Here is a 109739-nt window from a genome sequence, read left to right as displayed (position 1 = left end):
GTGCCATGGCGCGCGCGGTCCGAAGTCGCGCAAAATCTGCCCTGCACCCCGGGTGCTCGCCATGATTTCCGACAACAAAAACGATCGGAGCAGCGAGCGGCCGGATGCGATCCGCGGCCCGACGTGACGGCCGCGGGTGCGTTCGAGTGGTCGACAGGGAGCTGTATGAACAAGAAGAACTCGTCCGGGTCTGCGGATGGGGCGGGAAAGCCGCCTCTCGCATTCTTTGAATTTTCCGCGGCGGTGGCGCGGCTGTCGCGCCGCTTCAGGGTGGACGTGAGCACCATCGTGAGCGCCGTGGCGCTGACGCAGTCGCTGCTGCTGGCCACGCTCGGCTACTGGGGCTCGCAGCGGCTGGTGGCGAGGATCGGCGCCTCCGCGCACGCGGCCAACCACCACCGCACCGAGGAGAACATGCGCGCCGTGCTCGCCAAGACCGAGTCGGCGGTCGGCGCGCTGGCCGCTGCGCCCAGCCTCGGTGCCGCGGGCGAACATGCGCAGCGCACGGCCGAGCTTCTCTGGACCCTGCTGCAGCAGGCGCCCGAACTCGACAGCCTCTACGTGGCCGACGACACCGGCCAGATGCTGATGGCACAGCGCCACCCGGTGCCGGCTATCCGGCGCATCGCGCGCAGCGCGGGCGCCGGCGAACTCGCCATCGAGACCTGGCAGTACAAGCTGCCGCCCGCGCCCGAGATCGACGCGCAGCAGCGCTTCGCCACGCAGCGCATCGAGTCCTTCCGCAGCAGCTACGACCCGCGGCTGCAGCGCTGGTACCAGCAGGCCCGCCAGATGCAAAGGCCCCTGTGGACGGCACCCTATGCCTTCGCCGCGACGCAGGAGCTGGGCGTGACCTACACCCTGACCAGCAAGCGCCGCCATGCCGAAGGCGGCTCGAAGATGCTGGTGGTGGGCGGCGACGTCTCGCTGGGCCGGCTCTCGCAGTTCGTGCGGCTGTTCGCGAGCGACGGCCGTGGCGACAGCGCCGTGCTGGGCGCCGACTTTCAGGTGCTGGCGCGCAGCGACCAGCCCGGCGTGCTGCGCCAGCCGGAGCCGCCCACCGGCGTGCTGGGCGCGCTGCACGAGCAGATGCTGGGCGACGGCACGGCCGGCAGCGCAAGCGGCGCGGCCTTTTCGTTCGACCACGACGGGCGGCCCTACCTCGCGCAGGCCTCGCCGATTCCCTCCACCGGCTGGCAGCTGGTGAGCTGGGTGGCCGAGGACTTCGTGCTCGGCGAGCTGCGGCGCGCCGTGCTGTGGTGGCTGCTGCTGGGCCTGGCACTGCTCGCGGCGGCGCTGTTCGTGTCGCTGCAGCTGTCCAGGCTGGTCACCTCGCCGGTCGAGAAGCTCGCACAGACCGCGCGCCGCATCGGCCTGCTGGAGCTCGACAACCTGCCGCGCGAGCCGAGCCGCGTGCTGGAGATCCAGAACCTGGACCAGGCGCTGGACGAGTCGGCGCGCAGCCTCAGGGCGTTCAGCAAGTTCGTGCCGGTGGACGTGATCAGCCAGCTCGTGGCCGAAGGCCAGGCGCTGGCGCCCAGCGGCTCGCCGCGGCGCATGACCGTGATGTTCACCGACATCGAGGGCTTCACGCGGATCTCCGAGTCGATGGAAGCCAATGTGCTCGTGCGCATGCTGACCGAATACTTCAACCTGGCGACGGGCGTGCTGGCGCGCTACGGCGGCGTGGTCGACAAGTTCATGGGCGACGGCATCATGGTGCTGTGGGGCGCGCCCGCGGACCTGAAGGATGCGGAATACCGCGCCTGCCTGGCCGCGCTGCAGCTGCACATCGAGATGGGCGCGCTCAACCGCAAGTGGCGCGCCGACGGACTGCCCGAGTTCCGCACGCGCGTGGGCATCCACACCGGCGTGGCGATCGCGGGGGTGCTGGGCTCGAACGACCGGCTGTCGTACACGGCCCTGGGCGACGTGGTCAACGTGGCGAGCCGCATCGAAGGCATCAACAAGCAGCTGGGCACGCACACGCTGATCTCGGAGGTCACCTTCGCGGGCCTCAAGGGCCGGCTGCAGACGCGCCGCATCGACGAGCGGGTGGCGCTGCGCGGCCGCCAGACGCGCATGGTGCTCTACGAACTGCTGATGCCCTGAGGGGCTCCGGCACGCCGCGCGGCAAACTCCACGTACCAGCCGAGCGAGCCGGGGTTGGCCATGGCCTCGGGGTTGACCACCTTCTCGAGCGGCTGGCCCAGCAGCAGCTTCTTGATCGGCAGCTCCTGCTTCTTGCCCGAGAGCGTGCGCGGGATCTCGGCCACCTGGAAGATGTCGTTGGGCAGGAAGCGCGGTGAGAGCGAGGTCTTGATCGCGCTGTTGATCCTGCTGCGCATCGCGTCGTCGAGCGCCACGCCGGGGCGCAGCACCACGAACAGCGGCATGTAGCTTTCGCGGCCCAGGTATTCGAGGTCGACCACCATCGAGTCGAGCACTTCGGGCAGCGCCTCCACGGCGCTGTAGATCTCGCTGGTGCCCATGCGCAGGCCCTGGCGGTTGATGGTGGCGTCGCTGCGGCCGTAGATGATGCAGCCGCCGTCCTCGCCGATCCTGATCCAGTCGCCGTGGCGCCAGACACCTGGGTAGGTGTCGAAGTAGCTCGACAGGTAGCGCGCGTTGCCTTCGTCGCCCCAGAAGTACAGCGGCATCGATGGAATGGGCCGCGTGCAGACCAGCTCGCCCACTTCGCCGATGACGGGCTTGCCGTCTTCGTTCCAGGCCTCCACCGCATGGCCGATCTGGCGGCACTGCATCTGGCCGGGCACTTCGGGCAGCTCGCGGTTGCCGCCGACGAAGGCGCCGCAGAAGTCGGTGCCGCCCGAGATGTTGCACCACCACACGCTGCTCGCGCCCGCGGCCAGCAGCTGCGCCGTGCCCCAGCGCTGCACCTCTTCCGACAGCGGCGAGCCGGTGCTGCCGAGCGCGCGCACGCGCGACAGGTCGCCGCACCCGGCCGCGACCACGCCGGCCTTCATGCAGTTGGTGAAGTAGGCCGCACCGGCGCCGAAGAAGCTGATGCGGTGCTTCGCGACGAAGCGCCACAGCACGGCCCAGTCGGGCTTCTCCTTGCTGCCGGCCGGATGGCCGTCGTAGATGACGATGGTCGCGCCGAAGGCCAGGCCCGCGAGCTGGCAGTTCCACATGACCCAGCCGGTCGAGCTGTACCAATGGAAGCGCTCATCGAAGTTGTTGGCGCCGTAGCTCGCGCCGATGTCGTTGTGCAGCCCGCAGGCGTACATCGTCATGATGATGCCGCCCTGCCCGTGCACGATGGGCTTGGGCAGGCCGGTGGTGCCGCTCGAATAGACGATCCAGATCGGATGGTCGAAGGGCAGCCACTCGGGCTCGAAGGCCGCCACCTCGGCGTCGCGGCGCGCGCTGGCGCCCTGCCAGTCGGCATCGGCAGCGAGTTGCTGCGCGGCATGCGGCGTGCGCAGCAACAGCAGCTTCTGCACGCTGGGCAGCGCATCGCGCAGTTCCTGCACCACCGCGCTGCGGTCGATGGGCTTGGCACCGTAGTGCACGCCGTCGGCGGCGATCAGCAGCGTGGGCTCGATCTGGCGGAAGCGGTCGACCACGGCGGCCGTACCCATGTCGGGCGCACACACGCTCCACACCGCGCCGATGCTCGAACATGCGAGAAAGGCCACCATGGTCTCGGGCACGTTGGGCAGGTAGGCGGCCACGCGGTCGCCGCGCTGGATGCCCAACGACTTGAGCGTGAGCGCCACCGAAGCCACCTGCCGGCGCAGCTCGGGCCAGGACATCTCGCGCACTTCGCCCAGTTCGTTGTCGCTCACGATGGCGGGCATGCCGGCCGCATGCGCCGCGTCGGCATGGCGCAGCACCTCGCGCGCGTAGTTGACCTGCGCGCCCGGAAACCACGTCGCGCCGGGCATGCGGTCGTCAGCCAGCACCGCCGTGTGCGGCGTGGGCGACACGATGCCCATGTAGTCCCAGATGCTCTGCCAGAAGGCGTCGAGATCGGTCACGGACCAGCGCCACAGCGCGTCGTAGGTGTCGAAGGACAGGCCGCGCTGCTCGCGCAGCCAGTTCTGGTAGAGGCGGATCTGGGGAATGTTGGGAGCGGGCATGCACCGAGCCTAATGCTGCATTCCGCGCCGTTCAACCGGGTTTGACCTCAGGGTTTGTACGTGTGTTCAATAGTTTTGTACAGACGTTCAATACGCCCGATGAGCACCCGCACCCCGCCCGCCAGGCGAAGCGCCCACCGCGCCGTGGCCATCACCGCCGAGGCCGCCCGGCCCGATCGGCGCCACGCCATCCTGCTGGCAGCGGAAAAGCTTTTTGCGCAGCACGGCTACCACGCGGTGACCATCCGCCAGATCGCCGAGGAGGCAGGCGTGCCGCTGGCGCTGGTGGGCTATTACTTCGGCCCGAAGCACGAGCTCTTCCATGCGATCTTCGAGCACTGGAGCCACAGCATCGAGGAACGGCTCGCGGGCCTCAAGGCCGTGAACAACGACCCCGACGACGCGCGCACGCTGCCGCGCATCATCGAGGCCTTCACCGGGCCGGTGCTGGCGCTGCGCGCGAGCGCCGAGGGCGAGTACTACGCGCTCCTGGTGGCACGCGAGCTCTACCACGCCACCGAGGAAGCCGACCGCGTGCTGCGCGGCTACTTCGATCCGCTGGCCGAGGCCTACATCGATGCGCTGCATGTCGCGCTGCCGCATGCCACGCGCGGACAGGCTGCCTGGGGCTACCAGTTCTCGCTCGGGGCGCTGCTGCACCACCTGAACGACAGCCGCATCGAGCGGCTCTCGCGCGGCGAGAACCGGCGCAGCGATCCGGCCGTGGCGCCGATGCTCGTGAACTTCATCGTCGGCGGGCTGCGCGCCGCGCTGCCGCGACCCAAGGCCCCGCAGAAGAAAACCACCCCCAGGAGACAGAAGACATGATGAAACGACGCACCCTGCTCTCGGCGCTGGCCGCCGCCTCGGCCGCCGCGGCGCTGCCCTCGCGCGCGCAATCGAACCCGAAGATCGTGTTCGGCTACACGGCCGTGTCCGACTTCGCCTCGGTCTTCGTGGCCGCGGAAGAGGGCTACTTCAAGAAGCGCAACCTCGACGTCGAGCTCAAGTTCATTCCGCTCAACTCCACCATTCCCGCCGCGCTGCAGTCCGACTCGCTGCAGATCGGCGGACCCACGCCCTCGGTGTTCCTGCAGGCGGTGGACGGCGGGCTCGACCTGGTGCTGGTGGCCGGCGGCGGGCTCACCTCGAAGACCATCACGGGCTTCGGCCTGGTGGCGCGCGCCGGCTCGGGCATCAAGGGGCCGCAGGACTGCGTGGGCAAGAAGATCGGCGTGCCGGGGCTCGGCGCGTTCCTGCACGTGACCTTCCGTGCCTGGCTCAAGGAGAGCGGCGTGGACTACCGCAAGGTCAACTTCGTCGAGGCCTCGTTCCCGCAGCATGCCGACCTGCTGCGCGGCGGCTCGGTCGATGCGGTGGTGTCGGCCGACCCGTTCATGAGCCGCATCACCGAGAGCGGCGCGGGCTACGTGGCCTCGTACTACTCCACCTTCCTGCCCGAGAACAACCAGACCATCGTGCATGCGGCCAAGCGCGAATGGGTGGCCAAGAACCCGGCCGCCGCGCGCGCGTTCCGCGAGTCGCTGGTCGAGGCCGCTTCTTTCATGCAGCAGCCGAAGAACGACGCCAAGGTGCGCGCGGCCATCGGCAAGTACATCAAGCTGCCGCCCGAGGTGCTCGCGAAGATCCAGATCTCGCCGCCCGGCGCCACGGTGAACGAGAAGCAGCTGGGCTACTGGGTCGGCCTGATGAAGGACCAGGACATGCTCAAGACCTCCATCGACGTTGCGAAGCTGATCGCCAAGTGAGCACGGCCGCCGACTTCCTTCGCTTCGACGGCGTCGCGATCCGGCTCGGCGGGCGCGAGATCCTGTCGCCCACCTCGTTCGATGTGGCGCGCGGCGAGTTCGTCTGCATCGTGGGCCCGAGCGGCTGCGGCAAGACCACGCTGCTGCGCGCGGCCAGCGGCCTGGTGGCCGCGAGCGCCGGCGAGGTGCGGCGCAAGGGCGTGAAGATGAGCGAGCCGTCGCGCGAAGTGGCCTTCGTGTTCCAGGACTACGGCCGCGCGCTGCTGCCCTGGCGCACGGTGGAAGGCAACGTGAGCCTCGCACTGGAAGCGGCTGGCGTGCCCGCGGCCGAGCGCGCGCCGCGCATTGCCGAGGTGCTCGGCAAAGTGGGCCTCGCGAAGCATGCGCAGAAGTTTCCGGTGCAGCTTTCGGGCGGCATGCAGCAGCGCGCGCAAATTGCCCGCTGCCTGGCGCAGAAGCCCGAACTCATGATGATGGACGAGCCCTTCGGCGCGCTCGATGCGCTCACGCGCCAGAGCCTGCAGGACGAGCTCGCGCGGCTGGTGCGCGACGACGGGCTCACGGTGCTGTTCGTCACGCACGATCTCGAAGAGGCCATCTACCTCGGCGACCGCGTGATCGCGCTGCAGGCCAACCCCGGGCCGGGGCGGCCCAGCCTGGCGCGGATGATCGATGTGAAGATTCCGCGGCCGCGCGACCAGCTCACGACGAAGGAGCATCCGGAATATCTGCAGCTGCGACGCGAGTTGTTCGCCTTCATCGAGCAAAGCCATGACTGAACGCCGCCTCCTGCGCTGGCTGCGGCCCTGGGTCTTTCCGGCCCTGCTGGTCGGCGCCTTCGAGTGGTACGCGCGGCGCGCGGCCGCCTTGGGCAGCGCCGCGCTCGCCCCGCCGAGCGCGGCGGTCAGGGCCTTCATGGGCGCGGCGCTCGACGGCTCGCTGTGGCAGGCGACGGGTTTCACGCTGGGCACGGCGGCGCTCGGCCTGCTGCTGGGCGCGGTGCTCGGCATTGCGCTGGGCCTCGTGCTCGGGCTCTCGCGCCGCGCTGCGCAGCTCGGCTCGCTGTCGATCGAGGTGCTGCGGCCCGTGCCCTCGGTGGCGCTGATTCCGCTCGCGATGCTGACCTTCGGTTTCGGCGTGCGCATGGAGCTGGCCATCGTCGCCTTTGCCACCTTCTGGCCGCTGCTGGTGCTGGTGCAGTCGGCGGTGCAGCAGATCGAACCGCGGCTGCTCGAGGTGAGCCGCGTGCTGGGCCTCTCGGCGCGCGAGCGTGCCTTCAAGATCGTGCTGCCGGCCATCGTGCCGCGCCTGTTCGTGGCGCTGCGCCTCGGCGTGGCGGTGGCGCTGGTGGTGGCCGTCACGGTGGAGATTGCGGCCAATCCCAATGGCATGGGCTACGCGATGATGATCGCGCAGCAGAGCTTCGACCCCGCGCTGATGCTTGCGTGGCTGGGCTGGATCGGCGTGGTGGGCTTTGCGGTCAATGCGGGCATGGTGCTGCTGCAGCGCGTGGTGGCGCGGCGCATGGGGGTGCTGCCATGAACGGCAACAGCCGCGTTGGCATCTTGGTGAATCGGCTCGGCTCGCTCGCCGTGCTCTCGGCATTGATTGCGCTGTGGTGGATCGCGAGCAACGCGGGCTGGGTGAGCCGCGTGTTCCTGCCGACACCGCAGGCCACCTTCGCCAGCCTGCTCGAAGGTCTCAACCTCCCGGGCCCGAACGGAAACGGGGGTCACGGCGAGCTGCTCGCCTTCACGCAGGCCACGGTCGGCCGCATGGTGCAGGGCTGGCTGCTGGCGTCGCTGTTCGGTGTGCTGCTGGGCGCGGCCATTGGCGTGTCGCCCGCGGTGCGCGCGTGGGTGCAGCCGACGCTCGAGTTCATTCGCCCGCTGCCCGCCTCGGCGCTGCTGCCGCTCGCGATCTCGATCTTCGGGCTGAACCCCGGCATGGTGCTGTTCGTGGTGGCCTTCGGCGCGATGTGGCCGGTGCTGCTGGCCACGGTGCACGGCTTCGCGGCCGTTGAGCCCAGGTTGTCGGAAGTGGCGCGCTGCCTGCAGATGTCGCGCGCGGCTTTCGTCTGGAAGATGGGCCTGCCCAACGCCATGCCCGACATCCTGGCCGGCATGCGGCTTGCGCTGACCATTGCGCTGATCGTCGCAGTGGTGGGCGAGATGATCGCCTCGCAAAGCGGCCTGGGCCAGGCCATTCTGCTGGCCGCGCGCGCATTCCGCGCGAGCGACCTGTTCGCCGGCATCGCGCTGCTCGGGCTGATCGGCTTCGCGAGCAACGCGCTGCTGGCCTTTGCCGAGAAGCGGCTGCTGCGCTGGCAGCAGCCCTGACGCTGTCCCTCACATCCCCATTCCACAAGGAGCCCCGCCATGCCACGCAAGTTCGTCGACCTCTCGATCTTTCTCGAAAACGATGTGCTGTCCGATCCGCCGGCCTTCGCGCCGAAGATCCAGTACTTCACGCACGAGCAGACCTACGAGCAGATCGAGCCCTTCTTTCCGGGCCTCAAGAAGGAAGACCTGCCCGACGGCGAAGGCTGGGCCGTGGAGCTGGTGCAGCTGTCGACGCACAACGGCACGCACCTCGACGCGCCCTACCACTTCCACTCCACCATGGACAAGGCGCTGGGCGAGAAGAAGCCCGCCATCGCGATCCACGAGGTGCCGCTCGAATGGTGCTTCCAGCCCGGCGTGAAGCTGGACTTCCGCCACTTTGCCGATGGCTACGTGGTCACGGCCAATGATGTCGAGGCCGAGCTCAAACGCATCGGCCACACGCTGAGCCCGCTGGAGATCGTGGTGGTGAACACGCGCGCGGGCTCACGCTACGGCCACAACGACTATGTTTCCGCCGGCGCCGGCATGGGCTACGAGGCCACCATGTATTTGCTGGAGCGCGGCGTGCGCCTCACAGGCACCGATGCCTGGAGCTGGGATGCGCCCTTCGTGCACACCGCCAAAAAGTACGGCGAGACGCACGACGCCTCGCTGATCTGGGAAGGCCACAAGGCCGGCCGCGACATCGGCTACTGCCACATCGAGAAGCTGCACAACCTCGAGGCGCTGCCGCCCACGGGCTTTTTCATCAGCTGCTTTCCGCACAAGATCCGCGGCGCGTCGGCCGGCTGGACGCGCGCGGTGGCGATCTTCGACGATGCGCTGATGGCGTCGGTCTGAACCTGGGGCATCGAGACCAATGATTGCGCTCAACCACACACACGACGCCGGCGCCCAGAGCTGGGTCGCCACTGCCAACACAGAAGGCACCGACTTTCCGATCCAGAACCTGCCCTACGCCGTGTTTCGCCGCACGGGCAGCCCGCAGCCGTTCCGCGGCGGCGTGGCGATTGGCGACCAGGTGCTCGACATGGCCGCGCTCTCCGCACGCCAGCTGCTCGACGGACTCGCGCTCGATGCGGCCCGTGCCGCCGCGCTGCCGGCGCTCAACGATTTCTTCGCGCTCGGCGGCACCGCTTGGCGTGCGCTGCGCCACGCGGTGTTCGCATTGCTGCGCGACGATGCACCGGCCGCCACGGTCAAGGCCATGCGCGAATGCCTGGTGCCGCAGGCCGAGGTCGAATACACCGTGCCCGCGCGCATCGGCGACTACACCGACTTCTACACTTCCATCGACCATGCGCTGAACATCAGCCGCCTGATGAATCCCGAAGGCGACGTGACGCCCAACTTCCGCTGGATTCCGACGGCCTACCACGGGCGCGTGTCGACCATCGGCATCAGCGGCCAGCGCTTTCATCGCCCGATGGGGCAGACCATGGCGCCGGGCGCCAGGGCGCCCACGTACCAAGCCTGCGCGCGGCTCGACTACGAGCTCGAGCTCGGCATCTGGATCGGCGAAGGCAATGCGGCCGGCGAAGCGATTCCGCTCGAACGCGCGGAAGAGCACATCTTCGGCATCTGCCTGCTCAACGATTGGTCGGCGCGCGACATCCAGTTCTGGGAGATGGCGCCGCTCGGTCCCTTCCTTGCGAAGAATTTCGCGACCACCATCTCGCCGTGGATCGTGACGATGGAAGCGCTCGCGCCCTATCGCCAGGCCTGGGCGCGGCCCGCTGGCGAGCCCCAGCCGCTGGCCTATCTCGAAAGCGGCGCCAACCGCGAAAGCGGCGCGATCGACATTCGCCTGGAGGTCTGGCTCGAAAGCGAGAAGGCGCGCAGCGAGGGGAGCGGGCCTTCGCGCCTGTCGCGCACGAGCTTCAGGCACCAGTACTGGAGCGTGGCGCAGATGGTGGCGCACCACACGGTGGGCGGCTGCAGCCTGAACCCGGGCGACCTGTTCGGCAGCGGCACCATCTCGGGACCGGGGCCGGGCGAGGCCGGCGCGATCATCGAGCTGACGCGCGCCGCGCAAGACCCGGTCACGCTGGCCAACGGCGAGCAGCGCGGCTTCCTGGAAGACGGCGATGCGGTGCTGCTGCGCGGCTGGTGCGAAAAGCCGGGCCATGCGCGCATCGGCTTCGGCGAAAGCCGGGGGACGGTGCTGCCCGCGAAGGGCTGAAGACATCCATCCGGCGCGCCAAAAGAAAAGGCCACCGCTGAGGGTGGCCTTTTGCATGAAATATGGAGCGGGAAAAGAGTCTCGAACTCTCGACCTCAACCTTGGCAAGGTTGCGCTCTACCAACTGAGCTATTCCCGCATTTCGAGCCGCAGATTATAGCCTGGTTTTTTCAGGCCTTCTTCCGCGCTTCGGTCAGTGGCCGAACACCGACGCGCGGTGCAGCGAAATGCCGGCCATCACACCATCGGCCGAAGCCATCGTGGCGTTGTGGAACATCATGGCCGCATCGCCGGCCGCGAACACGCCGGGCACCGTGGTCATCTTCATTGCGTCGGTGCGGATCAGCGGGCCGAAGCCGCCCTCGTCGATCGCGCATCCAAGCTGCTCGGCCAGCGGGCTCGCCAGGCGCGTGCGCGGCACGAGGAACATCGCATCGAGCGGCACGCGCCGGCCGTCCGCGAATCGAATGCCCGAGAGTTCGGCGGGCGACGGCCCCTCGAGCGCCGCAATGCGGCCCGGCTCGATCGCCACGCCGCGCGCCTGCAGCCTGGCGCGCGTTTCCTCGTCCACCGTGTTGTTGCCGTTGAGGAACAGCGTGGCCGACCCCCATTCGGCGAACAGGATCGCATGCTCGGGCGCATGCGGCCGCTCGATCAGGATGCCCAGGCGCCGGCCGCTGACTTCATAGCCGTGGCAGTACGGGCAGTGCAGCACGCTTTGGCCCCAGCGTTCGCGCACGCCTTCGATCTGCGGAAAGCCGTCCTCGACGCCGAAGGCGAGCACGATCCGGCTGGCCGACAGCGGCACGCCGCCACCTTCGAGCGAAACGGTGAACCCGCCCGCGCGGTCGGCCTGCGCCTCGGCGACGCGGCCCTCGATGAAGCTGGCGTTCGGATACGCGAGCACCTTGGCGCGCGCATCGGCAATCATCTTCAGCGGCGGCGTGCCGTCCTGCCCGAAGAAGCCGTGCGATGCGGCGGCGAAGCGGTTGCGCGGCGCGCCCGCATCGACGATGCAGACCGTTTTGCGCGCGCGCGCAAGCTGCAGGGCAGCGGAAAGGCCGGCAAAGCTGCCGCCCACGACCAGAGCGTCATAGTGCATGTTCGATGTCCTTGTGTGTGAAGCCGCCGCCCGTCATGCGGCGATGAAAATCCTTCGAGAGATCCGCCAGCGTGATGCTGTGGAAACGCTCGAGCAGCAGGGCCTCGGCCTCCCGGCAGGCGCCGTCGAGCGCCGCATTCACGGCCTGCTCGACGATGCAGCCGGGGCTCTCGGTGCGGTTGCCCATGGCCAGCAGCGCCGGAGACCCCACCGCCTGGTGGATATCGCCGAGCGTCACGGCATCGAGCGGGCACGACAGCACCCAGCCGCCGCCATGGCCCTTGGCCGAACTCACGAAGCCCGCCTCGCGCAGGCCCGCCATGACCCGGCGCACCACGACGGGATTTGTCTGCATGGCCATGGCCAGCGATTCGGAGGTGACGGGCCCCTCCATCTCTGCCATGTGCAGCAGTGCGTGGAGAACGCCTGAAAGCTTGCTGTCTCGTTTCATGCAACATTATGAGTTGCGTGAAATAGGAAGCGCTCGAGAGGGTCGCATTTGACCCTGCCGGCCGAACGGTTGTGCTGCCGCCGCCTGTTATCGTCGGCCGCCTTCACGACGACCGCATGCCCGCCGCCCTTCCCTCGACCCTGATCGACGCCGCCCTGCGCGGCGTGGCGATCGCGTTGCTGCTCCTGCTGGCACTGGTGCTCGGCCGCGACCGCCCTCGCCTGCCGGCTGCGCGTGCCGGCGTGGCATTGACGCTCGGCCTTTGCGTGCAGGTCATCGGCTCCACGCCGCTGTTCGAAGCGCTGGTGCCCGGCCTCTGGCAGGCGCCGCTGGTCGCCGTCTCCGTCGGCAACGCCGTGCTGTTCTGGGTCTTCGTGCAGGCGCTGTTCGACGACGATTTCGCGCTGCGCCCGCTGCACGTCGCAGCCTGGGTCGCGGTCGCCACGCTGGCGGCGTTCAACTGCGCGGTCGTGGCCGGCAGCGCCTCGGTGCTCGCGCCGATCACCATGGGTTTGCAGCGCGCCGTGCCGCTTGTATTCGCGGTGCTTGCCGCACTGGCCGCGGCCTCGCACTGGCGTGAAGACCTGGTGGAGCGGCGCCGCAGGCTGCGCGTCTTCATCGTGGTGGCCGGCATCGGCTACAGCCTGGTGATGCTGGCAGTCCGGCTGGCTTCGCCGCATGGCCGGCTTTCGGGGCTGTCGGCCACGGCGGACGTGGCAATGTTGCTTGCGATCGTGGCGGTGGTGGCCTGGCGGATGGTGCGGTTGGCGGGGTCGGACCTGTTCCCGGCGGCGAGCGTGCCGGCTGCGATGCCCGTGGTCGTTCTTGAAGACGCGCCGCCGCCCGAAGCGCTCCCAAGCCCGGACGCCGAGCGCGATCCGGCCGAAGACCGCCTCGCCGAATCCCTGCAGCACGCCATGGCCGTCGACCGCGCCTATCGCAGCGAAGACCTGAGTATCGCCAGCCTCGCCGCGCGGCTGTCGGTGCCTGAATACCGGCTGCGGCGGCTCATCAACCAGCGCTTGGGGCACCGCAACTTCAACGCCTTCGTCAACAGTTTCCGGCTGGCCGAGGCCATGGCGGCGCTGGCCGATCCGCGCAAGCGCGACCTGCCCGTTCTCACCATCGCACTCACGGCAGGCTTCCAGTCCATCGGCCCGTTCAACCGCACGTTCAAGGCCGCCACCAGCCTCACGCCCACCGATTTCCGCAAGCAGAAGCTGGCCGATTCCTGAAATCGGCGCGCCGAAAGCCGCGCTTGCAGCTTTCGGCAAGACACGGCGGGCATGCCGCGGCATCGTCCGGTCCGCCGAGGGCATGGGCCTTCGATGACACAAGGAGTTCGGTCGATGCGACGTCTTTTCTTTTTCTTTACGGCCACGGCGCTCGCGCTGCTTTCCGGGCTGGCCCAGGCCGCGATGGGCCTGGCCGAGATTGCCGGCACGGCCGGCGATGGGCCGGTCACGGTGTTCTATCCGTCAAGCGGCGAAGCCCGACTCGTCCGGCGCGGCCCCTTCACGCTGGACGTGGCTGCGCAGGGCACGCCCGTTCGCGGCAATGGCCGGCTGATCGTGGTTTCGCACGGGTCGGGCGGTGCGCCATGGGTGCATGCGGACCTGGCACGTGCCCTGGTGGACGCCGGCTTCATCGTGGCCATGCCCGAGCACAAGGCCGACAACTACAAGGACGCCAGCAACCCCGGCCCCGACAGCTGGACGATGCGTCCGGCCGAAGTGTCGCGCGCCATCGACGCGGTCGCGCGCGATGCACGCCTTGCGCCGCTGCTCGAACTCGACAAGGTGGGGATGTACGGCATGTCGGCCGGCGGCCACACCGCGTTGAGCCTGGCGGGTGGACGCTGGTCGCCAGCTGCATTCATGCGGCATTGCGAAGCCAACCTGGAAGGCGACTTCCAGACCTGCGTCGGACTGATCACGCGGCTGACCGGAAGCTGGTTCGACCGCATCAGGAAATGGGGCGCGCTGTTCGTGATCCGCCACCGCTTCGCGGACGCCACGCCGCGCGCGCACCAGGATCCACGCATCGCCGCCGTGGTGGCCGGTGTGCCGGCATCGGCCGATTTCGACATGGCCTCGCTCGCCACGCCGCGCGTACCGCTGGGGTTGATCACTGCGCAGCAGGACCGCTGGCTGATTCCGCGCTATCACAGCGATCGCGTGCTCGCGGCCTGCCTGCCGCGCTGCGAACTGATCGCCGACCTGCCCACGGGCGGCCATGGCGCGCTGCTCTCGCCCCCGCCGCCCGGACTCACGGGGCTGATCGGCGAGTTGCTCAACGATCCGCCGGAATTCGACCGCTCTGCGCTGCTGCCGGAAGTGAACCGCAAGACGGCGGTCTTCTTCAGTGCGCACCTGCTGCCTTGACCGCCTTGGGCCGCGCCGCCTAACGCACGAGCTCCCATTCCCGACGACGGAGGTGTCCCACACGCGCCGGCGGCTGCCTCGCACACGGCGACATGTGCGGAGGTGGTCACGGTAGCGACCGAACTGGCCCAAAGCCGGTTCAGTGACCATTCAACGAAAGGAAAAGTCACCCATGAAGCAGCAACAACACAAATCCCTTTTCGTCGGCGCCTTGCTCGCAGGCCTTCTTGCCATGAGCGGCTTCGCACAGGCACAGAGCGTGGGCGTTGGCGTGGGCGTGAATGCCGACGTCAACACGTCGGGCAGCGCGACTGCGCCTCAACGCCAAGGCACCGCGGGTGCCGGTGCACGCACCGAGGGAAGTGCCGGCGGCGGTGCCGCCACGAATGCCGGCGTGCAGCCGGTCGAAGTCCCCAAGGCCGCAGGCGGGCTGGGCAACACCCTGGGCGGCGTGGTCGGCGGCGCGACGGGTGCGGTCGGCGGTGCCACCAATGCCGCAACCGGCGCGGCCGGCAACGTGACCGGCGCGACGAATGTCGTGGGTGACACGGTAGGCGGTGCGACCGGTGCCGCAGGCTCGGCCGGCGGCGCGCTGAAGGCGCCGGCCGTGGGCGCCAAGGCCAGCGGCAAGGCCAAGGGATCCGGCGCGGTCGACGTCAAGAAATAAGCACTTCGCTCAGGGAAAGAAGCCCGCGGTGCGCCTGCGCCGCGGGCTTTTTCAATGACTCGCTTCCAGCCTGAAGAGGCTGGTCACTTCCACGTCGAGCACCATCAGCTCGCGCTGGTTGAAGAGCCGCCAGCGCCAGCGCAGGATGCCGAGCGTGGGCCGCTTCTCGGAGCGCCGCACCTCGATGACGTCGGCCACCAGCCGCAAGGCATCGCCGGGCCGCACCGGATGGGGCCAGCGCACATGCTCGAGCCCCGGCGAGGCAAAGGACTCCGAGCCCCTGAGCGCGGCATCGACCACGAGCCGCATCGCGATCGAGCAGGTGTGCCAGCCGCTCGCGATCAGCCCGCCGAAGGCACTGTCCGCCGCCGCGACGGCATCGGTGTGGAACCACTGCGGGTCGTAGGCCTGCGCAAAGCCGACGAGCTCCGCTTCGGACACGACATAGGGCCCGGCCTCGATGACCTGGCCGGGGTGGAAGTCGGCGAACTTCATTCGCCGCAGCTTAATAGGTTTCGAGGTGCAGGCGGCCTTCGCGCTTCAGTGCGGCACCCACGGTGTCCCAGTCCAGGCCCGCTTCCTTCGCCACGTCGCGCAAGGCAAGCACCACGCCCTCTTCCATGCTCTTGAGCCCGCACACGTAGAAGTGGCTCGCGCCGTCCTTCAGCAACGCGGCCAGGTCGGCGGCGCGTTCGCGCATGAGGTCCTGCACGTAGCGCTTGGGCTGGCCCGGCGTGCGCGAGAACGCGAGGTTGATGTCGATGAAGTCCTTGGGCAGCGATTGCAGCGGACCGAAGTACGGCAGCTCCTGCTGCGTGCGCGCGCCGAAGAACAGCATGAGCTTGCCGCCTTCGAACTTGCCGCTCTTGCGCAGGCGCCGGCGCCATTCGGTCATGGCGCGCATCGGCGCGCTGCCGGTGCCGGTGCAGATCATCACGATGTGCGACTTGGGATGGTTCGGCATCAGGAACGAGGAACCGAAGGGCCCCACCACCTGCACCGTGTCGCCCACCTTCAGGTCGCAGACGTAGTTGGAACACACGCCGCGCACCGGGTCGCCCTGGTGGTCTTCGGTCACGCGCTTCACGGTGAGCGACACGTTGTTGTAGCCGGGCCGCTCGCCGTTGCGCGGGCTGGCCACCGAGTACTGGCGCGCATGGTGGCGTTTGCCGATGGCGTCGACGCCCGGCGGCACGATGCCGATCGACTGGCCTTCGAGCACCGGGAACGGCACCACGCCGAAGTCGAGCACGATGTGGTGGGTCTCGCTGTCGAAGCCCGCCTCGGTGCAGTTGAAGTTGCCCACCACGGTGGCGGTGGTTGGCGCCTTTGGCGCAAAGAGGTTGGTGTAGGCGTGCGCGGCCGACCAGGGCGGCACGGTGGCGCCGTACTGGGCCGAGTTGAAGACCGGCTCGATGGCGTCGACGGCAGTCTGGGCCATGCCCGTGGCGGGCGCGGCAGCCGCCGCGGCTTCATCGCCGGCATCGGCGGAAACGCCTGCGGCCTCGAGCTCCTCGGGCGTGAGCTCCGCGGGCAGCGATTCCCAGGTGAGCTGTTCCTCGATCGTGTAGGCACGCACCAGCGGCATGGTGCGCCAGTTGTCGATCGAACCCGTGGGGCACGGCGAGATGCAGGCCATGCAGCCATTGCAGATGTCGGCGCGCACGACGTAGTTGTTATCGTCGTGCGTGATCGCGTTGACGGGGCAGGTGGCCTCGCAGGTGTTGCAGCGGATGCAGATCTCGGGGTCGATCAGGTGCTGCTTGATGACCCCGGCTTCAACGGCCATGTCCATGTTTTTTCTCCTTTCCCTCGCCCCTTGGGGAGAGGGTCAGGGTGAGGGGGCAGCGGCTTGTCGTGGGAGCGCCGTCAACCCTCACCCCTGCCCTCTCCCCGAGGGGAGAGGGAGTAATACCCCAATCAACCGAAACGCACGTACTCGAAATCCACCGGCTGGCGGTTGATGCCCATCACCGGCGGCGAGATCCAGCCTGCGAACTTGCCCGGCTCGACCACGCGGCCCATCAACGATGCCACGAAAGCGAAGTCTTCGGCGCTCGGCAGCCATTCGTTGCGCTTGGCGGCCCATTCGACCTCGTTCACCACGCGGCCCTCGGGCGACATCTTGATGCCCGCGAGCGCGCCGATCTGGCGGTTGAAGGCCTTGTGCGGCACGGTCAGGCGGGTGGGGATGCCGGCCTTCTCGAGCACCTTGTTCCAGCGGCCGACGCCGGCCACCGAGTCCTTGATGAAGTCGTCGCGCAGCACTTCGTTGAGCGCGTTGAGCATCGGCACGTCCTTTTCGACGAGCTGGCCGTCCTTCACCTCGAGCACCTTGTAGGTCTGGCCCTTGAGCACGTGGTCGTCGCCCCGCTTGCCTTCTTCGTAGCGGCCCTTCAGGCCCGAGCTGTAGAAGATGGCGGCGTTGCTCGACTGGTCGGCGCCGAACAGGTCGATGGTCACGCTGTAGTGGAAGTTCAGGTAGCGCTGGATGGTGCCCAGGTCGATGGCGCCGGCCGCGCGCACCTTCTGCGCGTCGTCGGTCTTGAGCTCGTTCATCACCTGCGCGGTGCGCGCCAGAACGCGCGAGACGCCGCTCTCGCCCACGAACATGTGGTGCGCTTCTTCGGTGAGCATGAACTTGGTGGTGCGCGCGAGCGGATCGAAGGCGCTCTCGGCCAGCGCGGCCAGCTGGAACTTGCCGTCGCGGTCGGTGAAGTAGGTGAACATGAAGAACGCCAGCCAGTCGGGCGTCTTCTCGTTGAAGGCACCCAGGATGCGCGGGTTGTCCTGGTCGCCCGAGGTGCGCTGCAAGAGCGCCTCGGCTTCCTCGCGGCCGTCGCGGCCGAAGTGCTTGTGCAGCAGGTAGACCATGGCCCACAGGTGGCGGCCCTCTTCCACGTTGATCTGGAACAGGTTGCGCAGATCGTACATGCTCGGCGCGGTCAGGCCCAGGTGGCGCTGCTGCTCGACCGAGGCGGGCTCGGTGTCGCCCTGCGTCACGATGATGCGGCGCAGGTTGGCGCGGTGTTCGCCGGGCACGTCCTGCCAGGCTTTCTCGCCCTTGTGGTCGCCGAAGTGGATCTCGCGGTTGGCGTCGCCCGGGTTCAGGAAGATGCCCCAGCGGTAGTCGCGCATCTTCACGTGGCCGAACTGGGCCCAGCCCTGCGGATCGACGCTCACCGCCGTGCGCAGGTACACCTCGTGGTTGGTCGAGCCTTCGGGGCCGACGTCGTCCCACCAGTTGATGAAGTTGGGCTGCCAGCCTTCGAGCGCGCGCTGCAGCGTGCGGTCTTCGCCGAGGTTGACGTTGTTGGGGATCTTCTCGCTGTAGTTGATCGTGCTCATCGCTGTTCCTTGGGTTGTGCGGACTGGGGGTTCTTCTTCATTCAGACGCGGTTCAAGTCGAAGCCGGCCTTCTCGCCGGTGCCGTAGACCTTGAGCGCGCCCTTTTCGCCGACGGCGTTGGGGCGGTTGAAGATCCAGTTCTGCCAGGCGGTGAGCCGGCCGAAGATGCGGGTGGCCATGTTCTCCTGGCTCGCGAAGCGCAGGTTGGCTTCGAGGCCGGTGAGCGCATCGGGCGACATGGCGGCGCGCTCCTCGACGGCGATGCGGATCTCGTCGTCCCAGTCGATGTCGTCGGGCGCGGCGGTGACGAGGCCGAGCTTCAGTGCTTCGTCGGCATCGAGCGGCTTGCCGGCCGCGGCGCGCGCGGCGTCCAGCGGCGCGGCCTCTTCGTAGAAGCGGCGCTGCAGGCGGCTCTGGTCGTTCACCATCGGGAAGAAGCCGAAGTTGAATTCGTTGAGCACGAGCTTCGGCGCGCGCGCGGCATCGTCGGGCAGCGCGAGCATGTAGCTGCGGTCGGCCGCAAAGGCCAGCTCGGCCAGCGTGCCGGCAAAGCACGAACCCGCTTCGACCAGCGCGAACAGGCTGCGCGACGACACGTCCAGCCGCGCCAGCGTGCGGCGAAGTGCGCCGATGGTTTCGCGCACCAGCCAGTGGTCCTTGTGGGCGAGCATCAGGGCGTCCGATGCGAGCACGGCGGCCGCATCGCCTTCGGTCTTGAGCAGCCAGGTGCCGATGTCGAGCTCGTTGGTGCGCAGGTTGAGGATGGCGTCGTCGAGCTCGCGGCACACGGCAAGCGGCCACCAGGCGGCGCCCGCAGCCTCGATGGCGGCGAGGTCCGCGGGCTGCGTGCCGGTGGGTGCCTTGACGGTGATCGTGGCGGTGCGCTTGCTGCGGTCGATCTTCACGTCGACGTGCGAATAGGCGATGCCGTCGGCGCTGTCGGTGCGTTCCAGCCGGGTCAGCGCCACGCCCTTGCCGCTGGCCGGGCGGTCGCTCGCGGCGGCCAGCTGTGCGGCGCGCTCCTGCACGGCGGCGGCAAACTGCGCGGGCTTGGCCACGGCATCGACCAGGCGCCAGTCGACCGCGCGCTGGCCGCGCACGCCTTCGACGCTGGTGCAGAAGATGTCGGCGAGGTCATGGCGCACATGGCGCTTGTCGGTCACGCGGGTCAGGCCGCCGGTGCCGGGCAGCACGCCGAGCAGCGGCACCTCGGGCAGCGAGACGGAGGAAGAGCGGTCGTCCACCAGCAGGATCTCGTCGCAGGCCAGTGCCAGTTCGTAGCCGCCGCCGGCGCAGGCGCCGTTCACGGCCGCGATGAACTTCAGGCCCGAGTGCTTCGACGAATCCTCGATGCCGTTGCGCGTCTCGTTGGTGAACTTGCAGAAGTTCACCTTCCAGGCGTGGCTCGACACGCCCAGCATGAAGATGTTGGCGCCCGAGCAGAAGATGCGGTCCTTGCCGCTGGTGACGATCACGCTGCGCACTTCAGGGTGCTCGAAGCGCACGCGGTTGAGCGCGTCGTTCAGTTCGATGTCCACGCCCAGGTCGTAACTGTTGAGCTTGAGCTTGTAGCCGGGGCGGATGCCGCCGTCTTCCGCGATGTCGAGCACCAGGCGCGCCACCGGGCCTTCGACGCTGAGCTTCCAGTGCCTGTATTGCGCGGGTTCGATGCGGTAGTCGACGCGCAGAGGCGCCTGAAGGGTCGTGGTCTCGGTCATACGGAAGTCTCCTGTGGGGGCAGATGCAAACCGGAAGAATAATGCAGCTTCTGGCGTCGATGACATGCATCATGCTGCATGCGAACAGGCAAGTCAATGCCTGAAGCGCTTTTTTTCAAAACTTCAGTTCAGGCGCCGGTGCCTATCGCCTGGCGCGCGACCGTGCGCAGCGCCTGGAAGCTCTGCGCCAGCGTCTTGCCGCTGGTGTCCACCGAGAGATCGGCCTTCGAATAGAAGGCAGCGCGGCCGTTCAGGATGCGGCGCAGGTCTTCCATGGCTTCCTTGCTGGCCGCCATCGGGCGGGTGTCGCCCTGCGCGGCCACGCGGCCCATGTGCTCCTCGGGCGCGGCCTGCAGCCACACGGTGGTGCAGTGCGCGAGCAGCTCGTTGAAGGTGGCGGGGTCCGAGACGATGCCGCCCGGCGTGGCAATGACCACCTCGCCGTAGATCTGGATGGCTTCCTCGAGCGCGCGGCGCTCGTAACGGCGGTAGGCGTTGGTGCCGTAGAGGTCGTGGATCTCGCGCACGCTGCAGCCCGCGAGCTTCTCGATGTCGCGGCTCAGTTCCACGAAGGGCACGTCGAGGTCGTCGGCCAGCATCTGCCCGAGCGTCGACTTGCCTGCGCCGCGCAGGCCTACGAGCGCGATGCGGCGGTGGCGCGCCGGATCGACCGAGGCCGTGCCCAGCAGCTCACCCACCGCCACGCGCACGCGGCGCAGGTCGGCCTCGCTGCGGTTTTCGAGCAGCTCGCGGATCAGCAGCCACTCGGGCGAACTGGTGGTCACGTCGCCGACCAGTTCGGCCAGCGAGCAGTGCAGCGCGCCGGCCACCTGCTGCAGCACCAGGATCGACGCGTTGCCGATGCCGTATTCGAGATTGGCCAGGTGCCGCTCCGACACGTCGGCCGCAATGGCCACCGCCTTGCGCGTGAGGCCGCGCTGCGCGCGCAGGTTGCGCACGCGCTCGCCCAATGCCGCCAGCAATGGATTCTTGGCCTCCCCGGCCGGTGCCACCGGGTTGCCGGCGCGGTGGCCGCCTTCGGGCGCGGGGGCCAGCACCGCGTCTACGTGCTCGTTCATGCATGTCCTCGTTCTTGGCCGGGATTGTGCGCGCTCAGGGTAAACACCATAGATGCACTATATTGCTTGACACCTATGGAGTCGATGCTTATTGTTCGGCCACAAGCAAGATACTGCACGCGCACCAATCCTGCAAGGTAGTCCGAAAGTTCGCTGCGCCATTCACCCTGCCAGCCAGCCTCCAAAAAGGAAGCCCGCCAATGTCCAGCAAGGAAGCATTTCACCAGTTGATCGCCGGCCTGACCGCCGAAATTGCCGGCCGTCCGCTCGACGAACAGCTCGACCAGTGGCTCAACGCCACCCATGGCGCGGGCAGCGCGCGCTTCGAGGCGCTGCGCCAGGCCTGCATCGGCGGCGTGGCCGAAGGCTGGCTGTGCGAGCGCGAAGGCGGCGACATCCGCTACGGCCGCGTGTTCAAGGCGGAGGACGCACTGCAGCGCTTCTCGGTCGACGTGGTCGACATGCAGGACATCGCGGGGCCGCACCACACGCATCCGAATGGCGAGATCGACCTGATCATGCCGATCGAAGGCAGCCCCGGCGCCACCTTCGACGGCCGGCCCGCGGGCTGGTGCGTCTACGGCCCCGGCACCGCGCACCGCCCGACCGTGGCGAACGGCCGCGCCCTCGTTCTCTATCTCCTGCCTGAAGGGCAGATCAAGTTCACCCCATGACCGAACTCCTCCCCAATTACGTCGCCGGCCGCTGGCAAGGCGGATCGGGCGCCGGCACGCCGCTTTTCGATCCGGTGCTGGGCGCCGAGCTCGTGCGCGTCGACGCCACCGGCCTGGACCTGCCCGCCGCCTTTGCCTTTGCGCGCGAACAGGGCGGCGGCGCGCTGCGCGCCCTCACCTATCGACAGCGTGCCGGGCTGCTCGGCGCCGTCGTGAAGGTGCTCCAGGCCAACCGCGATGCCTACTACGAGATCGCGACCGCGAACTCCGGCACGGTGAAGAACGACTCGGCCGTCGACATCGACGGTGCGATCTTCACGCTGGGCCAGTATGCGAAGTGGGGCGACGCGCTCGGCGACGTGCGCGCGCTGCGCGACGGCGAGGCCGTGAAGCTCGGCAAGGAGCCGGTGTTCCAGTCGCAGCACCTGCAGCTGCCGACGCACGGCGTGGCGCTGTTCATCAACGCCTTCAACTTTCCGTCGTGGGGGCTGTGGGAAAAGGCCGCGCCGGCGCTGCTCTCGGGCGTGCCGGTGATCGTGAAGCCCGCCACGGCCACCGCCTGGCTCACGCAGCGCATGGTCAAGGACGTGGTCGATGCGGGCGTGCTGCCCGCGGGCGCGCTCTCGGTCGTCTGCGGCAGCTCGGCGGGCCTGATGGATGCGCTGCAGCCCTTCGACGTGGTCTCGTTCACCGGCTCGGCCGAGACGGCCGCCGTGATCCGCTCGCACCCGGCCGTGGCCGAGCGCTCGGTACGCGCGAACATCGAGGCCGACAGCCTCAACAGCGCCCTGCTGCTGCCCGGCGCCGCGGCCGGCAGCGAGGCCTTCAACCTGCTGGTGCGCGAAGTGGTGCGCGAGATGACGGTCAAGTCGGGCCAGAAATGCACCGCGATCCGCCGCATCCTGGTGCCGGCCGAGCTCTACGACGCCGCGGCCGAAGCCATTGGCGCCAAGCTCGCGGCCATCACCGTCGGCAATCCGCGCAACGAGAGCGTGCGCATGGGCTCGCTCGTGAGCCGGGCGCAGATGAATGCCGTGAGCGAGGGCCTGGAAGCGCTCTCGGCGCAGGCCAGCGTGCTGTACGACGGCCGCAACACGCCGCTGATCGATGCCGAACCGTCGGTGGCCGCCTGCATCGGCCCTGTGCTGCTGGGTGCGCGCGACGCCGATGCGGCGCAGCGCGTGCACGACGTGGAAGTGTTCGGACCCGTTGCCACGCTGCTGCCGTACCGCGACCTGGCGCACGGCATCGCGCTGGCGCACCGCGGCCAGGGTTCGCTCGTGACTTCGCTCTACGGCAGCGACGACGCGGCGCTGGCGCAGGCCGCGCTCGCGGTGGCGCCGAGCCACGGCCGCGTGCACGTGATCACGCCCGAGGTGGCGCAGGCCCACACCGGCCACGGCAACGTGATGCCGATGTCGCTGCACGGCGGCCCGGGCCGCGCGGGCGGCGGCGCCGAGCTCGGCGGCCTGCGCGCGCTGGACTTCTACCATCGCCGCAGCGCCGTGCAGGCGAGCCCCGGCGTGCTGGCCGCACTGGGCCTCTAGAAAAAGAACCCGGCCGAAGGAGACAACCATGACCCTGCCCCAACGATTCAATTTCGCCGAGCACCTGTTCGCGCTGAACCGCGGCCGCGCCGAGCGCACCGCCTACATCGACGACCGCGGCACGCTCGCCTACGGCCAGCTCGAGGACCGCGCACGCCGCCTGGCCGCCGCGCTCAAGGCCGCCGGCGTGCGGCGCGAAGAGCGCGTGCTGCTGCTGATGCTCGACAGCAGCGACTGGCCCGTGAGTTTTCTCGGCTGTCTCCATGCCGGCGTGGTCCCCGTCGCCGTCAACACGCTGCTCACGCCCGCGGACTACGCCTACATGCTCGACCACAGCCGCGCGCAGGCCGCGCTGGTGTCGGGCGCATTGCTGCCCGCGCTGCAGACGGCGATGGCGCTCGGCACGCATGAAGTGCACACGCTGATCGTCTCGCAGCCCACGGGCGCGCTGCCCGAAGGCGCGCAGGAATTCGAAGCCGCGCTCGCCGCCGCCGCGCCGATGGCGGCGCCCGCGCCCACGGCCTCCGACGACCCCGGCTTCTGGCTGTATTCCTCCGGCTCCACCGGCAAGCCCAAGGGCACGGTCCACACGCATGCCAACCTGTGGTGGACGGCCGAGCTCTATGGCAAGCCGGTGCTCGGGCTCACCGAGAACGACGTGTGCTTCTCGGCCGCCAAGATGTACTTCGCGTACGGGCTGGGCAATGCGCTGACCTTTCCGCTGTCGGTCGGCGCCACGGTGGTGCTGATGGCCGAGCGCCCCACGCCCGACGCCACCTTCCGCCGCTGGGTGGAGCACAAGCCGACGGTGTTCTTCGGCGCGCCCACCGGCTTTGCCGGCATGCTCGCCTCGCCGAAGCTGCCGGCGCGCGAGCAGGTGGCGCTGCGCATGTGCTCTTCCGCCGGCGAGGCACTGCCCGGCGAGATCGCGCAGCGCTTCAAGGCGCACTTCGGCTGCGAGATCATCGACGGCATCGGCTCCACCGAGATGCTGCACATCTTCATCTCCAACCGCCCCGGCGACGTGCGCTACGGCACCACGGGCAAGCCGGTGGAAGGCTACGAGGTCGAGCTGCGCGGCGAGGATGGCCGCCCGGTGCCCGATGGCGAGGTGGGCGACCTCTACATCCGCGGCCCGAGCGCGGCGCTCATGTACTGGTGCAACCGCGAGAAGTCGCGCGAGACCTTCCAGGGCGGCTGGACCAAGAGCGGCGACAAGTACACGCGCGACGCCGACGGCTACTACACCTACGCCGGGCGCAGCGACGACATGCTGAAGGTCAGCGGCATCTATGTGTCGCCCTTCGAGGTGGAAGCCACGCTGATGCAGCACCCCGCGGTGCTCGAGGCCGCGGTGATCGGCAAGGAAGACGCGGACGGACTGACCAAGACCAAGGCCTTTGTCGTGCTGAAGGACGGCCAGTCGGTCGGCGACGAGGAGCTGAAGGCTTTCGTGAAGGAAAGGCTCGCGCCGTACAAGTACCCGCGCTTCCTGGAATTCGTGCAGGAGCTGCCGAAGACGGCGACGGGGAAGATCCAGCGGTTCAGGCTGCGCGAGCGGGAGAGGCAGGCATGAGCATGAGGTTCCCGCGTTGTTCCCTCTCCCAGAGGGAGAGGGAGCAACAGCCATGACTCCCGACTTCGCAACGATCAACTGGCGCAACCGCCCCGTGCGCATCGAATGCCAGTGGATCGCCCCCGAGCGCACCGATGCCCCGCTCATCGTCTTCCTGCACGAAGGCCTCGGCTCCATCGCGATGTGGAAGGACTTCCCCGCGCAAGTCTGCAACGCCGCCAACGCCCGCGGCCTCGTGTTCTCGCGCCCCGGCTACGGCCGCTCGACGCCGCGCGCCGACGACGAGATCTGGGACGTCGACTTCATGCACCGCCAGGCGCACGAGGTGCTGCCAGCGCTCTTCACCGCGCTGAAGCTCGACGACGAGAAGCCCTGGCTCTTCGGCCACAGCGACGGCGGCTCGATCTCGCTGCTCTATGCCTCGCGCTTCCCGGACCGCGTCAGCGGCCTCGTGGTGCTCGCGCCGCACATCTTCGTGGAAGACGTGACCGTCGCGAACATCGAGCAGGCCCGCACCGCGTACCTCTCGACCGACCTGCCGGCGAAGCTCGGCCGCTACCACGACAGCGCCGATTCGGCCTTCTGGGGCTGGAACCGCATCTGGCTGCACCCGCCCTTCCGCGAATGGAACATCGAGGCCGAACTCGACACCATCCGCTGCCCTGTCCTCGCCATCCAGGGCATCGACGACGAGTACGGCACGCTCGCGCAGATCCGCGGCATCGCGGCGCGGGTCAGGGGATGCGAGCTGCTCGAAATCCCGGAATGCGGGCATTCCCCGCATCGCGATCAGCCGGATCGTGTCATCGTCGCGGCCACTTCTTTCATTACCAAAAACAGGAGACAAACACCATGACCCCATTCACCCCGGTCCGCACCGCCCGCCTCGCGCTCACCGCGATCGCCTTCGCCGCCCTGGCCAGCGCCGCCGGCGCGCAGGGCACCGGCAAGCTCAAGGTCGGCCTTATGCTGCCCTACAGCGGCACCTATACCGCCCTGGGCGTCGCCATCGAAAACGGCTTCAAGCTCTACGTGGACGAACAGGGCGGCAAGCTCGCCGGCCGCGAGATCGAATACTTCAAGGTCGACGACGAGTCCGACCCGGCCAAGGCCACCGACAACGTCAACAAGCTCATCAAGCGCGACAACGTCGACGTGATCGTGGGCACCGTGCACTCCGGCGTGGCCATGGCCATGGCCAAGGCCGCCAAGGAAAGCGGCACCGTGCTGATCGTGCCCAATGCCGGCGCCGATGCGGTCACGGGCCCGATGTGCGCGCCCAACATCTTCCGCAGTTCGTTCAGCAACTGGCAGCCGGCCTACGCCATGGGTGAAGTGGCGGCCAAGCAGCAGGGCAAGAAGAAGGTCATGACCATCACCTGGAAGTACGCGGCCGGCGAGGAGTCGGTCAACGGCTTCAAGGAAGGGTTCGAGAAGGCCGGCGGCAAGGTCGACAAGCAGCTCACGCTGCCGTTTCCCAATGTCGAGTTCCAGGCCCTGCTGACCGAGATTGCCGCGGCCAAGCCTGATGCGGTGTATGCCTTCTTCGCGGGCGGCGGCGCGGTGAAGTTCGTCAAGGACTACCAGGCCGCGGGCCTCAACAAGACCATTCCGCTCTACGGCCCGGGCTTCCTGACCGACGGCACCCTGGACGCGCAGGGCGAGGCCGCCCAAGGCATGCTGACCACGCTGCACTATGCCGACGGCCTGAACACGGCGCGCGACAACGCCTTCCGCGTCGGCTACGCCAAGGCCTTCAAGCTGCAGCCCGACGTGTATGCCGTGCAGGGCTACGACGCGGCGCAGATGCTGGGCGTGGGTCTGGCCGCCACCAAGGGCGACATCGGCAAGAAGGCCGACTTCACGGCCGCCATCGAGAAGGCGAAGATCGACAGCCCGCGCGGCACGTTCACCATGAGCAAGTCGCACAACCCGGTGCAGGACATCTACCTGCGCAAGGTCGAAGGCAAGGAGAACAAGCTGGTGAGCATCGCGATCAAGGGGCTGACGGATCCGGCCCGTGGATGTCGCATGTAACCCACCCCCGTCCCTCGCTCACTGCGTGTAGCTCGACTCCCCCCTCGAGGGGGCGACACCGGCGGACCGGCAAAGCCGGATCCGCGGTGTCTCACGAACATCGCGGGCGCTACGCGCCACGCTCTTTCTTCAAGCCGCTACCGGGATGACCTAACGTGGATTTCGGCACCTTCCTTGTCCAGTGCCTGAACTCGGTTCAGTACGGACTTCTTCTGTTCCTGGTGGCCTCGGGGCTCACGCTGATCTTCGGGATCATGGGCGTGATCAACCTTGCGCACGGCAGCTTCTACATGATCGGCGCGTACATGGCGTTCGCGCTCGCGCCGCTGTTCGGCGACCAGTTCCTCTTGATGCTGGTGGCCGGCGTGGTGCTGGCGGCGATCTTCGGCTACCTGCTCGAATGGGCCTTCTTCAGCTACCTCTACCAGCGCGACCACCTGCAGCAGGTGCTGATGACCTACGGGCTCATCCTGGTGTTCGAGGAACTGCGCTCCATTCTCGTGGGCAACGACGTGCACGGCGTGAAGGTGCCGGCCTGGCTGGACGGCAGCTTTGCGCTCGGCAACGTCATGAGCTATCCGTGGTACCGGCTCTTCGCCTCGGCCGCCTGCATCGTGCTGGCGGTGGCGCTGTACTGGGTGGTCAACCGCACGCGGCTGGGCATGATGATCCGCGCCGGCGCGAGCAACCGCGACATGGTGCGGGGCCTGGGCATCGACGTGAAGCGGCTCTACCGCATCGTGTTCGCGGCCGGCGTGGCGCTCGCGGCGCTGGCCGGGATGATCGCGGCGCCGATGTCCTCGGTGTACCCCAACATGGGCGCGAGCGTGCTCATCATCTGCTTCGTGCTGGTGGTGATCGGCGGCATCGGCTCGATCACGGGCGCGCTGGTGGCCTCGCTGCTGGTGGGCTTCGTCGACACCTTCGGCAAGGTGTTCTTCGCGGACCTCGCTGGCATCGGCATCTACCTGCTGATGGCCATCGTGCTGATCTGGAAGCCCGAAGGGCTGATGGGGAGGCGGCCATGACGCAGACCCACACTTCTTCCATGCGGCGTGGCGCGTTTCTCGTGCCGCTGGCCTGCGCCATTGCCATCGGCGTGCTCGGCCCGTTGATGGGCAACTACGTCTCGGACTTCGTCGTCAAGGTGATGATCCTGTCGATCTTCGCGCTGAGCCTCGAACTGCTGGTCGGCATGACGGGGCTCGTGAGCCTGGGCCATGCGGCGTTCTACGGCATCGGCGCCTACGTCACGGTGCTGGCCTCGGGCAACGAGGGCGGCAACCTCGCGCTGCTGCTGCCGCTGGCCATGGGCGCGGCCGCGCTCTATGCCCTGTTCGTGGGTGCGCTGAGCCTGCGCACGCGCGGCGTGTACTTCATCATGGTGACGCTGGCCTTTGCGCAGATGGCCTTCTTCGTGTTCCACGACACCAAGGTCGGCGGCGGCAGCGACGGCATCTACCTGTACGTGCGGCCGGCCATCGGCAAGCTCGACCTGGAGAACCGCATGGTGCTGTTCTACGTGGTGCTCGCATCGCTGGTGTTCACCTACGGCCTCCTGGCGCTGGTGCGGCGCTCGCGCTTCGGCGCGGCGCTCGCGGGCATCCGCGTGAACGAGCAGCGCATGCGCGCGGCGGGCTTTCCGGTGTACGGCTACAAGCTCGCGGCCTTCGTGCTGGCGGGTGCGCTGGCCGGGCTCGCGGGCTTTCTGCTGGCCTCGCGCGACGGCGTCGTCAACCCCGAGCTGATGGCCTGGCACAACTCGGGCGAGGTGCTGCTGATGGTGATCCTGGGCGGCCTCGGCCACCTGCGCGGCGCGGTCATCGGTGCCATTGCGTTCACGCTGCTGAAGGAAATCTTCTCGACGCACGCCGTGATGGGGCCGCTCGCGGACCACTGGCAGCTGACGCTGGGCATCGCGATCATCGTGTTCGTGGCGTGGCTGCCCAAGGGGCTGATCGGCCTGGCCAAGCGGCTGTCGCCGAAGGGGGCTGCATGACTGCCACCGCGTTCCGGATTTGTCCCCTCTCCCGCAGGCGGGAGAGGGTTAGGGTGAGGGCTGCGGCCCTGCCCATCGCCCTGCGCTTTCTACCGCCCAGTGCCCTCACCCCAGCCCGACCATGAATGCAGGCGCGCTTCTTTCCGTCACTGGCCTCACCCGCCGCTTCGGCGGCCTCACGGCCGTCAATGCCATCACGCTCGATCTGCACGTCGGCGAAGTCCATGCGGTGATCGGCACCAACGGCGCAGGCAAGTCGACGCTCATCAACATGCTCTCGGGCGAGATCGAAGCCTCCGAAGGCCGCATCGCGCTCGACGGCGTCGACATCACCCGGCGCGCGCAGTGGCGCCGCGCGCGCGCGGGCGTGGGCCGCAGCTACCAGCGCACGACCATCTTCCCGGAGTTCAGCGTGCACGAGAACTGCCGGCTCACGGCGCAGGCCGCCACGGCGCGGCCCTGGACGGTGTGGCAGTCGTCCGGGCGCTGCGCCGCCAGCAATGCGGCGGCCGACGCGGCGCTCGAGGCCGCAGGCCTTTCGAACGAAGCCCTGCGCATCGCGGGCACGCTGAGCCACGGCGCGCAGCGCCAGCTCGAAGTGGCGATGTGCCTGGCCACCAAGCCCCGCGTGCTGCTGCTCGACGAGCCGCTCGCGGGCATGGGCGCCGAGGAAACCGACCGCATGCTCACGCTGCTCGCGCGGCTGAAGGCCACGCACGCCATCCTGCTGGTGGAGCACGACATGGATGCGGTGTTCCGCATTGCCGACCGCATCACGGTGATGGTGAACGGCACGGTCATCGCGACCGGCGATCCGAAATCGATCCGCGAGAACCCGGAAGTGCGCACCGCCTACCTTGGAGAAGACCACTGACATGCTCGTCGTCCGCGATCTCAACACCTACTACGGCAACAGCCACATCCTGCGCGGCGTGCATGCCGGCATTCCGGCCGCCACCTCGGTCGGCCTGCTCGGGCGCAACGGCATGGGCAAGACCACGCTGATCCGCACGGTCATGGGCTATGTGCGCCCCGCCTCGGGCGAGGTGCAGGTCGATGGCCGCACCGTCACCGGCTGGCCGCCCGAGAAGATGGCGCGCCTCGGCATCGGCTACGTGCCCGAAGGCCGCGGCATCTTTCCGAACCTCTCGGTGCGCGAGAACCTCGTGATGAGCGAGCGCGCGGGCATCGACGGCCGGCGCGCCTGGACCTTCGACCGCGTGATGGCCACCTTTCCGCGGCTGGCCGAGCGGCTCTCGCACGGCGGCCAGCAGCTCTCGGGCGGCGAGCAGCAGATGCTCTCGATCGGCCGCGCACTCATGACCAACCCGCGCTTGCTGATCCTCGACGAGGCCACCGAAGGCCTGGCGCCGCTGATCGTGGCCGAGATCTGGCGCGTGATCGGCGAGATCCGCGCGACCGGCATCGCCACGCTGATCGTCGACCGCGACTACCGCAAGGTGCTCGCGCACACCGACCTGGCGGTGGTGATGGAGAAGGGGCAGATCGTGCGGCACGGCGCGTCGGCCGATCTGCTGGCCGAGCCGCAGGCGCTCGAGGAATTGCTGGGCGTGTAAGGCGCTTCAGGCGGCCCGCTGCGCCATCAGGAAGTCGATGAACACCCGCATGCGCAGCGGCACGTGGCGTCCGTCCGGGTACAGCAGCGTGTAGGGCCGCGAACGGCCCGCGAAGGGTTTCAGCACCTCGACGAGCGAGCCGTCGGCCAGTTCCTTCTCCACGACGAAGCGGTAGGTCTGGAACAACCCGGCGCCGCTTTTCGCGAGCGTGACCCCGCCGAGCACGTCGTCGGAGCAGCTGTAGGCGCTGTCCGCGAAGACTTCGCGGTCCTTGCCGTTTTCCTTGAAGAGCCACGAAATGCGGCGGCCGCTGCTGGGCAGCTCGAACTGAATGCACTCGTGCGCTGCAAGATCGTCCAGCGTGCGCGGCGTGCCGGCCCTCCTCAGGTATTTGCGCGTGGCGACCACGACCAGGCCTGCATCCTCGAGGTGCCGCGCGATCAGCGTGGAGTCGGGCTGGGCCCGCACGCGCACGGCCATGTCGTAGCCCTCTTCCACGAAATCGATGTTGCGGTTGCTCAGGTGCACGTGCAGCCGGATGTCGGGAAAGCGTTCGCGAAATGCCGGCAGCAAGGGAAGGATGCGGTGGTGGCCGTAGGTGGTCGGCACGCTGATGCGCAGCGTGCCCGAAGGCAGCGCCTGCTGGCCCATCACCTCGCGCTCGGCCTCGGCGAGCTGCGCCAGCGCCTGGCGGCACTGCGCAAAGTAGGAGCGGCCCGCGTCGGTGAGCCGCACGCTGCGCGTAGTGCGCACGAAGAGCCGCAACCCCAGCCGCTTCTCGAGCCGCGAGATCGAGCGGCTCACGGCCGCCGGCGTCACACCGGCAGCGAGCGCCGCCGAAGTGAAGCCGCCGGTCTCCGCAGCAAGGCAGAACAACTCGATGCTGCCCAGGAGGATGTCGCCGAACTGCCGCTGCATGGATTGATTACTCCGCGTATCAAGTGAAGTTCGAGTCTAGTGATTTATCTATTGGTGCGTCATCAATACAGTTCTCCCCACGTCATCAACTTCCTTGGAGAACCGACATGCAGGACAACACATCCCCCACCGTGGTCATCACGGGCGCCTCGAGCGGCATCGGCCTGGGCCTTGCGCAGGCGTACCTCGAGCGCGGCTTCAACGTGGTCGCGAATGCGCGCACCGCCGAGCGGCTCGCGGCCGCCGCGGAGCAGCTCGGCAACCCGGCGCGCCTTCTCGGCGTCGCGGGCGACATCGGCCGCCGCGACACTGCGCAGCAGCTCGTCGACCGCGCCGTGGAGCGCTTCGGCCAGGTCGACGTGCTCATCAACAACGCGGGCATCTTCAACGCCAAGCCCTTCGTCGAATACACCGAGGACGAACTCGAGCAAATGGTGGCCACGAACCTCAAGGGCTTCGTCTATGCCTCGCAGGCCGCGGCGAAGCACATGGTCGCGCGCCGCCAGGGACATATCGTGAACATCACCGCGAGCATCGCGCTGCAGCCGAACCAGCAGGTGCCGGCGGCCTTGCCGGTGCTGATCAAGGGCGGCATCAATGCCGCGACGCGCGCGCTGGCGCTCGAACTCGCACCACACAACGTCAAGGTGAATGCGGTGGCACCCGGCATCGTGGACACGCCGCTGTACACGCCCGAGCAGCACGGCTTCCTCAACGGCCTGGCGCCCGCCGGCCGCATCGCGACCGTGCGCGAAATCGCCGACGCGGTGCTCTACCTCACGAGCGCCGATTTCACGACCGGCGTGGTGCTGCCCGTGGATGGCGGCATGAGCACCGGCAAGTGGTAAGGAGAGCGCCATGCCTTTCGTCAATCTGAAGATCACGCGCGACGGTGTCACGCGCGAACAGAAAACCCAGGTCATTGCCGAGTTCACGGAAACGCTTGAACGGGTGCTGAAGAAGCCGCCGGAGTGGACCCACATCGTGATCGAGGAGATCGACACCGACGACTGGGGCTTCGCGGGCGTAACGACGACGGAGTACCGCAAGCGGCTGGCCGAGGGTGCGAAACCGGCGTGAGCGGCATGCCCACGGTGTGAGGGAGAGTAAAACCTCCGTTCCACCGGGTTTCACCTCTCACCCCGGGCCATGCGGCCACCGAATGATGTGCGGCTGCACGCCCCATGGATCCCCGCAACGGCCGTGCGCACCCGCGAGGCTGAGCATGACTTCCCTGCAATCGCGTCACATCGACAACGTCTACTCCATCGCCACCGGCACGGCGCTGGCCGATCCGGCGGCGAGCCTGGTCCACAAGTCGTGGGCGCGTTGCGTGCGCGAGCACGGCCTCGACCCGACGAAGCCCAGCCCCGCGCGCATCCTTCCGGCGCAGGAGGTGCGCGCGCACCAGCAGCAGCTCGAGCATTTCTTGCGTGCGGCGCGCGCCGGCATGGAAGATATCTACCGCCGCGTGGCGGACCTCGGCTACATGGTGCTGCTGACCGACGCCGAAGGCATCACGGTCGACTACATCGGCAACCCGGCCTGGGACGACCAGCTGCGCCGCGCCGGCCTCTACCTGGGCGCCGACTGGAACGAGGCCCATGCGGGCACCTGCGGCGTGGGCACCTGCCTGGTCGAGCGCCAGCCGATGACCTGCCACCAGACCGAGCACTTCGATGCCACGCACATCGCGCTGACCTGCACGACGGCGCCGCTGTTCGACCACAGCGGCAGGCTCACGGCCATCCTCGACGTCTCGGCGCTGCGCTCGCCCGAAGCCCGGGAGAGCCAGCACCTGGTGCGGCACCTGGTGTCGATCTATGCGCGGATGATCGAGGACGCCGATTTCCTGCGCAGCTTCCGCGGCCACTGGATCCTGCGGCTGGGCACGGCCTACGGGCTGGTCGATGTGGCCGGCGAGTTGATGCTGGCCTTCGACGAGGGCGGCACGGTGGTCGGCGCCAACAGTGGCGCGCGGCAGGCCCTGGCCGAAAACCCGCTGGGCCGCGAGGTGTCGCAGCTGCTGCACATGCCGATGGACGCGGTCTGGCGCCTGGGCAACGGCGGCGCATCGGCCATGCCCTTCGCGCACACGGTGCTGCTGCCGGGCGGCGGCGAATACCACGCCTCGCTGCTGGCGCCGCGCGTGCGGCGGGCGGCGGCGCCCGCGCCGGACACGGCCCGTCCCTCCGATCGCCTGCCGCCGCTCGCGCGCATCGCCGGCGACGATCCGGCCATGCAGCAGCTTCTGGCGCAGGCGCGCCGCCTGGTGGACCGCGGCATCCATGTGCTGGTCGAAGGCGAAACCGGCAGCGGCAAGGAAGTGCTGGCGCGCGCCATGCACGGCGCGAGCCGCCGCGCGGCCATGCCCTTCGTGGCGGTGAACTGCGCGGCCATTCCCGATTCGCTGATCGAGAGCGAGCTCTTCGGCTACACGCCCGGCAGCTTCACCGGCGGCCGCGCCAAGGGCATGAAGGGGCTGATCGCGCAGGCCGACCGCGGCACGCTGTTCCTCGACGAGATCGGCGACATGCCGATGGCGCTGCAGACGCGGCTCTTGCGCGTGCTCTCCGAAGGCGAGGTGCTGCCGCTGGGGGCGGAGTCGCCGCAGCGCGTGGACATCGCCGTGGTGGCGGCCACGCACCGCGACCTGTCGGCGCTGGTCGCGGCCGGGCGCTTCCGCGAAGACCTGTACTACCGGCTGTGCGGCGCGGTGCTCAAGCTGCCGCCGCTGCGTGCGCGCGGCGACCGGCGCTACCTGATCGAGGCGATGTTCAATGAGGAAGCCGCGGCGATGGGCGGGGCCGCGCGGCTTTCGGAAGCCGCGATGCTGCGGCTGATGGCGCACGACTGGCCGGGCAACCTGCGCGAGTTGCGCAATGTGCTGCGATTGGCGCTCGCGCTGTGCACGGGCGCGAGCATCACGCCCGAGGAGCTGCGCCTGGCGCCGCATCGTCCGTCGCTCGACCCCCGCGACGCCGCGCCTACGCCCTCTCCGGCCGACGACGGCGACAGCGCCGCCGACGCCACGCGCCTGCTCGACGCGCTGCAGCGCCACCGCTGGCATGTGGCGCGGGCCGCGCAGGCGCTCGGCATCAGCCGCGCCACCGCGTACCGGCACATGAAGCGCTTCGGCATCGTGGCGCCGCAGCGCGGCTGACCTGCTCTGATCTAGCGCGCCAAGATCTGCTCGATGGCGCGCACGGCCGTGCCCAGGCCGTCTTCCGCGCGCATGCGTTCGCCCAGCGCTTGGGCCCGCGCACGCACCTGCGGGTCGTGCGCGAAGGCGATGCCGCGCGCCAGGTCCTCGGCGCCGAACCGGCTGCCCGCCACCGCGGGCGGTGCCACGCCCGACTGCGCGAGGTGATGCGCCCAGAACGCCTGGTCACCCGCGAAGGGCACGACCACCGAGGGCACCCCCGCGCGCGCGGCCGAGTGGCTGGTGCCCGAGCCGCCGTGGTGCACCACCAGCGCCATCTGCGGAAACAGCCAGTCGTGCGGGGTGTCGCCGATGGCGTGGAAGTTCGGCGGCAGCTGCCGCGCATCCAGGCCGCTCCATCCGGGATGCAGCACCGCGCGCCGGCCGGCCATGCCGTCAATGAGGGCCGCGAGCAGCCGCGCCTTGTCGAAGCCCGTCATGCTGCCGAAGCCGATGTAGACGGGCGCCTCGCCGGCCGCGAGAAAGCCGCGCAGCGCCGGCGCCGGCTGCCAGTCGGGCGCGGGCGCGAGCCACTGGCCGCACACCGCGGCGTTGGCGGGCCAGTCGGCCGGGCGCGGCAGCAGGCTCGGCGAGTAGCCGTAGAGCACGGGGTGCGTGGTCCACAGGCGCCGCCGCGGCGGAAGGCCGCAGACCTCGGCGCGCGCGGCATTCACGGCCGGCCGGAAGGCGCGCCAGAGCAGCCCGTTGACGAGGTGGTGGCTCGCGCGGTTCAGGAAGCGCGGCACGCGTGCGGGCGGAAGGAAGGGCGAGGCGAACGCGGCCGTCGGCGTGAGCGGGAACATGCCCGCGCCGATGGCGGGCACGCCCAGTGCCTCGGCCGCCGACAGGCCCACGAAGGCCGCGAGCCCCGCGCAGACGACCGCGTCGCAGCCCTGCACGGTCTCGACGGTCTGGCGCAGCCAGGACGAGGCGTTGGCATTGGCGATGTCCGCGAGCGCCTTCGCGGCCGCGGCCGGTTTGTCGCCCTGCGCGATGACGCCGCCGAGCGCCTCGCGCATGTCGCCGGCCAGCGCCTGCGAGCGCACGCCGAGCCGTTCGGCCGCGCCGAGCGTGGTCGCGTCCGCCAGCAGCACCGAGGCATGGCCCGCGTCGTCCAGCGCGCGGCACAGCGCAGCGAGCGGCCGGGCGTCGCCCTCGGTGCCGTAGGTGAGCACGGCGAGTTTCATGAGGAGCGCCTCCTTGCAGGGGGCTTCGGGGCCACACGTGCGCCACCGGCGAAGAGATCGACGACCACGGCGAATTCGTCGCGCAGCACGAGGCCGGGCAGCGTGAGCCAGCGCATCAGCGCACCGAAGTACAGGTGGTGCAGCAGGCTCGCGAGGTGCGCGGCCGACACGTCGGTGCGCAGCGTGCCCGCCTGCTGGGCGGCGGCGATCAGCGCCTCGAACAGCCCCGACAGGTCGCGCGGCGTGCCGCGGTCGCCGCCGCCGAGTTCGCTCTCGATGTTGAGGAAGCGAAAGCGGAAGTAGTCGAGCAGGTACGCCCGGTAGCGCTCGGACCACTCGGCCGACGCGTCGAGCAGGCCGCCGAGTTGCACCGCGAAGCCCGCCTTCGGGTCGACCGCCTCGTGCAGCCGCTGCACATCGGCCTCGAGCTCGAGGTGCACCCAGTGCGCCAGGATCGCTTCCTTGGTCGGAAAGTGGTTGTAGAGCGTGCCCTTGGCCACGTCCGACTGCTGCGCGATCTGCTCCATGGTGGTCGCGTCGTAGCCCTGGGCTTCGAACAGGCGCATGGCGGTGGAGGCCACGTGGTCGAGCGTCTGGGTGCGCCGGCGTTCGCGGCGGCCGGGGGGGTCGGGTTCTGTCACGGTGTGGGCCATTGAATTTAAACGTCGTCCAATTTTATACGTCGTTCAAATTCTCATGCATTGTCTCAGTCTCAGCGAGACAGCGACAAGCGCCTGCGACAAAACCGCCGCCAAGCCGTTGATTCTTCGCCCTGCGCCGCACGGCACAAAAGCTGCGCCACGAATACCGCGTGCGCCTTGCCGCGCCGCGATTCGATTCGTTCAACGACACACGGAGACATGCAATGACAGACCCGACCACCGGTCCCACCCGGGCCGCCGCCACCTGGCTCACCGACTTTGCCGCCGCCCTCGCACGCGGCGACAGCGACGCGGCCGTCTCGCTGTTCGAGGCCGACAGCTACTGGCGCGACCTCATCGCCTTCACCTGGAACATCCGCACGCAGGAAGGCGCCGATGCCATCCGCGCGATGCTGCAGGCGCGGCTGGCCGACACGCAGCCCACGGCCTTCGCGCTGGAGGGCGAGGCGACCGAGGCCGACGGCGTGGTCGATGCCTGGTTCAGCTTCGAGACGCACGTCGCGCGCGGCCGCGGCCACCTTCGGCTGCGCGGCGGCAAGGCCTGGACGCTGCTCACCACCATGACCGAGCTCAAGGGCTTCGAGGAAAAGACGGGCGAGAACCGCATCAAGGGCGCGGAGCACGGCGTGCACAAGGGCCGCAAGAACTGGCTCGAGAAGCGCCAAGACGAAGAGGCTGCGCTCGGCTACACCGAGCAGCCCGAGGTGGTGATCATCGGCGGCGGCCAGGGCGGCATCGCGCTGGGCGCGCGGCTGCGCCGGCTGGGCGTGCCGACCATCATCGTGGAGCGCAACGCGAAGGCCGGCGACTCCTGGCGCAAGCGCTACAAGTCGCTGTGCCTGCACGACCCGGTCTGGTACGACCACCTGCCCTACATGCCCTTTCCGGACGACTGGCCGGTGTTCGCGCCCAAGGACAAGATCGGCGACTGGCTGGAGATGTACACGAAGATCATGGAGCTCAACTACTGGAACTCCACCCATGCGAAGAAGGCCCGCTTCGACGAGGCCACGCAGCGCTGGGAAGTGACGGTCGAGCGCGAAGGCAGGCCGGTGGTGCTGCGGCCGAAGCAGCTGGTGTTCGCGCTCGGCGTCTCGGGCTATCCGAACGTGCCGCAGATCGCGGGCGCAGAGAACTTCAAGGGCGACCAGCACCATTCGAGCCAGCACCCCGGGCCCGAGGCCTATGCCGGCAAGAAGTGCGTGGTGCTGGGCTCGAACAACTCGGCGCACGACATCTGCGCGGCGCTGTGGGAGCACGGCGCCGACGTGACGATGATCCAGCGCTCGTCCACGCACATCGCGCCGTCGCAGTCGCTGATGGAACTGGCGCTGGGCGGGCTCTACTCCGAGCAGGCCGTGAAGAACGGCATCGACCATCACAAGGGCGACCTGATCTTCGCCTCGGTGCCCTACAAGATCATGCACACCTTCCACATCCCGGTGTACGAGGAGATGAAGAAGCGCGATGCCGACCTGTACGCGCGGCTGGAGAAGGCGGGCTTCCTGCTCGATTTCGGCGTCGACGGCTCCGGGCTCTTCATGAAGTACCTGCGGCGCGGCTCGGGCTACTACATCGACGTGGGTGCCTCCGAGCTGGTGGCCAACGGCAGCATCCACCTCAGGAGCGGCGTGAACATCGAGCGGGTGAACGAGCGCTCGGTCACGCTGACCGACGGCACCGAGCTGCCGGCCGACCTGCTGGTGTACGCCACCGGCTACGGCTCGATGAACGGCTGGCTGGCCGACCTGATCTCGCCCGAGATCGCCGACAAGGTCGGCAAGTGCTGGGGCCTGGGCTCCGGCACGCCGAAGGACCCGGGGCCCTGGGAGGGCGAGCTGCGCAACATGTGGAAGCCTACGCAGGTCGAGAACCTCTGGTTCCACGGCGGCAACCTGCACCAGTCGCGCCACTACTCGCAGTTCCTGGCGCTGCAGCTGAAGGCGCGCATGGAAGGCATCGACACGCCGGTGTTCGAGCGCGCGCCGTCGTACCACAAGCGCTGAGCCGTGTTGTCCCCTCTCCCTCTGGGAGAGGGTCAGGGTGAGGGCAGGTGCGATGAACGAGGCGCGGCGCTCGAATGGCGGCCGCCACCCTCACCCCCGCCCTCTCCCCAAGGGGAGAGGGAGCGAGTCATTCATTCCTCGATGAAGCGCCGCAACCCTTCGAGGTCGATCACGGTGATCCCCCCGTACTCGATCCGCAGGAACCCCGCTTCCTTCAGCCGGTTCAGCGCCGCATTGCATCGTTGCCGCGACACACCCGAAAGATTGGCGATCTCCTCCTGCGAGGTCTGCAGGTGCAGCTCGCTGCCCGGATACAGCCACGGATGGAACAGCCCCGCCAGCGCACGCGCCACCTGGCCGTCGGCGTCGAGCAGCCGGTGCGCCGCGTAGTTGCCCATGAACCAGTGCAGCCGCTCGTTGAGCTGCTGCAGAAGGAAATGATCGAAGCCGCGCTGCGTGCGGTGCAGCCATTCGAAAGTCTCCAGCGGCAACTGGGCCACCCGGCTGGGCCGCAGCGCAATGACGTCGGCCGAGCGCGGGGCGCCGCGCAGCAGCGTGCCTTCGCCGAACCAGCTGCCGACCGACAGCCCGCCGAAGGTGACCGAGCGGCCGTCGCTCGAGGTGATCGACCACTTGAGCAGCCCTTCGAGCGTGCCGTACCAGTGCAGCGGCGTATCGCCGCGCCGGCACAGCGCGGCGCCGGCCGCCACATCGACCTCGCGGATCTCGTCGAGCACGCGTTCGCGCGCCGTTTCGTCGAGCAGCGGATACCAGGCCGAGCGCTGCAGCAACTGGGGAATCGTCAGCGATGCCGCCTTGAAGGCCGGCTTCGTCGTGGCCATGAAATGAAAGCTCCTGGGGCCCGGGTGCGTAAACCCTGAGCCCAAATGTCGTCGCAATGACTGAGTGTGCCTGCGCCGCCAAAAATAATAGCGCGCCCCTCATGAAAGAGACATCCAGGAGACCCGGAGCATGTCGTCCAAGCGCAAAGTGATCGTGACCATCGCCCCCACCGGCGGCATGGCGCACAAGTCGCAGAACCCCCACCTTCCCACCCAGCCCGACGAGATCGCGGCCGACGTGCTGCGCTGCTGGAACGCGGGCGCCAGCGTGGCCGCCATCCATGCGCGCCGCCCCGACGACGGCGCCACCTGCAATGCCGACGTGTACCGCGACATCAACAGCCGCATCCGCAATGCCGGCTGCGACATCGTCATCAACAACTCCACCGGCGGCGGCGTGCATGGCGACATGGTGAAGCCGCTGGCCGGCAATCGCTGGGAGATCGCCTGGGAAGAGCGCATCAAGGGCATGGACGCGGGCGCCGAGATGTGCACGCTCGACGCCACCACGCTCAACCTGAGCTTCGAGGGCAAGCAGATCCTGATGGACACGCCCATCACCCGCGGCCGTGAGCTCGCCGCCGGCATGAAGGCGCGCGGCATCAAGCCCGAGTGGGAGGTGTTCAGCCCCACGCACATTCTGCAGGACACGACCACGCTGATCGACGAGGGCCATGACGACGAGCCCTACTTCATCAACCTGGTGATGAACGTGCACCGCAACTTCCAGAACGCCATGCCGTATTCGCCGCGCTTCCTGCAGATGATGGTCGACACCCTGCCGCGCGGCAGCATCTTCGGCGTGAGCGGCATCGGCACCTCGCAGCTGGAAGCCAACCTGGCGGCGCTGCTGCTGGGCGGCCATGCGCGCGTGGGGCTCGAAGACAACCTCTACTTCCGCCACGGCGAGCTGGCCACCAACGTGCAGCTCACCGAACGCATCGTGCGCATCATCCATGAGCTCGACATGGAAGTGGCCACGCCGGCCGAAGCAAGGCAGATGATGGGGCTGCCCCGCAGAGGCGGCCCGCGCCCCGAATTCGCGCCGCGCTGAAGCGGCCGTTCACCCCGCCAGAAAATCGAAGGAGACATCCATGAACACCCGCCGCCACTTCCTCCACACGCTCGGCGCCGCCACTGCGCTGGGCGCCCTCTCGCCGCTGGCCGCACTGGCCCAGGCGCTCGAGCAGGTCAAGATCTACTACGGCTTCCCGGCCGGCAGCGCGGGCGACAGCGTGGCGCGCCGCGTGGGCGAAAAGCTCGCGGGCTCGGCCTATTCCCGCAACGTGGCCGTGGTCGAGAACAAGCCGGGCGCCGGCGGACGCATCGCGCTGGAAACCCTCAAGAGCGCGCCGGCCGACGGCAGCGTGCTGGCGCTGTCGCCGTTCTCGTGCACCTCGATCTATCCGCACATCTACAGCAAGCTCAGCTACGACCCGGCCAAGGACTTCGTGCCGGTATCGATTGCCGCCGTCATGCACCATGGCCTCGCGGTCGGCCCGCTGGTGCCGCCCGAGGTGCGCACGGTGAAGGACTTCCTCGCCTGGGCCAAGGCCAACCCGAACCAGGCCAGCTACGGCTCGCCCGCGGCCGGCTCGACGCCGCACTTCATCGGCGCGCTGCTGGGCCTCAACAACGGGGTCGATCTCAAGCACGTTCCCTACCGCGGCTCCATCCCCGGCGTGACCGACGTGGTGGGCGGGCAGATCGCCGCCATGGTCACGCCCAGCGGCGACTTCATTCCCAACCACAAGGCTGGCAAGCTGCGGCTGCTCGCGACCTCGGGCAAGGCGCGCTCGCCCTTCTCGCCCGAAGTGCCGACCTTCGCCGAGCAGGGCTTCGCCGAGCTGACCACCGAGGAATGGTTCGGCTTCTACGCCCCGGCCCGGACGCCGGCTAGCGTGGTCGCGGCGGCCAACGCGGCGATCAACGCGGCCATCAAGGAAAAGGTGGTGACGGACAGCCTGGCCGTGGTCGGCCTGATCGCCCAGGGCTCCACGACCGAGGAGATGGCGCGCTCGCAGCGCGCCGAGGCCGAGCGCTGGGGTCCGCTGGTCAAGAAGATCGGCTTCACGGCCGACTCCTGAGGCGATGCAGATGGAACCGACTCCGAAACGCGTGGCGGTGGTCGCCACCGGCGTCATCGGCGCCAGCTGGGCCGCCTACTTTCTCGCGCGCGGCCTCGACGTGGAGGCCACCGACCCCTCGCCCGATGCCGAGGCGCGGCTGCGCACGGCCGTGGCCGCGCACTGGCCCACGCTCGAGCGCTTCGGCCTGGCCACCGGCGCCTCGGCCGGGCGGCTGCGCTTTCATGCGCGGCTCGAAGATGCGGTGGCGCAGGCCGACTTCGTCCAGGAAAGCGGCCCCGAGCGGCTGGATTTCAAGGTCGACCTGTTCCGGCGCATGGACGAGGCCGCGCCGGCCCACGCCATCCTGGCGTCGAGCTCCTCGGGGCTGGCAATCAGCGCGGTGCAGGCCGAATGCAAGCATCCGGAACGCGTGGTGCTGGGCCATCCCTTCAACCCCCCGCACCTGATCCCGCTGGTGGAGGTGGTCGGCGGCGAGCGCACCTCGGCCCAGGCCATCGAACGCACGATGGCCTTCTACGCCGCCATCGGCAAGCGGCCGATCCATGTGAAGCGCGAGGTCAAGGGCCACATCGCGAACCGGCTGCAGGCCGCGCTCTGGCGCGAGGCCTTCCACCTGGTCGACGAGGGCGTGGCGAGCGTGGCCGACATCGACACCGCCATTGCGCACGGCCCCGGCCTGCGCTGGGCGGTGATGGGGCCGTTCATGAACCTGCATCTCTCGGGCGGCGCGGGCGGCATCGAACATGTGCTCGCGCACCTGGGCGGGCCGATCGAGGACTGGTGGAAGGACTTGGGCGCACCGACGATGACCGAAGAACTCAAGCGGAAGGTGACCGAAGGTGTGGCCGAAGAACTGGGCGCGCGGCGCGTGGCCGAGCTCGAGGCTGCCCGCGACATCCTGCTGTTGAACCTGATTCGCGCGAAGACCGAAACCGGCAGACTCGATTGAAATGAAAGACGACGACTTCCTCCTCGACGAAAGCCAGATCGCCCCGCCGCGCACCGTGCGCATCGACTTCGACGACGGCTCCTTCGCGCTGCGTTCGCCGATGGCGCTCAAGCCCTATGCGCGCTGCATCGGCGAATGGCTGGAGCGCTGGGCGCGCGAGACGCCCGAGGCGCTGGCCTTCGCGGAACGCGACGACAGCGGCGAACACTGGCGCAAGCTCGACTACCGCGCACTGCGCCAAGCCGTGGGCGCCGTCGCGCAGGCGCTGCTCGATCTGGAGCTGCCGGCCGAAAAGCCCATCGTGATCCTCTCGGACAACGCGATCGACCACGCGGTGCTGATGCTCGCGGCCATGCACATCGGGCGCACCGCATGCTCGCTGTCGAGCGCGTATTCGCGCCTGGCCAGGGATCCGTCGAGGCTGCACGGCATGCTGCAGGCGCTGCAGCCGGCATTGATCTACGCCTCGGACGCCAGGATCTACGGCGGTGCGCTCGCGGGCTGCGGCATCGAGGTGCCCGTGGTGTTCAGCCGCAACGCCGATGCGCATGCCGGCGCCCTGCCCTTCGCTCAGCTGCTGCAGGCGCGCGAGACGCCGGCCGTGATGCAGGCCTACGAGGCCATCCTGCCAGATACCCAAGCCAAGTACCTGCTGACCTCGGGCTCCACCGGCAAGCCCAAGGTGGTGATCAACACGCACCGTATGCTCTGCGCCAACCAGCAGATGATGGCGCAGACTTGGCGTTTTTTGAACGACGAGAAGCCGGTGCTGGTCGACTGGCTGCCCTGGAGCCACACCTTCGGCGGCAACCACAACCTGCACATGGTGCTCGCCCATGGCGGCGCGCTCTACATCGACGAAGGCCGGCCCGCGCCGGGCCTGATCGAGAAGACCGTGCGCAACCTGCGCGAGGTGAAGCCCACGCTGCTGTTCAACGTGCCGCGCGGCTTCGACATGCTGCTGCCGTTTCTCGAAGCCGACGATGCGCTCGCCGCCGAAGTGCTCTCGCGGCTGCGGCTGGCCTTCTATGCGGCCGCGGCGCTCGCGCCCTCGACCTGGCAGCGGCTCGAAGCCGTGGCGCAGCGCGTGCGGCCCGAGCGGCCGCTGTGGCTCACCACCTCGTGGGGCGCCACGGAGACTTCGCCGGCCATCACCTCGGCGCACTGGAAGCTCGACGGCGCGGGCTGCATCGGCGCACCGCTGCCGGGGCTCGAACTCAAGTTCGTGCCCAACGGCCAGAAGCTCGAGATGCGCGTCAAGGGCGTCTCGGTGTTCCCGGGCTACCGCCATGCGCCGCGCGAAACCGCCGAGGCTTTCGACGACGAGGGCTACTACCGCATCGGCGATGCAGGCTTTCTTGCAAACCCAGCCGATCCTGCGCAGGGCGTGATCTTCAACGGCCGCGTGGCCGAGGACTTCAAGCTCTCGAGCGGCACCTGGGTCTCGGTGGGCACGCTGCGCGTGAAGCTGGTCTCGATGCTGGCGCCGCATGTGCAGGACGTGGTGCTCACGGGCCACGACCGCGACGAGATCGGCATGCTGGTGTTCGCGAGCCCGCAGGCCGCTTCGCTCGCGCCGCAGGCGCTGGCCGGGCGCATCGCCGAAGTGCTGCGCACGCTGCGGGACGAAGGCGCAGGCTCCTCGCAATGCCCCACGCGCGCGCTGGTGCTCGTCGAACCGCCGAACCTGGACGCCGGCGAGATCACCGACAAGGGCTACATCAACCAGCGCGCGGTGCTCACGCGCCGCGCGGCCGAGGTGGCGCGGCTGCATGCCGGCGCAGACCACGACCTGCAGGTGATCCGGCTGCGCGACTGAGCGGCCTCGCCGGCACCTCAGGGAGACACCGCCGCGCCCTTGCGAGTCGCCGGCGGCGCCTTTTTCTTCGCCGGCTCTTCCGCGCCGAAGAGCTTTTCCATCTGCTGCCCCGCACGCGCGCCGATGGCCGTGCCCACGCCCGGCAGCAGCGCGGTGCCGACCGCCGCGCCGGCCAGCGCGCCACCGGTCAGCGACACCTCCGGCTCGCTCATGGTCCCGCCGATCTGGAGCGGCATGCCCACCACGCCGTCGATGAGATCGACCGCGATCTCGCCGTCCAGCTTGCGGTTGAAGAGCCGCAGGTGGCCGCTGGCCGTGAGCACGCCCGAGCGCGCCCTGAGCGCGGTGTAGCGCAGCACCACGCCGTCGTCGGTGCCCTGCGTGTCGAGCACGCCGGTGAGCTCGTCCAGCGGCGTGCTGCCGCCGCGGCTGATGCCGGCGGTGGTCACGGCCCTGGCCAGGTCCAGCCGCGTGAGCGTGGCCGGCCGGACCGAGAAGGTGGTGCGGGTGCGCAGGCTGCGCAAGAGCGCGCCCACCTCGCCGGCCTCGGCCACCAGCGTCGATTGGCCCGAGGCCTTGCCGGCCACGGCGCTGCGCCGGCCGAAGGCCTGCACCAAGCCCTCGATGTCCACCTGCCGGGGCTCGAGCTCGGCCGACACGCGCAGCAGGTCGTTCGGCGGCAGGGTCTCGAACCGGGCCACGCCGTTCGCCGTGCCGCCGCCAATGTCGATGCGGGTGCGCCACCGGTCCTGTCCGGCGGCGCGGTCCAGCCGCAGCCGGGCGGGCGGCGACACGCCCGTGCGCTCGATGCGGACCTGGCGCGGCCGCCAGCCGGCGTCGAAGCTGATTTCGCCGTCGTAGGCCAGTGCAATGTCGCGCCGGTCGATCCAGGCCAGGTCGCGCCAGCGCAGCTTTTCGAGCGGAACCGGCGCCAGCGCCCAAGGCGCGGGCAGCGCGACGATGCCGCCGCCCTCGTTCGGCTTGGGGCCCTTGCCGCGGAAGGCGCGCATCGACTCGCGCGGCAGCACCAGGCTTTCGATCTCGACCTCGTCGATGGCGATGACCCGGCGCAGCAGCTCCCGCAGCTTGAGCTGGACCGTGATGCGGCGCAGCGTGACCGGGCGCGGCTGCTCGGTGGCCAGGTCGGACAGCACCAGCACGGGGCTGGGCCACAGCGCCCAGTGCGCGCCGCCGATCTTCAGGCCCACGCCGAAGCGCCTCTCGAAGCCGTCGGCGATCCGCGCGGCCACTTCCTCGTCGCTGGGCAGGCGGGTGCTCGCCAACCACAGCAGCGCACCGATCCCCAGCAGCAGGACCGCGGCAATGCCGATGAGCCAACGACGAAGAGGGCGTTTCATCAGACCAACTTAGCACGCGAAGGCGACTGCCGTTGTCAGCCGCCGTCGCTATAGTTTCCCAAACCCTGCACCGGAGAAACCCAATGCGCATCTGGAAAAAAGACATCTCTGTCGAGGAACTGACCCGCAACCACATCGGCACCGCCGTGTCCACGCTGGGCATGGAGTTCCTGGAGGTAGGCGACGACTTCATCCGCGCCCGCGTGCCGGTGGACGAACGCACCCGCCAGCCCTACGGCATCCTGCACGGCGGCGTCTCGGTGGTGCTGGCCGAGACGCTGGGCTCCTGCGGCGCGCACTACTCGGCCCCCGTGGGAGACCGGGCCGTGGGCCTGGACATCAACGCCAACCACATCCGCTCGGCCACCAGCGGCTGGGTCACGGGCACCGCGCGGCCGGTGCACCGCGGGCGCACCACGCAGGTGTGGCAGATCGACATGACCAACGACGCGGGCGACTTGACCTGCGTCTCACGCATCACAATGGCGGTGCTGCCGCCGCGCTAGCGAAGAGAAGAAAACCCGCCCGGCACGCGGGCGGCAGCGGGCCGAGAGAAGCCCCCCAGGAACATAAATAACTACCGAGGAGATAACCACTCATGAGCAACCTGTTCAGCTGGCGCGAAGTCGCCGCCACCGAGGGCAGCGTGGTCGCGCCCGACGAACGCCTGCCCTGGCTGCAGACCGGCGCGATGGGCGTGCAGCACGTGATCGCGATGTTCGGCGCCACGGTGCTGGCGCCCATCCTGATGGGCTTCAATCCCAACATCGCCATCCTGATGAGCGGTATCGGCACGCTGATCTTCTTTCTGGTGACGGGCGGCAAGGTGCCCAGCTACCTGGGCTCGAGCTTCGCGTTCATCGGCGTGGTGATCGCGGCCAGCGGCTATGCGGGCAAGGGGCCCAACGCCAACATCGCGGTGGCGCTGGGCGGCATCGTGGCCTGCGGGGTGGTCTACATCCTGATCGGCGCCCTCGTGCAGGCCATCGGCACCGGCTGGATCGAGCGCTTCATGCCGCCGGTGGTCACGGGCGCGGTGGTGGCGGTGATCGGGCTCAACCTGGCGGGCGTGCCGATCAAGAACATGGCGGCCAGCAATTTCGATTCGTGGATGCAGGCCGTCACCTTCCTCTGCGTGGGGCTGGTGGCGGTGTTCACGCGCGGCATGCTGCAGCGGCTCCTGATCCTGGTCGGGCTGATCCTGGCCACGCTGGTCTATGCGGCGCTGACCAACGGCATGGGCCTGGGCAAGCCGGTGGACCTGGGCGGCATCGCCAACGCGGCGTGGTTCGGCATGCCGACCTTCACCGCACCGGTGTTCACGGCCAACGCCATGCTGCTGATCGCGCCCGTGGCCATCATCCTGGTGGCCGAGAACCTCGGCCACCTGAAGGCGGTCACGGCCATGACCGGCCGCAACCTCGACCCCTACATCGGCCGCGCCTTCATCGGCGACGGCATTGCCACGGTGGTGAGCGGTGCCTCGGGCGGCACCGGCGTGACCACCTATGCCGAGAACATCGGCGTGATGGCGGCCACGCGCATCTACTCGACGGCGGTGTTCGTGGTGGCCGCGCTCATCGCGCTGGTGCTGGGCTTCAGCCCCAAGTTCGGCGCGCTGATCCAGGCCATTCCGCTGCCGGTGATGGGCGGCGTGAGCATCGTGGTGTTCGGCCTCATCGCCATTGCCGGCGCCAAGATCTGGGTCGACAACAAGGTCGACTTCTCGCAGAACAAGAACCTGATCGTGGCCGCCATCACGCTGATCATCGGCACCGGCGACTTCACGCTGAAGTTCGGCGACTTTGCGCTCGGCGGCATCGGCACCGCGACTTTCGGGGCGATCATTCTTTACGCACTGCTCGGCAGATCGCGCAACGCCTGAGCCTTTTAAAAGTGAAACCTCGTGCAATAAATGTTCTGCGGGGTGATTGAAGCGGGGGCCGGTCACTGGCCGGAAGCCCGCGCCCGTTAGACTTCAACGCTTTTCGCACCGACGTTTTCCAATGGCCGATGTCTCCGCCGCGCGCACCAAGGCGGTTTTCGAATTCAAGAGCGCCACGCTGCCGCTGATTGCAGTGATCCTCAAGACGGCCGACCTGGCCGTGCTGGCCGAGGCCCTCGACGCGCAGCTGGCCGACTCGCCCGATTTCTTCGAGCAGGAGCCGGTGGTCATCGACCTCTCGCAGCTGCAGCCGGACGAGGAAAGCGGCGAGGAACCCGCCGAGCTCGACTTTGCGGCACTGCGCGGCCTGCTGGCGCGCCACCAGACGCAGCCCATCGCGGTGCGCGGGGGCAACAACGCCCAGAATGCCGCGGCGCGCGCGGCCGGCCTGTCGCTCACGGCCATGCCGGTGGCGCCCGCGCCGCGCTCCCCAACGCCGCCGGCTGCTTCGCCGGCGCCCGCCAGCGAAGCACCGCAGATCGTGCGCGAAGTGCCGGTGCCGGCCAACGGCACGCTCCTGATCGACAAGCCGCTGCGTTCGGGCCAGCAGGTCTACGCCCGCGGCGGCGACGTGGTGGTGACCGCGGTGGTGAGCTTCGGCGCCGAGGTCATTGCCGACGGCAACGTGCACGTCTACGCGCCGCTGCGGGGCAAGGCCATTGCCGGCGCGCGCGGCAACACCGAGGCGCGCATCTTCTCGACCTGCATGGAAGCGCAGCTCGTGGCCATTGCGGGCATCTATCGCACCAACGAAGTGCCGCTGCCCGACCCGGTGCTCGGCAAGCCGGCCCAGATACGCCTGGATGGCAAGAAGCTGGTGATCGACGCGATTCCCTGACGGGCCGCGCCGCATCCGACAACCAACAACCGAATCGAAACAAGAAGGAATGGCCATGGCCAAAATTGTGGTGGTGACCTCAGGCAAGGGCGGCGTCGGCAAGACCACGACGAGCGCCAGCTTTGCGTCGGGCCTCGCGCTCGCGGGCAAGAAGACGGCGGTGATCGACTTCGACGTGGGCCTGCGCAACCTCGACCTCATCATGGGCTGCGAACGCCGCGTGGTGTACGACCTGATCAACGTGATCCAGGGCGAGGCCAACCTGAGCCAGGCGCTCATCAAGGACAAGCAGTGCGACAACCTGTTCGTGCTCGCGGCCTCGCAGACGCGCGACAAGGAAGCGCTCACGCAGGAAGGCGTCGAAAAGGTGCTGACCGACCTGGCCGCCATGGACTTCGACTACATCGTCTGCGATTCGCCCGCCGGCATCGAGACCGGCGCGATGATGGCCATGCACTTTGCCGACGAGGCGCTCGTGGTGACCAACCCCGAGGTATCCTCGGTGCGCGACTCCGACCGCATCCTGGGCATGCTCAGCAGCAAGACCAAGCGGGCGAAGGAAGGCGGCGACCCCATCAAGGAGCACCTGCTGATCACCCGCTACAACCCCAACCGCGTGGCCGGCGGCCAGATGCTCTCGCTGGAAGACATCCAGGACATCCTGCGCATCAAGCTGATCGGCGTCATTCCCGAGTCGGAAAGCGTGCTGCAGGCTTCCAACCAGGGCGTGCCCGCGATCCACGACAAGGATACCGACGTGGCCAAGGCCTACAGCGACGTGGTGGCGCGCTTCCTGGGCGAAGACCGCCCGATGCGCTTCGTCGACGCCGAAAAGCCGGGCTTCTTCAAGCGAATTTTCGGAGGCAAGTAGGCCATGTCCTTTTTCTCGTTCCTGCTCGGCGAAAAGAAGAAGACGGCCAGCGTCGCCAAGGAGCGGCTGCAGATCATCCTCGCGCACGAGCGGTCCAGCCTCAGCGGCAAGAAGCGCCCCGACTACCTGCCCGACCTGCAGCGCGAGCTGATGGCGGTGATCTCCAAGTACGTGAAGATCAATGCCGACGACATCAAGGTCCACCTGGAAAAGCAGGACGACCTCGAAGTGCTCGACATCAAGATCGAGCTGCCCGACCCGGCACCTTCGCCGGCGCGCTGAAGAAAGAACGCGCGGGCGGGGCGCACCCGCCTGCGTCCGCCCGCCGCTCAGGGCTGCGCCACGAAGCGCACCACCTGGCGGACCACGTCCTCCTCCTTGAGGATGCGGCGGTGCCCCAGCCCCTGCGTGGCCACCAGCTGCGCCCCCTTGATCACGTCCCTGTAGGCCTCGGCGTCCGCAAAGCGGTTCACGCGGTCGTCGCGGTCATGCACGATCAGCGTCGGCTGCGCGATGCGCGGACCGACGGCCGCCGGCTCCAGTTGTGCCATCAGGACGCCTTCGCGCGCCTCGAAGCGCCGCTGCATGGCCAGGCGCGTCGCCTCGCTGAGGCCGAAGGTGTGCGCAAAGTAGCGCGTGTATTCGCGCGGCGAGGCCGGCGGCGCAAGCAGCACCAGCCGTTCGGCCTGCAGGCCCTGCGCGGCCGCCAGCGCCAGCCCGTTGGCACCCAGCGAATGGGCGGCCACCGCGCGCAGCGCATGGCCGTCGGCCGCCAACCTTGCAACGACGTAGGCAATGGCCCGCGCGAACTGCGGCGAGTTGCTCATCGTGCCCGCGCTGCGGCCATGGGCCGGCAGTTCGAGCAGCACCGGCCGCAGGCCCGCATCGGCCAGCGCCTGCGCGAGCGCCAGCATCTGCCCCGCATGCCCGCCCCAGCCGTGCACCAGCAGCACGACGGGCGCCGATTCCGCACCGAAGTCCTGCGCAGCCAGGTGATAGAGGCCGAGGCCGGCGTTCTCGAAGGCCCAGGCTTCGCGCCGCCAGCCGGCACCGGGCCCCTGGCCGCGATAGAGCCACTTGGACGGCAGCGGCGTGCCGAACACGCGGTAGGCCGCGCGCACGCCCAGCGCGGGCCACAGGCGCTGCGAGGCGGTCAGGCCGAAGCGCAATGCACGCATCAGCCGGCCCGGGCGGTAGTAGTTGGACTGGGCGGCATGCGTGGCCGCGGAGGTGGTGGTGCTCGTCATGCCATGGGCTCCCGCGTTCTTCATTCAGTACCAGACCCAGTCCTCGTTGCTGCGCGGCAAGCTGCGCAGCGCGGTGCGGACCGTTTCGGCGCCGATGGCGCCCAGGTAGACGGCAAGACAGAGGGCAATGATCAGCATGGTGCTTCTCCTTTTTATCGCACGATCGTGCGAAATTAAGACAAAGAAAGACGGAACGGAGTGGCCTGTGCCGTGGTGGCTCAGGCGCGGTAGCTCGAAAGAAGCCGCTGCCAGGTCTGCGTGGCGTGATCGGCGGCCTGGGGGTCGCGCAGGAAGCGCGCGTCGTGCAGCAGGCCCATGACGAGGCCGTTCAATTCGCTGACCAGCTGTGCAGGGTCGGTGTCGGGCCGCAGCTCGCCGGTTTCCACTGCCTGGAGCACCGTGCGGCGCAGCGCGGCGCGCCAGCGCGTGATCTCGCCGAACAGCAGGTCGCGCAGCTCGCCTTCGCGGTCGTCGTATTCAAAGGCGCCCGCCATGTAGATGCAGCCGGTTTCGGCCTCGATGTCGCGGGTGCGGGCAATCCAGCGCCCGACGATGTCGTCGAGCCGCGCAAGACCCTTGGGCTTTTGCATGGCCGGCACGAACACGTCGGCCAGGAAGCGGCGGCCGTATTCCTCGATCACCGCCTTCTGCAGCGCCTCGCGCGAGCCCACGCGCGAGAAGACGCCGCTCTTGGAGAGCGCCAGGCGGCTGGCCACGGCCTGCAGCGTGATGGCCTCCAGGCCTTCGGCCAAGGCGAGGTCCATCGCCGCGCCGACGATGGCGGCGCGGGTGAGTTCGCTTTTCTGGGTCTTGGCGTCCATGGAGGCGACTTTAGCACAGTCGTGCGAAATTGCAAATTCGTTCGAAGCCACAGCGGCAGGTGGCCGTACAGATGTTTTGCTCATGTGAAACCAACAAACGCATCGTTCCCCGCATAAGCACTTGTGCCGAGAATCGCCGCTCGGCCCGCTGCGGGCCCGTGCCTTTCCCCTGATCTTCTTCCGCGCCAGATGAACTTCCAACAACTGCGCTCGGTACGCGAGGCCGTTCGTTGCGGCTTCAACCTGACCGAAGTCGCCCATACCCTCCACACCTCCCAGCCCGGCGTGAGCCGGCAGATCCGCGAGCTGGAGGAAGAGCTCGGCATCGAACTCTTCGTGCGCGCCGGCAAGCGGCTCACCGGGCTCACCGAGCCGGGCGGCCACGTGCTGCCGATCATCGAGCGCATGCTGATGGAGAGCAGCAACCTGCGCCATGCCGGGCAGGAGTTCGTGGCGCAGCAAAGCGGCCTGCTCTCGGTGGCGGCCACGCATTCGCAGGCGCGCTATGCGATGCCGGTGGCGGTGCAGGAATTCCGCGCGCAGTTTCCCAACGTGAAGCTGCACCTGCACCAGGGCTCGCCCAAGCAGATCGCGCAGATGCTGATCGACGGCGAGGCCGACGTGGGCATTGCAACGGAGGCGCTGGGCGACTATCCCCAGCTGGTGGCCCTGCCCTGCTACCGCTGGACGCACTCGGTGATCGTGCCGCCGGGCCATGCGCTGCTCGATGCGCCGCTGACGCTCGAGGCGCTCACGCGCCATCCGCTGATCACCTACGACACCGGCTTCACCGGGCGCTCGCGCATCGACGAGGCCTTTGCACAGCGCGGGCTCGCGCCCAACATCGTGCTGGCCGCGATGGACGCCGACGTGATCAAGACCTACGTGCAGCTGGGCATGGGCGTGGGCATCGTGGCCGGCGTGGCGTACGAGACGGAGCGCGACACGCAGCTGCGCGCCCTCGATGCGGGCCGGCTCTTCGGCATCAACATGACCAAGCTCGCGGTGCGGCGCGGCAACTACCTGCGCAAGTACGTCCACGCCTTCATCGAGTCGTTCGCACCCACGTTGACGCGCGCGGTCGTCGAAAAGGCTCTGGGCGATGATCCCAGGGGATCGCACTACGAAATCTAGCGACTGCGCAACGTATTCGGCGCCCGCAGCAACAGGTTTTAAAAAGATGCGCGCTGCTTCACACAGGGGGCGTACATTCGGGTTAATTCCTTGGCTTCCCGGAACGGATCAGCAATGGCATCGACCCCGCAGCAGCAACAGAAAACAAGGGCCGCCCTGAAGGCCGCCGACGCCGCCGAACGGCGCGAGCGGCTGAGGCGGGCATTGCCCGCCACGGTGGAACTGCTGCAGAGCCGCCAGGCGGACCGCATCGACGACAGCGACATCGAGGCCTACGTGAGCCTGAACTGGCTCGAATGGCACGGCGGCGGCCTGCGGCTCACCATCACCGGGCGCAATGTCTGCGCCCAGTCGCTGCCCACGGTGGCGGCCTGAGGGCCTCGCGCGGCCCAAACAAAAAGACCGCCGCAGGAAACCCACGGCGGTCTTGAAATGTGCGGCGCGCAGCAGCAGCCTGCGCGCCCGGCTGGTTACTGGCTGCCCACGATGATCTGCGCGATCACGCCGGTGGCAATGGCCGCGAGCACGTAGTCGCCGCCCACACCCACCCACTGGTAGCCGCGCGGCGGCTGCTGCAGGCGATAGCTGCGCCAGTCGTTCACCACGTAGTTGCGGCCGCGGTACTCGTGGGGCACGCGCCCGCCGCGGCGCCATTCCGCGTGCGGCTGGGGGTAGCCGCGGCGATCGAACTGGCGGCCGGGACGATAGTCCTCGCGGCCGTAGCGGCGATCGTCGTGCCGGTCGAACTGGCGGTGCTGCTGTTCGTAGCGTCCGTGGCCGTTGCCACGGCCGCGGTTGTCATGGTCGTTGTCGTGGCCGCGGCCTTGTGCGAAGGCGCTTCCCGCTGCCATGCACATCGCGAGCGCCGCAGCAGCGACGGCCATGCTCTTTGACTTGATGATCATCTGGAACTCCTTCGTGTTGATGACGAGTCCATTGTCAGCGGCGCTTGTGTCTGCCCTGCCCGCATCAGGTCGCGGTCAGGTGAAATCAGGTAAGCGCAGGTATCCGGGCGGCGTGTTGTCCGACCCTGGCGACAATGGGCCTCCAAACCATCCAGGCGTGGAGGCGCCATCATCAACATGCGTGACAAGATCATTGGTGCCATCGGCATCGTGTGGGGCGGGGGCATGCTCCTGAGGTGGCTCATGTCGGGCCCGCCGGCCGGCATCGGCGGCTATCAAGGCGGCCAGACCGCCGTGGCCCTGCTGGGCGCGGTCATGCTGGTTGCGGGCCTGTACCGCTTCTTCAAGCGTCCTGACTGAGACGGCGCGCAGCATGAAGCGACGACACCTCCTCCACCTGCTGGCCGGCGTGCCCGCAGCCGCCCTTGTGGCCGCCTGCGGCAAGCGCAAGTCCTCCGCCGCCGCGTTGAAATCCGATGCCCGCGTGCTCGCGCTGGGCGACAGCCTGACTTTCGGCTACGGCGCGCCGCCCGAGGCCGCCTGGCCCGTGAAGCTGGGCGAGCTCACCGGTTGGCAGATCGAAAATGCGGGCCTCAACGGCGACACCTCGGCCGGCGCGCTGGAACGCCTGCCGCCGCTGCTGGCCGCGAGCAGCTACGACGCGGTCCTGATCGGCATCGGCGGCAACGACATGCTGCGCGGCGTGTCGCCAGCGGCCACGCGCGAGAACCTCGCAGCCCTTGTCAGCCAGGCGCGCGCCCACACGCCCTACGTGGCGTTGCTGGCCACGCCCTCGCCCGACGCGATGCGCGCAGCCGTCGGCTCGCTGAGCGATGCGCTGTTCTACGAGGAGGTGGCGAAGACGGGGCAGGCGCTGCTCGTGCCCAATGTGTATTCGAGCGTGCTGTCGGACGCATCGCTGCGCTCCGACCGCATCCATGCCAATGCCGAGGGCTATGCCCGCGTTGCGCAGCAGCTCGCCGAGCAGCTCAAGGCCGCGGGCTGGCGCTGACGGCAAGGCTCAGGCGGCCTGCAGCAGGTCGACGTAGGCACCCTGCACGAGCTGGTCGGACGCAATGCCCAGTTGCGCCATGAGCGCATGGGCTTCGGCCATGCCGGCCTCGGCGGGCTCGCCTTCCTCCAGCACCACCTCGAGTTCGAGGAATTCGCCCAGACCTTCCACGCGGTCGAGGTGCACGCGCGTGCGGCCCACGATGAAGAGCCGGCGCTGCTTGCGCACGCGGCCGGCCTGGCCCCAGGCGAGCGTGAGCGATTCGCGCAAGATGTCGGGCGTGGTGGTGGGCGAGATCAGGTAGAACGATTCCTTCGGGCCGCTGCTGTTGGCGCGGCGATAGAAGATCAGCTCGGCGCGGTCGGGCGCGAAGGTGCGCAGCTTGAGGCGGTCGGCGCTGTTGTCGCAGCGGAAGAAAGTGTCGTCCTGCGCGATTTCGACAGGGCCTGAATCGGCGAGCTTCGCGGCGATGAGTGCCACGCGTTCCACGCTGTCGATGCGGGCCTTGATCTCTATGTTTCTTGCCATTCGGGTGGTCTGTGTGTTGCGGCTTTTGTTCGTCGTTCTTGTTCAGGGCGCGTGCACAGGCCACCGGGTACTCCCCTCCGCGAATGTCCCCCGGGGCTACGCCCCTCCTCCTTGATTTCGCTGCGGGGAGCACCCGATGCCCTGTGCACCAGGGCACGCTCGTGGTGTACCGCTGATCAACGACTGCTCTGATCACGCTCCTGCTGATGGGGTGCCTTGCGCAGCGAAATTAAGGAGGAGGCCGAAGGCCGGGGGACATTCGCGGAGCAAGGTACCCCGTCGGCGGGAGCGCGCCCCGAACAAAGCGCGCCACGCAAAACACCGATGTCAGGGCGCGTTACCCTGCGGCCCCACAGGCGGCGGCGCAGTGCGCCCGCTCGAACCCGGTGCCAGCTTGCGCCCGAAGGACTCCCCCACCCGACGCACCGGCCGGCTGGCTTTTTCCGAAACGTTGTTGACGCCGCGCCGTGTCGCGTCCTCGGCGCGGTCGATGCCGCGGCCGGCGGCGTTGGTGCCGCGCTGCACGCTGTTCACGACCTTGCTGTCACGCGGCGGCGGCTTGAGCGTGTGCGCCGGCTGCGCCGCGGGCGGACCGTCGGCGCTCTGCGCATGAACGGTGGCGGAGGACAGCAGCAGGAGCGCGGCGCTTGCCGCGGCCAGGGCGAATCCATGGGCAGGTATTTTCGTCATGATGGGCTTCCTTCTTCGTCGTTGGGCTCGGCAGCGTCTGCCGCCGCGGCGCGCGCCATGCGTTCGCTCTTCCAGTAGACGTCGTCGCCGCCGTTCATCCGGTTGAGCACGCGCGCGAGCACGAAGAGCAGGTCGCTGAGCCGGTTGAGATATTGGCGCAGCGCGTCGTTGAGCTCGGTCGTCGCGCCGAGCGCCACCACGGCGCGCTCGGCCCGGCGCGCCACCGTGCGGCACACATGCGCGAGCGAGGCCGCGCGCGTGCCCGCGGGCAGGATGAATTCGGCCAGGCGCGGCAAGGCGGCGTTGTGCTCGGCCAGCGCGTTGTCCAGCTGCAGCAGCGCATCGGCCTTCAGCAGCGTGAAGCCCGGCATCGAAAGCTCGCCGCCCAGGTTGAAGAGCTGGTGCTGCACGTCGACCAGCAGCTCGCGCACGGGCTCCGGCATGGGCTCGCACAGCAAGAGGCCGATCTGCGAGTTGAGTTCGTCCACGTCGCCCATCGCGTGCACGCGCAGGTGGTCCTTGGGCACGCGGGTGTTGTCGCCGAGGCCGGTGGTGCCGTCGTCGCCGGTGCGGGTGGCGATCTGCGAGAGTCGGTTGCCCATGATCGGGTGCTCCTGGTTTATGCGGCGACCGCGGCCTTCGACGCGTCGATCTTGCCGGCCAGCCATTGCAGGCCCGCCAGATGCTGCTGGTCGTGGCTGCAGAGGTAGTGGACAAGGCTGCGCATCGTGAGCGGCCCATAGCCTTCGAACACGGCCGTGCGCGCAAGTTGCATGTCCGTCAGGTTCGAGACGATGTCCACGGTCCAGGCACGCGCAATGCGAAATTCCGCCAGCACCTTTGCCGCGTCGGCCATGCCATAGGCGCGCGCAATGGCGAGTGGTTCGCTGTCGATCGAGGCCAGCGTCGGATGGCTTTCTTCCAGTGTGCGGCGAAAGCGCACGTGATAGCCCTCGACCTCGATGTCGCGCACATGGCAGAGCTGCTCGATGGCCGTGAAGGACTCGCTGGGCACGCCCTCCCACGAGGGCGGCGCCCAGTGCCGGAAGGCATCGGGAATGGCCGCATAGTGGGCTTCGAGCTGCGAGGGGAATGCGGCGAGCGCTGTGAGGGTCGTGGGGTTCATGGCTTTTTCCGAAGCGCATTATGGTGCTCGCTCCGTAAAATGGCCGAACAGAGCCCCCGCCCCATTTCACCCAGGAGACGCCCGATGAACGCCCCGACCCAAACCTCGCACCTGATGCCGGAGCTTCATCTGCGCGATGTGCCCGACAGCCTGATCGAGGGCCTGAAAGCGCGCTTCGGCGTCAACTGTTCCACGGCCATGGCCGTGCGCACGCAGCACGGCCGCGACGAGTCCTCGTTCGATGCGCCGCCCCCCTCGGCCGTGGTTTTTGCCGAAAGCACGCAGGACGTGGCCGACGCGGTGAAGCTCGCGAGCGAGCACAGCGTGCCGGTCATTCCCTTCGGCGTGGGCTCTTCGCTCGAAGGCCACCTGCTGGCGGTGCAGGGCGGCATCAGCATCGACGTGTCGCGCATGAACCGCGTGCTGTCGGTCAATGCCGACGACCTCACCGTGACCGTGCAGCCCGGCGTCACGCGCAAGCAGCTCAATGACGAGATCAAGAGCACGGGCCTGTTCTTTCCCATCGACCCGGGCGCGGACGCCTCCATCGGCGGCATGACCGCCACGCGCGCGAGCGGCACGAACGCGGTGCGCTACGGCACCATGCGCGAGAACGTGCTGGCGCTCGAAGTGGTCACGGCCGGCGGCGACGTGATCCGCACCGGCACGCGCGCGAAGAAGTCTTCCGCCGGCTACGACCTCACGCGCCTCATGGTGGGCAGCGAAGGCACGCTGGGCGTGGTCACCGAAGTCACGCTGCGCATCTATCCGCTGCCCGAGGCGGTGTCGGCCGCGATCTGCTCGTTCCCGAGCATCGAGGCCGCGGTGCGCACCACCATCGAGACCATCCAGCTCGGCGTGCCGATTGCGCGCGTGGAACTGATCGACGTGAACACGGTGCGCATGGTCAACACCTACGCCAAGCTGAACCTGCGCGAAGAGCCGATGTTGCTGATGGAATTCCATGGCTCGCCGGCCGGCGTGAGGGAGCAGGCCGAAACGGTGCAGGAACTCGCGAGCGGCCATGGCGGCAATGCCTTCGAATGGGCCAGCACGCCCGAGGAGCGCACGCGCCTGTGGACCGCGCGGCACAACGCCTACTTTGCGGCCGTGCAGTCGCGCCCCGGCTGCCGCGTGATCTCGACCGACACCTGCGTGCCGATTTCGCGCCTGGCCGACTGCCTGCTCGACTCCGTGGCCGAGGCCGATGCCAGCGGCATCCCCTACTTCCTGGTCGGCCACGTGGGCGACGGCAATTTCCACTTCGGCTACCTGCTCGACCCGAATATTCCCGAAGAGCGTGTGAAGGCCGAGGAACTGAACCATTCGCTCGTGAGCCGCGCACTGGCACTGGAAGGCACCTGCACCGGCGAGCACGGCGTGGGGCTGCACAAGATGGACTTCCTGGTGACGGAAGCAGGCGTGGGTGCGATCGACATGATGCGCACCATCAAGCGCGCGCTCGACCCGAAGAACATCATGAATCCCGGAAAGATCTTCGCGCTCTGATCTCTACGAAAGCGTTCGTGAAAAAGCCCGGCGGCTCGCAAGAGCCCCGGGCTTTCTTGTCGCTGGCCGAACGCCTTGCCTACCTGCGGCGGCGTGCGGGCGCCGGCTGCTCGGCCGGCACGTAGGTCTGCGACGGCGCCGCGCCGCCATCCACGCCGAGCCGGCCGCCGCCGCCCAGGCCCTGGCCGCGCACCGTCTGCGCCTTGTAGCTGCGCAGCGAACGCACCATCTGGTTGAAGGCGTCCATGAAGGCCGCGGCAATCACCTTGCCTTGCGCCGTGTTGGTGTAGCCGCCGAGGCCGCCGCCCGCGCGGCTGCCGAACACCGAGCCGAAGGCGCCGAAATCGGTCTTGGAGGCGCTGCCTTCCGAAGCCGCCACCTGCACCCCCGAGCGGTTGTCGATGAGCGTCAGCAGCGCGCTGGCCTCCTTGGTCTGCATGTTGCCGCCGATGGTGGCCAGTGCACGGCCCCGGCCGCCGCCGACCAGCCCGCCCAGCGCGCCGCCGATACCGCCGGCATCGCTGTTGCTGAACACGATCTCGGGCGACAGCCCGTAGTCGGACGCCACCATCTGGCCGCGGCCGAAGTTGCTACCGCCGCGCATTTCGCCCGACTGCATGAGCGCGCGCTCGCGCGTCATGGCGTTCATGCCGGCCGCGCCGCGCTCGACCACCACGAAGCAGTTCGACTGCTGCACCAGGAGGCGCAGCAGGTTGGCCGTGGGCGGCAGGCGGTATTCGCCGGTGAGGATGGTGTACCAGCCGGAATTCACGTTCTCGATCAGCGAGACGGTGCCCAGCGGCGACTCGCAGCGCTCGAGCTGGCCGCTTTCGCCGGCGGTCGCGGAACCCGCGGCGCTGCCGGTGGCCATGGTCTTGGCCGACTGGCTGCCCATCTGCATGTCGGTGGTCACGCAACCGGTCAGCAGCAGCGCGCCCACAGCCACGGCCGCGAACGGAAACTTTGTCCTGAACTTCATGGAGAACTCCCTCTCGTCGAGATCTGGTGTTGAAACGTCAGCGGCGAGGATACGCGTAAAAGATTGCAAGAATCAATCACGCGAATGTCCGACTGGACGCCCCCGCGCCTAGGCCGTTCGGCGGATGCGCTCGATCAGCCCGTTGAGCGCCTCGATGGAGCCGAAGTGGATGGCCAGCTCGCCGCTCTCCTCCACCTTGCCGCCGCGCTTGCTGCGCTTCTTGATGCGGACCTCGACCTCGGCGGTCAACAGGTCGGCCAGTTCCTCTTCCACGCGCTGCAGATCGCGCGACTTCTCGCCGTCGTTGCTGCGGCGGGACGGCGTGAGGGTGAACTCGGCCGCCAGCCTTTTCACCAGCGCCTCGGCTTCGCGCACCGACATCTTCTTGGCCGCGATCTGGTTGGCGGCGGTGATCTGCGTGCCGCGGTCGAGCGAAAGCAGCGCGCGGGCATGGCCCATGTCGATGTCGCCCGCCATCAGCATCTGCTGCGCCGGCTCGGCCAGGTTCAGAAGCCGCAGCAGGTTGCTGGCCGCACTGCGCGACCGCCCCACGGCCTGCGCAGCAGCTTCGTGAGTGAGCCCAAACTCTGAGACCAGGCGTTGCAGGCCTTGGGCTTCTTCGAGCGGATTGAGGTCTTCGCGCTGGATGTTCTCGATCAGCGACATGGCCGCCGCGGCCTCGTTGGGCACGTCGCGCACCAGCACCGGCACGCGGTCGAGGCCCGCGAGCCTGGCGGCGCGGAAGCGGCGCTCGCCCGCGATGATTTCGTACTCGGCGTTCTTGGCGGCGGCCGATTCGGCATCGAGCCGGCGCACCAGGATCGGCTGCATGATGCCCTGCGCCTTGATGCTCTCGGCCAGCTCGTACAGCGCGCCTTCATCCATGTGGGTGCGCGGCTGGTAGACGCCCGCCACCATCTCGTCGAGCATCAGCGTGTTCGGATTCTGTGCGGCGGCGCCCTCGTCGGCGCCGGCATGGTCGGCGGCCGGCGCGGCCGTGGGGCCGAGCAGCGCTTCGAGGCCGCGTCCCAGGCCCTTGGGTTTCTTGGTCGCCATCAGTGCGTGTCTTTCGTCGAGATTTCGTTCAATAGTTGACGGCCCTGGGGCCAGTCGCCCAGGCCGGATTCGGCGTTCAGGTGGCCGCCCGCGCCGGCGTCGACGAAGCGCGCGCGCCAGTCGGCGGCCATCTGGCGCGAGCGCGCGGCCTCGCAGTAGGGATCGTCGTTGGCGGCAATCAGCACCGCGGGAAACGGCAGCGGCTTGCGCACGATCGGCGCCCAGCCCGGAATCAGCTGGCGCAGGTCGTCGCGCTCGACGTCGCCGGGCGCCACCAGCAGTGCGCCCCGCACCTTGTGCGTGTTGCGCGAATGCGCGGCCCAGGCCGCGACGAGGATGCATCCCAGGCTGTGTGCCGCGAAGACCACGGGGCCAGGCGCGGCAAGCACCTCTTCCTCGAGTCGCGCGGACCAGTCGCCGCGCAGCGGGCGCATCCAGTCGTGCTGTTCGATGCGGCGGTCGCCATGGATCGCCTCCCAGCGGGTTTGCCAATGCCCAGGGCCGCTGTTCTGCCAGCCCGGCAGCAGGAAGACGGGAGAAGGCACGGCCATCAGAAGCTTTTTTCGCCCGAATCGAGGCCGCCCGCCGGCGACAGCACGTCCTCGGGGACGGCCAGATTGGGCGGCGCGACCGGCCCGACCGGCGCAATGGGAGGCGCAACAGCCCCGGATGCGAAGGCGCTGGCGGGCGGCATCTTCTCGACCAACTCCTTGGCAAAGGCAACGAAGGCCTGGCTGCCGCGCGCGGCCGGATCGAACACCACGCCCGGCAGGCCATAGCTCGGCGCCTCGGCCAGCCGCACGTTGCGCGGGATCACGGTGTCGAACACCTTGTCGCCGAAGTGGGCCTTGAGCTGTTCGCTCACCTGCTGCTGCAGCGTGATGCGCGGATCGAACATCACGCGCAGCAGGCCGATGACCTGAAGGTTCTTGTTGAGGTTGGCATGCACCTGCTTGATGGTGTTGACCAGGTCCGTGAGCCCTTCGAGCGCGAAGTACTCGCACTGCATCGGCACGATCACGCCATGGGCGGCGCACAGGCCGTTGAGCGTCAGCAGGCTCAGGCTCGGCGGGCAGTCGATCAGCACGAAGTCGTACTCGGCGCCCACCGCGGCAAGCGCGGTGCGCAGGCGTTTTTCGCGGCGGTCGAGCGCCACCATTTCGACTTCGGCGCCGGCCAGTTCGCGGTTGGCGCCCAGCACGTCGTAACCGCAGCCGTTCTCCACCAGCTTGTCGGCCTTGACGCGCGCCTCGGCCACCGAAGCCGACTCGAGCAGCACGTCGTACACCGTGAGCTCCAGCTGCCGCTTGTCGATGCCCGAACCCATGGTGGCATTGCCCTGGGGATCGAGGTCGATCATGAGCACCCGCTGGCCCACCTTGGCCAGCCCGGCGGCAAGGTTGACGGTGGTGGTGGTCTTGCCGACGCCGCCCTTTTGGTTGGCAATGCAGAAAATCTTGGCCATATGAGGATCAGCGGGAAATGGCGAGCTTGACGCCGAAGGCAATCAGGAAGACGCCCGCGAGCTTTTCGAGCACGCCCGAAATGCGCGGATTGGCACGGATGCGCTCTGCCAGGAAGTGCGTGAGCAGCGTCGAGGTCAGGCCGTAGAGGAAAGTCAGCACGGCAATCGTCACGGCCATGGCGCCGAAAGTGACCACGCCCTGGTGGCGCGCGGGGTCGACGAACAGCGGGAAGAAGGCCATGTAGAACACGATGGCCTTGGGGTTCAGCAAGGTGATGGCGAGCGCCTGGCGCATGAAGTGGCTGGGGCGGATGTTGAGGATCGGTGCCGCGCCGGGCTTGGTCAGCAGCATCTTGGCGCCCAGCCATGCAAGGTAGGCGGCGCCCAGCCACTGCACCGCCTTGAATGCGGCCGGATACGCCGCCAGCACCGCCGCCACGCCCGCCACCGCCGCCCACATCAGGAACTGGTCGCCGACGATCACGCCCAGCGTGGCCGCCAGGCCGCCACGGATTCCGCCTTTGCTGGTCGAGGTGATCAACGCGAGGTTGCCCGGACCGGGAATCAGGAGAAAGAGGACGATGGCGGCGACGAATGCGCCGTAGTCAGCAATGCCGAACATGGGATTTGCCTCGAGAAGGAGAGCCAGGGAGAGGCGTCGAGTCTAAGCGAGGCCGGCCCGGCGAGAACCAATTCGGCATCGGCTTTCACCGATGCCGTGGCTTCTTTTTGGAAATTCAGGCCGCTTCTTTGCGTGCCCAGACGATGCAGCGCTCGGCATCCAGGCCCGGAACAGCCAATTGTTCCACGTGAAACACTGCGATACCCGCGGGCAAGGCAGCAAGTTCATCGGAGGGCACCTTGCCCTTCATGGCAAGCCAGACACCGCCCGGCGCAAGCAGATGCCGAGACCCGTTGAAGAAATCAGGCAGCGAGGCAAAGGCCCTGGAGCTGATGACTTCATAACTGCCCGTCAGCGATTCGACGCGTGCGTGCAGGCCACGCAGATTGGGCAATTCGAGCTCGGCTGCCACCTGCTGGACGAAAGCGGCCTTCTTGGCAACGGCATCGAGGCAGCTCACCTCGAGATCCGGCCGCATGACGGCAATCACCACGCCCGGCAGGCCGCCGCCGGAGCCGACGTCGAGCAGCTTGCCCTTCCCTGCCCATTCGCGCTGCAGCGGCGTCACGGCCGCCAGGCTGTCGAGCAGATGGTGCGTCAGCACGCTGGCCGGATCGCGCAGCGCCGTGAGGTTGTAGACCTTGTTCCACTTGAGCATCAGCGTGCCGTAGGCCAGCAGCTGTTCCGCCTGCGCATCGGACAAGGCGGTGCCCAGGGCTGCCGCGCCCTGGCGCAGCGTGTCGACGGGCGCGCTCATTGGGCGGGCTGCGATTCTGCGGCGGCTTCCGTGGCGGCGGCGTCGCGGTTGAATGCCTTGTGGCCGCCTTTTCGCAAATGGATCATCAGCAGGGAAATTGCGGCGGGCGTGACGCCCGAAATGCGCGACGCCAGGCCCAGCGTTTCAGGCCGGTGCTTGTCGAGCTTCTGGCGCACTTCGAAACTCAGCGCCTTGACCTGGCTGTAGTCGAAGTCGGCCGGCAAGCGCAGGTTCTCGAAGTGCGCAGCGCGCTCCACTTCGTCGTGCTGGCGTTCGATGTAGCCCGAGTACTTGGCCGAGATCTCGATCTGCTCGATTTCAATTTCACTGAGTGGCGACCCTGCGCTGTACTTTCCGCCGTCCAGGGACATCAGCGTTTCGTAGTTCACATCGGGCCGGCGCAGCAGGTCGGCCAGGTTGTATTCGTGCTCGATGGCCTTGCCGAGCACACGCTCCGATTCGGCGGCCGGCAGGTTGCGAGGATTCACCCAGATCGACTTGAGCCGTTCTGTTTCACGTGAAACAGTGTCGCGCTTGCGGCTGAAAGCATCCCAGCGTGCGTCGTCCACCAGGCCCAGCTTGCGCCCTGCTTCGGTCAGGCGCATGTCGGCGTTGTCCTCGCGCAGCTGCAGCCGGAATTCGGCGCGGCTCGTGAACATGCGGTACGGCTCGGTCACACCCTTGGTGATCAGGTCGTCGACCAGCACGCCCAGGTAGGCTTCGTCGCGTCGCGGCAGCCAGGCTTCTTCGCCGCGGCATTGGAGCGCAGCATTGATGCCGGCAAACAGGCCCTGGGCCGCAGCCTCTTCGTAGCCGGTGGTGCCGTTGATTTGCCCGGCAAAGAACAGGCCCTTGATCGAGCGCGTCTCGAAGCTGCTCTTGAGTTCGCGCGGATCGAAGTAGTCGTACTCAATGGCGTAACCCGGCCGCAGGATATGGGCGTTCTCCAAGCCGGGCATCGAGCGCACGAGCTGGTACTGGATGTCGAACGGCAAGCTGGTCGAGATGCCGTTGGGGTAGTACTCGTTGGTCGTCAGGCCTTCGGGCTCGAGGAAGATCTGGTGGCTTTCCTTGTCGGCAAAGCGGTTGATCTTGTCTTCGACGCTCGGGCAGTAGCGCGGGCCCACGCCGTCGATCTTGCCGGTGAACATCGGGCTGCGGTCGAAGCCCGAGCGGATGATGTCGTGGGTGCGCGCATTGGTGTGGGTGATCCAGCATGGCATCTGCTGCGGATGCATGTCGGCCCGGCCCATGAAGCTGAACACCGGCATCGGCCCTGCCCCGCCCGGCATGCCGTCGCCGGGCTGCTCGGTGCACTTCGAAAAGTCGATGCTCCGGCCGTCCAGCCGTGGCGGCGTGCCGGTCTTCAGGCGGCCCTGCGGCAGCTTGAGTTCCTTGAGCCGCGCCGACAGGCTGACCGCCGGCGGATCGCCCGCGCGGCCGGCCTGGTAGTTGTCCAGGCCCACATGGATGCGGCCGTCGAGAAAAGTCCCGGCGGTGAGCACCACCGTGCGTGCACGAAAGGCAATGCCCACCTGCGTGACGGCGCCGACCACGCGGTCGCCCTCCACCATCAGGTCATCGACGGCTTGCTGGAACAGGCTCAGGTTCGGCTGGTTCTCCAGGCGATGGCGAATTGCGGCCTTGTACAGCACGCGGTCGGCCTGCGCGCGGGTCGCACGCACCGCCGGGCCCTTGCTCGAATTGAGAATGCGGAACTGGATGCCCGCCTCGTCGGTGGCAATGGCCATGGCACCGCCCAGCGCATCCACCTCTTTCACGAGGTGGCCCTTGCCGATCCCGCCGATCGACGGGTTGCAGCTCATCTGCCCCAGCGTCTCGATGTTGTGGGAGAGCAGCAGCGTCTTGGCGCCCATGCGCGCGGCGGCAAGCGCGGCTTCGGTGCCGGCATGGCCACCGCCGACGACGATCACATCGAATTCTTCGGGGTACAGCATTTGAAAGAGGGGGCGCACTACTGACGCGTGCGCTGCGCAAAGGGGGCACCGATTTTAATCGGGGGTGCCGGTTTGCGTTCGAAATGCGGGCAATATGGTTAATGGCGCCTAAACCACCCCGAACCCAGCCGATCCCTCTTGCATCTTGAATAGCTTGCTATTATTTTAATAGCAACAAATGCTGCGCTCAGGCGTGCCGCCGGCGCGAGCGGTGCTCTGGAAGCTGCCAGTGGGTCTGCGTCACGAGCAGCACGCGCACCACGCGATGGGCCGGGCTCTGCAACAGCAGGCCGAGCGGACGGGACCGCGGCCAGACAGGTGCCGGATGCTGCATCAGTCGATCACCTTTTTCACCGCGCCAATCCCCAGTGCCGCCAACACCACGAACACCACCGCCAGGACCAGGAACAGCCCGAACAGCAGCTTGGCGATGCCGGCTGCGCCTGCCGCAATGCCGCCGAAGCCAAGCACCCCGGCCACCAGCGAGATCAAGGCAAAAATAATCGCGTACTTCAACATCTGAAAACTCCTTGCGGCGAGCCTCGCCCACCGTGCGGGGGAGCTTAGGAACCGGCCACACCCGCCCCGATAGTCGCCCCGCGCGAGCGGCCGTAGGACAAACGCCCAGCGCGCAAACCCGCTAGCATGCCCGCTGGTCCATGGATCGATTCCCGCTATCCATATTCCCAACATTGGAGATTTCTTCGCATGAAGCTGTATTACTCGCCCGGCGCCTGCTCCCTTTCGCCCCACATCGCGCTGCACGAGGCAGGCCTTGCCTTCGAACCCGTGCTGGCCAGCACCAAGACCCACAAGCTGCAGGACGGCACCGACTACTACGGCATCAACCCGCTGGGCTACGTGCCCATGCTCGAGCTCGACGACGGCACCCGCCTGCGCGAAGGCCCGGCCATCGTGCAGTACATCGCCGACCTCGCACCCACCAAGAACCTCGCGCCGGCCGCCGGCACGCTGCAGCGCTATCGCCTGCAGGAATGGCTGACCTTCATCGGCACCGAGATGCACAAGGGCTACAGCCCGCTGTTCAACCCGAACATGCCCGAAGAAGCCAAGGCCATCTTCAAGGACAAGCTCAAGTCGCGCTATCAATGGCTCGACGGCCAGCTTGCCGACAAGCAGTATCTGATGGGCGACCAGTTCAGCGTGGCCGACGGCTACCTCTTTACCGTCACCAACTGGGCCAAGCCCACCGGCGTCGACATCGCCGGCTTCGCCAACCTCCAGGCCTGGCACGCGCGCGTGGCCGCTCGTCCCGCCGTTCAAGAGGCGATGAAGGCGGAAGGCCTCCTGAAGTAAGAAGAAGCCGACCGAAGCTCGCAAGAGCCGCGAAGCAGTCCGCCCAATCTCGGGAAAACCCGGACTGCTTCAGCCACAAGCCGCATGCCGCGGCTTTTTTTTCGGGTCACGCTAAGGGCCTGCTCCAGACCCCGTAGCGAAGGAACCGACGATGGCCGAAGCCCCTGCCCTTCATCATCACCAAGAACTGCGCGAGGAAATGCGCGGGCCCGTGATGTGGCTCACCATCGACCGCGAGGAACGCCGCAACGCCCTCAGCCCCGGCGTGCTCGCGGCACTCTCGGCCGCGCTGGTCCGCGCCGACGCCGACCGCACCGTGCGCGCGGTGGTCATCACCGGCGCCGGCACGCGTGCCTTCTGCGCCGGTGCCGACCTGCAAGGCGGCACCTCCTTCAAGTTCGACCATGCCGAGCCGTACCAGGGCTTCGCCAACCTCTTGCGCCAGGCGCAGCAGCTGACGGTGCCGCTGGTCGCGCGCGTCAACGGCGCCTGCATGGCGGGCGGCATGGGCATCCTGGGCATGTGCGACATGGCGGCCGCCGGCAGCCACGCCGTGTTCGGCCTGCCCGAGGTCAAGGTCGGCCTCTTTCCCGCCCAGGTGCTCAGCGTGCTCGGCAACCTGCTGCCGCGCCGCGTGCTGGCCCAGATGTGCCTCACGGGCGAACCCATCACCGCCGCGCAGGCGCTCGAACACGGGCTCGTGAATCGTGTGGGCGAGGACGTCGACGAAAGCCTGGACTGGCTGCTCGGCCGCATGCTCGACAAGTCGCCCGCCGCCATCCGCCGCGGCCTGTACACGATGAAGAAGATCGAGGCCATGGCCTTCGAGGAATCGATGGCCTTCACCGAGAGCCAGATCGGCCTCTTCGCGCTCACGGAAGATGCGGCCGAAGGCCAGCTCGCCTTCCGCGAAAAGCGCAAGCCGCAGTGGAGCGGCCGATGAACGCCGGCAGCAACAACAACGAACGCATCGTGCGCATCGGCGGCGCCTCGGGCTTCTGGGGCGACAGCAGCGTGGGCGCACCGCAACTCGTGGCCAGCGGGCAGATCGACTACCTGGTGTTCGACTACCTGGCCGAACTCACGATGTCGATCCTCGCGGGCGCGCGGCTCAAGAAGCCGGAGCTCGGCTACGCCACCGACTTTGTCTCCATCGCGATGAAGGCAGTGCTGAAGGACGTCGTACAGCAGGGCATCCGCGTGGTGAGCAATGCGGGCGGCGTCAATCCGCAGGGCTGTGCCGATGCCTTGGCCGCGCTCGCGGCCGAGCAGGGCATCGCGCTGAAGATCGCGGTGGTCAGCGGCGACGACGTATTGCCGCTGCTGCCGCAGTTGCGCCAGCAACAGCCCTCCGTGCGCGAACTGCAGAGCGGCGCGCCGCTGCCCGAGCGCGTGCTCACGGCCAATGCCTACCTGGGCGCACGGCCGATCCAGGCGGCGCTCGATGCGGGCGCGCAGGTGGTCATCACCGGCCGCTGCGTCGATTCGGCCGTCACGCTCGGCGTGCTGATGCACGAATTCGGCTGGCAGCCCGGCGACCACGACCTGCTCGCGGCCGGCAGCCTCGCGGGCCACATCATCGAATGCGGCTGCCAGGCCACCGGCGGGCTGCACACCGACTGGGACACCGTGCCCGACTGGCCGAACATCGGCTATCCGATCGTCGAGTGCCATGCCGATGGCGGCTTCGTCGTCACCAAGCCCGCGGGCACCGGCGGCAAGCTCACGCCGGCCGTGGTGGGCGAGCAGATGCTCTACGAGATCGGCGATCCTTTCGCCTATCTGCTGCCCGACGTGGTGGCCGACTTCACGCAGGTGCGCATCGAACAGGCCGGCGAGCACCGCGTGCGCGTGCACGGCGCCCGGGGCCGCGCGCCCACCGCGAGCTACAAGGTCTGCGCCACCTATGCAGAGGGCTTCAAGGCCGCGGCACAGCTCACCATCGTCGGCTTCGATGCCGTGGCCAAGGCCAGGCGCACCGGCGAGGCGATCCTTGCGCGCACCGGTGCGCTGTTCGACCAGCAAGGCTTCGGTCCCTACAGCGGCACGCAGCTCGAAGTGCTCGGCGCCGAGTCCTGCTACGGCCCGCATGCGCAGGCCCTGCAAACTCGCGAAGCCGTGCTGCGGCTCGCGGTCACGCATCCGCGCAAGGAGGCGCTGGAACTCTTCGCGCGCGAAGTGGCGCCGGCCGGCACCTCGTGGGCGCCGGGCACCACGGGCGCGGGCGGGCGGCCCTCGGTCTCGCCGTCGATCCGGCAGTACGCCTTCCTGCTCGACAAGACGATGGTCGAAGCGCGCGTGAGCATCGACGGGCAGCGCATCGAATTGCCGCGCGACGCCGTGGTTGCGGCGGCTGCCAACGCGCCTTCGCCACGGCATGCGGCCGGCGATGCGAACGCCGCGGTCTCCGTCGATGCCGACGCCATCGAAGTGCCGCTCATCCGCCTGGCCTGGGCCCGCAGCGGCGACAAGGGCGACACCTCGAACATTGGCGTCATTGCGCGCCACCCTGCCCTGCTGCCGCTGCTGCGCAGTCAGCTCAGCGAAGCGCGCGTGGCCGAATGGCTCGCGCACCTCGTCAAGGGGCCGGTGACGCGCTACGAAGTGCCGGGCATCGGCGCCTTCAACTTCGTCTGCGAGCAGGCGCTCGGCGGCGGCGGCATGGCGTCGCTGCGCAACGATCCGCTCGGCAAGGGCATGGGGCAGATCCTGCTCGCGATGCCCGTGCGCGTGGGCGCGCAACTGCTCGCGCTCGCGGGGCCCGATCGCAGCGCCCTGAACGCCTAGCAGCAAACGGACAACCGTGCGACAGCAGGTTTGGCCGCGCAGGTTTAGCCTCGCGGCCTCTGTCCCACTCTTCAACGTTCCGCCATGCCCTCCCTCTTCGATCCCGTACAGGCCGGTGACCTGCAGCTCGCCAACCGCATCGTGATGGCGCCGCTCACGCGCAACCGCTCGCCCAACGCGATTCCCCAGGACATTGCCGCCACCTACTACGCACAGCGCGCCAGCGCGGGCCTGCTGATCACCGAAGCCACCGCCATCAGCCACCAGGGCCAGGGCTATGCCGACGTGCCGGGCCTCTACGGCACCGAGCAGCTCGATGCCTGGAAGCGCGTGACCGATGCGGTGCATGCCAAGGGCGGCAAGATCGTGGTGCAGCTCTGGCATGTGGGCCGCGTCTCGCACAGCGAACTGCAGCCCGGCGGCGGCAAGCCCGTCGCGCCCTCGGCCATCACCGCCAGGACCAAGACCGTGCTCATCAAGGAGGGCGTGCCGACCTTCGTCGAAACCTCCGAGCCGCGCGCGCTCGACGCGGAAGAGCTGCCCGGCATCGTCCACACCTATGCGGCCGCCGCGCGCAACGCGGTGGAAACCGCCGGCTTCGACGGCGTGGAACTCCACGGCGCCAACGGCTACCTGCTCGACCAGTTCCTGAAGGACGGCAGCAACAAGCGCAGCGACGACTACGGCGGCAGCATCGAGAACCGCGCCCGCCTGCTGCTGGAAGCCACGCGCGCCGTGGTCGACGCGGTCGGCGGCGGCAAGACCGGCATCCGCCTGTCGCCCGTCACGCCGGCCAACGATGTGCACGACTCCGATCCGCAGCCGCTCTTCACCTACGTGGTGAAGCAGCTTGCCCCGCTCGGCCTGGCCTACATCCACATCATCGAAGGCGCCACCGGCGGCCCGCGCGAGATCGAGGACCGCCCCTTCGACTACGAGGCGCTCAAGGCCGCCTACCGCCAGGCCGGCGGCAAGGGCGCATGGATGGTCAACAACGGCTACGACAAGCCGCTGGCGGACGAAGCCGTCAAGGAAGGCGACGACCTCGTCGCCTTCGGCAAGCCCTTCATCGCCAACCCCGACCTGGTGCGCCGCCTGCGCGAGAACGCACCGCTCAACGCCGTCGACAAGGCCACCATGTACGGCGGCGGCACCCAGGGCTACACGGATTACCCGGCGCTGGGCTGAGTTCGCAGCAGGAGAAAACGCATGGCCCGCATCGAACAGCGACTCGCCACGCTCGGCCACGTGCTACCGCCGCCGGTCACGCCACCGCCCGGGGTGGTGCTGCCTTTCGCCTTCGTGCGCATCGCCGGGCACCGCGCCATCGTTTCGGGCCACGGCCCGCTGAATGCCGACGGCACCATTGCCGCGCCGCTCGGCAAGCTGGGCCGCGAGCTGACGGTCGAGCAGGGCTACGCAGCGGCACGGCTCACTGCGCTGGCGATGCTCGGCAGCCTGCAGCGCGCGCTCGGCGACCTCGACCGCATCACGGCCTGGACGCGCGTGTTCGGCATGGTGGCTTCGGCACCGGGTTTCGACAAGCAGCCCGCCGTCATCAACGGCTTCTCGGACCTCGTGCTCGAACTCTTCGGCCCGGAGATCGGCGCGCACGCGCGCAGTGCCGTCGGCATGGCGGAGCTTCCGTTCAACATCCCGGTCGAGATCGAAGGCGAAGTGGAGTTCGGTGATTAATCGCTGGCCGCCGTCGGGCGCAGCTCCGCGAAGGTGACGCTCACGCGCAGCCCCGCGGGCTCGGCCGCATCGAGCCGCAGCTCGGCGCCCAGCAGCTCCGCATAGCGCGCGACGATCGACAGCCCCAGGCCCGAGCCCTGCCCGAGCTTCTGGCCCGCCGGCCCCTGCGCCCAGCGCTGCATCAGGTCGCGTTGCGCTTCCAGTGGAATGCCGGGGCCGTCGTCGATCACGCTCAGGGTGCGGCCCGCCAGCTCGACGGTGATGGTGCGTCCGCCGTAGCGCAGCGCGTTGTCGATCAGATTGTCGAGAATGCCCTCGACCAGCGCTTCGTTCGCAAGCACCGTCACGCGCTCGTCGAGGCCGCGCGCACCCAGGTCGACGCCGTGCGCGTCGGCGCGGGCCAGGTGCCGCAACACCGTCTGCTCGGCCAGCATGTCGAGCCGCACCGGTTCGCGCGCGAGGCCGGTGCGCGCTTCATCTGCGAGTGCGAGCGCGAGCAGCTGATCGATCAGGTGGCTCGCGCGCGCCTGCCGCTCGGCCACGCGCGCGAGCTGCTCGCGCCACACGGTGGAGTCGTGCTGCGCGAGCCCGTACTCGGCCAGTGCGCGGATGCCCGCGAGCGGCGTGCGCAGCTCATGCGCCACGTTGCCCACGAACTCGCGCTGCGCACGCACGCTGTGGTTCAGCCGGTCGAACAGCGCGTTGACCGCATTGCCCAGGCGCTGCACCTCGCGCGAGGTGCGCACCACCGCGACCGGAGAGAGGTCGTACACGTCGCGGCGGTCCAGCGCCTGCTGGAGCTCGCCGAGCGGGCGCAGGTCGCTGCGAATGCCATGCCAGAGCCATACCGCGAGCAGCATCAGCAGCAGCACCTGCGGCGCCAATGCATAGCCGAGCAGCCGCTGCACCAGCGCCGCGCGGCTCAGCGTGGTCTGCGCAATCACCACCCGGTAGGGCATCAGCCGGCCGGGCTCGGTGACGGGCTCGAGCACCACCGCGCGCAGGACCTTGCCGTCGTAGTTCAGGTCCGAAAAGCGATAGTGCGCACCCGCCGCCGGCAGCGGTGCATTCAGGCCCGCCTGCCCCGAGATCAGCGTGCCGTCGAGCCGCTGCACCGCAAAGTAGATCTTGTCGACTTGGTCGAACAGCACCGTGGCCACTTCGCGCGGCGTGAGCAGCAGCTCGATGCCGCGCTCGCCCGCCTGCACGTTGGCCGCGAGCGCATAGGCGTCGTCGAGCATGGCGCGGTCGAAGGCCTGCTCGGAAAAATAGTTGGCAATGACCAGCGCGATCACCGCGCCCACCATCCACGTGAGCGCCAGCGGCACCAGCACGTTGCGCAGCACGCGCCGCGTGAGCGAAGGCGCTGCCTTCGATGGCCCGGGCGCGGCCGGTTGCGTGCGGCTCACACTTCGGCTTCGAGCAGGTAGCCGATGCCGCGCAGCGTGCGGATGCCCGCGCCCGAACCGGCCAGCTTCTTGCGCAGCCGGGAGATGAAGGCCTCCAGCGCGTTGTCGCCCAATGATTCGTCGAAGCTGGAGAGCTTGTCGGACAGCGCCCGCTTGCTCACCGTGCGGCCCGGCGGGCTCATCAGCTCCCACAGCACCTCGAACTCGCGCGCCGGCAGGTCGAGCGGTCCGCTCGCGATGGAAAAGCGGCGCGCCTTGCGGTCCAGCTTGAGTTGGCCCAGCAGCACGATGTCTTCGGTGCCCTTGGCCCGCCGCACCAATGCGCGCAGCCGTGCCTCGACCTCTGCCAGGTCGAAGGGCTTGCCGAGGTAGTCGTCGGCACCGGCATCGAGGCCCGCGATGCGCTCCTCGGTGCGGCCGCGCGCCGTCAGCACCAGCACCGGCGTGCGGTCGCCGCGGGCACGCGCCTGGCGCAGGGCATTGAGGCCGCTCGCCAGTCCGCTCGTAGGGCTGGCCGTGGCCGGCAGGTTCAGGTCGAGCAGCACCGCATCGAAGGGCTGCACGCGCCAGAGGTGGTCGGCGTCCTCGACATTGGTCGACACGTCGACCCGATGCCCGGCATCCGCAAGGCTGCGCAGCATCACGTCGCGCAGCACGGCATCGTCTTCGACAAGCAGGATTCGCATGGTGTGTGTGGTGGTTTGAAGTGCCTATTCTTGCGCGAAGGAGGGTCAGCGGCCGGTCAGCACACCCCGGCGATAAACGCGCCATGAGCATACGACAGCAACCTGCGGCACGGGTCTCTTTCCAGGCCGCTGCGACAACGCGATGAGCGCCCGCGATCCCTCCGATCTGCTGAGCGTGGTGCACCCCGCGGTGCGGCGCACGGCCGTCGTGCTGCTGCATGGTTTATGCAGCACACCTGACGAGCTCCTGACCGTGCGGTCGTCCCTGCGCGCGAGCGGCTACCCGGTGCATCCGATGCGCATCGACGGCTACTCCTTCGATGCCGCCGCAGCGGTGCAGCAGGCCCTGCCGTACGAACGCTGGATCGACGCCATCGAAGCACGGGTGAAGGCGCTGCGCACAGAACACGATCGCGTGATGCTGGTGGGCATCTCGGCCGGCTCTTCGCTGGCGCTTGGCGCGGCCATCCGCTGCGGCACCGGCGTCGATGCGCTGGTGCTGATGTCGACCACGCTGCGCTTCGACGGCTGGGCCGTGCCGCGAATGCAGGTGTTGTTGCCGCTGGCCTTCTACACGCCGCTCGGGCGGTTCTGGCAATACCGCGAATGCCCGCCCTACGGCGTGAAGAACGAACGCGTGCGCGCCTGGATCGAGCGCGAGCTGCACCACCGCAAGGTGTCGAGCGCGGGCAGCGCGGTGATCGGCGTGGGCCACCTGCGCGAGCACGACCGGCTGATCCGCCACGTGAGGCGCAACCTGCACCGCGTGCAATGCGGCAGCGTGCTCGCGCTGCATGCGCGCGAGGACGAGGTGGCCAGCGTGGCCAATCTCGGCCTCCTTGCGCGCGGCCTTCGCTGCGGCACGTTCCGCAGCGTGGTGCTCGCCAACAGCTACCACATGATCACGATCGACAACGACCGCCACCAGGTGGCGCGCGAAACCTCCGCCTTCGCCGATGCCGTGGCGCATGGCACGTCCGGCTCCGCCGGCGCCCTGCCCGCATGTTCTCTTGCCGCCTGAAACAAAGCACGCCAATGCCCTCCTGTTCTTCTTCCTCGCCCGTCTTCAACAGCATCGCAGCCATCCTGGTGAAGCAGTTCGACGTGACGCGCGACACCATCGCGCCCGGCGCGGCCTTGTCCGAGCTTGGCCTCGATTCGCTGTCGCTGATGGAGTTCGTGTTCGCGGTGGAAGACGCCTTCCATCTGCGCCTGCCCGAAGACCGGCTCGATCCGCGCGAGGCGGGCATCACGCTCGGCCACCTGTGCGAGGCGATCGAAGCCCAGATCGAGTGCAAGCTCGATGCGCCGATGGCCGCGCAGGCGTGAGCAGCACGCGCGTGCACGTGACGGGCATCGGCATCGTCACGCCGCTGGGCTGCAGCACCGGATCGTTCGACGATGCCCTCTTCAACGGGCATTCCGCGGTGCGCGCGCGCACGCTCGAGATCGACGGCCTCGATCCGATCGAACTTGCAACGGCCGCCTGCGATTTCGACGCGCCCGCCGTGCGCAGCAGCTCGCGCCTTCCGCTCGATCGGGGCACCGCCATGGCGCTCGCGGCCGCGAGAGATGCCGCCGCGCAGGCCGGGCTCCAGTCCGGCAGCGTCGATCCCGAGCGCCTGGGCATCTTCTGGGGCAGCGGGCTGGCGGGCGCCGGCAGCTTCGACGACACCACGCGCGCACTCTACGGCCAGCAGCGCCGCATGCGGCCGACGACCGTGCTCACCGTGATGCCCAACGCGGCGGTGGCGGAGCTCGCATTGCAGTTCGGCGCGCAGGGCGCAGCCATTGCGTATGCCTGCGCCTGCGCGTCGTCGGCCGTGGCGATCGGCGAGGCGATGCGCGCCATCCGAGGCGGCTGGATCGATGTGGCCATCGTCGGCGGGCACGAGGCCATGCTCACGCCGGGCGTGATGGCCAGCTGGCATGCGATGCGCGTGACGGCGCCGCCACCGCCCGGTGCGCCGGCCAGCGCCTGCCGGCCGTTCTCGGGCGACCGCGCGGGCTTCGCGCTCGGCGAAGGCGCGGCGGCGCTGGTGCTCGAATCAGCGGCGCATGCCAACGCGCGAGGTGCCGTCCATGCCTCTTCGCTCTTTCTTGCAGGCTACGCCACCAATTGCGATGCGACGCACATCACCAACCCCGACACGGCCGGCCAGGTGCGCGCCATGCGCGCGGCGCTGCGCGATGCGGGCATCGAGGCGGCTCAGGTCGGCCACATCAATGCGCACGGCACCGCGACCATGGCCGGCGACGCCGCCGAGGCTGCCTCCATCCGCGAAGTGTTCGGCAACGCCACGCCCGTGAGCGCCACCAAGGCCATCCACGGCCATGTACTGGGCGGCGGCGGCGCGATCGAGCTCGTGGCGGCGCTGCGAACGCTGGCGCGCGGGATGCTTCCGCCGACGGCCAACCTGCGGGTGCCCGACGCGGCCTTCGACCTGGACCTGGTGCGCGGCGAGCCGCGCGAAGCCCGCAACCTGCGCTACGTGCTTTCCAATTCGTTCGCGTTCGGCGGCACCAACGCCGTGCTGATCGCGGGCCGCTGAAGAACGGCGCGCCGGCGGGACTGGGTATGCTGGCGCCTTCGCCGCATCCGCAGAAAACCCGTCACTATGCGCAGGCTCGCCACACCCCAGGACCTCGAAGCGGTCTTCTCCATCTACATGCACGAGAGCGTGGTCCCGTTCCTCGGCTACGACCCGATGCCGCTCGATGAATTCCGCGCCATCTACAAGGAGCTGGTCGACAGCCGCAGCTTCTACGTCTATGAAGTCGATGGCCGCGTCGCGGGCTTCTACCGCGCGACGCGCTATCCGGGCCGCGTGCGGCACGTGGCCTGCTTCGGCACGCTCGCGGTCGATCCGTCGCTGCACGGCAAGGGCGTTGCGCAGGCCATGGTGACCGATGCCATCGCCAGGCTCAAGGCCGAGGGCGTCAAGCGCATCGAGCTCTATGCCGAAAGCGACAACGCGCCGGGGCTGCGCTTCTACGAGAAGCTGGGCTTCGAGTACGAAGGCACCCTGCGCAAGTTCTACAAGCGCGCCGGCGAGGCCGACTACATCGACGACCACCTGCTGGCGCTGCTGATCGACTGAGAACGATGAGGCTCAGGGCTTCCAGCGCCGCAGCAGCAGCGCATTGGCCATCACGCTGACGCTCGACAGCGCCATCGCCGCCCCCGCCACCACCGGGCTCAGCAGCCCGAAGGCGGCCAGCGGAATGCCGGCCACGTTGTAGGCAAAGGCCCAGAACAGGTTCTGCCGGATCTTGGCCACCGTGCGTGCCGAGAGCTCGAGCGCCTCGGCCACGAGCGCCAGGTCGCCGCGCATCAGCGTGATGCCCGCCGCTTCCATCGCCACGTCGGTGCCGCCGCCCGCAGGCGCCATGGCAATGCCGACGTCGGCTGCGGCCAGCGCGGGTGCGTCGTTGGCGCCGTCGCCGATCATCGCGACCACCTGGCCGTTCTTCTTCAGGGCGCTGACCTGCGCCGCCTTGTCGGCGGGCAGCACCTCGGCACGCACGTCCTCGGCCGCAATGCCGAGCCGCGCCGCCATGGCCTGCGCGGCGCGCAGGTTGTCGCCCGAGATCATCACCACGCGCAGGCCGCGTGCATGCAGCGTGCGGATGGCTTGTGCGGCCTCGGGCTTGGGCTCGTCGGCAAAGGCCAGCAGCGCCTGCACCCGGGCAGCGCCCGCGTCGTCGAAGCGCAGCAATGCGGACACCGTGGCGCCCTGCACGTGCAGGCGCTCGACCTGTGCGGGGTCGAGCACGGCGCCGAGTTCCGCGCACCAGCGCAGGCTGGCAATGGCCCAGGGTTCGCCGTTCACCTGGCCGCGCACGCCGCGGCCAGGCATCGCCTGCATCACGCCCAATGGCGGCGCCTGCAGGCCGCGCTGCGCGGCCGCCGCCATCACGGCGCGTGCCAGCGGATGCTCGCTGCCGCCTTGCAGGCTGGCGGCGGTTGCGAGCAATGCAGCCTCGTCGCTGCCGCCTGCCATGGGCACCAGCGCCGTGAGCACCGGGCGGCCCAGCGTCAGCGTGCCGGTCTTGTCGAAGGCCACGGTGCCGACACGGTGCGCAAGCTCCAGCGCGCGCGCGTCCTTGATGAGAATGCCGCGGCGCGCCGCCACGCCGGTGCCGGCCATCACGGCGACCGGCGTCGCCAGGCCCAGCGCACAGGGACAGGCAATGACCAGCACGGCCACCGCGTGGATCATGGCCACCTCGATGCCGGCGCCTGCGAGCAGCCAGCCCACCAGCGTGGCCAGCGCAATCGCCAGCACCACCGGCACGAACACGGCCGCGACCTGGTCCACCAGCCGCTGGATCGGCGCCTTGGCGGCCTGTGCGTCCTCGACCAGGCGGATGATGCGCGCCAGCACGCTCTCGGCGCCGACCGCGCTCACCTCGACGACCATGCGGCCGTCGCCGTTCACGGCGCCGCCCGTCAGCGGGTCGCCAGGTCCCTTCGGCACCGGCAGCGGCTCGCCCGTGAGCATCGATTCATCGACCTCGGACTGCCCCTCGATCACGCGCGCATCGGCGGGCACGCGCTCGCCCGGACGCACCGCGAGCCGGTCGCCCACCATCACCTCGGCCAGCGGCACGTCGCTTTCGCCACGCGGGCCGACCAGGTGCGCGGTCTCGGGCCGCAGCTGCTGCAGCGCGCGGATCGCCGAGGTGGCCTGCCGCTTGGCGCGCGCCTCCAGCCACTTGCCGAGCAGCACCAGCGTGATCACCACAGCCGAGGCTTCGAAATACAGATGCGGCATGCCGCCGTGCCCCGCGTGCGCGCCCGTGGCCGCGCGCCACCAGAGCCAGAGCGACAAGCCGAATGCCGCACTGGTGCCGAGCGCCACCAGCAGGTCCATGTTGCCGGTGCCCGCCTTTGCGGCATGCCAGCCCGCGCGGTAGAAGCGCGCGCCGAGCCAGAACTGCACCGGCGCCGCCAGCAGCAGCTGCAGCCAGGGCGGCAGCATCCAGTCCTGCCCGAAGGGTTGGCCAAGCATCGGTGCCAGCAGCGGTATCGACAGCAGCAGCCCGACGGCCACAGGCCCGAAGCCGTGCCAGGGCGACAACGCAGCGGCCTCGTCAGCCGCGCCGCTTGCCGCGCGCGGCTCGTAGCCCGCCGCGCGCACGGCGCGGCGCAGGCGGGCATCCATGTCTTCGCCGCCGGCGGCCGTGACCACGCGCGCCGATTCGGTGGCGAGATTCACGCTGACGTCCTGCACGCCCGGCACGTTCTTGAGCGCGCGTTCCACACGCATCACGCAAGAGGCGCAGGTCATGCCGCCGACGGAAAGATCGAGGGTGCTCATCGGGTGGTGTAGGTTTTGCAGCAGATTGTCCATGCCCCGAGGCTAAAGTCTCACATCATGGCAAGGTCAAGCCGCAACACGCAGTGTCCCTGCGCTGGACATTGACATCATGAGAAGGTTCAAACTGGCGCTTCGTTCACTTCATTTCATTCAACAGGAGCAAACACGATGAGCCAGAAATTCCAGGTCTCGGGCATGAGCTGCGGCCACTGCGTGAGCGCGGTGCAGAACGCGGTGCAAACGGTGGACCCCGAAGCGCAGGTCACGGTGGATCTTGAAACCGGCCATGTCGACGTGCTGAGCGCGCAACCGCGCCAGGACATCGTGGCGGCCATCGAGAACGCCGGCTACCGGGTCCAATGAGCGGCTTCGGCACTGTCTCGATCGGCGAGGCCGCGCGGCTCTCGGGTGTCTCGGCGCGCATGGTGCGGCACTACGAGGGCCTGGGCCTGCTGCCCCCGGTGGCGCGCACCGAAAGCGGCTACCGCCAGTACGGCGATGCCGACATCCACACGCTGCGCTTCATCAAGCGCTCGCGCGATCTCGGCTTCTCGATAGAGGAAATCGCCGAGCTCGTGGGCCTGTGGCACAACCGCCGGCGCGCGAGCGCCAGCGTGAAGCGCATCGCGCAAAAGCACCTGGGCGAACTGGAGCAGCGCATTGCCGATATGCAGTCGATGCGCAGCACGCTCGCGCATCTGGTGCACTGCTGCCACGGCGACGCGCGCCCCGACTGCCCCATCCTCGACGACTTGGCGAAATAGGCGAAGAAAGACTCACGCTCCCCTGACGAGCGACAGCACCTTTCCTGCGTCGAGGGTGCGGGCCTTTTCCTGGATGGCCGGCAGGTACTGGGTCTGCAGGCTCTTGCCTTCCTGCACCACGCCCGAGAAGCTTTCCTTGAGCATCTGCGCCGAGAGCGTGCGGCCGCCCGCGTAGTAGCGCTTGGCCACGTGCCCGAGCGCGTAGGTCGAGGCGAAGCTCATGCCCGAGCTCACCGCCTGGTTGCCGAGGCCGCGCAGCAGACCGCCACCCATCTTGCCGAGCAGGCCGCCGAGCAGCTTGCGCCCGGCCTGTTCCAGGTACTGCGAGGTCAGGCCCACGCCGACTGTCGCCAAAAAATCCTTCACGTGGCCGCTGTCGAGCTCGTAGCCGTGGGCCTTGCCGATGCGGTAGACCAGCTTCATCTGCAGCGGAATGATCGCCATGGTCGAGAGCGTCTCGGGCAGCAGTTCGAGCGCGCCGTTGAGGATGGACGCGTTGAGGATGGACTTGTCGAGCTCTGCGCTGTCGGGCGATGGCGCAGCAGCAACAGCGGCGGGCGCCACGGCCGTGGCTGTGACAGTGGCCGCCGCCGGCACCGCTGCCGCAATCTCTTCCGCCTGCTGCGAGAACTGCGCCGCCGAAGCATCGAGCCCGAGCGAAGTGCGCACGTCCGCCAGGAACATGCGCTCGGCATCGGACTGCGTGCCGTCCGCATCGCACACGCACACCGCCATCTCGTAGGCCAGCTGCTTCGATTCCGTGCTCTTGAGCTCGCCGGCGACCGAAGCCAGCGAGACGCGCTTCATCAGCACGTCCTGGTAGAGCGTGGGCAGGTTCACGCCGTCGGCTTGCGAAAGGCCCTCGGCAATGCGCTTGATCTCGGCGCGTTCGCGCTCGTGCTTCTCGCCGTCGACGAAGGCGGCCAGGAGGCTGAGGGACACGATGGCCCGGGTTTCGGAAGGTGTCACGTTCGAATTTCCACTGGTTGAGGGACAAAGTTCGTTCGGCATGGCGCCCAAAGGTTCCGCCGCCGGTTCTCCCCACAAAGCTTGGGCAACTCTGTGGATAACACTCGCACTTCCTTGTAAGAGAAAGCTAAGTGATTGATCTGTAAGGTAAATCTACAGTCTGCCCAAATATGAGGCAATGAATTTCTCGCGCCGGAAAACGCCTTTGGCAGATTTTCCGGAGCGTGTCAAAGGACAACTCTGGGGAGATTTCCGGCACAAGCAGGGCGTTATCCACAGGGCCGGCGCTTCCAGCAATGTTGTTCCTTTTGGCGCGACAGCACAAAAGCGCAGCTGCGCACAGTGACGCAGGCATGACAAGTCCATGTCACGCAAGGGAAAAAGTGCCATGTCCACAGACCGGCGCTGCCCTTATCTACTACTACTAATTTGAATAAGAGAAATAAGAAATAGAAACGGGGACAGCGCCGCGCCCGAAAAAAAGTTCGTGAACGGCCGCGCCGTGTTCGCGGCGCCACGCAGCCAAACCAGCCTCGCCGATCGGCGCCCGCTCGCTAACATCCGGGGATGAGTTTCAAACCGCGCATCCTGATCGCCGAAGACGAATCGGGCATTGCCGACACCCTCCAGTACGTCCTGAAGAGCGACGGCTTCACGCCGGTCTGGTGCGCCACGGCCGAAGACGCCATCGCGCAGTTCGCACAGGAACCGCCGGCGCTCGCGATCCTGGACGTGGGACTGCCCGATCTCAACGGCTTCGAGCTGTTCAAGCGGCTGCGCGCGCTCAACCAGTCGCAGGGCGGCGCCGAGGTGCCGATGCTGTTTCTCACGGCCCGCAGCGACGAGATCGACCGCGTGGTGGGGCTGGAACTCGGCGCCGACGACTACATCGCCAAGCCCTTTTCGCCGCGCGAACTGGTGGCGCGGGTACGCACCATCCTGCGGCGCAGCGCGCGAGCGGCCCCTGGAGCGCCCGCAGGACCGGGCGACGGGGTACCCCCTCGAATTCCGGGCGCGGCGCCTCCAGCGCCCGCCCAGCACCCCGCAATGCCGTTTGCACTGGACAACGAGCGCATGCAGATCCGCTACTACGGACGCCTGCTCGAGCTCTCGCGCTACGAATACGGGCTGCTGCGGCTGCTGGTGCAGCGGCCGGGGCGCGTGTTCACGCGCGACGAGCTGCTGCAACTGGTCTGGGACGACGCGAGCGACAGCTTCGACCGCACGGTCGATGCCCATGTGAAGACCCTGCGCGCCAAGCTCAAGGCCGTGGCGCCCGAGGTGGAGCCGATCCGCACGCTGCGCGGCACCGGCTATGCGCTGAACGAAGATTTGCCTCCGACGCCGTGAGCCGGCGCACGCGGATATTCATTGGAATCCTGCTGATCTACACGGCGGGCATCGCCTTCCTGCTCTACCGCGTGGTGTCGGACATCGATCCGCGCTACCGCGAATCGGCCGAGGAATCGCTGGTCGAGACTTCGCAGCTCGTGGCCAGCCTGGTCGAGCTGGACGTGATCGCGGGCGCCCTCAACACCGCGCGGCTCGAGCCGCTGTTCCGCACGGTCTATGCGCGCGAGTTCTCCGCGCAGATCTACAACCTGCACAAGAACCGCGTCGAGCTGCGCGTGTACGTCACCGACCGCAGCGGCCGCGTGGTGTTCGATTCGCTCGGCAGGCACCTGGGCGCCGACTACTCGCAGTGGAGCGACGTGAGCCGCACGCTCGCCGGCCTGTACGGTGCGCGCACCTCGCGCGACGTCGATGGCGATCCGCGCACCTCGGTGATGTACGTGGGCGCGCCGATCCGGTGGAACAACGAGATCGTCGGCATGGTGAGCGTCGGCAAACCGGTGCAGAGCTTCGGCCAGTTCGTGGAGGACGCGCGGGCCCGCACGCTGTGGGTGGGCGTGGGTTCGGGGCTGGCGCTGCTGCTGCTGGCGGTGATCGTCTCGGTCTGGCTGGTGCGGCCTTTCGGGCTGATCTCGGACTACTGGGCCTGGGTGCGCGCGCAGCGCACGCTGAGCCTTTCGCGCATGGCGCGGCGCGCCGTGGATGCGGTGCGCACCGGCTTCAGCGAAATGCGCGATGCGCTGACCGGCCGCAACTACGTGGCCGACTACGTGCAGACCTTCACGCACGAAGTGAAGAGCCCGCTCTCGGCGATCCGCGGCGCGGCCGAGCTGCTGCAGGAACCGTCGATGCCGCATGCGGAGCGCGAGCGTTTCCTGAAGAACATCGAGCGCGAAACGCAGCGCATCCAGGAAATCGTCGACCGCATGATGGAGCTCACCGCGCTGGAAACCCGCCACGGGCTCGACCGCACGGAGCCGGTGGCGCTGGCTTCGCTGATCGAGGACATCGCCATCAGCGCGCAGCCTGCGGCGGCCAAGCGCAACATCGGCGTGCGCGTGAACATCCGCGCCGAGGCGCGCGCCGAGGGCGATCCGTTCCTGCTGCGGCGCGCCATCAGCAACCTGCTGGACAACGCGATCGATTTTTCACCGCAGGGCAGCGAGGTGCTGCTGACGCTGGAAACCACCTCGAAGCTGGCGCGCGTGAGCGTGCGCGACCACGGCCCGGGCATTCCCGACTACGCACAGGAAAAAGTCTTCCAGAAGTTCTATTCGCTCGCGCGGCCGCACAGCCAGAAGAAGAGCACCGGGCTCGGGCTGGCCTTCGTGAAGGAGATTGCCGCGCTGCACCGCGGACGCATCGAGCTCGGCAATGCGGCGCGCGGCGGCGCGGTGGCCACGCTCACGCTGCCGCTGCTGCCGTCACACCACTGAACGGGTCACTGGCCCGTGAGTGCCGCGTAGGCCCTGCGCGTTGCGGGGCTCACGGCCTCGAGCAGTTGCTCGTACGAGGTCTTGTGCCGCGCCAGCATGCGCGCCGAGGCCACCGTCTTCGACTTGCAGAACCAGTGGCAGGTGTGCTGCATCAGGAACAACTCGGCCGACATGGTGAAGGCCTTGGCTTTCGGCGAGCGGCCCGCGTCGTTGCGCATGACCTCGGCAATGCCGCGCGCGTGGATCGCCAGCGCTTCGCGCAGGTCGAAGGTCGCGGCCGGAAACAGCTTGTGCGCGAAGGGAATGGCCACGGGCAGCTTGCTCACGCGTGCATCCGCGGCGTCGACCCGCGCGAACTCGGCGGCAAAGCTGTCGAACTGGGCCGAGAGCTTTTCCTCGGTGGAGTCGAGCAGGCTCCAGATCTGCTGGCGCCGCTCGGCGTTGTCCTCGCCCAGGCAGCGCAGGTAGCCTTCGGTGAGGCTCTCCATCAGCCTTTCGATCTGGTATCTGCCCAGGTGGCTGCCCAGCAGTGCGATGCGCTGGCGCTGGTCCCTGGACTTGAGGATGTAGGCGCCGACGACGATCGACGTCGCCAGGATAAGGATTTCCATGGGGAAAGAAGCGTGGGAAGGTAAAGCGAAAGGAGCCGCACCGAGTGTAGAGACTCGGTGCGGCTCCTTCCCGCCATGCCGCCTCAGCGGAAGAAATCGAGGATGCGGTTGCGCTCTTCGGGCTGCGGCGGCGGGCCCAGCGGCGGCGGGGCAGCGACCGGCGGCACGCCCGTGAGTTCTTCGGCCGGCACGGGCGGCGCCTCGCTCTCCACGCCCAGGCTCGCCACGCTGTGGCCCGGCGTGAAGTCGTCGAAGTACCACTCGCCATCGATGTTGGCGACGCCCGGCGGCTCGGCAATCTTGCTCACCGGCACGCCCTTGAGCGCGGCCTGCATGTAGCCGATCCAGATCGGCAGGCTCAGGCTGCCGCCGGTTTCGCCGCGCACGCCCAGCTGGCGCGGCGTGTCGTAGCCGATCCATGCAATGCCCACGGTGGTGGGCTGGAAGCCCGCGAACCAGGTGTCGAAGGAGTCGTTGGTGGTGCCGGTCTTGCCGAACAGGTCGTCGCGCTTGAGTGCCTGGTAGGCGCGCGCGGCGGTGCCGCCCTTCACCACGCTCTGCAGCAGCGAATCCATGATGAAGGCATTGCGCTCGGGAATGGCGCGGCGGCTTTCGTCGAGCACCGGCGGCTCGGTCTCGACCAGCACCTTGTCGCGCAGGTCGGTGATGCGCGTGACCAGGTACGGATTGACCTTGTAGCCGCCGTTGGCGAACACCGAGTAGGCGGTGGCCATCTGCATCGGCGTGACCGAACCGGCACCCAGCGCCATCGGCAGGTAGGCCGGATGCTTGTCCTTGTCGAAGCCGAAGCGGGTGATCCACTCCTGCGCATACGGCGCGCCGATGGCCTGCAGCACGCGCACGGTCACGAGGTTCTTCGACTTCATCAGCGCGGTGCGCAGCGGCATCGGTCCCTCGAAGCCGCCGTCGAAGTTCTTCGGTTCCCAGGGCTGGCCGCCCTGGGTGCCCGGCTCGAAGTACAGTGGCGCATCGTTGACGATGGTCGCGGGCGTGAAGCCCTTCTCGAGCGCGGCCGAATAGATGAAGGGCTTGAAGCTCGAGCCCGGCTGGCGCCAGGCCTGCGTCACGTGGTTGAACTTGTTCTTGCCGAAATCGAAGCCGCCCACCAGCGACTTGATGGCGCCGGTGCGCGGATCCATGCCGATGAAGGCGCCCTCCACTTCGGGCAGCTGCGTGATCTCCCAGGTGTTCTTCGGCGTGCGGGCCACGCGGATCACCGCGCCGCGGCGGATCTTGATGTGGGGCGGTGCCTTTGCCGCAAGGCCCGACTGCGCAGGCCGGAGCCCTTCGCCCGTGATCTGCACGGTTTCGCCGTTCGCGCGCACCGCGTTGATTTCCTTGCTGCCGGCTTCCAGCACCACGGCGGCCATCACGTCGCCGTTGTCGGGATGCTCGGCCAGCGCTTCGTCCACCGCCTCGTCGACTTCCTTGGGATCGGCGGGCAGGTCGACGAAGCGCTCGGGCCCGCGATAGGGCTGGCGCCGCTCGTAGTCCATGATGCCCTTGCGCAGCGACCTGTAGGCCGCCGCCTGGTCGGCCGCCACCAGCGAGGTGTAGACCTTCATGCCGCTGGTGTAGATGCTGTCGCCGTACTGCGCGTACATCATCTGGCGCACCGTCTCGGCCACGTATTCCGCATGCAGCCGGTTCGGATCGGCGGCATCTCGCAGGTGCAGTTCTTCCTTCTTGGCCTCGGCCGCCTGCTCGGCGGTGATGAAGCCGGTTTCCTGCATGCGGTCGATCACGTAGAGCTGGCGTGCGCGGGCGCGCCGAGGATTGGCCACCGGGTTGTTGGCGCCGGGTGCCTTGGGCAGGCCGGCCAGCATGGCGGCTTCGGCCAGCGTGACGTTGTTCAGCGGCTTGCCGAAATACGCCTCGGATGCGGCGGCAAAGCCGTAGGCGCGATTGCCCAGGTAGATCTGGTTCAGGTAGATCTCCAGGATCTGGTCCTTGGTGAGCTGCTGCTCCAGGCGCAGCGCCAGCAGGATCTCGTAGGCCTTGCGGCTCAGCGTGCGTTCCGAACTCAGGTAGACGTTGCGCGCCACCTGCATCGTGATGGTCGATGCGCCCTGCTTGCGGCCGCCCTTGAGGCTGGCCACGGCCGCGCGTGCGAAGCCCTTGTAGTCGACGCCGCCATGGTCGTAGAAGCGCGCGTCTTCCACTGCGAGCACGGCGTCCTTCATGACCTTGGGAATGCTCGCAAAGGGCGTGAGCGTGCGGCGCTCCTCGCCGAACTCGCCGATCAGCGTGCCTTCGACCGTGTACACGCGCAGGGGCAGCTTGGGCCGGTAGTCGGCCAGTTCGGAAATGTCGGGCAGCCGGGGATAGATGGCGGCCACCGCGACGACGGCGGCCACCAGCAGCACCAGCGCGCCGGAGCCGAGCGCGATGGCGCTCCACCGCGCCGCGCGCCGCAGCTTCACTGAACGCTGCGAGCGCGCGGGCTCGGTGGAAGGAGAAGAATCGTCCATGGGAATCAGTGGCAAAAAGGTAAGGAAAAAAACAGTCCGTAGCGTTGGTTACACGGACGCGGCCGCAACAGGTAAGACCGGCTCGGGCGTTCGGGGGTTCCCGGCCGACAGTGCATACCAGTCGACCTTGCGCGTGGCGAGCATCAGCACCGTCAGCATGCCGAATGTCAGCAGTGCGCCGAGCAGCAGCGCATTGCTTTCCGATGCCAGCAGGCCGTAGAGCGCGCCATAGAGTACCGCGACATAGGCCCCGAAGCCCGCGCCGCGTTTCCAGCTTTGCAAGACCGCGCTGAAATAGATGCCCAGCAGCAGCACGCTCGCGCCGGCCGCGCTGGCATAGGCCAGCCAGAAGGCCAGCTTCTCGGACAGGGCCAGCAGCAGCAGGAAGAACAGCGCGATCGAGAGGCCGACCAGGCCGTACTGCACCGGATGCATGCGCTGCCTGCGGAACAGCTCGAACATGAAGGCCGCCATGATCACCAGCCCGATGAAGAGCGCGCCGTACTTGCCGGCGCGCGTGCTCATCGAATACACATTGACCGGCTGCGCGAGCGAGACGTCGAAGGTCTGCAGGGGGCCGAGGTCGCGTGGCGCGCGGCTGGTTGCAACCGCGGCTGCCGCCGTGGCGGCACTGGCGGCATCGCTGCGGCCAGGCAGTCCGGCGCGCACCTGCTCGCGCGCCGAGGTCACGAGCGAGGACACGCGCCAGTGCGCATCGAAGCCCTGCGGCGTCACTTCGCGCTGGGTGGCGAGAAAGCGGCCGCCGAAACTCGGGTGCGCCCAGGGCGAACGCAGGTGGGCGGTGGTCTCCTCGGCAATCGGCACCATCGAGAGCGTGTCCTGCCCGACGAGGCCGAGCTTCATCTCGAAGGGCAGCGGCGCCTTCGCTTCCCATGCGGCCAGCGCGGCGCCGGTGAGCGGCGCGTGGATGCCGTCGGCCAGCGAGGCATCGTCCGCCAGGCCGGGCACGCGCTGCCTGAAACGCAAAGCCTCGCCGTTCATCGCGATGGAAGGCGAACCGTCGATCCCGCGCAGGTCGCTCACGCCGAAGACGACGAAAGGCGCCTTGAACTCGATGCCCGAATCGGTTTCGCTGTGCGCCACCGACTTGGGATCGAAGGCCGAAAAACCGCCGCCGAGCGTGGCATCGAGCGTATAGAACGGAATCCTGAAGATGCCCCGGTAGCGTTCGTGCGGTGTCATCGAGCCTTCGATGTGCAGCTTGTCGGGAAACAGCACATGGGTCATTTCCTTGCTGCGCGCCTCCTGACCGATCACCTGGCCCTGCGCGTTGCGCAGCGGCTCCGTCCAGCGCTCCACATAGGGCACCAGCAGCAGCGGGCCCACCACGGTCTGCGGGCCTGCATAGGTGGCAGCAAGCTCCGCGGCGGCCTCGCGCTGGCTGTTGCCGCGCTCGCGGTTGATCGCATTGATCTCGGCCAGCGGAATGCACAGCAAGAGCGTGAGCAGCAGCAGCCCGGCCACCTTGACCAGCATCGAACCCTGCAGGGCCTTCAGCAACTGGAACATGTTTTTTCTCCTCGTCGATTGTCGAAGCCGCGATGCTCGCCGCGCCATCCGAAGCGCGTGTGAAGCGCAGCCGCCGGCGGACTTCACACAGGCTTCACACAAGGCCGCATCCGCGCGCCGGACTTCAAGGAGCCTTCCAATTTCCTTCTCGCGCGGTGCCGACAGTTGCGGCTGTGCAAGTTCGCACGGACACCAACACCCACACCGCCATGGATGCCCACACTTCCACCCGCCCCGGCCGCTGGCTCTGGCTCGCCACCGTGAGCCTGGCCACGGCGGGCTTCGTCGCGCTCAGCCTCAACCCGGTGCATGCCCAGGAAGCACCCGGCCCGCGGCTGAAGACCGAGAGCCCGTACTTCTTCGTGAAGAGCGACGATCCCTCGGTCGACCGCCTGCCGCTCAAGGCCACCGAGGTGGCGGTGAAGATCTCGGGCGTCATTGCCGACGTGACCGTCACGCAGACCTACCGCAACGAAGGCCAGCGCGCCATCGAGGCGAAGTATGTTTTTCCGGGCTCGACCAAGGCTGCCGTGAGCGGCCTCAACGTGCGCCTGGCCGACCGGCTGATCACCGCGCAGATCCGCGAGAAGCAGCAGGCGCAGATCGAATACGACACCGCCAAGAAGGAAGGCAAGACCGCCGCGCTGCTCGAGCAGCACCTGCCCAACGTGTTCCAGATGAACGTCGCCAACATCCTGCCGGGCGACGACGTGAAGGTGGAGCTGCGCTATACCGAACTGCTGGTGCCGCAGTCGGGCAACTATGCGTTCGTGTTTCCCACCGTGGTGGGCCCGCGCTACAACAGCCCGCAGTCGGAGAACGCCCAGGTCCAATGGGTGGCGCAGCCCACGCTGCGCGCGGGGCGCGCGTCCGGCACCAGCTTCAGGCTCAAGGCCAGCATCGACACACCCATGGGGCTGAAGGAGGTGCGCTCCTCGTCCCACACCATCGAGGTGAAAAAGAGCGACGAAGACCGGCACGCCGACATCGCGCTCGCGGCCGACGGGCGACCCGCGGACAACCGCGACTTCGTGCTCGACTACCGCCTTGCGGGCGAAAGGATCGAATCGGGCCTGATGCTCTACAAGGGCCAGAACACCGACGGCAGTGCCGAGAACTTCTTTCTTGCGATGGTCGAGCCGCCCAAGGCGGTGGCCGCCAACGCGATTTCGCCGCGCGACTATATCTTCGTGGTCGACATCTCGGGCTCGATGCACGGCTTTCCGCTCGACACCGCCAAGACCGTGCTCGAACGGCTGATCGGCGGCCTCCGGCCCAGCGACACCTTCAACGTGCTGCTGTTCTCGGGCAGCAACAAGATGCTCTCGCCCCAATCGGTGCCGGCCACGCGCGCCAACATCGAGCAGGCGCTGGCCACCATCAAGAACTATGGCGGCAGCGGCAGCACCGAGCTGATTCCCGCGCTCAAGCGCGTCTACGCCGAGCCGAAGGAAGAGAACGTGTCGCGCACCGTGGTGCTGGTGACCGACGGCTACGTGAGCGTGGAGCGCGAGGCTTTCGAGCTGGTGCGCAAGAACCTTTCGAAGGCCAACGTGTTCGCCTTCGGCATCGGCTCGTCGGTGAACCGCAGCCTGATGGAAGGCATTGCGCGCGCCGGCATGGGCGAGCCCTTCATCATCACCGACCCGATCCAGGCGCCCGAGCAGGCCGCGCGCTTCCGCCGCATGGTGGAGTCGCCGGTGCTCACCAATGTGAAGCTGACCTTCGGCGGTCTCGACGTGTACGACGTGGAGCCGCAGGCGCTGCCCGACGTGCTCGGCGAGCGCCCGGTGATCGTGTTCGGCAAGTGGCGCGCGGATCCGGAAGGCAAAGCCAAGGGCCGCGTCATCGTCGAAGGCCAGGCTGCCAACGGCCCGTACCGCCAGGAACTGCGCATCGACCCGCAGCTGCGCCAGGACACGGCCGCGCTGCGCACGCTGTGGGCGCGCCACCGCATCCAGAGCCTGAGCGACCAGGAGACGCTCGAGGGCGGCAGCGCCTTCAAGGAGCGCATCACCGAGCTCGGCCTCAAGTACAGCCTGCTGACCCAGTACACCAGCTTCATCGCCGTCGACAAGGTGGTGCGCAACCCCGCGCCGCAGAACAGCGTGGGCGTGAACCAGCCGCTGCCGTTGCCGCAGGGCGTGAGCGAGCTCGCGCTCGGTGCCGAGGTGCCGAGCACGCCGGAGCCCGAGACGCTGGGCGCCATTGCCGTGGTGCTGTCGATGCTCGCGATGCTGCGCCGCCGCGCGCGCCGCAACGATCCGCGCCGCTTCACGGCCTGAGCCAGGGGAAAAGAAAAAATGTCATTGGCCGCACTCGCCCATCGCCATCCGCGCATCGTGGATTGGGGCATCCACGTCGACCGCGCACCGGCTGCCGGCTGGCTCGCACTGCAATTCGCCGCGCTCGCGCCGACCTGGGCCTGGATGGCCCGGCGCCTGCGCGACGGCTCCGACGATCCGCTGGGCCTGCTGGCACTGGCCGCCCTGGCTGCGCTGGCATGGCACTGCCGGCGCGAACTGCGGGCCGCGCCGCAGCTGGGCTGGCTGGCACTGGCCGGCGCCGGCACCGTGCTGGCGACCGTGCTGCGCACCGGGCTCGGCGCCTTGCCTGCGCTGCCGCCGCTCGCCACGGGCCTGGTGGCCGTGCTGGCGCTGGCCTGCGGCCTGCTGGCCTTCCTGCCGCGGCGCGTGGCCGCGCTGCCGGTGGCTGGCCTCGCAGTGCTCGCGCTGCCGCTGCTGTCGTCGCTGCAGTTCTATGCGGGCTACCCGCTGCGCGTGGTCACGGCCGAGGCGAGCCGCTGGTTGCTGGCGCCGGGCTTCAGAGTGGTGCGAGAAGGCAGCAGCCTGATGGTCGATGGCCGGCTGGTGATCGTCGACGCACCGTGCTCGGGCGTGCAGATGGTGTGGCTCGGCTACTTCACGGCCTGCGCGGTGGCGCTCTGGGCCCGCCGGAGCGATCGCGGCTTCCTGCGCCGGCTGCCGATGGTCGGCCTGCTGGTGCTGGGAGGCAACATCCTGCGCAACAGCGTGCTGGTTGCATTCGAAGGCGCAGGCCACCCGCTCGCGCCCTGGGCGCACAACCTGCTCGGGCTGCTGGTGCTGGCCGCGGTGTGCGGCGGCATCGCCCGCCTGATGGTGCCGGCGCGCACCGCGCCCTCGTTTGCCGACCAGCCGATCCCGGGCCTGATCACCACGCAAGGAGGCCGCCATGTCGACACGGTTCTTTGAAGCCCTGTTCGCCAACCATTTCATCAACCGCATCGGCCACAAGACGGCCTTCGCGCTCGCGATGCTGCTGTGCATGCTGTGGTCGACTGCGGCGGCGCTGCGCACGCCGCCCGAGCCTTCGATGGCCATGGCCTCGCATGAATGGCCCAGCCAGTGGGACGGCGTTCCATTGCGGCCACTGGCGCTCGGCGACGTCGAGCAACGCTTTGCCGACCGCTTCCCGGGCGCCATCGGCCGCATGACCGACGGCACGCAGACGATCGTGATGCGCGCGGTGAACGCCCCCACGCGCATGCTGCATCCGGCGGCCGACTGCTACCGCGCGCTGGGTTTTCGGATCGAACAGGCGCGCCTCGAACGCGATGCGCAGGAGCGGCTGTGGCGCTGTTTTGTTGCGCAACGGCACAGCACGCAAAAGATCCGCGTTTGCGAGCGCATCGTCGATGCCGAAGGCACGGCTTTCACCGACACTTCAGCCTGGTACTGGGCGGCGGCCAGTGGACGCTCGAGCGGTCCGTGGCAAGCTGTGACGGTGGCGAGGCCGATGTGATGAGAGTTTTGTGAAACAGATTCTGCGATTCGTGATCTACGGGCTGCTGGCCCTTGTCGTGACGACGTGTGTTGCTATCTTCCTGATAGTGAAACTGGTGCTTGCGCCGGCAGCGGGCGAGTGGAGCACCACGGTCGGAGCCGGCCCGCTGCGCGTGGCGGTGGGCGTGCCCACCGCGGTGCGCCTGGCCACCTCGCCCTGGTTCGCGCCGCGGCTCGACGGACACGCGTTCGACAGCCGGTTCGGCACCCTGCACTTCGCCTGGAAGGCAGCGGCCGGCGTGCTCGAAGTGCGCTGTTCGCCCTGCAGCGCCGAGGTTGCCGCGCTCGGCACGCAGCCGATCGTGTTCGAAGGCCTGGTCGCCACCGTGAAGCGGGACGGCAACACGCTGGCAGGCACCATCGAGGCCACGCCCCGCAGCGCCGAGGCCGCCGCCATGCTCCACGGTCAATGGGAAGGACACCTGCCGCCCAAGGGCAAGGGCCTGCAGCTCAGCGCCGACATCAAGGATGCACCCATTGCCCGCTGGTATGCGGTGCTCGCGCCCAACCTGCCCGAGCTGCAGCGTGCCCGGATCGGCGGCACGCTGGCGCTGCGCGGGCAGGTCGCGCTGCCCGAGGCCACGTTCGCGGTGCAGCCCACCGTGAGCCAGTTCACCGTCGAGGGGCTGGGCACCGAAGCCATGCTGGGCGCGCGCACCAGTTGCGGCGCGCCGTCGAAGCTGGCCAACGACAGCTGGCTGGCGCGCGCCGTCATCGCGGCCGAAGACCAGCGCTTCTTCACCCACGCCGGCTACGACCTGGCGGAGATCGTCGCGTCCATCGACAACAACCAGAAGGAAGGCCAGCCCAAGCGCGGCGGCAGCACGCTCACGCAGCAGCTCGCCAAGATGCTGGTGACCGGCAGCGACCGCACGGCGGAACGCAAGCTGCGCGAGCTGCTCTACGCGGTCGAAATGGAACAGACCCTGGGCAAGGCGCGGATCCTGCAGCTCTACCTGGACAACGCGCCGTGGGGCGGCAACCTGTGCGGCGCCGAAGCCGCCGCCCGGCGCTATTTCAAGCGTTCCGCGCGCAGCCTGGAGCCCGCGCAGGCGGTCTGGCTCGCGTCCATGCTGCACAAGCCGCAGGCGGTGCTCGAGCAATGGCGGCGCGACGGGCAGATCGACCCGGACCGCACCAAGTGGGTCGCCGAGAGCGTGCGCGGCATCAGCCGCAACCAGCGCGAGTCGCTGCTCAAGAGCGTGGCGGCCGCCAGATTCACCGCACCGGAGGCTTTTCCATGAACGAGGTCGAAGCCATCGAGCGCGCCACCGTGGCCGCCGTTTCGCCCCTTGCCGTCGAAGAGATCGACGGCTGGCTGCTGCCCTTCGACGACGGCACCGTCAAGCGCGCCAGGTCGGCCGTTCCGCTGCACCGCGAGCCGGTCGCAGCCCGCACGATCGACCGCATCGAGGACCGCTACGACCGCCGGCACTTCGTGCCCGCGTTCCGCTTGGCCGATGTTCCCTCTTTCGTGGCGCTGCAGTCCGAGCTGGAGCAGCGGCACTACGTCGGCGACTCGCCGACCTGCGTGCAGATCGGCTCCGCACGGCGCATGCGCGAGGTGGCCGCGGCCGGCGCCGCGCTGGCCGATGTCGACCTTGCGCCCGACGACGCCTGGGCCACCCTGTTCCTCGGCGAGGGCTTCGATCCCGTGGACGGCGCCCATCGCGTGCGGGCGCTCTCGCGCGCCCAGGGCTCCCTCTACGCCAGCGTGCGCGAAGGTCGCCGGACCGTTGCGGCGGGCGCCATGGCCTTCGGCCACGGATGGGCCAGCGTGCACGGCATGCGAACCGAGCAGTCGCAGCGCGGCCGGGGCCTGGCCGGGCGCGTGCTGGCGGGGCTCGCGCGGGCCGCGCTCGAGCGCGGCTTCGAGCGCGTGTTCCTGCAGGTCGACGCGCACAACGTGGCCGCCCACGCGCTCTACCGGCGCGCCGGTTTCTCGACGCAATGGCAGTACCGCTACTGGCAGCGCCAGCAGTGGCCGCGCTGAGGCCGCGCTGAGGCCGCAGCAGCGCGCCAGGGCCGATTCCGCAATTCCTCCCGGGTGGCGCGGTCGGGCCGTTAGTGCCACCATGGCTGCATGACGAATGCAAACCACCACGCCAACCACCCGACCGATCCCGTGGCCACGCCGCGCGGCATCGACCACATCGTGGCCGGTGTTTCGACCAGCGATGGCGACGGCGTCAAGCTCACCCGCGTGCTGCAGCAGCCGCTGCAGAAAAGGCTCGATCCGTACCTGATGCTCGACGCCTTCGGCAGCGACAACCCGGGCGACTACATCGGCGGCTTTCCCAATCATCCGCACCGCGGCTTCGAAACCGTGACCTACATGATCGCGGGCCGCATGCGGCACCGCGACAGCGCCGGCCACGAGGGGCTGCTGCAGAACGGCGGCGTGCAATGGATGACGGCCGGCCGCGGGCTCGTCCACAGCGAACTGCCCGAGCAGGAAGACGGCCTGATGGAAGGCTTCCAGCTCTGGCTCAACCTGCCCGCCAAGGACAAGATGCGCGAGCCCTGGTATCGCGACATCCAGAGCGAGGAAATTCCGGAATACACCACCGCAGCGGGCGTGCACGTGCGCGTGATTGCGGGCGCGAGCCATGGCATCGAGGGCGCGGTGCGGCGCGAGAACACCGAGCCGCTGTACCTCGACATCACCCTGCCGCCCGGCGCCGAATTCGCCCAGCCGCTGCCCGACGACCACAACGCGCTGGTGTATGCGTATCGCGAATCGGTGTGGATCGCGGGCAGCGAGGTGCCGACGCGCCGCATGGCCATTCTTGCGAACGATCCCGGCAGCGACGGCGTGGTGCTGCGCGCCGGGGCCACCAACCACAGCCCGGCGCGCGCACTGCTGATTGCCGGCAAGCCGCTGCACGAGCCGATCGCGCAGTACGGCCCCTTCGTGATGAACACCCAGGAGCAGCTGAAAGAGGCCGTGCAGGACTTCCAGAGCGGCAAGTTCGGCGGTTGATGTAGTCGCCGGCCTACCGAAAATCGGCATTGCCCGCAGGTCACGGGCGCACGCATGGGGCATAGATTGGCCGCCATGCCCCACCGCTCGATCAAAGCCCCGGAGGTCCGCAAGGGACAGGCGCCCGAAACACTGAAGCGCGACCAGTTTCACGATCGCTTCATGCAGCCGTTCCAGGACCCCGCCTTCCAGGCCGAGAAGGCTGCGCTGCAGCGCATCGAACTCATCGCGTGGGAGGCCTACGAACAGGGCCGCAAGTCGCCTGTCACGCGCAAGGCCGGTCCCGGCCATGCCGACCCCGACTACGAACTTTCCGCCGACTGGCTCGAAGCCAGGGCGCGCATCGATGCGGCGCAGGCCGCCTGGGGCCAGGCACAGACCAAGTCGCGCGTGCTGCTGATCAACGGCTCGCCGCGCAACGACGGCACCTGCCCGGGCGAGATCTCCAAGACCTGGCGGCTGCTGCAGCTCGCGCGCGAGGTGCTCGATGGCATCGACGTCGACGTGCTCGACCTGAGCCTGCTCGCCTCCGACTACGGGCGCCACATCCATCCCTGCAAGGGCTGCGTGTCCACCGCCATGCCGCTGTGCCATTGGCCCTGCAGCTGCTATCCCAACCACGCAATGCGCCAGACCGGCGACTGGATGAACGAGATCTACGAGCGCTGGGTGGCTGCGCATGGCGTGATCCTGTTCACGCCCACGCACTGGTACCAGTCCGCCAGTCCGCTCAAGCTCATGGCCGACCGGCTGGTGTGCGCCGACGGCGGCAACCCCGACCCGACCAGCACCCACGGCAAGAAGCCCGACGAAGCCAAGGCTCTCGAGCTTCAGGGCTGGGGCTATCCCAAGCACCTCGCGGGCCGGGTCTACGGCCTGGTGGTGCACGGCGACGTGGCCGGCGCCGAGAGCGTGCGGCGCAACCTGTCGGACTGGCTCGACTGGATGGGCCTGGTCGACGCGGGCGCGCAGGCCCGCCTCGACCGCTACATCGGCTACTACGAGCCCTACGCCACCAGCCATGACAGCCTCGATGCCGACGAAGGCGTGCAGGAGGAAGTGCGCAACGTGGCCCGTGCCGTGGCACTGGCCGTGGGCGAGCTGCGCGCGGGCAGGCTGCAGGCGCCCGACCGCGGACTGAAGCCGCCAAGGCCCAAATAAGCGCGTTCATGATTCTTTACGCACGCTCACTTCCGGCTCACCTGGGCGATACAGAGGTCTTCCACACTTCGTCTCACCTGCTGCCCATTGGCGGCGGGCTTCTTCGAAAGGAAGCACTTTTCATGATCTCTCTTCGCCAACGCATCGTCTGGGCCAGCCTTCTGGGCTCGGCCGCCCTCGCCTCTTCGGGCGCCTTTGCACAACAGGTCCCGGCGGCATCCGGCACTTCGTCTTCCACGCCCACCGCCGCCGTTGCGCAGGCCGAGGGCAGCGCAGCACCCAAGGCGCAGCACAAGCGCATGGACCCGGCCCAGCGCATGGAGCGCATGCAGGAGCACCGCGCCAAGCGGCTTGCCGCGCTGAAGGAAAAGCTCAAGCTGAACGCCGGACAGGAAAGCGCGTGGACCAGCTTCGCAGCGGCCAGCCAGCCGGCGGCCCGCACGCAGCGCATGGACCGTGCGGAATTTGCCAAGCTCACCACGCCCGAGCGCCTGGAGCGCATGCAGGCCCGCGAGGCCGAGCGCAGCGCCAGGTTCGCCAAGCGCGCCGAAGCCACCAAGGCTTTCTATGCCGCGCTGACGCCCGAGCAGCAGAAGACCTTCGACGCGGAAACGGTGCATGCCGGCATGCACGGCCATCGCGGCCACCATGGTCACGGCGGCCATGACGGCCAGCATTCCGCAGCGCCTGCCAAGAGCTGACCTGCAGACAGTGCGCCCGCGCCGGCGCACAAAATGAAAAGCCCGCGATGCTCGAGCACCGCGGGCTTTTTTCGTACATGGTTCGCAAGTGGGCGCCTATTGGGGCGTGCCGGTCTTTTCGGTCGGGTTGGTGGGCACCTCCGGCCGCTCGCCCGGCTGGCCGAACTGGGGCTTGGGCTTGCGGGCCAGCTGGCTCACCTCGGCGCGCGACATCTCGCCGGTGGGTTGCGGCATGGCGTTCGGCTGGCCGTTCACGGTGGTGCTGGCCTCGCCCTTGGGCACCAGGTTGTTGGTGTTGTTGCGGTTGTGGGCGCGCGCCTCGGCCTTCACGGCCTCGCGCGACACCGGCATGCTGGCGTCGGGGCGCTGCGGCGGGTTGGGCACGCCGGCGGGTGTCTGCGTGCTGGCCTGGCCGCCCACGGCCGGGTCCGGCTGGGCGGGTATCGAAGTGGCTTGCGCCATGGCGGCACCGGCCGCGGCCATCAGGCCGGCCAGCGCCGTGGCGTGAAGGATTGCGTGCTTCATGGTGCGTTCCTTTGAAAATGATGATGATGAAGAAGACCGCTGGCTTGTTTTCCTGCGGCCTGAAAACCACCGTAGGAGGCTCCCCGTGCGGCCCGTGTCGGGGTGCGGCAGGCCTGCCTGTAGGAACCGGCCGTCGCCTCGCGAAAGGCGGCGAAGAAGGTGGCGCGTTCCTACAGGCGCGCCGGGCGCGGCAACGTACAACCACAACACCGATGTCTTCCTCACCGATTCCACTTGCCGCCGCGGCGCCGACTTCGATCAAGGTCATGACGGTGAACACCCACAAGGGCTTCACCGCGCTCAACCGCAAGTTCATCCTGCCGGAGCTGCGCGACGCGGTGCGCACGGTGGGAGCCGACGTGGTGTTCCTTCAGGAAGTGCTCGGCACCCATTCGCGCCACTCGCGCAAGGTCAACAACTGGCCCGAGGCGCCGCACTACGAGTTCCTCGCCGACACCATGTGGCCGCAGTTCGCCTACGGGCGCAACGCCGTGTACCCGAGGGGCCATCACGGCAACGCGGTGCTGTCCAAGTTTCCGATCGTGCATTTCCGCAACCACGACGTGTCGGTGGCCGGGCCCGAAAAGCGCGGCCTGCTCCATTGCGTGCTGCGCCTGCCGGGCCGCACGGTCGACGTCCACGCGATCTGCGCGCATCTCGGTCTGGCCGAGGCGCACCGGCAGCAGCAGCTTGAACTGCTGCTGCACATCGTGCGCGACGAGGTGCCGGCCGATGCGCCGCTGATCGTGGCGGGCGACTTCAACGACTGGCGCGGCCGTGCCCACCAGGTGCTGGAAGAAGGTGCTGCGCTGCGCGAGGTCTTCGTGCATGCGAACGGCGCGGCCGCCAAGACCTTTCCGGCGCGCTTTCCGCTGCTGTCGCTCGACCGCATCTATGTTCGCAACGCGGGCGTGCACGCGCCCGTGGTGCTGCCGCGCAAGCCCTGGTCGCACCTGTCGGACCATGCGCCGCTGGTGGCGAACATCGATCTTTGAGCGGACTCCCCATGACCTGCGGTGAACGCCATGGATAACGTCGGCCAGTGGGTGGGCGGCAACCGCATCGCGCTGCTCGAGAACGGCGAGGAGTTCTTCGCGCGCGTGTTCGATGCCATTCGCCAGGCGCAGCGCGAAGTCATCATCGAGACCTTCATCCTGTTCGAGGACAAGGTGGGCCTTGCGCTGCATGCCGCCATGCGCTCGGCAGCCCAGCGCGGCGTGAAGATCGACCTGATGGTCGACGGCTTCGGCTCGCCGGATCTCTCGCGCGAATTCATCGCGGAACTGAGCGCCGTGGGCGTGCGGGTGCGGGTGTTCGATCCGGGGCAACCCTTCCTTGGCACGCGGCTCAACGTGTTTCGGCGGATGCACCGCAAGATCGTGGTGGTCGATGGAGAACTCGCGTTCGTGGGCGGCATCAACTATTCGGCCGACCACCTGCTGGACTTCGGGCCCAAGGCCAAGCAGGACTACGCGGTGGAGCTGCACGGACCCGTCGTGGCGCAGATCCACCAGTTCGTGCTGCGCGCCATCGCGCTCGGCGACAAGGGGCCGCGCTGGTTTCGCCGCCGGCTCAAGCAGGCGCCGCCCGTCGACCGGGAGCCTGTCGGCGATGTGGAGGCCGTGCTCATCACGCGCGACAACCGACGCCACACCAGCGACATCGAACGCGAATACCTGGCCGCGATCCGCGCCGCGCGCAAGCGCATCGTGATTGCCAACGCGTATTTCTTTCCCGGCTACAGGCTCATCAAGGAACTGCGCCGTGCCGCCCGGCGCGGCGTGGATGTGCGGCTCATCCTGCAAGGCGAGCCCGACATGCCGATCGTCAAGACGGCCGCCACCATGCTCTACCACCACCTGCTGCATGCGGGCGTGCGCATCTACGAATACTGCGACCGCCCGCTGCATGCCAAGGTCGCGCTGATGGACGACGAGTGGAGCACGGTCGGCTCGAGCAATCTCGATCCGCTGAGCCTGTCGCTCAACCTGGAAGCCAACGTGTTCGCGCGCGGCGGGGCCTTCAACCAGCTGCTGTGGGAACGCATGGACAAGCTCATGCGCGAGAGCTGCCAGCAGATCGGCGAGGCCGATCTGGAGAGCGGATGGAGCGGCTGGCGGCTGGTGCGCAGCTTCTTCATCTTCCACTTCCTGCGCTGGTATCCGTCGTGGCTGGGCTGGCTGCCGCGGCAGGTGCCGCGCCTCACCCTGGCCGAGGCCTCCGAGCTTGCCGAGAAGCGCGAAAAGCGCGAGGGCACCGGCGACAACGGGGCCACGCCGACGGAAGCGGCATGAGCATCTCCACTGCGAAGCTCGCGCACCGGCCCTGGTGGCCCTGGCTGCGGCGCATCGCAGTCTGGGCCTTCTTCGGCCTGATTGCCTGGCTGCTCGTGAGCCAGGCGCGCTCCATCGACTGGCAGGAGGTGTTCGACGCCATGCGCGCGCTGCCCGCGGCCACGCTGTGGCTGGCCGGCGCGCTGGCCGCCGGCAGCTTTGCCACCTACAGCACCTACGACCTGCTGGGCCGCCATCTCACGCGCCATCCGCTCGGCACCCGCACCGTCATGGGCGTGACCTTCATCAGCTATGCCTTCAACCTCAACCTCGGTTCGCTGGTGGGCGGCGTGGCGTTCCGCTACCGGCTCTATTCGCGCCTGGGCCTTCCCAACGGCACCATCACGCGCGTGCTCGGCTTCAGCATGCTGACCAACTGGCTCGGCTACCTGGTGGTGGCGGGGGTGGCCTTCTGCTTCTGGCCGCTGGTGCTGCCGGCCGAATGGAAGGTCGGCAACGGCGGGCTGCGCATCCTGGGCGCGGTGCTGCTGCTGCTGGCCGCGGCCTACTTCGTGCTGTGCGCCGTGGCCAGCGGGCACGTGTTCCGGCTGCGCCACTATCCGTTCAAGGTGCCGTCCCTTCGGATGGCCTTGCTCCAGCTGGCCATGTCGTGCCTGAACTGGGCGCTGATCGGCAGCGTGATCTGGGTCCTGCTGCAGGGCGAGGTGGCCTATCACGCGGTGCTCGCGGTGCTGCTGGTGGCCGCGGTGGCGGGCGTGGTCACGCACGTGCCGGCGGGACTGGGCGTGCTGGAGGCGGTGTTCCTTGCGCTGCTCTCGCACGAGGTGGCGCAAGGCCGTTTGCTGGGCGTGCTGCTGGTCTATCGCGGGCTCTACTACCTGTTGCCGCTGGGCGTGGCCACGATGGCGTACTTCGTCACAGAACTGCGTGCGCGGCGCTGGCGGCACGCCATGCCGTCGAAACGCTAGAAGTGATAGGTGTAGCGCAGCCGCACAAAGTTTTCGCCTGGGTTGGGCTTCTTGATGCCGGCATTCGAAAAATGCTGCAGCCGCAATGTCAGTTCGTGCTTGCCGTTTTCGCCGAAGCTGCGTCCCACGCCGAGCACCTCGGTGAACTGGAACGCGGTGCTGAAGGTGCGGTCGGGCGTCCTGTAGAGGTGGTCCATCACCGTGCCGCCGACGCCGCCTTCGGCAAACCACGGCGAACTGCCGCTGTCGAAGCGGTAGCGCCAGGTGTAGATCGCGCCGATCTGCGTGTAGTTGCGCGAACCGCCGCCCAGGCCTGGCGCGTGCCAATGGCTCGCGAACAGATCCCAGTACGAAGTGAGCGCCCCTTCGTGCACCGGCTGGCGCGGCGACCACGGCAGCGTCACGCCCACCGTGGCCGATTCGGTGCCGCCCTTGTCGCCATGCGGTGCATGGCCGCCCTCGAAATAAAAGCCGCGTGCGCTGTCTTCGAACGCATGAGCCTGCGCGCCCAGCAGGCTCAGGACGCCTGCGAACACGGCGGCCCCGAGGGACGCGGACCTGTGTGCTTTCATGATGTGGTTGTTGTCTGCAAATGATGAAAGAAAAGAAATAATTACTTTCCGCTGCGGTCCGTGCCTTGGGCCGAGGCTATTGCCATGTCGAAAAGTAGGACTTGTTCAACAAAATTGCAGAACCGGTTTTGTTGCAGTGCAGCAATTGCCGTGGCTCGCGCCTATAGTGGTGCTCATCCGTCCTCATAGATCGCGCCATGCCGTCCCTCACCTCTGTCGCCCGCCTGTCCAACCCGCTGATGCTGTGGGTCGACGTGGCCCTCAAGACCCAGGAGATGCTGCTGTCCTCCGGGTCCGTGATCCAGATGCGCACCGAGCGCATGGCCAAGGCGGGGCTCGCGCCCAGCGCGGCCGATCTCGCGGAGTTTCAGCTCATGGGCGATGAAAAAATTGCCGCTGCGGGCGAATCCGGGGCCGCCATGGTCAGGCAATGGCACAGCAGCCATGTCTCGCTGGCGAACCGCGCGCTGCAGCATTGGCTCCTGAGCGCCGGGGCCTTTCTGTCGATGGCCGGCAGCGTCACCCCCGCGCAGGCCGCGGAGCGCAGCGATGCCTTCGTCCAGGCCACGGCCCGGGCGGCGGGCACGGCCAGCCGGCTTTCGGGCGCGGCGGTGCGCATTGCACGCGAAGGACTGAAGCCGATCCACGCCGCAGCCACCTCGAACGCCCGGCGGCTGGCCGAGCTGCGCGACTGACCGGGCGGGCGCGTCAGCCGCGCGCCATCACCAGGGTCAGCAGCGTGATCTCGGACGGCGCACCAAAACGCTTCGGCGGCCCCCAGTAGCCTGTGCCGCGGCTCACGTAGACCCACATGTCGTGCAGCCGGTGCAGGCCGGCGGTGAAGGGCTGCTGCATCGGCACGAACAGGTTCCACGGAAAGAACTGGCCGCCGTGCGTGTGGCCCGACAGCTGCAGCTGGTAGCCGGCCTGGGCCGCCAGCGTCGCGCTGCGCGGCTGGTGTGCAAGCAGCACCCGCGTGTGCACCAGCGGCGGCGCATCGAACAGCGCCAGGTGCGGATCGCTGGCGTGCGCGGCATCGAAGTGGCCGGCGGTGTAGTCGGTCACGCCCGCCAGCACCAGCTGGCTCTCGAACAGCTCTTCGTCGTTCTGGGCGCCGCGCACGTTGCGCGTCTGCAGCACCACGTGCTCGTTGAGCAGCACCTTCAGGCCCAGCCTGCGCAGCTCGTCGATCCAGGCGTGCGCGCCGGCGTAGTACTCGTGATTGCCGGTGACGACGAAGGTGCCGTGCCGCGCGCGCAGGCCGGCCAGCGGCGCGATGTGCTCGCGGAGCTCGGCCACGCTGCCGTCCACCAGGTCGCCGGTGATCGCGATGGCATCGGCGCCGAGCCGGTTCACCGCATCGACGATGCGCTGGATGTAGGCGCTGCGGATCGTGGGACCGACGTGGATGTCGCTGAGCTGCGCGATCGTGAAGCCCTCGAGCGCCGCCGGCAGGCCGCTGATCGGAACCTCCACGCGCTTCACGTCCGCCGTGCGGCGGGCATTGAGGAATCCCACCATCGACACCAGCGTGGCCAGCAGCAGCACCGCCATCGCGCTCCATGGCAGCACGGCATGCCAGGGCACCGGTGCGCCGAACAGCACGCTCGCCAGCCAGGCGAGCAGCAGGCCCGCATCGCGCAGCAGCGTCGCCACGAACAGCGAGGAGAACCAGCCCATGCTGATGAGCCCCGTCCACTGGAGCAGTTCGCCCACCGAGGCGCCGTGCTCCCTGCCGCGCGAGACAAAAGGCAGCGGGATCGTGAGGGCCGAGATGGCGAGCGCGGCCAGGGCGAGCGGCCAGGCCGGCGTGAGCATGGCCAGCGCGGGCAGCAGCCGCAGCGCGATGTAGGCATGCAGGAGCGCGGTGAGCACGCTCAGGGAACGTATCGGCATGAGGGCAATGGGAATGGGCGTTGCCCGGGACCCGGCATCTGCAAGGCGCATGCCGCGCATTCAAGGCGGCCTCCGGCCAGCGAGCCGCTATTTTTTCTATAGCGCCGGGCAGCCAGATAGCTCGCGCTGCGAGTGAAGTGGACGGTCAAGCTCCAGTTCCGGCGCTCCGCCTCCGGAACGGGGCTTGCCGATCACTGCACCGCGCGCGTGCCGGCAGAAGCCATATCGGTGCCCGCCGGCCACAGGAATGCCACCCGAGCGGGCGTGCCTGGCCTGAGTTGCAGCGTTTGCTTGAGCGTATTTCCACGCAAGCGAGCCTCCACTTCATAAGTGCCGGGGTCGAGCCGCGCCACCATGAACGGACCGGCCGATTCCACGTTGTCGAGCAGCACCGTGCCATGGCTGTCGCGCACGGTCACGCGCACGTCGGATGCGAACTCGGCGCCCTTGTGGTCCTTGATCGCGAATTCGAAGGTGGCGGGCCAGCGCGGCGCCACCGTCTCCATCAGCCTGGCCTCGTCGCTGCCGATGCCGCCACTCATGTATTCGATGCCGTGCGTCATGCGGATCGGCGGGTTGAACGCCGCATGCGCCGAAGAGGAAAGCGCCGCGAGAAGAACGGCGCCGCACAGCATGGCGGCCGCCAGGGGCCGCGTCTGCGATGAAATCCGGGAGGTCATGGTCTGGTCCTTTCTTGCTTGCCTGCTTGTGTGCGTGGCCGGAGGAAGGCCACGGCGCCACTGTGCGGCGCACGGCTTAGGCAAGGCTTAACGGAAAGGACCGGGCCCGGCCGGAGCCGGGACAGAAGAAAGAAGGAAGGAAGCTCAGCGCGCCGCGGAGGTCTGTGCGAGCGCCTGCGGCATCGGCGGCATCACCGAGGCCATGTCGAAGTTCGACGGCCACATGAACACCGTCCGGGCCGGCACGCCCGCAATCACCGTCAGCGTCTGCGTCATCGTGAGGCCGCCGAGCGTCACGTTCACGTCGTAGGCGCCCGGATCCAGCCGCGCGAGCATGTAGGGCCCCTGCGACTGCGCTTCCATCACGGGGCGGCCCGTGTATTTCTCGCGCACCTGGACCGCCGCACGCGCCGGGAAGCTGCCGCGCTGCGCGCTGTCGTTGATGCCGAACTCGATGGTGGCCGCCCAGCGCGGCGAAACCATCTGCATGAAGGCCGCCTCGGCCTTGTTCGTGCCGCCGCACATGTATTCGACACCCTGCGCCATCTGGATGGGCGGGTTCGAGAACGCATGGGCCGATGTCATCGCCCCGAAGAATGCTGCTGTGCCGCCCAGTACCAGTGCAGCCATCGGCTGCCGCAGACGCATAAGGTTCATTGCTTCGATGTCCTCGATCATGGGGTGACGTGAAATCCGTCGAGGATTTTGCTTAGCAAGAGTCGGGCTAGATATAGCGTTTACGAGGAAGGATCCTCGGGGAAGTACTGAACGCTATTGTTTTAATAGCTGATGACGGACGTGTGACGGGCGTCGGCACCGTTTCGAAGGCTCTTCCCTATGAAAACCCTGAGAAGCCGCGCTGTGGGCCCGATTCGACGCGATGCACGTCATTGGCGCCTACAGAGGTGCACGGTACCGCTGGTTATGAAGAAAGTTCGTAAGCAGAAAGGAGCTTCAAATGACCATTGGATCCAGGATCGAAGCAATCAAGCAGAAGGACGCACGGCGCCCGGGCTTTCCGGGCGAGCACCTTGCCGTGCTCGGCACGGGTCTCCTGCTGCTGCTGACGGCGGGGCGCAGCCACTCCCTGGGGCGCCGCCTGCTGGCGGGCGCCGCCGGCGGTGCGCTGGTCGGCCGCGCGGCCAGCGGAACCGGCGGACTGGCACGCGTCGCGCAAATGATGCACGGTGGCCGGGGCGAGCGGAGCGGAGGCAGAAGCCGCGTTCGCGTTCACCGGTCTATTTGAGCCGGCGCCCGCTTGGCTGGCGAAAGAGGCGGCCAAGCGGGAAATGGAATGAGCGCCGAGGCGCTCGATGCCCACGTCAAGTGGATCGACACCGTGGCCCGGCCGCCGCTGACCGATCGGCCGATCAGACGTCGATATTCGCCGCCCGCAGCGCGTTCTGCTCGATGAATTCGCGGCGCGGCTCAACCTCGTCGCCCATCAGCATCGTGAACACGCGGTCGGCTTCGATGGCGTCGTCGATCTGCACGCGCAGCAGGCGGCGCACGGTCGGGTCCATGGTGGTTTCCCACAGCTGCGCAGGGTTCATTTCACCCAGGCCCTTGTAGCGCTGGCGCGAGGTGGCGTTCTCGGCCTGGCCGATGAGCCACTTCATCGCGATGCGGAAGTCGGCCACCTTTTCTTCCTTGGCGCGCTCGCCTTCGCCGCGGCGGACGGTGGCGCCTTCGCTGCTCAGGAGGTTGCGGAAGGTGTTGGCGGCTTCGGCGAGCGCGGCGTAGTCGGCGCCGTGCACGAAGTCCTGCGTGAGCACGCTGCTCTTGACGTTGCCGTGGTGGCGGCGGCTGATGCGCAAAAGCGGCTTGTCGGTGCGGGCGTCGAACTCGCTGCTCACCTCGGCCGGCACGCCGGTGGTGTTGAGCTCGCGCAGCTTGGCCTGCAGTGCCACGGCCGAGGCTTCGGCTGCGGGCGTGGTGTCGAGGTCGAGCGCCACGCCGTCGGCAATGGCGCGCAGGGCTTCGGCGTCCATGAAGTTGCGCAGCCGCGCAATCACGGCTTCGGCCAGTTGGTGCTTGCGCGCGAGCTCGGCCAGCGTGTCGCCGGAGAGGGTGGTCGAGTTGGGGCCGCCGGTCTCGATGCTCGCGTCCTTCAGCGCCACCTTGAGCAGGAAGGCGTCCAGCGCGGGGCCGTCCTTCAGGTACTGCTCTTCCTTGCCGACCTTCACCTTGTACAGCGGCGGCTGCGCGATGTAGATGTGGCCGCGCTCGACCAGTTCCGGCATCTGCCGGTAGAAGAAGGTGAGCAGCAGCGTGCGGATGTGGGCGCCGTCGACGTCGGCGTCGGTCATGATGATGATGCGGTGGTAGCGCAGCTTGGCGACGTTGAAGTCGTCCGCCCCGCCGCCCGCGCTGGTGGCGCCGGCGCGGCCGATGCCGGTGCCCAGCGCCGTGATCATGGTGAGGATTTCGTTGCTGGTGAGCAGCTTCTCGTAGCGCGCCTTTTCCACGTTCAGGATCTTGCCGCGCAGCGGCAGGATGGCCTGGAACTTCCGGTCGCGGCCCTGCTTGGCGGAACCGCCGGCGGAGTCGCCCTCCACCAGGTAGACCTCGCACAGCGCGGGGTCCTTCTCCTGGCAGTCGGCCAGCTTGCCGGGCAGGCCCATGCCGTCGAGCACGCCCTTGCGGCGCGTCATTTCGCGGGCCTTGCGCGCGGCTTCGCGGGCGCGGGCGGCCTCGACGATCTTGCCGCAGATGATCTTGGCGTCGTTCGGGCGTTCCTGCAGGTAGTCGGTCAGGAGGCGGCCGACGATGTCTTCCACCGGCGCGCGCACTTCGCTGGACACCAGCTTGTCCTTGGTCTGGCTCGAGAACTTGGGTTCGGGCACCTTCACGCTCAGCACGCAGCACAGGCCTTCGCGCATGTCGTCGCCGGTGACTTCGACCTTGGCCTTCTTGGCGAACTCGTTTTCTTCGATGTACTTGTTGATGACGCGGGTCATCGCGGCGCGCAGGCCCGTGAGGTGGGTGCCGCCGTCACGCTGCGGGATGTTGTTGGTGAAGCACAGCACCTGCTCGTTGTAGCCGCTGTTCCACTGCATCGCCACCTCGACGCCGATGTGCGTGCCCGGAATGCCGCCGTAGGTGTCGGCCGGCTTCTCGCCCATCGCGTAGAACACGTTGGGGTGCAGGACGGTCTTGCCCTTGTTGATGAAATCGACAAAGCCCTTGACGCCGCCGGCGCCCGAGAAGTCGTCTTCCTTGCCGCTGCGCTCGTCCTTCAGGCGGATGCGCACGCCGTTGTTCAAAAAGCTCAGTTCGCGCAGGCGCTTGGAGAGGATTTCGTAGTGGAAATCGGCGTTCTCCTTGAAGATCTCGGTGTCAGGCAGGAAGTGGACTTCGGTGCCGCGCTTGTCGGTTTCCCCGATGATCCGCATCGGCGACACCTCGACGCCGTTCACGGTCTCGATCAGGCGGTTCTGCACGAAGCCGCGGCTGAATTCGAGTTCGTGGATCTTGCCTTCGCGCCGCACCACCAGGCGCAGCATCACGCTCAGCGCGTTCACGCAGCTCACGCCCACGCCGTGCAGGCCGCCCGACACCTTGTAGCTGTTCTGATTGAACTTGCCGCCCGCGTGCAGCTCGGTGAGTGCGATTTCGGAAGCCGAGCGCTTGGGCTCGTGCTTGTCGTCCATCTTCACGCCGGTGGGAATGCCGCGGCCGTTGTCGGTGACGGAGATCGAGTTGTCGGTGTGGATGGTGACGACGATGTCGTCGCAGTGGCCGGCCAGTGCCTCGTCGATGGAGTTGTCGACCACCTCGAACACCAGGTGGTGCAGGCCCGTGCCGTCGGAGGTGTCGCCGATGTACATGCCGGGGCGCTTGCGCACCGCCTCGAGCCCTTCGAGGATCGTGATCGAGCCTTCGCCGTAGCTGGTGTCGGCGGGCGTGATCTCGATCGGTACCGCACTCTCGATCTCGGGCGTGTAGACCGGCTCGGTGTGGGGTACTTCGGGCTTGTTCTCTTCTGCACTCATTCGGATATTCCTCTATCTCTCACGGCGTTCACGGGATTTCTCGGGCTCTCGGAGCCGGTTTTTCCTGCCTCTTGAAAGCGCAAACCCGCGGAGGGCCGCGGGCTGTCTGCGCAAGGCGCTGTGTTTTCTGTCTTCTAGATTCGCATCGGCATCACGACGTACTTGAAGGATGCGTTCTCGGGGATGGTCAAAAGGGCCGAGCTGTTGGAGTCGGCCAGGTCCAGCTTGACCATGTCCTGGCCCATGTTGGACAGCGCGTCGATCAGGTAGGTCACGTTGAAACCGATCTCGATGGCGTCGCCGCCGTAGTCGATGTCGAGTTCGTCCTGCGCCTCTTCCTGCTCGGCGTTGTTCGACGCGATGCGCAGCGTGCCGGGCTCGATGTTCAGGCGCACGCCCTTGAACTTCTCGCTCGTCAGGATGGCGGTGCGCTGCAGGCTGGCCAGGAGCGGCGCGCGGCCGAGCGTGACGCTGTTCTTGTGGTTCTTGGGAATCACGCGGTTGTAGTCGGGGAACTTGCCCTCGACCAGCTTGGTGACGAACTCCATGCCGCCGAAGCTGAACTTGGCCTGGTTGTTCGCAAACTGCATCTCGATGGCGCCTTCGGCGTCCGACAGCAGGCGCTGCATCTCGAGCACGGTCTTGCGCGGAAGAATGACTTCCTGGCGCGGCACCTCGACGTCGAGCGTGGCCGACGAGAACGCCAGGCGGTGGCCGTCGGTGGCCACCAGGCTCAGCTGCTTGCCTTCGGCCACGAACAGGATGCCGTTCAGGTAGTAGCGGATGTCGTGCACGGCCATCGCGAAGGAAACCTGCGAGAGCAGGTCTTTCAACGTCTTTTGCGGCACGCTGAACACCGGGCCGAAGTTGGCGGCTTCCTGCACCAGCGGAAAGTCCTCGGCCGGCAGCGACTGCAGCGTGAAGCGGCTCTTGCCGCCCTTGAGCACCAGCTTGCTCGCGCTCGATTCGAGGCTCACGGTCTGGTCGGCCGGCATGGTGCGCAGGATGTCGATCAGCTTGCGCGCGCCGATGGTGGTGGTGAAGTTGCCTTCATCGCCGCCGAGCTCGGCCGTGGTGCGGATCTGGATCTCGAGGTCGCTGGTGGTCAGCTGCAGCTGGCCGCCGGTCTTGCGGATCAGCACGTTGGCCAGGATCGGCAGCGTATGGCGCCGTTCCACGATGCCAGCCACCGACTGCAGCGCGGCGAGGACCTTGTCTTGGGTTGCCTTCAAAACGATCATGTCTTCTTCCTCTTCTCTTATCTCTTTGAATCCGCCAGTGAGACGCCATTCTCCGCTGTTGCGAGGGGCATTCCTGATGACATCCGGGATCAGCCCTTGAGCGTCTGCTCGAGGACGTGCAGCTGCTGGTTGAGTTCGGTGAGCTGCTGGCGCTCGCCCGAGATCTTGCGCACCGCGTGCAGCACCGTCGTGTGGTCGCGCCCGCCGAACAGCTCGCCGATTTCGGGCAGGCTCTTCTGCGTGAGCTCCTTGGCCAGGTACATCGCGATCTGCCGCGGCCGCGCAATGCTGGCCGGGCGCTTCTTGCTGTACATGTCGGCGACCTTGATCTTGTAATAGTCGGCCACCGTCTTCTGGATATTTTCGACCGAGATCTGCCGATTCTGGATCGACAGCAGGTCGCGCAGCGCCTCGCGCGCCAGGGCGATCGAGATCTCCTTCTGGTTGAAGCGCGAGTAGGCCAGGATCTTGCGCAGCGCGCCTTCGAGCTCGCGCACGTTGGAGCGCACGTTCTTGGCCACGAAGAAGGCCACTTCCTCGGGCATCTCGGCCGACTCGGCGCGCGCCTTGTTGATCAGGATGGCCACGCGCATTTCGAGCTCGGGCGGCTCGATGGCCACCGTCAGGCCCGAGTCGAAGCGCGAGACCAGCCGCTCGTGGATGTCGGCCAGGCCCTTGGGATAGGTGTCGCTGGTCATCACGATGTGCGACTTCTTGGCCAGCAGGGCCTCGAACGCATTGAAGAATTCTTCCTGCGTGCGGTCCTTGTTGGCGAAGAACTGCACATCGTCGATCAAGAGCAGGTCGAGCGAGTGGTAGCGCTCCTTGAACTCGTCGAAAGTCTTGCGCTGGTAGGCCTTGACCACATCCGAGACGAACTGCTCGGCATGGATGTAGAGAACTTTGGAATCCGGGCGGTCGGCCAAGAGCCGGTTGCCCACCGCGTGCATCAGGTGGGTCTTGCCCAGGCCGACGCCGCCGTAGATGAACAGCGGGTTGTACAGGTGGCCCGGCATGCCGGCCACGTGCATGGCGGCGGCGCGCGCCATGCGGTTGGCCGTGCCCTCCACCAGGGTGTCGAAAGTGAGGCCCGAATTCAGCCGGTTCTTGAACCCCGCGTTGGCGGGCTCCTCGCCCGGGCCGGCCACGTCGCGCGGCACGTCGGTTTCGGCCAGCACGGCAACCGGGGCAGAGCGCACGGGCGCTTCTCGCGGAGCAAGCGCTAACTCAACCGCCACCGGCTGGCCGTACATCTTCTCGGCCATGGCGGCAATCTTGCCGGCGTACTGGGCCCGGATCCAGTCGAGCTTGAAGCGGTTGGCAACGAACACCGTCATGCGCGAAAGGTCGTCCGCGACCTGCGCTGTCAGGGGCTTGATCCAGGTGTTGAACTGCTGCTCGGACAGCTCCTGCGCGAGCTGGTCGACGCAGGCTTGCCAGAGGCTTTCGCCGATGCCGTCAGTGGACAT

At 68.2% G+C, this 109739-nt stretch carries 107 protein-coding genes and 1 tRNA gene; 64 read left to right on the top strand and 44 right to left on the bottom strand.

What is annotated here, in order from left to right; translation table 11 throughout:
• Nucleotides 1-165 precede the first annotated feature (165 nt).
• A complete protein-coding gene (locus RZE77_RS00540) occupies nucleotides 166-2112 on the top strand; it encodes an adenylate/guanylate cyclase domain-containing protein (RefSeq protein ID WP_319440223.1) in 1947 nt (648 codons plus the stop codon).
• Here RZE77_RS00540 and RZE77_RS00535 read toward each other — a convergent pair.
• Complete coding sequence (locus RZE77_RS00535; protein WP_319440222.1) at nucleotides 2091-4106, bottom strand: acetoacetate--CoA ligase; 2016 nt, start codon at nucleotides 4104-4106, stop codon at nucleotides 2091-2093. The two genes, RZE77_RS00540 and RZE77_RS00535, sit on opposite strands and share 22 nt — an antisense overlap.
• Before the next feature lie 99 nt (nucleotides 4107-4205).
• On the opposite strand from RZE77_RS00535, the gene RZE77_RS00530 reads away from it, so the two are divergent.
• From RZE77_RS00530 to fahA, 7 genes are read left to right on the top strand one after another with little or no spacing between them, the layout of a single operon-like run.
• Nucleotides 4206-4934, top strand: coding sequence for a TetR/AcrR family transcriptional regulator (locus RZE77_RS00530; RefSeq protein WP_319440221.1), 729 nt, complete (start codon nucleotides 4206-4208; stop codon nucleotides 4932-4934).
• Nucleotides 4931-5875 carry an ABC transporter substrate-binding protein gene (locus tag RZE77_RS00525; protein WP_319440220.1) on the top strand — a complete coding sequence of 315 codons (945 nt, stop codon included), beginning with the start codon at nucleotides 4931-4933 and terminating at the stop codon, nucleotides 5873-5875. The genes RZE77_RS00530 and RZE77_RS00525 overlap by 4 nt, the downstream gene beginning before the upstream one ends.
• Nucleotides 5872-6654: an ABC transporter ATP-binding protein gene (locus RZE77_RS00520; RefSeq protein ID WP_018903340.1), complete on the top strand. Its 783-nt coding sequence runs from the start codon at nucleotides 5872-5874 to the stop codon at nucleotides 6652-6654. The genes RZE77_RS00525 and RZE77_RS00520 overlap by 4 nt, the downstream gene beginning before the upstream one ends.
• On the top strand, nucleotides 6647-7417 hold the full coding sequence (locus RZE77_RS00515) for an ABC transporter permease (RefSeq protein WP_319440219.1): 771 nt from the start codon (nucleotides 6647-6649) through the stop codon (nucleotides 7415-7417). The genes RZE77_RS00520 and RZE77_RS00515 overlap by 8 nt, the downstream gene beginning before the upstream one ends.
• The gene (locus RZE77_RS00510; RefSeq protein ID WP_319440218.1) at nucleotides 7414-8214 is read left to right on the top strand and encodes an ABC transporter permease; all 801 of its coding nucleotides are present in this window, start codon (nucleotides 7414-7416) and stop codon (nucleotides 8212-8214) included. The genes RZE77_RS00515 and RZE77_RS00510 overlap by 4 nt, the downstream gene beginning before the upstream one ends.
• 39 nt (nucleotides 8215-8253) lie before the next feature.
• Nucleotides 8254-9060, top strand: a complete 807-nt coding sequence (locus RZE77_RS00505) for a cyclase family protein (RefSeq protein ID WP_319440217.1) — start codon at nucleotides 8254-8256, stop codon at nucleotides 9058-9060.
• A gap of 19 nt (nucleotides 9061-9079) precedes the next feature.
• Nucleotides 9080-10402: a fumarylacetoacetase gene (gene fahA, locus RZE77_RS00500; protein WP_319440216.1), complete on the top strand. Its 1323-nt coding sequence runs from the start codon at nucleotides 9080-9082 to the stop codon at nucleotides 10400-10402.
• A 63-nt stretch (nucleotides 10403-10465) separates the two neighbouring features.
• Here the strand turns inward: fahA and RZE77_RS00495 are convergent.
• The 3 genes from RZE77_RS00495 to RZE77_RS00485 form a co-directional block, all read right to left on the bottom strand.
• Nucleotides 10466-10541 (bottom strand) — tRNA-Gly (locus RZE77_RS00495).
• A 54-nt stretch (nucleotides 10542-10595) separates the two neighbouring features.
• Nucleotides 10596-11504 (bottom strand): NAD(P)/FAD-dependent oxidoreductase, encoded by a 909-nt coding sequence (locus RZE77_RS00490; RefSeq protein ID WP_319440215.1) that lies wholly within the window; start codon nucleotides 11502-11504, stop codon nucleotides 10596-10598.
• Complete coding sequence (locus RZE77_RS00485; protein ID WP_319428395.1) at nucleotides 11494-11955, bottom strand: RrF2 family transcriptional regulator; 462 nt, start codon at nucleotides 11953-11955, stop codon at nucleotides 11494-11496. The genes RZE77_RS00490 and RZE77_RS00485 overlap by 11 nt, the downstream gene beginning before the upstream one ends.
• 116 nt (nucleotides 11956-12071) lie before the next feature.
• Here RZE77_RS00485 and RZE77_RS00480 point away from each other — a divergent pair, with 116 nt between their 5' ends.
• The 3 genes from RZE77_RS00480 to RZE77_RS00470 all read left to right on the top strand — a co-directional run bounded on the left by RZE77_RS00480 (nucleotide 12072) and on the right by RZE77_RS00470 (nucleotide 15006).
• The gene (locus tag RZE77_RS00480; RefSeq protein WP_319440214.1) at nucleotides 12072-13190 is read left to right on the top strand and encodes an AraC family transcriptional regulator; all 1119 of its coding nucleotides are present in this window, start codon (nucleotides 12072-12074) and stop codon (nucleotides 13188-13190) included.
• Between the two features lie 114 nt (nucleotides 13191-13304).
• On the top strand, nucleotides 13305-14339 hold the full coding sequence (locus RZE77_RS00475; RefSeq protein ID WP_319440213.1) for an alpha/beta hydrolase family protein: 1035 nt from the start codon (nucleotides 13305-13307) through the stop codon (nucleotides 14337-14339).
• A 172-nt stretch (nucleotides 14340-14511) separates the two neighbouring features.
• Complete coding sequence (locus RZE77_RS00470) at nucleotides 14512-15006, top strand: adhesin (RefSeq protein ID WP_319440212.1); 495 nt, start codon at nucleotides 14512-14514, stop codon at nucleotides 15004-15006.
• Nucleotides 15007-15057: 51 nt separating this feature from the next.
• On the opposite strand, the gene RZE77_RS00465 is transcribed toward RZE77_RS00470, so the two are convergent.
• The 5 genes from RZE77_RS00465 to RZE77_RS00445 form a co-directional block, all read right to left on the bottom strand.
• Nucleotides 15058-15501, bottom strand: a complete 444-nt coding sequence (locus RZE77_RS00465; RefSeq protein WP_319440211.1) for a MaoC family dehydratase — start codon at nucleotides 15499-15501, stop codon at nucleotides 15058-15060.
• Nucleotides 15502-15511: 10 nt separating this feature from the next.
• Entirely contained in the window at nucleotides 15512-16801 is a 1290-nt protein-coding gene (gene boxA, locus RZE77_RS00460; protein WP_319440210.1) for a benzoyl-CoA 2,3-epoxidase subunit BoxA, read from the bottom strand.
• 125 nt (nucleotides 16802-16926) lie between these two features.
• Nucleotides 16927-18354 carry a benzoyl-CoA 2,3-epoxidase subunit BoxB gene (boxB, locus tag RZE77_RS00455; protein WP_012745259.1) on the bottom strand — a complete coding sequence of 476 codons (1428 nt, stop codon included), beginning with the start codon at nucleotides 18352-18354 and terminating at the stop codon, nucleotides 16927-16929.
• Nucleotides 18355-18395: 41 nt separating this feature from the next.
• Nucleotides 18396-20072, bottom strand: coding sequence for a 2,3-epoxybenzoyl-CoA dihydrolase (boxC, locus tag RZE77_RS00450; protein ID WP_319440209.1), 1677 nt, complete (start codon nucleotides 20070-20072; stop codon nucleotides 18396-18398).
• A gap of 128 nt (nucleotides 20073-20200) precedes the next feature.
• Nucleotides 20201-21151 (bottom strand): helix-turn-helix transcriptional regulator, encoded by a 951-nt coding sequence (locus tag RZE77_RS00445; RefSeq protein WP_319440208.1) that lies wholly within the window; start codon nucleotides 21149-21151, stop codon nucleotides 20201-20203.
• 200 nt (nucleotides 21152-21351) lie between these two features.
• Between RZE77_RS00445 and RZE77_RS00440 the strand changes: the two genes are divergently transcribed.
• The 9 genes from RZE77_RS00440 (at nucleotide 21352) to RZE77_RS00400 (ending at nucleotide 30561) form a co-directional block, all read left to right on the top strand.
• Entirely contained in the window at nucleotides 21352-21825 is a 474-nt protein-coding gene (locus tag RZE77_RS00440; RefSeq protein WP_319440207.1) for a 4-hydroxylaminobenzoate lyase, read from the top strand.
• Nucleotides 21822-23372 (top strand): 3,4-dehydroadipyl-CoA semialdehyde dehydrogenase, encoded by a 1551-nt coding sequence (locus tag RZE77_RS00435; RefSeq protein WP_319440206.1) that lies wholly within the window; start codon nucleotides 21822-21824, stop codon nucleotides 23370-23372. The genes RZE77_RS00440 and RZE77_RS00435 overlap by 4 nt, the downstream gene beginning before the upstream one ends.
• Nucleotides 23373-23400: 28 nt before the next feature.
• The gene (locus RZE77_RS00430) at nucleotides 23401-24948 is read left to right on the top strand and encodes a benzoate-CoA ligase family protein (protein WP_319440205.1); all 1548 of its coding nucleotides are present in this window, start codon (nucleotides 23401-23403) and stop codon (nucleotides 24946-24948) included.
• Nucleotides 24949-25000: 52 nt separating this feature from the next.
• Nucleotides 25001-25804: an alpha/beta fold hydrolase gene (locus RZE77_RS00425; RefSeq protein ID WP_319440204.1), complete on the top strand. Its 804-nt coding sequence runs from the start codon at nucleotides 25001-25003 to the stop codon at nucleotides 25802-25804.
• Nucleotides 25801-26985, top strand: a complete 1185-nt coding sequence (locus RZE77_RS00420; RefSeq protein ID WP_319440203.1) for an ABC transporter substrate-binding protein — start codon at nucleotides 25801-25803, stop codon at nucleotides 26983-26985. The genes RZE77_RS00425 and RZE77_RS00420 overlap by 4 nt, the downstream gene beginning before the upstream one ends.
• 155 nt (nucleotides 26986-27140) lie before the next feature.
• The gene (locus tag RZE77_RS00415) at nucleotides 27141-28013 is read left to right on the top strand and encodes a branched-chain amino acid ABC transporter permease (protein WP_319440202.1); all 873 of its coding nucleotides are present in this window, start codon (nucleotides 27141-27143) and stop codon (nucleotides 28011-28013) included.
• Nucleotides 28010-28984 (top strand): branched-chain amino acid ABC transporter permease, encoded by a 975-nt coding sequence (locus RZE77_RS00410; protein ID WP_319440201.1) that lies wholly within the window; start codon nucleotides 28010-28012, stop codon nucleotides 28982-28984. The genes RZE77_RS00415 and RZE77_RS00410 overlap by 4 nt, the downstream gene beginning before the upstream one ends.
• A gap of 121 nt (nucleotides 28985-29105) precedes the next feature.
• Entirely contained in the window at nucleotides 29106-29858 is a 753-nt protein-coding gene (locus RZE77_RS00405; protein WP_319440200.1) for an ABC transporter ATP-binding protein, read from the top strand.
• A 1-nt stretch (nucleotide 29859) separates the two neighbouring features.
• The gene (locus tag RZE77_RS00400; RefSeq protein WP_018903360.1) at nucleotides 29860-30561 is read left to right on the top strand and encodes an ABC transporter ATP-binding protein; all 702 of its coding nucleotides are present in this window, start codon (nucleotides 29860-29862) and stop codon (nucleotides 30559-30561) included.
• A 6-nt stretch (nucleotides 30562-30567) separates the two neighbouring features.
• On the opposite strand, the gene RZE77_RS00395 is transcribed toward RZE77_RS00400, so the two are convergent.
• Nucleotides 30568-31479, bottom strand: a complete 912-nt coding sequence (locus tag RZE77_RS00395; protein ID WP_319440199.1) for a LysR family transcriptional regulator — start codon at nucleotides 31477-31479, stop codon at nucleotides 30568-30570.
• A 107-nt stretch (nucleotides 31480-31586) separates the two neighbouring features.
• Between RZE77_RS00395 and RZE77_RS00390 the strand changes: the two genes are divergently transcribed.
• The 3 genes from RZE77_RS00390 to RZE77_RS00380 all read left to right on the top strand — a co-directional run bounded on the left by RZE77_RS00390 (nucleotide 31587) and on the right by RZE77_RS00380 (nucleotide 34642).
• Nucleotides 31587-32327: an SDR family NAD(P)-dependent oxidoreductase gene (locus RZE77_RS00390; protein ID WP_319440198.1), complete on the top strand. Its 741-nt coding sequence runs from the start codon at nucleotides 31587-31589 to the stop codon at nucleotides 32325-32327.
• A gap of 10 nt (nucleotides 32328-32337) precedes the next feature.
• A complete protein-coding gene (locus RZE77_RS00385) occupies nucleotides 32338-32559 on the top strand; it encodes a tautomerase family protein (protein WP_319440197.1) in 222 nt (73 codons plus the stop codon).
• Between the two features lie 145 nt (nucleotides 32560-32704).
• Nucleotides 32705-34642, top strand: a complete 1938-nt coding sequence (locus RZE77_RS00380) for a sigma-54-dependent Fis family transcriptional regulator (protein WP_319440196.1) — start codon at nucleotides 32705-32707, stop codon at nucleotides 34640-34642.
• A gap of 11 nt (nucleotides 34643-34653) precedes the next feature.
• Here RZE77_RS00380 and RZE77_RS00375 read toward each other — a convergent pair whose 3' ends face one another.
• Together RZE77_RS00375 and RZE77_RS00370 are read right to left on the bottom strand one after the other, a co-directional pair.
• Nucleotides 34654-35868, bottom strand: coding sequence for a glycosyltransferase (locus RZE77_RS00375; RefSeq protein ID WP_319440195.1), 1215 nt, complete (start codon nucleotides 35866-35868; stop codon nucleotides 34654-34656).
• Nucleotides 35865-36509, bottom strand: a complete 645-nt coding sequence (locus RZE77_RS00370) for a TetR/AcrR family transcriptional regulator (protein ID WP_319440194.1) — start codon at nucleotides 36507-36509, stop codon at nucleotides 35865-35867. The genes RZE77_RS00375 and RZE77_RS00370 overlap by 4 nt, the downstream gene beginning before the upstream one ends.
• 224 nt (nucleotides 36510-36733) lie before the next feature.
• On the opposite strand from RZE77_RS00370, the gene RZE77_RS00365 reads away from it, so the two are divergent.
• Nucleotides 36734-38536, top strand: a complete 1803-nt coding sequence (locus RZE77_RS00365; protein WP_319440193.1) for an NAD(P)/FAD-dependent oxidoreductase — start codon at nucleotides 36734-36736, stop codon at nucleotides 38534-38536.
• Nucleotides 38537-38667: 131 nt separating this feature from the next.
• Here the strand turns inward: RZE77_RS00365 and RZE77_RS00360 are convergent, their stop codons facing one another.
• Complete coding sequence (locus RZE77_RS00360; RefSeq protein ID WP_319440192.1) at nucleotides 38668-39378, bottom strand: Crp/Fnr family transcriptional regulator; 711 nt, start codon at nucleotides 39376-39378, stop codon at nucleotides 38668-38670.
• Nucleotides 39379-39508: 130 nt separating this feature from the next.
• Here RZE77_RS00360 and RZE77_RS00355 point away from each other — a divergent pair, with 130 nt between their 5' ends.
• From RZE77_RS00355 to RZE77_RS00340, 4 genes are read left to right on the top strand one after another with little or no spacing between them, the layout of a single operon-like run.
• Nucleotides 39509-40432 (top strand): beta-keto acid cleavage family enzyme, encoded by a 924-nt coding sequence (locus tag RZE77_RS00355; protein ID WP_319440191.1) that lies wholly within the window; start codon nucleotides 39509-39511, stop codon nucleotides 40430-40432.
• A 40-nt stretch (nucleotides 40433-40472) separates the two neighbouring features.
• Nucleotides 40473-41465: a Bug family tripartite tricarboxylate transporter substrate binding protein gene (locus RZE77_RS00350; protein ID WP_319440190.1), complete on the top strand. Its 993-nt coding sequence runs from the start codon at nucleotides 40473-40475 to the stop codon at nucleotides 41463-41465.
• Between the two features lie 10 nt (nucleotides 41466-41475).
• Nucleotides 41476-42417, top strand: coding sequence for a 3-hydroxyacyl-CoA dehydrogenase NAD-binding domain-containing protein (locus tag RZE77_RS00345; protein ID WP_319440189.1), 942 nt, complete (start codon nucleotides 41476-41478; stop codon nucleotides 42415-42417).
• 1 nt (nucleotide 42418) lies between these two features.
• A complete protein-coding gene (locus RZE77_RS00340) occupies nucleotides 42419-44236 on the top strand; it encodes a feruloyl-CoA synthase (RefSeq protein WP_319440188.1) in 1818 nt (605 codons plus the stop codon).
• 17 nt (nucleotides 44237-44253) lie between these two features.
• On the opposite strand, the gene RZE77_RS00335 is transcribed toward RZE77_RS00340, so the two are convergent.
• Nucleotides 44254-45594, bottom strand: coding sequence for an AsmA family protein (locus RZE77_RS00335; RefSeq protein ID WP_319440187.1), 1341 nt, complete (start codon nucleotides 45592-45594; stop codon nucleotides 44254-44256).
• 83 nt (nucleotides 45595-45677) lie between these two features.
• Here RZE77_RS00335 and RZE77_RS00330 point away from each other — a divergent pair, with 83 nt between their 5' ends.
• The 5 genes from RZE77_RS00330 (at nucleotide 45678) to minE (ending at nucleotide 49530) form a co-directional block, all read left to right on the top strand.
• Complete coding sequence (locus RZE77_RS00330) at nucleotides 45678-46100, top strand: hotdog fold thioesterase (protein WP_319440186.1); 423 nt, start codon at nucleotides 45678-45680, stop codon at nucleotides 46098-46100.
• A 92-nt stretch (nucleotides 46101-46192) separates the two neighbouring features.
• Nucleotides 46193-47479: a solute carrier family 23 protein gene (locus tag RZE77_RS00325; protein WP_319440185.1), complete on the top strand. Its 1287-nt coding sequence runs from the start codon at nucleotides 46193-46195 to the stop codon at nucleotides 47477-47479.
• 121 nt (nucleotides 47480-47600) lie between these two features.
• A complete protein-coding gene (gene minC, locus RZE77_RS00320; protein ID WP_047784497.1) occupies nucleotides 47601-48377 on the top strand; it encodes a septum site-determining protein MinC in 777 nt (258 codons plus the stop codon).
• Nucleotides 48378-48432: 55 nt separating this feature from the next.
• Nucleotides 48433-49248 (top strand): septum site-determining protein MinD, encoded by an 816-nt coding sequence (minD, locus tag RZE77_RS00315; protein WP_319428366.1) that lies wholly within the window; start codon nucleotides 48433-48435, stop codon nucleotides 49246-49248.
• Between the two features lie 3 nt (nucleotides 49249-49251).
• Nucleotides 49252-49530: a cell division topological specificity factor MinE gene (minE, locus tag RZE77_RS00310; protein ID WP_012745230.1), complete on the top strand. Its 279-nt coding sequence runs from the start codon at nucleotides 49252-49254 to the stop codon at nucleotides 49528-49530.
• A gap of 47 nt (nucleotides 49531-49577) precedes the next feature.
• Here the strand turns inward: minE and RZE77_RS00305 are convergent, their stop codons facing one another.
• On the bottom strand, nucleotides 49578-50495 hold the full coding sequence (locus RZE77_RS00305) for an alpha/beta fold hydrolase (protein WP_319440184.1): 918 nt from the start codon (nucleotides 50493-50495) through the stop codon (nucleotides 49578-49580).
• 218 nt (nucleotides 50496-50713) lie between these two features.
• The gene (locus RZE77_RS00300) at nucleotides 50714-51316 is read right to left on the bottom strand and encodes a TetR/AcrR family transcriptional regulator (RefSeq protein WP_124960305.1); all 603 of its coding nucleotides are present in this window, start codon (nucleotides 51314-51316) and stop codon (nucleotides 50714-50716) included.
• A 189-nt stretch (nucleotides 51317-51505) separates the two neighbouring features.
• Here RZE77_RS00300 and RZE77_RS00295 point away from each other — a divergent pair, with 189 nt between their 5' ends.
• Both RZE77_RS00295 and RZE77_RS00290 read left to right on the top strand, forming a co-directional pair.
• A complete protein-coding gene (locus RZE77_RS00295) occupies nucleotides 51506-52450 on the top strand; it encodes a CysB family HTH-type transcriptional regulator (protein WP_319440183.1) in 945 nt (314 codons plus the stop codon).
• A 114-nt stretch (nucleotides 52451-52564) separates the two neighbouring features.
• On the top strand, nucleotides 52565-52825 hold the full coding sequence (locus tag RZE77_RS00290) for a hypothetical protein (RefSeq protein ID WP_319428362.1): 261 nt from the start codon (nucleotides 52565-52567) through the stop codon (nucleotides 52823-52825).
• Between the two features lie 95 nt (nucleotides 52826-52920).
• On the opposite strand, the gene RZE77_RS00285 is transcribed toward RZE77_RS00290, so the two are convergent.
• Nucleotides 52921-53355, bottom strand: a complete 435-nt coding sequence (locus RZE77_RS00285; RefSeq protein ID WP_319440182.1) for an RcnB family protein — start codon at nucleotides 53353-53355, stop codon at nucleotides 52921-52923.
• 177 nt (nucleotides 53356-53532) lie between these two features.
• Here RZE77_RS00285 and RZE77_RS00280 point away from each other — a divergent pair, with 177 nt between their 5' ends.
• Together RZE77_RS00280 and RZE77_RS00275 are read left to right on the top strand one after the other, a co-directional pair.
• Nucleotides 53533-53715 (top strand): hypothetical protein, encoded by a 183-nt coding sequence (locus RZE77_RS00280; RefSeq protein ID WP_124960371.1) that lies wholly within the window; start codon nucleotides 53533-53535, stop codon nucleotides 53713-53715.
• Nucleotides 53716-53728: 13 nt separating this feature from the next.
• A complete protein-coding gene (locus tag RZE77_RS00275) occupies nucleotides 53729-54367 on the top strand; it encodes a GDSL-type esterase/lipase family protein (RefSeq protein ID WP_319440181.1) in 639 nt (212 codons plus the stop codon).
• Between the two features lie 9 nt (nucleotides 54368-54376).
• On the opposite strand, the gene RZE77_RS00270 is transcribed toward RZE77_RS00275, so the two are convergent.
• The 4 genes from RZE77_RS00270 to RZE77_RS00255 form a co-directional block, all read right to left on the bottom strand.
• On the bottom strand, nucleotides 54377-54895 hold the full coding sequence (locus RZE77_RS00270; RefSeq protein ID WP_319440180.1) for a class IV adenylate cyclase: 519 nt from the start codon (nucleotides 54893-54895) through the stop codon (nucleotides 54377-54379).
• A 327-nt stretch (nucleotides 54896-55222) separates the two neighbouring features.
• Complete coding sequence (locus RZE77_RS00265; protein ID WP_319440179.1) at nucleotides 55223-55585, bottom strand: hypothetical protein; 363 nt, start codon at nucleotides 55583-55585, stop codon at nucleotides 55223-55225.
• Nucleotides 55582-56187 (bottom strand): cob(I)yrinic acid a,c-diamide adenosyltransferase, encoded by a 606-nt coding sequence (locus RZE77_RS00260; RefSeq protein ID WP_319440178.1) that lies wholly within the window; start codon nucleotides 56185-56187, stop codon nucleotides 55582-55584. Before RZE77_RS00260 ends, RZE77_RS00265 begins: the two co-directional genes overlap by 4 nt.
• Before the next feature lie 17 nt (nucleotides 56188-56204).
• A complete protein-coding gene (locus RZE77_RS00255; protein WP_319440177.1) occupies nucleotides 56205-56711 on the bottom strand; it encodes a DinB family protein in 507 nt (168 codons plus the stop codon).
• Nucleotides 56712-56795: 84 nt separating this feature from the next.
• Between RZE77_RS00255 and RZE77_RS00250 the strand changes: the two genes are divergently transcribed.
• The gene (locus RZE77_RS00250) at nucleotides 56796-58220 is read left to right on the top strand and encodes an FAD-binding oxidoreductase (protein ID WP_319440176.1); all 1425 of its coding nucleotides are present in this window, start codon (nucleotides 56796-56798) and stop codon (nucleotides 58218-58220) included.
• Nucleotides 58221-58299: 79 nt separating this feature from the next.
• On the opposite strand, the gene RZE77_RS00245 is transcribed toward RZE77_RS00250, so the two are convergent.
• The 8 genes from RZE77_RS00245 to RZE77_RS00210 form a co-directional block, all read right to left on the bottom strand.
• Nucleotides 58300-59199, bottom strand: coding sequence for a CsgG/HfaB family protein (locus tag RZE77_RS00245; protein WP_319428355.1), 900 nt, complete (start codon nucleotides 59197-59199; stop codon nucleotides 58300-58302).
• A gap of 108 nt (nucleotides 59200-59307) precedes the next feature.
• Nucleotides 59308-60255: a ParB/RepB/Spo0J family partition protein gene (locus tag RZE77_RS00240; RefSeq protein WP_319440175.1), complete on the bottom strand. Its 948-nt coding sequence runs from the start codon at nucleotides 60253-60255 to the stop codon at nucleotides 59308-59310.
• On the bottom strand, nucleotides 60255-60806 hold the full coding sequence (locus tag RZE77_RS00235; RefSeq protein ID WP_319440174.1) for an RBBP9/YdeN family alpha/beta hydrolase: 552 nt from the start codon (nucleotides 60804-60806) through the stop codon (nucleotides 60255-60257). The genes RZE77_RS00240 and RZE77_RS00235 overlap by 1 nt, the downstream gene beginning before the upstream one ends.
• Nucleotides 60806-61720 (bottom strand): ParA family protein, encoded by a 915-nt coding sequence (locus RZE77_RS00230; RefSeq protein ID WP_319440173.1) that lies wholly within the window; start codon nucleotides 61718-61720, stop codon nucleotides 60806-60808. Before RZE77_RS00230 ends, RZE77_RS00235 begins: the two co-directional genes overlap by 1 nt.
• Nucleotides 61721-61727: 7 nt before the next feature.
• A complete protein-coding gene (locus RZE77_RS00225) occupies nucleotides 61728-62342 on the bottom strand; it encodes a LysE family transporter (RefSeq protein WP_319440172.1) in 615 nt (204 codons plus the stop codon).
• A 115-nt stretch (nucleotides 62343-62457) separates the two neighbouring features.
• Nucleotides 62458-63099 (bottom strand): 16S rRNA (guanine(527)-N(7))-methyltransferase RsmG, encoded by a 642-nt coding sequence (rsmG, locus tag RZE77_RS00220; protein ID WP_319440171.1) that lies wholly within the window; start codon nucleotides 63097-63099, stop codon nucleotides 62458-62460.
• Nucleotides 63096-65057 (bottom strand): tRNA uridine-5-carboxymethylaminomethyl(34) synthesis enzyme MnmG, encoded by a 1962-nt coding sequence (mnmG, locus tag RZE77_RS00215; protein WP_319440170.1) that lies wholly within the window; start codon nucleotides 65055-65057, stop codon nucleotides 63096-63098. Before mnmG ends, rsmG begins: the two co-directional genes overlap by 4 nt.
• 333 nt (nucleotides 65058-65390) lie before the next feature.
• Nucleotides 65391-65576, bottom strand: coding sequence for a DUF1328 family protein (locus tag RZE77_RS00210; RefSeq protein WP_145738865.1), 186 nt, complete (start codon nucleotides 65574-65576; stop codon nucleotides 65391-65393).
• Nucleotides 65577-65765: 189 nt separating this feature from the next.
• Between RZE77_RS00210 and gstA the strand changes: the two genes are divergently transcribed.
• The 5 genes from gstA (at nucleotide 65766) to RZE77_RS00185 (ending at nucleotide 70856) form a co-directional block, all read left to right on the top strand.
• Nucleotides 65766-66374, top strand: coding sequence for a glutathione transferase GstA (gstA, locus tag RZE77_RS00205; RefSeq protein ID WP_319440169.1), 609 nt, complete (start codon nucleotides 65766-65768; stop codon nucleotides 66372-66374).
• 151 nt (nucleotides 66375-66525) lie between these two features.
• The gene (locus RZE77_RS00200; protein ID WP_319440168.1) at nucleotides 66526-67317 is read left to right on the top strand and encodes an enoyl-CoA hydratase/isomerase family protein; all 792 of its coding nucleotides are present in this window, start codon (nucleotides 66526-66528) and stop codon (nucleotides 67315-67317) included.
• The gene (locus tag RZE77_RS00195; RefSeq protein ID WP_319440167.1) at nucleotides 67314-69161 is read left to right on the top strand and encodes an acyclic terpene utilization AtuA family protein; all 1848 of its coding nucleotides are present in this window, start codon (nucleotides 67314-67316) and stop codon (nucleotides 69159-69161) included. Before RZE77_RS00200 ends, RZE77_RS00195 begins: the two co-directional genes overlap by 4 nt.
• 84 nt (nucleotides 69162-69245) lie before the next feature.
• Nucleotides 69246-70349, top strand: a complete 1104-nt coding sequence (locus RZE77_RS00190; RefSeq protein WP_319440166.1) for an alkene reductase — start codon at nucleotides 69246-69248, stop codon at nucleotides 70347-70349.
• 21 nt (nucleotides 70350-70370) lie between these two features.
• Nucleotides 70371-70856: a RidA family protein gene (locus RZE77_RS00185; RefSeq protein ID WP_319440165.1), complete on the top strand. Its 486-nt coding sequence runs from the start codon at nucleotides 70371-70373 to the stop codon at nucleotides 70854-70856.
• On the opposite strand, the gene RZE77_RS00180 is transcribed toward RZE77_RS00185, so the two are convergent.
• Nucleotides 70853-72265: a sensor histidine kinase gene (locus RZE77_RS00180; RefSeq protein WP_319440164.1), complete on the bottom strand. Its 1413-nt coding sequence runs from the start codon at nucleotides 72263-72265 to the stop codon at nucleotides 70853-70855. The genes RZE77_RS00185 and RZE77_RS00180 overlap by 4 nt on opposite strands.
• On the bottom strand, nucleotides 72262-72951 hold the full coding sequence (locus RZE77_RS00175) for a response regulator transcription factor (RefSeq protein WP_124960328.1): 690 nt from the start codon (nucleotides 72949-72951) through the stop codon (nucleotides 72262-72264). The genes RZE77_RS00180 and RZE77_RS00175 overlap by 4 nt, the downstream gene beginning before the upstream one ends.
• Before the next feature lie 142 nt (nucleotides 72952-73093).
• Between RZE77_RS00175 and RZE77_RS00170 the strand changes: the two genes are divergently transcribed.
• The 4 genes from RZE77_RS00170 (at nucleotide 73094) to RZE77_RS00155 (ending at nucleotide 76052) form a co-directional block, all read left to right on the top strand.
• Nucleotides 73094-73972, top strand: coding sequence for an alpha/beta hydrolase (locus tag RZE77_RS00170; RefSeq protein ID WP_319440163.1), 879 nt, complete (start codon nucleotides 73094-73096; stop codon nucleotides 73970-73972).
• 14 nt (nucleotides 73973-73986) lie between these two features.
• Nucleotides 73987-74280 carry an acyl carrier protein gene (locus tag RZE77_RS00165; RefSeq protein WP_319440161.1) on the top strand — a complete coding sequence of 98 codons (294 nt, stop codon included), beginning with the start codon at nucleotides 73987-73989 and terminating at the stop codon, nucleotides 74278-74280.
• Entirely contained in the window at nucleotides 74277-75503 is a 1227-nt protein-coding gene (locus tag RZE77_RS00160) for a beta-ketoacyl-[acyl-carrier-protein] synthase family protein (protein WP_319440160.1), read from the top strand. Before RZE77_RS00165 ends, RZE77_RS00160 begins: the two co-directional genes overlap by 4 nt.
• 66 nt (nucleotides 75504-75569) lie before the next feature.
• Nucleotides 75570-76052, top strand: a complete 483-nt coding sequence (locus tag RZE77_RS00155) for a GNAT family N-acetyltransferase (RefSeq protein ID WP_319440159.1) — start codon at nucleotides 75570-75572, stop codon at nucleotides 76050-76052.
• Between the two features lie 12 nt (nucleotides 76053-76064).
• Here the strand turns inward: RZE77_RS00155 and RZE77_RS00150 are convergent, their stop codons facing one another.
• The gene (locus RZE77_RS00150) at nucleotides 76065-78308 is read right to left on the bottom strand and encodes a heavy metal translocating P-type ATPase (RefSeq protein ID WP_319440158.1); all 2244 of its coding nucleotides are present in this window, start codon (nucleotides 78306-78308) and stop codon (nucleotides 76065-76067) included.
• A 135-nt stretch (nucleotides 78309-78443) separates the two neighbouring features.
• On the opposite strand from RZE77_RS00150, the gene RZE77_RS00145 reads away from it, so the two are divergent.
• Together RZE77_RS00145 and cueR are read left to right on the top strand one after the other, a co-directional pair.
• A complete protein-coding gene (locus RZE77_RS00145; RefSeq protein WP_124960334.1) occupies nucleotides 78444-78638 on the top strand; it encodes a heavy-metal-associated domain-containing protein in 195 nt (64 codons plus the stop codon).
• A complete protein-coding gene (gene cueR, locus RZE77_RS00140) occupies nucleotides 78635-79039 on the top strand; it encodes a Cu(I)-responsive transcriptional regulator (RefSeq protein WP_319440157.1) in 405 nt (134 codons plus the stop codon). The genes RZE77_RS00145 and cueR overlap by 4 nt, the downstream gene beginning before the upstream one ends.
• A gap of 12 nt (nucleotides 79040-79051) precedes the next feature.
• Here the strand turns inward: cueR and RZE77_RS00135 are convergent, their stop codons facing one another.
• Complete coding sequence (locus RZE77_RS00135) at nucleotides 79052-80008, bottom strand: YcjF family protein (RefSeq protein ID WP_319440156.1); 957 nt, start codon at nucleotides 80006-80008, stop codon at nucleotides 79052-79054.
• A 567-nt stretch (nucleotides 80009-80575) separates the two neighbouring features.
• Here RZE77_RS00135 and creB point away from each other — a divergent pair.
• Both creB and creC read left to right on the top strand, forming a co-directional pair.
• Nucleotides 80576-81358 (top strand): two-component system response regulator CreB, encoded by a 783-nt coding sequence (creB, locus tag RZE77_RS00130; RefSeq protein WP_319440155.1) that lies wholly within the window; start codon nucleotides 80576-80578, stop codon nucleotides 81356-81358.
• Nucleotides 81355-82797 carry a two-component system sensor histidine kinase CreC gene (gene creC / locus RZE77_RS00125; protein WP_319440154.1) on the top strand — a complete coding sequence of 481 codons (1443 nt, stop codon included), beginning with the start codon at nucleotides 81355-81357 and terminating at the stop codon, nucleotides 82795-82797. The genes creB and creC overlap by 4 nt, the downstream gene beginning before the upstream one ends.
• Nucleotides 82798-82802: 5 nt before the next feature.
• On the opposite strand, the gene RZE77_RS00120 is transcribed toward creC, so the two are convergent.
• The 3 genes from RZE77_RS00120 to creD all read right to left on the bottom strand — a co-directional run bounded on the left by RZE77_RS00120 (nucleotide 82803) and on the right by creD (nucleotide 87430).
• On the bottom strand, nucleotides 82803-83408 hold the full coding sequence (locus tag RZE77_RS00120; RefSeq protein ID WP_319428334.1) for a hypothetical protein: 606 nt from the start codon (nucleotides 83406-83408) through the stop codon (nucleotides 82803-82805).
• 83 nt (nucleotides 83409-83491) lie between these two features.
• Entirely contained in the window at nucleotides 83492-85900 is a 2409-nt protein-coding gene (locus RZE77_RS00115) for a penicillin-binding protein 1A (RefSeq protein WP_319440153.1), read from the bottom strand.
• Between the two features lie 48 nt (nucleotides 85901-85948).
• A complete protein-coding gene (gene creD / locus RZE77_RS00110) occupies nucleotides 85949-87430 on the bottom strand; it encodes a cell envelope integrity protein CreD (RefSeq protein WP_319440152.1) in 1482 nt (493 codons plus the stop codon).
• Nucleotides 87431-87639: 209 nt separating this feature from the next.
• Here creD and RZE77_RS00105 point away from each other — a divergent pair, with 209 nt between their 5' ends.
• The 8 genes from RZE77_RS00105 (at nucleotide 87640) to RZE77_RS00070 (ending at nucleotide 96099) form a co-directional block, all read left to right on the top strand.
• Complete coding sequence (locus tag RZE77_RS00105) at nucleotides 87640-89715, top strand: VIT and vWA domain-containing protein (RefSeq protein WP_319440151.1); 2076 nt, start codon at nucleotides 87640-87642, stop codon at nucleotides 89713-89715.
• 18 nt (nucleotides 89716-89733) lie between these two features.
• Nucleotides 89734-90663, top strand: a complete 930-nt coding sequence (xrtQ, locus tag RZE77_RS00100; protein WP_319440150.1) for an exosortase Q — start codon at nucleotides 89734-89736, stop codon at nucleotides 90661-90663.
• Entirely contained in the window at nucleotides 90644-91213 is a 570-nt protein-coding gene (locus tag RZE77_RS00095; RefSeq protein WP_319440149.1) for a hypothetical protein, read from the top strand. Before xrtQ ends, RZE77_RS00095 begins: the two co-directional genes overlap by 20 nt.
• A gap of 10 nt (nucleotides 91214-91223) precedes the next feature.
• Nucleotides 91224-92498 (top strand): biosynthetic peptidoglycan transglycosylase, encoded by a 1275-nt coding sequence (locus tag RZE77_RS00090; protein WP_319440148.1) that lies wholly within the window; start codon nucleotides 91224-91226, stop codon nucleotides 92496-92498.
• The gene (locus RZE77_RS00085; RefSeq protein ID WP_319440147.1) at nucleotides 92495-93247 is read left to right on the top strand and encodes a GNAT family N-acetyltransferase; all 753 of its coding nucleotides are present in this window, start codon (nucleotides 92495-92497) and stop codon (nucleotides 93245-93247) included. Before RZE77_RS00090 ends, RZE77_RS00085 begins: the two co-directional genes overlap by 4 nt.
• Before the next feature lie 90 nt (nucleotides 93248-93337).
• Nucleotides 93338-94237 carry a pirin family protein gene (locus tag RZE77_RS00080; RefSeq protein ID WP_319440146.1) on the top strand — a complete coding sequence of 300 codons (900 nt, stop codon included), beginning with the start codon at nucleotides 93338-93340 and terminating at the stop codon, nucleotides 94235-94237.
• Nucleotides 94238-94312: 75 nt separating this feature from the next.
• A complete protein-coding gene (locus tag RZE77_RS00075; protein ID WP_319440145.1) occupies nucleotides 94313-95398 on the top strand; it encodes a flavodoxin family protein in 1086 nt (361 codons plus the stop codon).
• A gap of 122 nt (nucleotides 95399-95520) precedes the next feature.
• The gene (locus tag RZE77_RS00070; protein WP_319440144.1) at nucleotides 95521-96099 is read left to right on the top strand and encodes a Spy/CpxP family protein refolding chaperone; all 579 of its coding nucleotides are present in this window, start codon (nucleotides 95521-95523) and stop codon (nucleotides 96097-96099) included.
• Nucleotides 96100-96195: 96 nt separating this feature from the next.
• On the opposite strand, the gene RZE77_RS00065 is transcribed toward RZE77_RS00070, so the two are convergent.
• The gene (locus RZE77_RS00065) at nucleotides 96196-96624 is read right to left on the bottom strand and encodes a serine/threonine protein kinase (RefSeq protein ID WP_319428324.1); all 429 of its coding nucleotides are present in this window, start codon (nucleotides 96622-96624) and stop codon (nucleotides 96196-96198) included.
• 212 nt (nucleotides 96625-96836) lie between these two features.
• Between RZE77_RS00065 and RZE77_RS00060 the strand changes: the two genes are divergently transcribed.
• Genes RZE77_RS00060 through RZE77_RS00050 form a run of 3 tightly spaced genes read left to right on the top strand, consistent with a single transcriptional unit; the run spans nucleotide 96837 to nucleotide 99886 of the window.
• Entirely contained in the window at nucleotides 96837-97619 is a 783-nt protein-coding gene (locus RZE77_RS00060; protein ID WP_319440143.1) for an endonuclease/exonuclease/phosphatase family protein, read from the top strand.
• Between the two features lie 30 nt (nucleotides 97620-97649).
• On the top strand, nucleotides 97650-98918 hold the full coding sequence (gene clsB, locus RZE77_RS00055; RefSeq protein WP_319440142.1) for a cardiolipin synthase ClsB: 1269 nt from the start codon (nucleotides 97650-97652) through the stop codon (nucleotides 98916-98918).
• Nucleotides 98915-99886 (top strand): lysylphosphatidylglycerol synthase domain-containing protein, encoded by a 972-nt coding sequence (locus RZE77_RS00050; protein WP_319440141.1) that lies wholly within the window; start codon nucleotides 98915-98917, stop codon nucleotides 99884-99886. The genes clsB and RZE77_RS00050 overlap by 4 nt, the downstream gene beginning before the upstream one ends.
• Here RZE77_RS00050 and RZE77_RS00045 read toward each other — a convergent pair.
• The gene (locus RZE77_RS00045; RefSeq protein ID WP_319440140.1) at nucleotides 99883-100458 is read right to left on the bottom strand and encodes an acyloxyacyl hydrolase; all 576 of its coding nucleotides are present in this window, start codon (nucleotides 100456-100458) and stop codon (nucleotides 99883-99885) included. The genes RZE77_RS00050 and RZE77_RS00045 overlap by 4 nt on opposite strands.
• Nucleotides 100459-100655: 197 nt before the next feature.
• Here RZE77_RS00045 and RZE77_RS00040 point away from each other — a divergent pair, with 197 nt between their 5' ends.
• On the top strand, nucleotides 100656-101153 hold the full coding sequence (locus RZE77_RS00040; RefSeq protein ID WP_319440139.1) for a polyhydroxyalkanoate granule-associated phasin: 498 nt from the start codon (nucleotides 100656-100658) through the stop codon (nucleotides 101151-101153).
• 13 nt (nucleotides 101154-101166) lie between these two features.
• Here RZE77_RS00040 and RZE77_RS00035 read toward each other — a convergent pair whose 3' ends face one another.
• The 3 genes from RZE77_RS00035 to RZE77_RS00025 all read right to left on the bottom strand — a co-directional run bounded on the left by RZE77_RS00035 (nucleotide 101167) and on the right by RZE77_RS00025 (nucleotide 103691).
• A complete protein-coding gene (locus tag RZE77_RS00035) occupies nucleotides 101167-102414 on the bottom strand; it encodes a metallophosphoesterase (protein ID WP_319440138.1) in 1248 nt (415 codons plus the stop codon).
• A gap of 131 nt (nucleotides 102415-102545) precedes the next feature.
• On the bottom strand, nucleotides 102546-103034 hold the full coding sequence (locus RZE77_RS00030) for a hypothetical protein (protein WP_319440137.1): 489 nt from the start codon (nucleotides 103032-103034) through the stop codon (nucleotides 102546-102548).
• A gap of 144 nt (nucleotides 103035-103178) precedes the next feature.
• Complete coding sequence (locus tag RZE77_RS00025) at nucleotides 103179-103691, bottom strand: hypothetical protein (RefSeq protein ID WP_319440136.1); 513 nt, start codon at nucleotides 103689-103691, stop codon at nucleotides 103179-103181.
• A 301-nt stretch (nucleotides 103692-103992) separates the two neighbouring features.
• Here RZE77_RS00025 and RZE77_RS00020 point away from each other — a divergent pair, with 301 nt between their 5' ends.
• Entirely contained in the window at nucleotides 103993-104280 is a 288-nt protein-coding gene (locus RZE77_RS00020; protein WP_319440135.1) for a hypothetical protein, read from the top strand.
• Nucleotides 104281-104404: 124 nt separating this feature from the next.
• Here the strand turns inward: RZE77_RS00020 and gyrB are convergent, their stop codons facing one another.
• The 3 genes from gyrB to dnaA form a co-directional block, all read right to left on the bottom strand.
• Nucleotides 104405-107029 carry a DNA topoisomerase (ATP-hydrolyzing) subunit B gene (gene gyrB, locus RZE77_RS00015; protein ID WP_319440134.1) on the bottom strand — a complete coding sequence of 875 codons (2625 nt, stop codon included), beginning with the start codon at nucleotides 107027-107029 and terminating at the stop codon, nucleotides 104405-104407.
• 134 nt (nucleotides 107030-107163) lie between these two features.
• Nucleotides 107164-108270 carry a DNA polymerase III subunit beta gene (dnaN, locus tag RZE77_RS00010; protein ID WP_124960362.1) on the bottom strand — a complete coding sequence of 369 codons (1107 nt, stop codon included), beginning with the start codon at nucleotides 108268-108270 and terminating at the stop codon, nucleotides 107164-107166.
• An 89-nt stretch (nucleotides 108271-108359) separates the two neighbouring features.
• Nucleotides 108360-109739, bottom strand: a complete 1380-nt coding sequence (dnaA, locus tag RZE77_RS00005; RefSeq protein WP_012745166.1) for a chromosomal replication initiator protein DnaA — start codon at nucleotides 109737-109739, stop codon at nucleotides 108360-108362.

This window comes from Variovorax sp. SPNA7, from assembly GCF_033807855.1.
Lineage (GTDB): Bacteria > Pseudomonadota > Gammaproteobacteria > Burkholderiales > Burkholderiaceae_C > Variovorax > Variovorax beijingensis.
This window is presented reverse-complemented; position numbering and strand designations above follow the sequence as displayed.

Excerpts from the sequence above, each read along its gene's own strand:
- gstA (WP_319440169.1), top strand. The coding sequence starts at position 65,766 with ATGAAGCTGTATTACTCGCCCGGCGCCTGCTCCCTTTCGCCCCACATC.
- RZE77_RS00190 (WP_319440166.1), top strand. The coding sequence starts at position 69,246 with ATGCCCTCCCTCTTCGATCCCGTACAGGCCGGTGACCTGCAGCTCGCC.
- RZE77_RS00175 (WP_124960328.1), bottom strand. The coding sequence starts at position 72,951 with ATGCGAATCCTGCTTGTCGAAGACGATGCCGTGCTGCGCGACGTGATG.
- RZE77_RS00105 (WP_319440151.1), top strand. The coding sequence starts at position 87,640 with ATGGATGCCCACACTTCCACCCGCCCCGGCCGCTGGCTCTGGCTCGCC.
- RZE77_RS00350 (WP_319440190.1), top strand. The coding sequence starts at position 40,473 with ATGAACACCCGCCGCCACTTCCTCCACACGCTCGGCGCCGCCACTGCG.
- RZE77_RS00525 (WP_319440220.1), top strand. The coding sequence starts at position 4,931 with ATGATGAAACGACGCACCCTGCTCTCGGCGCTGGCCGCCGCCTCGGCC.
- RZE77_RS00335 (WP_319440187.1), bottom strand. The coding sequence starts at position 45,594 with ATGAAACGCCCTCTTCGTCGTTGGCTCATCGGCATTGCCGCGGTCCTG.
- RZE77_RS00420 (WP_319440203.1), top strand. The coding sequence starts at position 25,801 with ATGACCCCATTCACCCCGGTCCGCACCGCCCGCCTCGCGCTCACCGCG.
- clsB (WP_319440142.1), top strand. The coding sequence starts at position 97,650 with ATGGATAACGTCGGCCAGTGGGTGGGCGGCAACCGCATCGCGCTGCTC.
- RZE77_RS00030 (WP_319440137.1), bottom strand. The coding sequence starts at position 103,034 with ATGACCTCCCGGATTTCATCGCAGACGCGGCCCCTGGCGGCCGCCATG.
- RZE77_RS00165 (WP_319440161.1), top strand. The coding sequence starts at position 73,987 with ATGCCCTCCTGTTCTTCTTCCTCGCCCGTCTTCAACAGCATCGCAGCC.
- boxB (WP_012745259.1), bottom strand. The coding sequence starts at position 18,354 with ATGAGCACGATCAACTACAGCGAGAAGATCCCCAACAACGTCAACCTC.
- RZE77_RS00230 (WP_319440173.1), bottom strand. The coding sequence starts at position 61,720 with ATGGCCAAGATTTTCTGCATTGCCAACCAAAAGGGCGGCGTCGGCAAG.
- RZE77_RS00510 (WP_319440218.1), top strand. The coding sequence starts at position 7,414 with ATGAACGGCAACAGCCGCGTTGGCATCTTGGTGAATCGGCTCGGCTCG.
- RZE77_RS00185 (WP_319440165.1), top strand. The coding sequence starts at position 70,371 with ATGGCCCGCATCGAACAGCGACTCGCCACGCTCGGCCACGTGCTACCG.
- RZE77_RS00020 (WP_319440135.1), top strand. The coding sequence starts at position 103,993 with ATGACCATTGGATCCAGGATCGAAGCAATCAAGCAGAAGGACGCACGG.
- RZE77_RS00280 (WP_124960371.1), top strand. The coding sequence starts at position 53,533 with ATGCGTGACAAGATCATTGGTGCCATCGGCATCGTGTGGGGCGGGGGC.
- RZE77_RS00490 (WP_319440215.1), bottom strand. The coding sequence starts at position 11,504 with ATGCACTATGACGCTCTGGTCGTGGGCGGCAGCTTTGCCGGCCTTTCC.
- gyrB (WP_319440134.1), bottom strand. The coding sequence starts at position 107,029 with ATGAGTGCAGAAGAGAACAAGCCCGAAGTACCCCACACCGAGCCGGTC.
- RZE77_RS00085 (WP_319440147.1), top strand. The coding sequence starts at position 92,495 with ATGAACGAGGTCGAAGCCATCGAGCGCGCCACCGTGGCCGCCGTTTCG.
- mnmG (WP_319440170.1), bottom strand. The coding sequence starts at position 65,057 with ATGCTGTACCCCGAAGAATTCGATGTGATCGTCGTCGGCGGTGGCCAT.
- RZE77_RS00210 (WP_145738865.1), bottom strand. The coding sequence starts at position 65,576 with ATGTTGAAGTACGCGATTATTTTTGCCTTGATCTCGCTGGTGGCCGGG.
- dnaA (WP_012745166.1), bottom strand. The coding sequence starts at position 109,739 with ATGTCCACTGACGGCATCGGCGAAAGCCTCTGGCAAGCCTGCGTCGAC.
- RZE77_RS00235 (WP_319440174.1), bottom strand. The coding sequence starts at position 60,806 with ATGGCCGTGCCTTCTCCCGTCTTCCTGCTGCCGGGCTGGCAGAACAGC.
- RZE77_RS00435 (WP_319440206.1), top strand. The coding sequence starts at position 21,822 with ATGACCGAACTCCTCCCCAATTACGTCGCCGGCCGCTGGCAAGGCGGA.
- RZE77_RS00050 (WP_319440141.1), top strand. The coding sequence starts at position 98,915 with ATGAGCATCTCCACTGCGAAGCTCGCGCACCGGCCCTGGTGGCCCTGG.
- RZE77_RS00195 (WP_319440167.1), top strand. The coding sequence starts at position 67,314 with ATGAACGCCGGCAGCAACAACAACGAACGCATCGTGCGCATCGGCGGC.
- RZE77_RS00390 (WP_319440198.1), top strand. The coding sequence starts at position 31,587 with ATGCAGGACAACACATCCCCCACCGTGGTCATCACGGGCGCCTCGAGC.
- minC (WP_047784497.1), top strand. The coding sequence starts at position 47,601 with ATGGCCGATGTCTCCGCCGCGCGCACCAAGGCGGTTTTCGAATTCAAG.
- RZE77_RS00155 (WP_319440159.1), top strand. The coding sequence starts at position 75,570 with ATGCGCAGGCTCGCCACACCCCAGGACCTCGAAGCGGTCTTCTCCATC.
- RZE77_RS00170 (WP_319440163.1), top strand. The coding sequence starts at position 73,094 with ATGAGCGCCCGCGATCCCTCCGATCTGCTGAGCGTGGTGCACCCCGCG.
- RZE77_RS00480 (WP_319440214.1), top strand. The coding sequence starts at position 12,072 with ATGCCCGCCGCCCTTCCCTCGACCCTGATCGACGCCGCCCTGCGCGGC.
- RZE77_RS00445 (WP_319440208.1), bottom strand. The coding sequence starts at position 21,151 with ATGAACGAGCACGTAGACGCGGTGCTGGCCCCCGCGCCCGAAGGCGGC.
- RZE77_RS00380 (WP_319440196.1), top strand. The coding sequence starts at position 32,705 with ATGACTTCCCTGCAATCGCGTCACATCGACAACGTCTACTCCATCGCC.
- RZE77_RS00515 (WP_319440219.1), top strand. The coding sequence starts at position 6,647 with ATGACTGAACGCCGCCTCCTGCGCTGGCTGCGGCCCTGGGTCTTTCCG.
- RZE77_RS00275 (WP_319440181.1), top strand. The coding sequence starts at position 53,729 with ATGAAGCGACGACACCTCCTCCACCTGCTGGCCGGCGTGCCCGCAGCC.
- RZE77_RS00025 (WP_319440136.1), bottom strand. The coding sequence starts at position 103,691 with ATGAACCTTATGCGTCTGCGGCAGCCGATGGCTGCACTGGTACTGGGC.
- RZE77_RS00300 (WP_124960305.1), bottom strand. The coding sequence starts at position 51,316 with ATGGACGCCAAGACCCAGAAAAGCGAACTCACCCGCGCCGCCATCGTC.
- RZE77_RS00260 (WP_319440178.1), bottom strand. The coding sequence starts at position 56,187 with ATGGGCAACCGACTCTCGCAGATCGCCACCCGCACCGGCGACGACGGC.
- RZE77_RS00285 (WP_319440182.1), bottom strand. The coding sequence starts at position 53,355 with ATGATCATCAAGTCAAAGAGCATGGCCGTCGCTGCTGCGGCGCTCGCG.
- RZE77_RS00250 (WP_319440176.1), top strand. The coding sequence starts at position 56,796 with ATGAACGCCCCGACCCAAACCTCGCACCTGATGCCGGAGCTTCATCTG.
- RZE77_RS00345 (WP_319440189.1), top strand. The coding sequence starts at position 41,476 with ATGGAACCGACTCCGAAACGCGTGGCGGTGGTCGCCACCGGCGTCATC.
- RZE77_RS00330 (WP_319440186.1), top strand. The coding sequence starts at position 45,678 with ATGCGCATCTGGAAAAAAGACATCTCTGTCGAGGAACTGACCCGCAAC.
- minE (WP_012745230.1), top strand. The coding sequence starts at position 49,252 with ATGTCCTTTTTCTCGTTCCTGCTCGGCGAAAAGAAGAAGACGGCCAGC.
- RZE77_RS00045 (WP_319440140.1), bottom strand. The coding sequence starts at position 100,458 with ATGAAAGCACACAGGTCCGCGTCCCTCGGGGCCGCCGTGTTCGCAGGC.
- RZE77_RS00060 (WP_319440143.1), top strand. The coding sequence starts at position 96,837 with ATGTCTTCCTCACCGATTCCACTTGCCGCCGCGGCGCCGACTTCGATC.
- RZE77_RS00395 (WP_319440199.1), bottom strand. The coding sequence starts at position 31,479 with ATGCAGCGGCAGTTCGGCGACATCCTCCTGGGCAGCATCGAGTTGTTC.
- RZE77_RS00225 (WP_319440172.1), bottom strand. The coding sequence starts at position 62,342 with ATGTTCGGCATTGCTGACTACGGCGCATTCGTCGCCGCCATCGTCCTC.
- RZE77_RS00470 (WP_319440212.1), top strand. The coding sequence starts at position 14,512 with ATGAAGCAGCAACAACACAAATCCCTTTTCGTCGGCGCCTTGCTCGCA.
- RZE77_RS00325 (WP_319440185.1), top strand. The coding sequence starts at position 46,193 with ATGAGCAACCTGTTCAGCTGGCGCGAAGTCGCCGCCACCGAGGGCAGC.
- RZE77_RS00075 (WP_319440145.1), top strand. The coding sequence starts at position 94,313 with ATGCCCCACCGCTCGATCAAAGCCCCGGAGGTCCGCAAGGGACAGGCG.
- RZE77_RS00405 (WP_319440200.1), top strand. The coding sequence starts at position 29,106 with ATGAATGCAGGCGCGCTTCTTTCCGTCACTGGCCTCACCCGCCGCTTC.
- RZE77_RS00095 (WP_319440149.1), top strand. The coding sequence starts at position 90,644 with ATGTCGACACGGTTCTTTGAAGCCCTGTTCGCCAACCATTTCATCAAC.
- RZE77_RS00385 (WP_319440197.1), top strand. The coding sequence starts at position 32,338 with ATGCCTTTCGTCAATCTGAAGATCACGCGCGACGGTGTCACGCGCGAA.
- minD (WP_319428366.1), top strand. The coding sequence starts at position 48,433 with ATGGCCAAAATTGTGGTGGTGACCTCAGGCAAGGGCGGCGTCGGCAAG.
- RZE77_RS00115 (WP_319440153.1), bottom strand. The coding sequence starts at position 85,900 with ATGGACGATTCTTCTCCTTCCACCGAGCCCGCGCGCTCGCAGCGTTCA.
- RZE77_RS00410 (WP_319440201.1), top strand. The coding sequence starts at position 28,010 with ATGACGCAGACCCACACTTCTTCCATGCGGCGTGGCGCGTTTCTCGTG.
- RZE77_RS00535 (WP_319440222.1), bottom strand. The coding sequence starts at position 4,106 with ATGCCCGCTCCCAACATTCCCCAGATCCGCCTCTACCAGAACTGGCTG.
- boxC (WP_319440209.1), bottom strand. The coding sequence starts at position 20,072 with ATGACCGAGACCACGACCCTTCAGGCGCCTCTGCGCGTCGACTACCGC.
- RZE77_RS00465 (WP_319440211.1), bottom strand. The coding sequence starts at position 15,501 with ATGAAGTTCGCCGACTTCCACCCCGGCCAGGTCATCGAGGCCGGGCCC.
- RZE77_RS00040 (WP_319440139.1), top strand. The coding sequence starts at position 100,656 with ATGCCGTCCCTCACCTCTGTCGCCCGCCTGTCCAACCCGCTGATGCTG.
- creB (WP_319440155.1), top strand. The coding sequence starts at position 80,576 with ATGAGTTTCAAACCGCGCATCCTGATCGCCGAAGACGAATCGGGCATT.
- dnaN (WP_124960362.1), bottom strand. The coding sequence starts at position 108,270 with ATGATCGTTTTGAAGGCAACCCAAGACAAGGTCCTCGCCGCGCTGCAG.
- RZE77_RS00150 (WP_319440158.1), bottom strand. The coding sequence starts at position 78,308 with ATGGACAATCTGCTGCAAAACCTACACCACCCGATGAGCACCCTCGAT.
- RZE77_RS00295 (WP_319440183.1), top strand. The coding sequence starts at position 51,506 with ATGAACTTCCAACAACTGCGCTCGGTACGCGAGGCCGTTCGTTGCGGC.
- RZE77_RS00365 (WP_319440193.1), top strand. The coding sequence starts at position 36,734 with ATGACAGACCCGACCACCGGTCCCACCCGGGCCGCCGCCACCTGGCTC.
- creD (WP_319440152.1), bottom strand. The coding sequence starts at position 87,430 with ATGTTCCAGTTGCTGAAGGCCCTGCAGGGTTCGATGCTGGTCAAGGTG.
- RZE77_RS00255 (WP_319440177.1), bottom strand. The coding sequence starts at position 56,711 with ATGAACCCCACGACCCTCACAGCGCTCGCCGCATTCCCCTCGCAGCTC.
- RZE77_RS00425 (WP_319440204.1), top strand. The coding sequence starts at position 25,001 with ATGACTCCCGACTTCGCAACGATCAACTGGCGCAACCGCCCCGTGCGC.
- RZE77_RS00265 (WP_319440179.1), bottom strand. The coding sequence starts at position 55,585 with ATGACGAAAATACCTGCCCATGGATTCGCCCTGGCCGCGGCAAGCGCC.
- boxA (WP_319440210.1), bottom strand. The coding sequence starts at position 16,801 with ATGGACATGGCCGTTGAAGCCGGGGTCATCAAGCAGCACCTGATCGAC.
- RZE77_RS00240 (WP_319440175.1), bottom strand. The coding sequence starts at position 60,255 with ATGGCGACCAAGAAACCCAAGGGCCTGGGACGCGGCCTCGAAGCGCTG.
- rsmG (WP_319440171.1), bottom strand. The coding sequence starts at position 63,099 with ATGAGCGCGCCCGTCGACACGCTGCGCCAGGGCGCGGCAGCCCTGGGC.
- RZE77_RS00475 (WP_319440213.1), top strand. The coding sequence starts at position 13,305 with ATGCGACGTCTTTTCTTTTTCTTTACGGCCACGGCGCTCGCGCTGCTT.
- xrtQ (WP_319440150.1), top strand. The coding sequence starts at position 89,734 with ATGTCATTGGCCGCACTCGCCCATCGCCATCCGCGCATCGTGGATTGG.
- RZE77_RS00245 (WP_319428355.1), bottom strand. The coding sequence starts at position 59,199 with ATGAAGTTCAGGACAAAGTTTCCGTTCGCGGCCGTGGCTGTGGGCGCG.
- RZE77_RS00485 (WP_319428395.1), bottom strand. The coding sequence starts at position 11,955 with ATGAAACGAGACAGCAAGCTTTCAGGCGTTCTCCACGCACTGCTGCAC.
- RZE77_RS00065 (WP_319428324.1), bottom strand. The coding sequence starts at position 96,624 with ATGAAGCACGCAATCCTTCACGCCACGGCGCTGGCCGGCCTGATGGCC.
- RZE77_RS00360 (WP_319440192.1), bottom strand. The coding sequence starts at position 39,378 with ATGGCCACGACGAAGCCGGCCTTCAAGGCGGCATCGCTGACGATTCCC.
- RZE77_RS00120 (WP_319428334.1), bottom strand. The coding sequence starts at position 83,408 with ATGGAAATCCTTATCCTGGCGACGTCGATCGTCGTCGGCGCCTACATC.
- RZE77_RS00530 (WP_319440221.1), top strand. The coding sequence starts at position 4,206 with ATGAGCACCCGCACCCCGCCCGCCAGGCGAAGCGCCCACCGCGCCGTG.
- RZE77_RS00430 (WP_319440205.1), top strand. The coding sequence starts at position 23,401 with ATGACCCTGCCCCAACGATTCAATTTCGCCGAGCACCTGTTCGCGCTG.
- RZE77_RS00540 (WP_319440223.1), top strand. The coding sequence starts at position 166 with ATGAACAAGAAGAACTCGTCCGGGTCTGCGGATGGGGCGGGAAAGCCG.
- RZE77_RS00145 (WP_124960334.1), top strand. The coding sequence starts at position 78,444 with ATGAGCCAGAAATTCCAGGTCTCGGGCATGAGCTGCGGCCACTGCGTG.
- RZE77_RS00340 (WP_319440188.1), top strand. The coding sequence starts at position 42,419 with ATGAAAGACGACGACTTCCTCCTCGACGAAAGCCAGATCGCCCCGCCG.
- RZE77_RS00035 (WP_319440138.1), bottom strand. The coding sequence starts at position 102,414 with ATGCGCGGCATGCGCCTTGCAGATGCCGGGTCCCGGGCAACGCCCATT.
- RZE77_RS00375 (WP_319440195.1), bottom strand. The coding sequence starts at position 35,868 with ATGAAACTCGCCGTGCTCACCTACGGCACCGAGGGCGACGCCCGGCCG.
- RZE77_RS00080 (WP_319440146.1), top strand. The coding sequence starts at position 93,338 with ATGACGAATGCAAACCACCACGCCAACCACCCGACCGATCCCGTGGCC.
- RZE77_RS00270 (WP_319440180.1), bottom strand. The coding sequence starts at position 54,895 with ATGGCAAGAAACATAGAGATCAAGGCCCGCATCGACAGCGTGGAACGC.
- RZE77_RS00200 (WP_319440168.1), top strand. The coding sequence starts at position 66,526 with ATGGCCGAAGCCCCTGCCCTTCATCATCACCAAGAACTGCGCGAGGAA.
- cueR (WP_319440157.1), top strand. The coding sequence starts at position 78,635 with ATGAGCGGCTTCGGCACTGTCTCGATCGGCGAGGCCGCGCGGCTCTCG.
- RZE77_RS00440 (WP_319440207.1), top strand. The coding sequence starts at position 21,352 with ATGTCCAGCAAGGAAGCATTTCACCAGTTGATCGCCGGCCTGACCGCC.
- RZE77_RS00070 (WP_319440144.1), top strand. The coding sequence starts at position 95,521 with ATGATCTCTCTTCGCCAACGCATCGTCTGGGCCAGCCTTCTGGGCTCG.
- RZE77_RS00305 (WP_319440184.1), bottom strand. The coding sequence starts at position 50,495 with ATGACGAGCACCACCACCTCCGCGGCCACGCATGCCGCCCAGTCCAAC.
- RZE77_RS00355 (WP_319440191.1), top strand. The coding sequence starts at position 39,509 with ATGTCGTCCAAGCGCAAAGTGATCGTGACCATCGCCCCCACCGGCGGC.
- RZE77_RS00400 (WP_018903360.1), top strand. The coding sequence starts at position 29,860 with ATGCTCGTCGTCCGCGATCTCAACACCTACTACGGCAACAGCCACATC.
- fahA (WP_319440216.1), top strand. The coding sequence starts at position 9,080 with ATGATTGCGCTCAACCACACACACGACGCCGGCGCCCAGAGCTGGGTC.
- RZE77_RS00505 (WP_319440217.1), top strand. The coding sequence starts at position 8,254 with ATGCCACGCAAGTTCGTCGACCTCTCGATCTTTCTCGAAAACGATGTG.
- RZE77_RS00290 (WP_319428362.1), top strand. The coding sequence starts at position 52,565 with ATGGCATCGACCCCGCAGCAGCAACAGAAAACAAGGGCCGCCCTGAAG.